Here is a 109,192-nt window from a genome sequence, read left to right as displayed (position 1 = left end):
CAGGGCCGCCGCGTGGATCGCCGACCCCGTCAGGGAGTTCGCGGTGCCCGCCGCGGGGCCGTACGCGGTCACCGCGGGACCCGACGACGCGCTGTGGTTCACGCTCGTCGGTCAGGGGGCGATCGGCCGCATGGCGGCCGACGGGGCGGTCACGACCTACCCGGTCGGGGCGGGACCGACCGTGATCACGCAGGGGCCCGACGGGGCGCTGTGGTTCACCGAGTACCAGGGGCACGCGATCGGCAGGATCACCGTCGAAGGCGAGGCCAGGTCCTTCGCGCTGCCGACCGCCGGAGCAGGGCCGTTCGGCATCGCGCAGGGGCCCGACGGCGCGCTCTGGTTCACCGGGACCAACGCGGGCCTGGTCGGACGGATCACCACCGACGGCCAGGTCACCGAATATCCGCTGCCGGTGCAGGGCGCCTTCCCCTCGGCGATCGTCGCCGGCCCCGACGGCGCGATGTGGTTCGCCATGAACCAGGCCCACGCCGTCGGCCGCATCACGATGGACGGCCGGATCGAGGTCCACCCGCTGCCCACCGAGGGCGCCGCGCCGGTGGGGATCACCGCGGGCGGCGACGGCGCGCTGTGGTTCGTCGAGATCGGCGCGGGCCAGATCGGCCGGATCACCGTCGACGGCGACATCACCGAGTTCCCGCTGCCGGACAGGACGGCCCGCCCGCACGCGATCACCCTGGGCCCCGACGGCGCCTGCTGGTTCACCGAGTGGGGCGGCAACCGCGTCGGCCGGGTCACGCCCGATGGGCGCATCACCACCTACGACCTGCCCACCCCCGCGTCGGAGCCGCACGGCATCGCCGTGGGAGCCGACGGCTTCCTGTGGGCCGCCCTGGAGACCGGCCACCTGGCAAGGATCGAGGTGCCCGAGGAGGCGTGACGGCGTTGACCCGGCCGCGTCCTGGGGGTACTCGGGCGGAGTGCGTTCACCTGGCCGCGTCCAGGGGGTGTTCGAGCGGAGCGACGGCGTTCACCCGGCCGCCTCCTCGGGCAGCAGGTGCGCGAGCAGGAGCTTGATCAGCAGGAGGGGGGCGACCCAGGCGAGCACGCCGGGCACCGCCACCATCGCCGTGGTCCAGACGAGCGCGAGCGCCGTGGCGGCGAAGGCGGCGGGCCTGCGCAGCGGAAGCGGGACCGCCGTCACCGCCAGCGCCGCCACCAGGACGGAGGCGTAGATCGCGGCCGCGGCCGTCCAGGTGAATCCCGGCACCGCCCACGCCAGGACGAACGGCTGCACGTGGATCGCCACGAAACCCACGTGGTGCACTCTCGTACGGCCCTGCCGGTGGAACCAGAGCTTGGCGGCCCGGGTGGCGTTGACGACGGCTCCGCCGTACAGGTCGAAGGCGACGACCGCGATCACCACGAGTGCGAGCGGCGGCAGGCCCGCGGTCGAGGCCAGCGCGACCGACAGGGCGCCGCCCGCGAAGGCGGTGCCGAACGACAGCACCGCCTCGCCCCTCGTGGCGCCGGGGGCGATCAGGCGTTCGGTGAGCGTCAAGCTCTGATTCCTTCCACGCAGACGTCGATGACGGGTCCGGCCAGCTCGGCGAGTGGCAGCGCGGGGTCGACGAGCCACTGCAGCAGGCAGCCCTCGATGGCGGCGACGACGACCACCGCGTGCTCGGGGCCGATGCCCGCGCGAAGGGCTCCTTCTCCGGCCGCCTGCCGCAGCAGGTCCTCGATCACCGCGCGGTGGTCGCGGTAGACGGCGGCCATGTCGAGCGGCGGCCCCGACGCCCACAGGTCCACCAGGACGCGGGCGTGGTCGGGGTGGGCGGCCAGCATCGCCACGACCCGCCGTACCAGCGTCGCGAGCCGGTCGAGCGCGGGACCGGGGCCCAGGCCTGCGAGCACGTCGGCGGACAGGGCGGCGTAGGACTCGAAGGCGGCCCGCAGCAGGGCGTCCCTGCTGTCGAAGTACAGGTAGACGCTGCCCTTGGCGATGCCAGCCTCGGCCGCGACGTCGTCGATGCGGGACGCGGCGAACCCCTTGCGCGCGAACACCCGCATCGCGGCCGCCAGGATCTCCTCGCGGCGCGCGGCGCGGTCCACTCTCTTGGGCATGCCCGTATTATGAATGACCGGTCAGTCATTTATCAATATGTGCGGTGATCTCCTTCCACGCCTCACGGGGCAGCTCGTGACCCGCGCCCTCCACGGTCAGCAGGCGGGCCGACGGGATCTCTCTGGCCAGCGCCTCGCCGTTGCCCAGCGGGAAGAACGGGTCCGCGCCGCCGTGAACGACCAGCGTGGGCACCCGGATCCCGCCCAGCCGCTCGCGCCAGCGCTCGCCGTGGTCGATGAAGGCGAGGTTGACGGTGGCGGCGTGCGGATCGCGATGGCGCTCGGCGCGTCGCCTGGCCGCCGCCTCGTCGAAGGCGCCCTCGCCCGCCATGATCCGCTCGAAGCCGACCAGGTGCTCGATCACCGCCGGGCGATCCGACCAGTCAGGGCCGTTCATGACGGCTTTCATGACCCGCTCGGCGTGCTCGGGCAGGTCGGGGTCGGCGGGCCCCGGAGCGGTCGGCCTGGTGGCGACCAGCGTGAGGGAGGCGACGAGCGCGGGGTGGTCCAGGGCGAGCAACTGGGCGATCCAGCCTCCCGTGGAGAGGCCGACCACGTGCGCCCTGCTCGCGCCGAACACCGCCGGCAGCGCCGCCGCGTCGGAGACGAGGTCCCGCAGCGTGTACGGCGGGGCCTGCGCCGGGTAGCCGGTCGACAGGCCGGAGTCGCGCGGGTCGTACCTGATGACGAACCGGCCGAGGGCGCGGCAGAACTCCTCCGGCCACGACAGCAGACTGGGGCCGACCAGCAGGACGGCAGGGTCGGCAGGCTCGCCGAAGGTCTCCACGGCCAGCCTGACGCCGTTGACTTCCACATTCATCGTGTTCATGCCCCACCGACGAACGGGGTGGCCGCGGACAGACAACCGTCAGCCGGAGATCTCCGCCAGCCGTCCACGCAGGTACCGACGGTCGGCCTCCTCGCCCGCCAGCTCGATCGCCTGCCGGTAGGCCTGCGCCGCCTCGGCCCGCCGGTCGAGGCGGCGCAGCAGATCGGCGCGGGTGGCGGGCAGCAGGTGATAGCCGTCCAGGCCGGTCAGCGTCTCGATCAGGTCGAGACCCGCCTGCGGGCCTTCGACCATGGCGAGCGCCACCGCCCTGTTGAGCTCCACGACGGGGGAGGGAAGCAGGCGCGCCAGCGTGCCGTACAGCAGGAGGATCTGCCGCCAGTCTGTCTCGCCGGCGCTCGCCGCGGTGGCGTGGCAGGCCGCGATGGCGGCCTGCAGCTGGTACGGCCCGGGGCGCCCGCGCGCCAGGCACGCGTCGAGGACGGTGACGCCCTCCTCGATCTGGGCACGGTCCCACAGGCCGCGGTCCTGGCGGTCGAGCGTGACGAGCACGCCCTCGCCGTCGAGCCTGGCCGCCCGTCTCGCGTCGTGCAGCAGCATCAGCGCCAGCAGCCCGCCCGCCTCGGGCTCCCCTGGCATGAGCCCGGCCAGCAGCCTGGCCAGCCTGATGGCCTCGTCGCACAGGCCGTGCGCGGTGTACCCCTGGTTGAACAGCAGGTACAGCACGCCCAGGACGGCGTCGAGCCGCTCGGGCAGCAGGTCGGGAGGCGGCACGGCGAACGGGATCGCCGCCTCGCGGATCCGGCGCCTGGCCCTGACGAGCCGTTGCGACATCGTGGACTCCGGCACCAGGAAGGCGCGGGCGATCTCCTCGGTGCCGAGCCCGGCGAGACTGCGCAGGGTGAGGGCGACCTGCGCCTCGAACGGCAGCGCCGGATGGCAGCAGGTGAACATCAGCCGCAGCCTGTCGTCGGGGAAGTCGTCCACCTCGGGCTGCGGCCCCTGCTCCGTCGCGGCGAGCTCGCGGAGCTTGGCGGCGCCCACGGCCCGCCTGCGCAGCCGGTCGGTGGCCCGGTTGCGGGCGGTCACGGTCAGCCACGCGCCGGGCCGGTCGGGGACTCCCTGCCTCGGCCAGCGCTCCATGGCCGTGGCGAAGGCGTCCTGGGCGCACTCCTCGGCCAGGTCCCAGTCGCCCGTCACGCGGATGAGGGTGGCGACGACCTGCCCCCATTCGGCGCGGAAGACCGCTTCGATCGTGGCCTGCCGTGCCGCGGCGTCCGTTCCGGTCATGGCGCTGTCATGGCTCCCAGACGGGCCTGATCTCGATCTGCCCGAAGCGGGCCGACGGGTGCTTGGCGGCGATCTCGATGGCCTCGTCCAGATCGGCGCACTCGATGATGACGAAGCCGCCGATCTGGTCCTTGGTCTCCGCGAACGGCCCGTCCGACCGCAGCACGCGGCCCTGCCTGACGCGCACGGTGGTGGCCTCGGAGCTGGGCCGCAGCCCCGCCCCGCCGCGTACCACGCCCCGCGCCTCCATCTCCTCGCTCCAGCCCTCGCAGCCCGCCTCCTGCTGGGCCTGCAGGACCTGGGGCGGCGCCGAGGCGTCGAAGCCGATCATCAGTACGTACTTCACGGTGCCGAGCCTACTGTCAGGGGCCGGCCTCGTCGGGTGCCGCTCAGCGCAGGTCGCGCCCGGCGACTCCGGCCGTCCCCGCAGGCCGAACGGCGCCATGGCGATTCCGGCCGTCACCCGCGCCTGCCAGGCGCGGCCGTTCACCGGCGGAAGGAGCGGCGGTAGGCGGCGGGCGTGGTGCGCAGGGCGTCGTGGAAGCGCCTGCGCAGATTGGTCGCCGATGACAGCCCGACCCGCGCCGCGATCGTCTCGACCGGCAGGTCGGTCTCCTCCAGAAGCGCCTGCGCCGCCGCGACGCGCCGCACGAGCAGCCACCTGCCGGGGCTGGCGCCGAGTTGCTCGGCGAACCTCCTGGCCAGTGTGCGCGGGGACATCCCCGCCCTGGCCGCGAGGTCGTCCACCGTGAGCGGCTCGTGCAACCGCTCCGCCGCCCAGTCGAGGACGGGGGCCAGCGAGTCGGAGACCCTGCCGGTGACGGGCGTCGCGGCGTACTGCAACTGGCCGCCCTCCCTGTGCGGCGGCATGATCATGTGCCTGGCCACCTGCGCGGCGTAGGCGGCCCCGTGGTCGGCGCGGACCAGTTGCAGGCACAGGTCGATGCCCGCGGCGGTGCCCGCGCTCGTGGCGACGTCTCCCAGGTCGGCGTACAGGATGTCGGCGTCGACCTCGACCAGGGGGAAGCGGGCCGCGAGCTCGGCGGCCATGCGCCAGTGGGTGGTGGCCCTGCGGTGGTCGAGCAGTCCCGTCTGGGCCAGCAGGAAGGCGCCCGAGCAGATGGAGACGAGGCGCGCCCCTCGACCGTGGGCCCGCAGGAGTGCGTCGACGACGGCCGTGGAGGCGGGCTCGCCGGGCCGCTGCCAACCGGGGACGACGACGGTGTCCGCGCCGTCCAGCGCCTCCAGACCCGCGGCCACGTGCATGTCGTAGCCGGCCAGGGTCGGCACGGGCCCGGGATGCTCGGCGCAGACGCCGAAGTCGTAGCGGACGTCCAGCCCCGGCCGGCGCACGCCGAAGACCTCGGCGGCGCAGGCCAGCTCGAAGGTGGACTGCGGTGGCAGGACGAGCGCGACGACCTGGTGAACGCTCATGGCAGGAAAGTACCGCAAGATGTCAATCCAGACACTGGGCCGGGGGAGTGGGGCCGCCGAGGATGGTCGCCATGGATCACAAGGACAACGACATGCGCGTGCTGCACGTGGACGAGGTGGAGGCCGTGGAGGTCGTCCCGGGGATCGTGAGGCGGCGGTTGCCGGCCACCGAACGGGCTCGCGGCTGGATGTACGACTTCGCGCCTGGGACCGAATGGCCTGAGGTGGACCTGCACGAGGGGGAGGAGCGCTACTACGTGGTCTCGGGCGAGTTCATCGACAACGGGCACCGGCTCGGCCCCGGCAGCTACGTGGTGTTCGGGCCGGGCAGCACGCACCGCCCGCGCACGGAGACCGGCGCCCGCATGCTCGGCATCAGCATCCCGCCAGGCTGACCCGCCGCCCGCCACCAGGCCGAAAATAATCTACTTTGTAAAGGCGCTAGCCTGGGTCGGTGGCCCTTCCCTACCTCACCCTGGCAACCGGCACCGAGCACGAGACCGAGGTCAAGAGGTCACGGTTCATCTGCGCGATGGCGCCGGCGCCGAGCGTGGAAGCCGCCGCCGAGTTCATCGCCGAACGGCGCAAGCTGCACCCCGGTGCCACCCACAACTGCACCGCCTACGTCATCGGCCAGCGGCTGCAGAAGGGTGACGACGACGGCGAGCCCGGCGGCACCGCGGGCACGCCGATGGTCCAGGCGCTGGTGGGGCGGGGCTTCAACGACGTGGTCGCCGTGGTGACGCGCTACTTCGGCGGCGTGCTGCTCGGCGCCGGCGGCCTGGTCAGGGCGTACGGCTCGGCGGTCACCGAGACCCTCGACAGGGTGGATCCCGTGCGGATGGTGCCGGCCAGGCTCGTGCGGGTGTCGGTGGGGCACGAGCAGGCCGGGCGGCTGGAGAACGACCTTCGCGCGTCGGCGTACCCGGTGCGCGAGGTCGGCTACGGTGCCGAGGTGTCGTTCTCGGTGGCCGTCGGGGAGGATCAGGTGGCCGCTTTCACCGACTGGGTGGCCACGCTGACCGCGGGCAGGGCCGTGGTCGCGGTGGAAGCGGCGATCCACGTCCCCGAGACGTGAGGGCTCAGCCCTCCAGCGCGTACTGCATGACGCGGAACTTCGTCTGCGCCTCGGCGAGCTCGCTGGCGGGATCGGAGGTGCCCATGATGCCGCAGCCGGCGAACAGGCGGGCGCGGTGGCCTTCGACGATGCCCGAGCGCAGGGCGATGCCCCATTCGCCGTCGCCGTGGGCGTCGATCCACCCGACGGGTCCCGCGTAGCCGGCCCTGTCCATGCCTTCGAGTTCGCGGATGAGCCTGATGGCGGTGGGGGTGGGGGTGCCGCCGACGGCCGCGGTGGGGTGCAGGGCGGCGACGACGTCGAGGACGGAGGCGCCGTCGGCGAGGGTCCCGGTGACGTGGCTGGCCAGGTGCTGGAGGTTGGGCAGGACGAGCAGTTCGGGCTCGTCGGGCACGTTGAGCCTGGCGGCCAGCGGGGTGAGCGCCTCGCGGACGGAGGCGATGGCGCATTCGTGTTCGTGGCGGTCCTTGGTGGAGGCGAACAGGGCCGCGCCGCGGGCGATGTCGTCGGCGGGGTTGGTGCCGCGAGTGGTGGTGCCGGCCAGGACGAGGGATTCGATCTGCTGGCCGGTGCGGCGGATGAGCAGTTCGGGTGTGGCGCCGACCAGCCCGGCGACGGAGAAGGTGTAACAGTCGGGGTAGCGGTCGGCCAGGCGGGTGAGCAGCAGGCGGACGTCGATGGGGTGCTGCGCGGTGGCGGTCAGGTCGCGAGCCAGTACGACCTTCTCGAGTTCGCCTTCGCGGATGCGCCGGGAGGCGCGGGCGACGATCGTCTCCCACGCCGGGGCGGTGAGGCTGCCGTCGCCGTAGCTGATGCGTCCGGGGTCGGTGATGGGGGTGGGCGGCTCGGCGGGCGCCGGGTCGCCGATGGTGGTGATCCAGGCCTGCCCGCCGCGGCGGGCCAGCACCGTGCGGGGGATGACGAGGGTGGAGCCTGGTGAGGTCTCGTCGAAGGTGAACGTGCCGAAGGCGACGGGCCCGATGCCGCCGTGGGTGTGGGCGTCGCCGAAGACGGAGGCGAGCCACTTGCGTGCCCATGCGAAGCGGTCGGGGCCTGGAGGCACCGTGACCTTGGCGGCTTCGCCCCATCCGGCGAGGCCCTCGCCGTGCCTGATCCACGCGTAGGGTGCGGTGGAGGGCAGGCTGGAGAGCAGATTGCCGGGGTCCCCGATCGGGATGGTGCGAACCGGCAGAGGGCGGGTTATTCCGAGCGCGACACTCACTCAAGACATGCTATGCCGGAACTGAACGTGTTCGATTCAGGCCCCCCGTCATGCCCTACCTTAGGGGAAAATTCGGACACCCAGTGGTATAGGGCTCAACCTGCTTGTGTCAAGGCTCGATAGGAAGTGGGTCCGGGTCGTGGCCTGGCCTGGCGGCGGTCCCTACCTTGGTGGCCATGATCCTTCGCGTCCTCGCCGCTGTGATTCTGGTCTCCGGATCCGGACCCGCCGCGGTGGAGCCGGTGCCCGGGGTGATGGTGGCGTTGGGCGATTCGGTGAGCGCGGGGTTCAACGCCTGCGGCTGGTACGTCTCGTGTACGTCGCGCTCGTGGTCGGCGGGCGACAACGCGCAGGTGCGCAGCCACTACCTGCGGCTGGCCGAGCGGGGTCCCGGGTTGCAGGGCCACAACCGCAACTTCGCCTCGCCGGGATCGACGAGCGCCGACCTGATGGGCCAGGTGGACAAGGCCGTCGCGGCCAAGGCGGAGTACGTGACGATCCTGCTGGGCGCGCAGGACGCCTGCGTGCGCACGGAGGAGACGATGACGCCCGTTCCCGTGTTCAGGCAGCGGGTACGGGCGGCGATGGGCAGGCTGCGCGCGGAACTGCCGCAGGCGCGGGTGTTCGTGGCGAGCATCCCTGACCTGCGCCGGTTGTGGAGGGTGGGCAAGGACAGCGCGATCGCGCGGACCTTCTGGGGGCTGGGCAGGATCTGCCAGACGATGCTGGTCAACCCGACGTCGACCAAGCGCGCCGACGTGCAGCGGCGGGCGCGGGTGCGGGCCAGGGTGATGGAGTTCAACGAGGAGTGGGCGCGGGCGTGCGCGGCGTACGGCCCGCAGTGCCGTACGGACGGGGGAGCGGTGTTCTCCTATCCCTTCACGCTGGATCTGGTGAGCAGGTGGGACTACTTCCACCCGAACGCCGACGGGCAGCGGGTGCTGGCCGACATCACGTTCAAGAACGGGTTCGACTGGTCGGACGACACTCTCTGAGCATGGTCGCCTTGTCGGCTCTGGTGACGGCGAGGCCGTATCTCAGCACGACCTGGGCGAAGCGGACGGCGTAGGCGCAGCGGACGCGGCGCTGGGGCGGCAGCCACGCGGCGGGCCCCGAGCCGCCCTTGGCCTCGTTGGTGTCGCCGTCGACGGGCAGCAGGTTGAGGGGGTCGTTGGCGAAGCGCAGGCGTTTGGCGGGTGGCCAGCGCGTGGCGCCCATGCGCCAGGCGTAGGACAGCGGGACGACGTGGTCGACCTGGATGTCGTCGGCGCGCTTCTTGCGCCAGACGATGGTGCGCCCGGTGTAGGGGTCGTCGAGGTTGAGCGCGACGACGTCGCAGGAGGAGCCCTTGCGGTAGGACAGGTCGTGGCCGTCGCGGGCGAGCAGGTCGTCGCGGGTGCGGCAGCCGTTGCCGGCGTAGGGCAGGTCGGTGGCGGTGTCGGCCCAGTTGGCGCCGTAGCGCTCGCGGGTGTAGCCGGTCTTGGGGCCCATGCCCCTGACGCGTAACCGGCTGATGAGGTTTCGGGCGTCTGTCCTGTCGTCCGCGCTGGTGATGGGGGCCAGCCCTGGGCGGGTTCCGTCGGGGTTGTCGAGCGGGGTGGCGGCGGCGGTGGCGGGCTGACCGGGTTGGCCGGGGTGCCTGCCCAAAAGCGCCGCGAGGAGTACGGCGGCGGCCAGCACGCCGACCGCGTCCCGAGTGCTCAAGTGGCTCCTCCCGGCCATCCATGGGCACAGACTCAATGAATTCCCGCTTAGCCGGGATTTGACACGGTGACGGCCGTCTCGGGGGCTGATGGGTGATGGAGGAGTGGCCAGGGCGCCTGGCGTATCTGGTGGCCACGGTCCTCGCGGCGCCGTCGGCGGTCCTGGCGGGGATGTGACCTCATGCGGTGGCCGACGTGGCCGTCAGCGTGCCGGCGGGGCTGGGGGCCGCCGGGGTCGGTGGCGCGATGGCGATCGCCATCGGGTGAAGCGCGAGTTACTGTGTAATCGTGTAATTGACTCGGGAGGTCTCGTATGTCCGATCCCCTCGACGCCTACTCCCGCACCGTCTCCTCCGTCGCCGCCGAGCTGATGCCCAAGGTGGCCAGCGTGCGCGCGGGCAGGGGCAGCGGCTCGGCCGTGGTGTTCACCGCCGACGGGTTCCTGCTGACGAACGCGCACGTGGTGGGTTCGTCCCGGTCGGGGACCGTGGCCTTCGGCGACGGTTCCGCCGGTGATTTCGTCCTCGTGGGCCGCGACCCGCTGTCGGATCTGGCGGTGATCAGAGCGCAGGGGACGACGCCGCCGCCCGCCGTCCTCGGCGACAGCGACGGCCTGGTGGTGGGCCAGCTCGTGGTGGCGGTGGGCAACCCGCTGGGCCTGGCGGGTTCGGTGACCGCGGGAGTGGTCTCGGGGCTCGGCCGGTCGCTGCCGGTGGGTGGGCGGCTCATCGAGGACGTCATCCAGACCGACGCCGCGCTCAATCCCGGCAACTCCGGCGGAGCGCTGGCCGACTCGCAGGCCAGGGTGGTGGGTATCAACACGGCTGTGGCGGGGGTCGGCGTGGGCCTGGCCGTACCCATGAACTCCACCACACGGTCGATCATCGCCGCGCTGATCAGCGACGGCAGGGTGCGGCGGGCCTTCCTCGGGCTGGTGACCTCGCCCGCGCCGCTGCCCGAGGCGCTGCGGGCGCGGACGGGGCAGCGGCAGGCGCTGCGGGTGATGGAGGTCGTGTCGGGCTCGCCCGCGGCGCGGGCGGGGCTGCGGCCTGGCGATCTGGTGTTGAGCGCGGGACGCAGCCCCGTGGGCGACGCGCAGAGCCTTCAGCGGCTGATGTTCGCCGAGGCGATCGGGCGGCCGTTGCCGATCACGGTGTTCCGCAACGGCGCGCTGGTCGACGTCATCGCTGAGCCGGTCGAACTGGAGACGGTGTGACGGCGGAGGCCGGCTCGCCGGAGGGCGAGGCCGCAGGTTGCGGTGCGGGAGCAGGGGCGGCCGCGGCGGGAGCAGGCTTGACGTAGGTGCCGTTACGGCGGGCCAGCAGCTCCTCCAGCAGGGCGTCCCACTGGCCGCCGACGGATTCCACGTCGTAGGTGGCGGCGGTGGCCAGCGCCCCCTGGGCCAGCCGATGCCGCAGTTCCTCGTCCTCGATGACGCGGATGAGGGAGGCGGCGAGGTTGGCGTTGGTACGCGGCTTGACCAGCAGCCCGTCGACCTCGTGGGTGATCATCTCCTTGGGGCCGTGAGGGCTGTTGAAGCTGACGATCGCCAGCCCCTTGGCCATCGCCTCCAGGATCGTCATGGGGAAGCCCTCGTGGCGGGAGCTGAGCGCGAAGATCGAGGCTCTCTCCAGCTCCGCGCCCACGTCCGTGGTGGGTCCCGGCAGCTCGATCTTGTCCTGCAGTCCGGCCTCGGCGACCTGGGCGCGCAGATTGTCCTCCTGAGGCCCCGCGCCGAAGATCCGCAGGGTCCAGTCGGGGTGGGCGGCGGCCACCGTCTCCCACGCGGTGATCAGGCGGTGGAAGCCCTTGAGCTTGGTCATCCTGCCGACCGCGACCACGACCTTGTTCTCCAGCTTGGAGATCTCGCCGGTCATCGGCGGCACCGCGTTGGGGATGCGGGCCAGCTTCCTGGGCTTGCGCCGCAGCGTCTCGCGATAGTCGCGCATGTCGGCCTTGGTGAGGGTGACCAGCGCGTCGAAGGTGCGGTACCGGCGCTTGATCAGCTCCTGCACCTCCTCCGGCTGGCCCTGCAGGGCCACGTGCTCCTGACCGATGGTGATGACGCTCGGCAGGGCCAGCTGGGCCAGCGCCAGGTTGAGACCCGGCCTGGTGGCCATGATGACGCCGGTGTCGACCGAGCGGATCCATCTGGCCAGCTGCAGGTCGGTCCACAGGTTGAAGCGGTGGTAGGCCGCCTCCTGCGGCGGGATGAGCTTGCTCGGCATCTTCGACAGCCTGCCGCGCAGGCCGGTCCGCGGCGCGAGCCGGTCGTCGAGGAAGCGGAACCTCACCCTCGGGTCGACGGGGAAGAACGGCTCCTCCGCCTCCTTGAGGATCGAGACGATCTCCACGTCGCGCCCGGTGGAGGCCAGGTAACTGGCCAGGTTGAAGACCGTTCTGATAGTGCCGCCCATGCCGTACGCGTGCAGGAGCAGGATCCTGATCTGATGCGTGGACGGTGGTGGCGCGGCGCGTTCGCGCCTGCGGTTGTTGGCCTCGAACAGCCGGTAGACGGCCGCCTTGCCCTTGCCTGCCAGTGCACGCACCTGTGGGAGTCCCCTTCTCGTCAGCTTCCGGGCTCACGCGCTTGACTGTCCCCGTGGCGCGTTCCCCCGCTTTCGCCCTTTAGACGCTCCAATGGTGGAGAAGGTTGCAAAGTCTGAACGTCAGCTGTGAAAGATCCGTTCCATTGAGAGATCGATGGCTTTCTCCAGTTGTGTGTCGATGCCCCGGGCATAGTCCTGCGGTGTGATATCGACCTCTAGGTCCGGATCTGTTCCGTAATTCTCCACCCTCCTGTCTCCTTCGATAAAGGTGAAGGAATACTCCGGCTGGGTGGTGAGCGTGCCGTCGGCCAGGCGGTGCCGGGGCCAGATGCCGATGACCCCGCCCCAGGTGCGCTTGCCGATGAGCGGGCCGAGGCCGAGCAGCTTGAACGTGTGGCTGAAGATGTCGCCGTCCGAGCCGGCCCACTCGTTGGTGATGGCCACCAGCGGGCCGCGCGGGGACTCCGGCGGGTAGGGCTCGGCGTCGCCGCGGCGCGGATGCTCGTATCCGACGCGGCGGCGGGCGAGCTTGTCGAGCAGAAGCGCGGAGATGTTGCCTCCGGTGTTGAACCTGACGTCCACGATGAGGGCGTCGCGGTCGTACTCGGCCAGGTAGCCGCGATGGAACTCGCCGAAGCCCGTGGTGCCCATGTCGGGGATGTGGACGTATCCCACGCGGCCCGCACTGCGGTGATGGCAGCGGGCGCGGTTGAGGTTGACCCAGTCGCGGTAGCGGGCGGGCTGCTCGTCGGCGATGGCGCGAACGGTCGCGGCGAAGGTCCTGCCCTGCCTGGACAGCGTGAGCTCCACCTCCTGGCCCGCCTGGTTGACCAGCGCCTGGTTGGGGGTCGTGTTCTCGCCGACGGGGATGCCGTTGACGGCCAGGAGCGCGTCGCCCTGCCGTACGTCGACACCGAGCCTGTTGAGCGGCGAGGTGGCCGCCGGATCCCACGGGTCGCCCTGGACGATGCGGCCGATGACGTAGGCGCCGTCACGATACTCCCAGTCCACGCCGAGCTTGCCCTGGGCGTAGTCGGGGCCTGGCCGGTACTCACCGCCGCTCTCGTAGGCGTGGCTGGTGCCGAGCTCGCCCTGCAGCTCCCACAGCAGGTCGGAGAACTCGCCTCGGGTGGTGACGCGGTCGAGCAGCGGCAGGTAGCGGTCGTAGACGGCCTGCCAGTCGAGGCCCGCCATGTCGGCCGACCAGAAGTTCTCCCACTGCAGCCGCCACGCCTCGCGGAACATCTGCCGCCACTCGGCCTCGGGGCTGAGGGAGACCTTGACCCGGGACAGGTCGATCCACCCGCTCTGCCTGGTATGTCCCTCGTCGTCGTCGGGGACCTCGGTGGCCTTCAGCAGCCGCAGCCTGTCGCCCGCGCGGTACAGCAGGCTCTTGTGGTCGGCGGCCAGCACGAAGTCGCTGACGTCGTCGGCGAAGGACTCGTTCTTCTGCTTGTCGAAGTCGAACAGGTGCAGCGCGCCGTCGTCCGCCTCGATCGGGCTGGACAGGATCAGCACCTTGCCCTTGAGCCCCGCCAGCCGCTCGTACCGGCCCTCGGGCAACGGGAACGCGGTGATCCGGTACGGCAGGCGCTCCACGTCGACGACCAGCTCGCCGGACTCCTCGCCCTCGCCCTCCTCACCTTCATCGTCGTCCTCGTCGTCCTCGTCGTCCTTGGCGGTGAGCGGCCGCGGCCGGGGCACGAACGGTGAGGGCACGTCGTCGCGCAGGGCGATGGCGTAGGGCTTGGTGCCGAGCGGGAAGCCGAGGTCGAACTGCAGCGCGTCGTAGACGGGACTGAAGACGCGCTGGCCGATGAAGTAGAGGTAGTCCCCCGAGGGGTCGAAGGCGGGCCCGAAGTCCTTGAGCACCGGGTGCGTCGCGGTCACCGTGCGGCCCGTGGACACGTGGTGCATCCTGATCGCGGTGTGCTGGGCGCTGGTGGGCGAGGCGTAGGCGAGCCAGCGGCCGTCGGGCGACCAGGCGGGGTCCTCGACGGCGGCGTGCGGGTTGGCCTCGACGAGGGTGGCGGTGCGCTGGGCGAGGTCGACCACGTGAAGCTCGTGGCGGTGATTGGTCAGCGCGATCAGCTCACCGGCGGGCGCGGCCACCAGGTCGGTGACGCGTCCGGTGTCCAGGTGGTCGAGGCGGGTCTGGTTCCTGCCGTCCAGCAGGACGAGCACCTCGCGGTCGCCGTCGTCGCTGACGGCGGCGACCAGGCCGCCCCCGCTGGTCCAGGTGAGGAAGCGGTATCGGGCGCCGTCGACCTCCCCGTGCTGGTGGACGGGCCCCTCCCAGCCGGCGAAGGTGTAGGCCTTGCCGCGGGTGGTGATCGCCAGCGCGCTGCCGTCCGGGCTCGGATGGGCGCTGTCGAGGTACTCGGCGGCATCGACGAAGCGCCGGTTGCGCTGGGTGCGCGAGCTGGCCAGCAGCACCTCCACTCGCCTGGTCTCCCCCTCCGGCTCCAGCACGTAGAGGTCGCCCGCCGCGTGGTAGACGAGCGTGTGGCCGTCGCTGGACAGGTTGCGCGCGTAGTAGTCGCGGTGGTCGGTGTGCTTGCGCAGGTCGGAGCCGTCGGGCGCGCAGGAGTAGACGTTGCCGGTGCCCTCGTGGTCGGACAGGAAGCAGACCCGTTCGCCGCTCCAGCACGGCGAGGCCAGGTTGCCCGGCAGGCTGATCAGCCGCCGCCAGTCGCCCTGACCCGTCGGGTCGATCCACAGGTCGCCGACCGTGCCGCCCCTGTAGCGCTTCCACCGGGCGGGGTCGGCGGTGTTGCGCCCCAGCACGATCATGTCCCGCGGTCCGTGGCTGATGCTGGTGGCGGGCCCGTACGGCAGGCGCTCCGGCGTCCCGCCAGGCCGTACCCTGTGCAGCCAATTCTGGCCCTCGAACGGCTGCTGGCCGTCGCTGGCGTACAGCACCCTGTCGTGCGAGTCCCAGCCCGTGACTGTGCAGCGGGCGCCGTGGAAGGTGACGCGCCTGGCCGCGCCGCCGCCCGCGGGCATGACGTAGACCTCCTCGGGCCCCTCCTCCCTGCCGACGAAGGCGAGCTGGTCGCCGCGCGGCGAGAAACGGGGGTATCCGGCCTCGGCCAGCCCAGCCGTCAGCCGGAAGGCCCGGCCGCCCTGGGCGGGGACCATCCAGAGGTCGTCCTCGGCGGCGAAGACGACGACGTCTTTGAAGATCGCTGGGAATCGCAGGTAGGCCGTCATGGTCGCTCCGTGATCAGGCAGCCGGACGGGCGTCCGGCTGCCTGATCATGATCGCACCGTCGCGGTGTGCGCTGGCTACTCGCCTTCCGACTTCTTGTTGGCCTCGCGTTTGGCGTTCTTCGACGCTCTGGTGGCCTTGATGCTGGCCTTCTTGGCCTTGCCGGTCTTGGTGGCGGGTTTCTTCCGTGGTTCTGCCATAGCTCTTAACCCCCGACGTGTGGGCCCGTCATTCGGGCATCAACGGCGTTAATACCCAAACGGCTACTTAAACTCACAAAAGGGACAACTGCTCGGGCTGTGGCGCTTTGTCGGGCTTTATCCGCCATGAAGGTGAGCGTCCGATCCCGAAATGCTTGGCCAGTCGCCTCACGTGCTCCGTCACCCGGTCCTGGTAGGCCTTCGGCGCGTAGGCGCCCCGGCCGTACAGCTCCAGATAGCGCGGCACCAGCCGCGGGTGCTCACGGGAGAGCCAGCCGAGGAACCACTCGCGCGCACCCGGGCGCAGGTGCAGCACGATCGGCGCGACGTGGGTGGCGCCCGCCGCCGCGATCTGCCCGACCGTCTCCTCCAACTGCTCCGGCGCGTCGGACAGGTAGGGCAGGATCGGCGCCATCAGCACGCCGCAGGCGATGCCGCTGTCGTTCAGCCGCCTGCACACCTCCAGCCGTCGCCTCGGGTTCGGCGTTCCCGGCTCCACCGCCCGCCAGAGACCTTCGTCGAGGAAACCCACCGACACCGCCGCGCTCACCTCGGTCACCCGCGCCGCCTCCACCAGCAGCGGGAGGTCGCGCAGGATCAGCGTGCCCTTGGTGAGGACGGAGAAGGGGTTGGCCGCCTCGCCCAGTGCTCGCAGAATGCCGGGCATCAGCTGGTAGCGGCCCTCGGCCCGCTGGTAGCAGTCGACGTTGGTGCCCATCGCCACGTGCTCGCCGCCCCAGCGCGGCGCGGCCAGCTCCTTGCGGGCCAGCTCCGCGGCGTTGACCTTCACCACGATCTTGGAGTCGAAGTCGTGGCCCGCGTCGAGGTCGAGGTACTCGTGGGTCTTGCGGGCGAAGCAGTTGTGCGAGACGACCCCGTCGGCGACGAAGTCGCCGGTGCCTGTCGTGATGTCGAACATCGGCAGATCGACGCCCAACGGCTCGATCGACACCACCCGCAGGCCGGCCGTGCTCGTCACCTCGGCGCCCTCGACATCCGGCTCCCACGCGGTCGCGGGGCCGACGGTGTGGAGGAAGCGCAACCGCTCGCCGGGGCCGCCGGCGAGGGCGGGCGGGACGAGGCCGAGCTCGTCCAGACACCACCCGACCAGGTCTTCGTCGCCGCCGCTGAACCCGAGCCCAGGCCCGTGCCTGTCGAACGCGCCCGCGAGAAACCCCTTCGCCCATTCAGGCGAAGGGATCCGCGCGCTCTCGGCGGTCGCCGCACCCTTGGGGGTCCGCATGCTCTTGGCGGTCCGCGTGCTCCCCACCATCCCGGAGGCGTCCGGGCCCTCATCGCCTTTCGCCGCAGCCTTTTCGTAGCTCGTCGCGGCGTCGCCGATGCACGGCGTCGCCCTCGCATCACGTGCCGTCGCCGCCAGGTGGCCGCGCATGTAGTCGTCGTCCCGCTTGGGCGCCTCGACGAAGCGCCCAAGCCCGACGAGGGTGTCGTCAACGGTCAGGACCGGCCGCCCGCCGTCCGCGGCCACCTGTCCCGGGCCGTTCGCCTCCGCCGGGCCGTTCCCCTCCTCCCGGACGTCGGCGGACACCCAGGTCGAGGGGTGCGCGGCCACCCGTCCCGGGCCGTTCCCCTTCTCCCGGACGTCGGCGGACACCCAGGTCGAGGGGTGCGCGGTCGCCTGTCCCGGGCCGTTCCCCTCCTCCGGGACGTCGGCGGACACCCAGGTCGAGGGGTGCGCGGTCGCCTGCGCCGGGCCGTTCGCCTCCGCCTGTGCCGGGCAGGCGGCGGCCACGTGGCGCCAGCCCCGGCCTCCGGTGGCGAGGAACCGGTGGTCGCCGCTGGTCACCAGGGTCGTGCCGTCAGCGAGGGTGACCCGGTAGGCGGGCTTGACCGTCCGCCAGTGGTCGAGGACCTCGGTGACGACGTAGCGCCGGCCCTCGCCGGTCACCTCCGTTCCGATGATCGGGTCGCCGGGGCGCAGGTCGGCGATGGGCTTGAGGCTTCCGTCGGCCATGAGCACCGGCGTGTCGCCCACCAGGCAGTACGTGCACGAGTGGCTGCATCCCCTGTAGGGGTTGATGGTGTACGAGAAGGGGACCCGGCTGGCCGCGGGGACCTTGTTGATGATGGATCTCGCCTGGATCTCGTAGAAGGTCATCCCCTTGAACTCGGGGGTGTCGAAAGTGCGGGCCACCGCGCCGCGAGCGAACAGCGGCACGGCGGACTCGTCGCCGTCGGCGTCCGTCAGACGCAGGTTGTCCCAGCGCATGACATGATTAGAACGCAGGTTCGAGAATGATCGCAACTGGAAAGAGCCTGTAATTCACTGCCCTGGAAACGGATAATGATCTTCACGGTTGGGCAGAAACGGTGCACGGAGCTTGCGTTCGGAGGTGCACTATGGCCTGGTCGCAGGACGAGGAGCGGATGCTCGCGCAGATCGAGCGCCACCTCGTCGACGAGGATCCGCGACTCGTCGCGCGGCTGGAGTCGTTCAACGAGCGCGTACGGCGCAGCGAGGAGTCCGAGCGCCGTCGCGTGGCCAAGGCTGACGGCGAGCAGCCGCCCAACCGCCGTCCGCGCCGCTCGACCGTCATCATCGTGATCAGCTGGCTGCTGATCGCCACCCTGGTGGCGACGCTGCTCGTGCTGGTCCTGCGCCACGAGGCCGCTGCACTGGCCTTCTAGCGTGCGCCCGCCGCCCCGGCCGGTGGGGCATCCGACCAGCCGGGCCGGCGGCATACCGCCGTGGCAGCCACCTCTCGCGCGCCACCACGCCAGGCCGGGGGCGTGCCGCCGACGCGACCACCCCCGTCACGCAAGATCACCCCGCGCCGCCGGAGCAGTCATCCGCTGCGCGCCGTCATCCCGAGCCCGGGGTGTACCACTGGAGCGGCCGTCCGCTGCGCGCCGTCATCCCGAGCCCGGGGTGTGCCACTGGAGCGGCCGTCCGTCCGTGCGTCATCATCCCGAGCGTGGGAACCTACCGCTGGTGCAGTCGTCCGTCGCGGAGCGTCACTCTGGTGCCCTCGAAGTTCTCGCGGAAGCTGCGATCGTGCGACACCACGACGAGCGCGCCCTCGTACCTCCCGAGTGCCTCCTCCAGTTCCTCGATCAACGTCAGTGACAGGTGGTTGGTCGGTTCGTCCAGGATCAGCAGGTCGGCGGGCCTGCTCACCAGACGGGCCAGTTCCAGCCTGCGCCGCTGGCCGACCGACAGCGTGGCGGCAGGGCGCAGCACGTCCGCCTTGGCGAACAGTCCCAGCGACAGCAGCGTGTCGGCGTGCTCGTCGACGGGGCCCGGCAGCCCCTCGGCGAAGGCGGCGAGCACTGACCGCCGGGGCGGCACCGGAGGGACCTCCTGCGGCAGGTAGCCGATCCTGCGCGGACGGCTGACCCTGCCCGAGTCGGGGGTCAGGTCACCGGCCAGCACGCGCAGCAGCGTCGTCTTGCCGGCCCCGTTCGGGCCGGTCACCAGCACGCGTTCGCCCGGGGCGACGCCGAGGCGGTCCACCCGTAGCCGGTCGCCGACGGTGACCTCCTCCATCGTCGCGGAAGTCCTCTCGCCATGGCCGCCTTCGAGGCGCGCGGCGAATCGTAGGGGGTCGGGCGGCTTCGGCACCGGGTTGTCCTCCAGCCGCCGCAGCCGCTCCCTCGCGTTGCGGACCACGCCGGACAGCCCCGCCTCGTGCGACCGGCGATGGCCTGCCGTACGGGGCCTGTCGGAGGAGCGCTCGCCCGCGCCGAGCCGTTCGATGCCGGACGCGGCCAGCCTGGACTGCCGGTCGATCTCTGCCAGCCACTCGTCGTACTCCTGCCGCCGTCGGCGCCTGTCGGCCGCCTTGGCGGTCAGGTAGCCGTCCCAGCCGTCGCCGTAGCGGGTGACGGCGCGCAGGTCGCGGTCGACCTCGAGGATGGCGGTCGAGAACCGGCCGAGGAAGGACCTGTCGTGGGTGACGGCCACGACCGTGCCCCTGTGCGCCCGCAGGTGGTTTTCCAGCCAGGTCACGGCCTGCTGGTCGAGGTGGTTGGTCGGCTCGTCGAGCAGGAGCAGCTCGGGGGCGGCGGCCAGCACGCAGGCCAGTGCGAGGCGGGACCGCTCGCCGCCCGACAGGCTGCCGAGCGTCCTGCCCATGGTGACGCCGGCGAGGCCGAGGCCGTGCATGGCGGCCTCGACCCGTGCGTCGGCCTCGTACCCGCCGCGGGCCTCGAAGAGGCCGTACAGCTCGCCGTACGCCTGCATGTCCTCGGCCTCGGCGGCGGCCAGCATGCGCCGCTCCAGGTCGCGCAGGTCGGTCAGGGCGGCGTCGACGGCGTCCTGCACGGTGTGGTCGGAGGGCAGGTCGAGCGTCTGGCCCAGGTGCCCGACGCCCTGCGCGACGACGGTGACCTCGCCGCCGTCCGGCCGGTCGACACCGGCGATCAGGCGGAGCAGGGTGGACTTGCCCGACCCGTTCTCGCCGATCACGCCGACCTTCTCGCCGGTGCGGACGGTGAAGGAGACCTGGTCGAGTACGGCGTGCTCGCCGTAGGCCTTGAAGACGTCACGGAGTGTGAGTTGGCTCATGGGAGAGCCTCCGGATTCATGGAAGATGGTTCAGGGGACGCGAAAGGGGCGACTCGATCGGCCGTGGCCGAGAGTCGTCACCGCGTGGAGGTCAGACGAACTCCAGCCTGTTCGGCATCCCTGAACATGAACCCATGGCCGCAACCGTAGCGACGTCGGGGCATCGGGTCGACCGAATTATCCGCCCCGTCCGGTGCCGGCGCTCGGGTGGCGCGTCCTGCGAATGGCCGTGGTCGGCGGCTCGATACCCCTGGCCCGCCAAGCCCCGCTACCGCGAGGGGAGTGGATCCGGCGACGCCGTACGGCCCAGGGCGTAGCGGGTAGTGCCTTCGCGGGTACGACGACTGGAGCCCCGTGGAATGGCGATCATCGAGGTCCCCGCCCTCCACGAAAGGTCGCCCCATGGTGGTCCGTCATGTCAGACCCGTTTCCCCGCAGCGGGCCAGAGGCCTGGTCGCCGAGGTCTACCGCCAGGTCGAGGCCGACTTCTCCAGCATCGGCCCCGCAGTGACGATGGCCTCTCCCGCCCCCGAGATCCTGGCCTCCGGCTGGGCGCTGGCCCGCGAGTCGCAGCTGGCCGGCCAGGCCCCGACTCTGCACAAGAGCCTGGTCGCCCTGGGCGTGTCCCAGGTCAACCGCTGCGGCTACGACAGCGCCGCCTGGCTGGCCGTCCTGCGGCTGACCGGATCCGCCCATCTGGCGGCCGCGGCCGAGGACGGCGGCCTGCCCGCCGATCCCGAGCTCGCCGCGGTGCTGGCGTGGGCGAGGGCGACTGGCGCAGGCCGGCTCCAGCCCGCAGCGTTCGCCGCGGCGACGGCTCCCGAGTTCCTCGGCACCGCCCTGTTCACCCACTTCACCAACCGGCTGGTCGCCGCCATGCTGCCTGCGGGGCTGAGGCCCGGCAGCATGGACCCCGGCGACGAGCCGCCGTTCGACGGCGCGCCCGTCCTGCGGGGCCTGAAGGGCGGATTCGAACCCGGCGCGACCGCTTCCCTGCTGGAACGCTGCCCCACGGGGCCGGCGCCCGCGTGGGCGGGGCGGACCGCGATCGGCCCCGCCTACGCCGCTCTGGAGGCGACCGCGGCGCAGGGGGCGGGGCTGCTGACCGAGGCCGCGCAGGCGGTGGTACGGCAGGTCATCGGCGCGCACCGCGGCAGGATCCAGCCCCACGGCGCCGGCCTGTTCGACGGAGGCGGCCTGACGGACGACGAACGGCTCGGCGCCAAGGTGGCGATCATGGCGGGCCTGGCCCCCTCCGACCTCACCGACGAGGACGTGGCCGCCTGGAAGGCCACCAACGCCCACCACAGCGACCACTGCGCCGTGATGCTGCTGTCCTACGGCTCCATGACCGCCGTCTCGCACATCGCGTCGGACCTCGCGGATCAGGGCAGCGAGGAGGCCAGCCCACGCAGGAAGGACGCGGCGACGGGCGCGGCGACCTTGCCGCCGCCGCCACCGCCCTCCACCACCACCGCGAAGGCCACCTCACCCCTGTAGCCCATGAACCACGCGTGGGAGGGAAGCTCGGGGCCGGTGCCGTACTCGGCGGTGCCGGTCTTGCCGCGGGTGCCCTCCGGCAGGCCCGCCGCCTTGGCGGTGCCCTTGATCACCACGGCCTCCATCATCGCGCGCAGGTCGTCGGCCACGCCGTCAGGCAGCTTCACCTCCGCAGCCTTCTGCTTCAGGCCGGGCACCAGCGTCGGCGGCCTCCAGGTGCCGTCGGCCAGCGCGGCCGCGACCGAGGCCATGACCAGCGGGCTGGCGGTGATCCTCGCCTGGCCGAAGGACTCGGCGGCGAGCTCGGCGTCGGACTGGGCCTTGGGGAAGCTGGCCTTGGCGGCGGGGACGCCGATGGAGAGGGGCTGGTTGAAGCCCACCATCTCCGCTGCCTTCAGCAGCTTGTCGGGTCCGAGCCGGTCGGCGGCCATCGGGGCGATGGTGGTGTTGCAGGAGTAGGCGAAGGAGTCGGAGAAGGTGAGCGAGCCGTACTCGGCGTGCTCGGAGTTGCGCACCTTCAGGCCGCCGATGGTGGCGAACTTGGGGCAGGTCACCTGCTCGCCTGGGGAGACGCCCTCGGACAGCAGGCCGATCGCGGTGACGGCCTTGAACGTCGAGCCGGGCGGGTAACGCCCGTCGAGCGCCCTGTTGAAGCCGCCGCGGTTGTTGACGACGGCGAGGATCTCGCCCGTGCCGTGCCGTACCGCGACCAGGGAGGTGGGTTTGGGCAGGTCCCGGACGGCGGCGACGGCCGCGGCCTGTACCTGGGGGTCGAGCGTCGTCTCCAGCGGCTTGCCTTCGGCGCCCTTGATCGTGGCCAGGACCTTGTCACCGAGCATGATCTCGGTGGCGGGCGTGCCGGCCAGCCGCTTCTGGAAGTTCTCCTGCAGGCCGCCGCGGCCGATCGCGTCGCCCTCCTTGTAGGAGGGGCCGAGCTTGGCGACGTCCTTGGCGGTGGCCTTGTCGAGGAATCCGACCAGCTGCTGCACCGAGCCGCCAACCGAGCCCGTGTCGATGCGCTCGCCGGAGGAGTCGGTGATGGCGCCCCGCTGGGGCCAGTCGGTCTTCAGCTTGAAGGCGGCGGTGCCGGTCATGGACGGGTGCACCGCCTTGGGCGACCAGTCGACCTTCCACGCGCGATCGGCGACCTTGAGGTCGATCTGCCCGGTGTAGGACCAGTCGCCGATGTTCTTCAGCGCGAGCGTGGCGGTGTAGTCGGCCGTGGCGGTGTCGTCGCCGTGGTCGACGACCTTCCCGAGGGTGATCGTCGCGCGCTCCACATTGAGGCCCTTGCGCTGCTGGTCGTAGGCCGCCAGTGACTGCGGCGCGGCCAGCTCGGCCAGCATCTTCAACGAGTCGTCGGACTGCCAGGCCGCCGCGAAGCGCCGGGCGGTCTCCTCAGGGGAGCCGCGGGTGTGCAGCAGCCAGTAGGCGCCGCCCGCGGCGGCCCCCACCGCCAGCACGGTGACTCCCGACACGATCGCGATCGTACGGCCACGCGCCACGAGTCATCCCCCATGTCCTCGATTGGCTCACGAGCTTAGCGGCGGGAATTCAGGACATGCCAGCCTTGACGCTCGCGGCGTAGGCCGCGACGTACTCCTGCCCCGACAGCTTCTGGATCTCCACCATGATCTCGTCGGTGACCCTGCGCCGGTCGCGGGCGTTCTTGTAGTCGCCCTTGAAGGTCATCGGAGCGCCGATCTTGATGCCGATCTTGGCGAAGCGCGGCACCTTGGCTCCGGCCGGCAGGACCTTCTCCGTGCCGGACAGCGCCACGGGCAGCACCGGCGCGCCCGTCTTCAGCGCCAGCCACGCGACACCGATCTTGCCGCGGTAGAGGCGCCCGTCGGGGGAGCGGGTGCCCTCGGGGTGGATGCCGAACAGCTCGCCCCGCTCCAGCAGCTCGGCCGCGCCGTCGAGCATGGCCTGCGCGGCGGTGGCCGTCTCCCTGTCGGTCGGCAGGCTGCCGCCCAGGCGCATGAACCACTGCGAGACGGGGTTGCCGGAGAAGTACTCGCTCTTGGCCGCGAAGGTCACGTGGCGCGGCAGGAGAGCGGGCAGCAGGAAGGAGTCGATCACTGCCAGGTGGTTGGCCGCCAGGATGGCGGGGCCCTTGGCGGGAACGTGGTAGGCACCGGAGATGTGCGGGCGCCACATCACGTGCGCCATCGGCGCGGCGACGAACTTCACCATCTCGTACAGCAACGGCTCTCCTGGATCGTGGGGACGGCGAAGCCAACCCTAATGCGCCGCGTGCCGCGCCACGTCCCTACACGACGACGACGCCCCACCCGGTGGGTGGAGCGCCGTCGCGACGATCAAGGCCGCTGTGGCGGTCGCCTCCTCGGCGAGATGCACAACACGGCTCCAGCCGAACGGTATTCCGTGAAGGCGGTAATTTGCGGCCCGGGGGACACAGACCACAGCGGCCTTGTCGACTCTAACGGACATCCGGTGGTCGCTATTCCATCCAGCCCCAAGAGCGAGTCATCATCCACCGCCGGACGGTACCGCGGGGCGGTGAACGCGCAGGTCACGGCGGCACAGACGGCTTTGGCATAACCAGAGGGGAAATCAGTGCTGACCGCAGGTGGCCCGCCTGCCGCCGGGCACGGTGACGACCACGTCATCGATCTTCACCGACCTTCGCGCGGCCTCGGCGTGCCCGCGTCCGCGATGCGGGGGCGCCCCGCCCGGGGACGGTCAGGACAGCAGGCGTTCGGTCTCGGTGCGCCTGGTCAGCAGGAACTCCCGCTCCTGCGCGGTCCCGACCAGCGCCAGCGCCCTGCCGTACTCGCCTACCGCCTCCTCCAGCCGCCCCAGCCTGCGCAGCAGCTCGGCGCGGGTGGCGGGCAGCAGGTGGTGGTGGGGCAGTGCCGTCTCCAGCCCTTCGAGCAGGGCCAGCCCCTCGGCGGGGCCCGTCGCCTCGGCGACGGCGACGGCGCGGTTCAGCCGTACGACGGCCGAGCCCGTGAGCTCCTCCAGCAGGCCGTACAGGGTGGCGATGGCCGCCCAGTCGGTGTCCTCGGCCCTGGCCGCCGAGGTGTGCTCGGCCGCGATCGCGGCCTGCAGCAGGTAGGGGCCCGGCGGGCCGGGGACCAGCAGGCCGAGCGCCTCCTCGATCTCGGCCCGCTCCCACAGCGAGCGGTCCTGCTCGGCCAGGGTGACCAGCTGGCCCGCCGCGTCGACGCGGGCGTGCCTGCGGGCGTGGTGCAGCATCATGAGCGCCTGCAGCGCCCGCGCCTCGCCGCTGTCGGGCAGCAGCGAGACCAGCATCCTGGCCAGCGCGATCGCCTCCACCGCCAGCTCGTCCCTGATCAGCGTGGACCCCTCGGTCGCCGCGTAGCCCTCGGTGAAGATCAGGTAGAGCACCGCCAGCACCCCGTCCAGCCGCTCGGCCAGCTCGGTGCGGGCGGGCACCCGGTACGGGATGCCCGCCTGGCTGATCTTCTTCTTGGCCCTGGTGATCCTGGCGGCCATGGTCGGCTCGCTGACCAGGAACATCCTGGCGATCTGCCGCGTGGTCAGCCCGCCCACGCACCGCAGCGTCAGCGCCACCCGCGCCTCCATCGACAGCGCGGGATGGCAGCAGGTGAAGATCAGCCGCAGCCGGTCGTCCTGGACGGGTTCCTCCTCGACCATGAGCAGCGGCAGCTTGCGGGCCGCCACCGCCGTACGGCGGAGCCGGTCGACGGCCCTGCGGCGAGCCGCGGTCAGCAGCCACGCCGCAGGGTTGCCTGGGATCGGCGGCCACGCCGAGACGGCCCTGGCGAAGGCGTCCTGCAGCGACTCCTCGGCCAGGTCCAGGTCGCGCAGCTCGGCGGTGAGGAGGGCGAGCAGGCGCGCCCAGTGCTCCCTGTAGGCCTGCTCGACCGCGTCATTCCTGGTATTCGACAACGGGCCGCACTTCGACGATCCGCTCGGGGCACGCCTTGGCGTACTCGATGGCCTCGTCGAGGTCCCTGGCCTCGACCACGTAGTAGCCGCCCAGGTGCTCGACGGTCTCCACGAACGGTCCGTCGGTGCGCAGCACCTGGCCGTCCTTCTTGCGCAGGCTCACCGCTGCCCCCGTGCCGAGCTCCTCGCCGTCGAGGAAGGCGCCGCGTTCGTTGAGTAGCTCGATGAAGCGGCCGTGCGCGGCGATGGTCTCCTGTCTCTGCTCGGGCGTGGCGTTACTCCAGGTCTCCTGGTTCCCGTAGAGGAGCAGCGCGTACTTCACGGCCGCACCTCCTGCGCCACGACCGGGTGGATCTCGACGCCGTCGGACGGCAGCGCGAGTGCGAGCTCGACCGCCTCGTCGACGTCCCGTGCCTCGACCAGCACGTAGCCGGAGATCTGCTCCACCGTCTCGGCGTAGGGCCCGTCGGTGACCAGTACCTTGTCGCCCTCCTTCCTGATCGTGGTGGCGGTGGAGGAGTGGGCGAGCTCCTGTCCTCCCCTGTTGGCGCCACGCTCCTCGAGCATCGTGGTGAAGGCGCCCCACTGCTCGTAGACGGCCTTGCGCTCCTCGGGGCCCGCCTCGGCCCATGACCGTTCGTCGCCGGTCACCAGCAACAGATATTTCATGACTGTCCCTCCGCGGTGATGCTTTCACTCCCATGACGCGCGACCGGTCCGCGTTTCGACAAACGGGTTCGACCAAACGGAGGGAGAAATCTCGCGCGGGTATGGCAGGGCCGATCAGCGGCGGGCGAAGAGCGGCTCCCACGAGCCGGGCTGCTGGCTGTTCTCCCTGAACCCGGTGAGCGGGACCGCCCCGCCTCCGTCGGCGTCGACCAGCAGCAGGCGGTTGCGGAACTCGCTGATCCGGCAGCCGTCCGTGCCCTCCAGCTCGCAGGCCCAGGTGACCAGCCTGTCCTCGCCCGACCAGGCGAGGGCCTGCTCGATCCAGTGGCCGGCGACGGGCTTGAGCGCCGTGACCCTTCCCGTGGCCACGTCGGCCAGCCCGACGACCGCGCCCTTGTCGGGACTGTCGGTGGCCAGCGTCCTGCCCCCCGGCGACAGCCCCGCCTTCTGGTGGGTCGTCACCGCCTTCGGCGGGGCCTCGTGCGGCCTGCCCTCCAGGTCGTAGAAGCGCCTCGAGGGCGGCTGAGCGCCGCCCTGCTCCCAGATCAGCGTCCCGTCGTCGCTCCATCGCAGGTCCTGCTCGTACATGTCCTCGTCCGAGGCCAGGGGGCGGAAGGCGGCCTGACCGGTCGCCACGTCCACGACGGAGAATCCGGTCCGGGCGACCCGGACGATCTCCGCCGATCCGTTCTCGTCCTCACGGCCCTGCTCGTCGGGATTGGCGGCGTAGCTGGTCAGCAGCAGCCTGCCGCCGTCGGGAGACCACTGGACAGTGGAGGCCGGCCGCTCCAGGTCGACCCACCGCGCCTGTCCGTCAGGACTCAGCACGCCGACCCTGCGAGCCTGCTGCTCCTCCAGCACCGCGACGTACCCGCCGGGGGCGACGTCGACCATGGCCCACGGGGTCTTCTCGTAGGCCGCCGTGGCCGGGTTGTAGAGGTACCAGGTCCGCTTGAGGATCTGCCGCTTGTCGGAGATCTTCTCGTGGTCCCAGACGTAGTAGGCGTACAGGGCGACCTCGGGGGTCGACACCAGCCTGGTGGGCGGGGAGGCGTCAGGATCGGCCGACACCTCCGTGAGCTCGGGCAGCGTGATGGCGGGGCCGTCGGCGAGCAGGCCCGTCCTCGCGAGGACGATCTGGGTGCCGGTGGTGTCCTGGATCGTGGCGGGAACAGTCACCGCGGCCGCGACGACGGCCGCGGTGGCCCCTGCGATCACCGCGAACGTCCTGATCCGGCCCCGCCTGCGTCCGCCGAGCGCCCGGTCGGCGAGCCCCTGAGGGACCTGCGCCTCGTCCGCCCAGCGGCCGAGGGTCTCCTTCACGACATCGTCGATCGTCATGCCAGCGCCTCCCCGATCATGTTGTACGGCTCGGCCAGCTCGGGCGCGAGAGTCCTGAGCCTGGCCAGCGACCTGTGAGTGGTGCTGCGCACGGTCCCCACCGAGCAGCCGAGGACCGCCGCCACCTCCGCCTCCGGGAGATCCTCGAAGTAGCGCAGGACCAGCACGGCGCGCTGCCGCCTGGTGAGCCTGGCAAGCGCCCGCCGTACGACGATCTGCACGTCGACGGCGGGTGTGGCGTCCTGGACGGCCCTGTCCGGCGGTCGCGCGACCGCGGTCTCCCTCCTGCCGCCGGCCCGCCGCCACAAGGAGACCTGCTGGCGGTACATCACCCGGCGCACGTAAGCCTCAGGTTCCTCCACCGCGTGCCACCTGGCGACCGTCTTGGCCAGCGCGCTCTGGAGCAGGTCCTCGGCCGCGTGCTGGTCCCCTCCCGCCAGTAGGAAGGCCAGGCGCATCAGCGCGGGGGAGCGCGCCGCCACGAAGTCGCGGAAACGTCGCTCTGCTGCGGCGTCCACGATCACCTCCACAGTTCGGTTGTCGTCCTGGAGACGCTCACCGGGTGTCGGTGCTATGCCTGCCTTCTGGATCGGGTTTCCCGATCCTCCGCGCTCGTGCTCACGGCCGGCGCGGTGGAGGGGTTCGGGAGCAGCCGAGACCGCTAGCCGCGCCGGGCCTCGAAGATCAGGTCCCAGGCCCTGTGGCGCGCGCGGGCCACGGCGCCGAGCAGGACACCGCTGTCGCCCAGCGTGCTCGCCACGACCTGGGGACGCAGCGGTCCCAGCTCCCCGATCCGCCGCTCGATGGCCTTCCCGAGCAGTTCGAGGTTGCGCCCCACGCCGCCGGTCAGCACGATGATCTCGGGGTCGAGGATCGCGGCCACGGTGACGATCAGCCCGCCGATGCGCCGCCCTTCGGCTTCCACCACCCCGTGCGCCACCACGTCGCCGCGCGCCGCCGCCGCGAAGATGTCCTTGGCCGTGTCCATGCGGAGTCCCGCGAGCCGGGCGGCCCGCACCACGCCCGGCGCGGACGCCACCGACTCGGTCGAGCCGTGTTCGAACGCCTCCCTGTCGGATCCGACGTCCTCGGCGACGGGCAGGTAGGACACCTCTCCGGCCGCGCCGCGCGCCCCGACGTACAGCTCGCCGTTGACCACGATGCCCATGCCCACGCCGGTGCCGATCGAGACGAGCGCGAAGTTCGCCTTGCCCTTGCCCATGCCGTAGTCGTGCTCGCCGACCGTGGCCAGGTTGATGTCGTTCTCGATGACCGGGTCGAGCTCCAGCGCCGCTCTGAGCCGGGCCACCAGGTCGGCGCCCGGCAGGTTCGGCGCGAAGTCCAGCCGCCCGCCGGCCGGGTCGTAGACGCCGGGGCTGCCGACGACCACGCAGGTGACCTGCGGCCAGTACACTTCCGCGTCGGCGGCGGCGGCCAGCGCGAGCTCGCGGACCTGCAGCGCCAGATCGGCGGTGCTCCTGGCCAGGTTGCGGCCGTCGCGCCGGCCGACGAAGGAGCCGCGCAGGTCGGCGACGGCCACCCTGATCCAGTCGCGGCCGATGTCGACGCCCGCGACGTACGCCGATCTCGCGTTCATGTCGTAGAGGGAGGTCACGGGGCCGGGCCTGCCCGACACCTCGCCGACCAGGTGGACCAGCCCGTCCTCCTCCAGGCCCGCGAGCGCGGCCGACACGGTGGGCTTGGACAGTCCGGTCACCTTGGCCAGCTCGGCTCGCGAGGCGGGCCCGTGATCGTGCAGCCGGCCGAGCAGCGTGCGCTCGTTCATCACCCGCAGCAGCCGCGGGTTGCCCAGATCGCGCCGCAAATTCCGGCCCTCCTCTTCAGTGATCTCCGACAAAGGCTAGCCAACTCCCATGGTAGTAAATAACCTTTCTTACTAGGGACACACCTCGGGGAACACCGAGAGGACGATGACCAATGCACCGATCATGGCGAGCGATCCCTGTCGCGGCGGCCCTGCTGGCCGCCGCCTGCGGCGGGAATACGGGGAGCGGTGCCGCAGCGGCCGCCCCGAAGGCCGAGGAAGCGGCGACGATAGCGCTCTTCCTGCCCGAATCGAAGACCACCAGATACGAAGCCTTCGACCGGCCCCTGTTCGAGGCCAAGGTCAAGGAGCTCTGCGCCACCTGCAAGGTCCTGTACAGCAACGCCGACCAGGACGCGGCCAAACAGCAGCAGCAGGTCGAGGCCGCGCTCACCCAGGGCGCCGACGTGCTGGTGCTCGATGCGGTCGACGCGGGCGCGGTGGCCCCGCTGGTGAACCAGGCCAAGCAGAAGAAGGTGCCGGTCATCGCCTACGACCGGCTGATCTCCGGCATCGGCTACGACTACTACGTCTCCTTCAACAACGTGCGGGTCGGCGAGATGCAGGGCCAGGCGCTGCTCGACGCGCTCACCGCCAAGGGTACGGCCGGCAAGGGCGAGATCGTGATGATCCACGGCGCGACCACCGACCCGAGCTCCGCCGACTACAAGAAGGGCGCGCACAACGTCCTCGACGGCAAGGTGACGGTGGGCCGCGAGTTCGACACCCCCGACTGGAGCCCCGACAAGGCCCAGCAGGAGATGGAGCAGGCGATCACCGCCCTCGGCAGGGACAAGATCGTGGGAGTGCTGTCGGCCAACGACGGCATGGCCGGCGGCGCGATCGCGGCGATGAAGCGCGCGGGCTACACCGAACTGCCGCCGATCACCGGCCAGGACGCCGAGCTGGCCGCCGTCCAGCGCATCCTCACCGGTGAGCAGTACATGACCATCTACCTGGACATCAGGGCGGAGGCGGAGAAGTCCGCCGAGCTGGCCGTCGCGCTCACCAAGGGTCAGAGACCGGCCGCACCGGCCAAGGTGAACAACGGCACCGCCGACATCCCGGCCTTCCTGCTCGACCCGATCCCCGTCACCAAGGACAAGATCAAGGACACGATCGTGAAGGACGGGTTCTACAAGGCCGAGGAGATCTGCACCGGCGAGGTCAAGGACGCCTGCGCGAAGGCGGGAATCCAGTAGATGCTCACCGCCACCGGTATCTCCAAGGCCTACGGCGCGGTCCAGGCGCTCGACGGCGTGCACCTCGACCTGCGTCCCGGTGAGGTCGTCGCGCTCATGGGCGACAACGGGGCGGGCAAGTCCACGCTGGTCAAGGCCATCGCCGGGGTCGTCACCCCGGATGCGGGCACGATCACCGTGGACGGCCGCCCCGTCCGCGTCGCCACCCCGCGTGACGCCCAGGCGCTCGGCGTGTCGACCGTCTACCAGGACCTCGCGCTCTGCGAGAACCTCGACGTGGTCGCCAACCTGTTCCTCGGCGCCGAGCGGCGCCGCTGGTCGGTACTCAGCCACCTGAAGATGGAACGTGCCGCGCGCGACCTGCTGACCTCGCTCGACGTGCGGATCAAGGACATCAGGGTGCAGGTCGCCGCCCTGTCGGGCGGCCAGCGGCAGTCGGTGGCGATCGCCAGGGCGCTCGTCGGCGAGCCACGCCTGGTCATCCTGGACGAGCCGACCGCCGCGCTCGGCGTGGAGCAGACCGCGCAGGTGCTGTCCCTGATCAGGCGGCTTCGGGACCGCGGGCTCGCGGTCCTGGTCATCTCGCACAACCTGGCCGACGTGTGCGCGGTGAGCGACCGGGTGGTGGTGCTGCGGCTCGGCCGTAACGCCGGCGAGTTCGTCACGGCCGAGGCGACACAGGAGGACATCGTCGCCGCGATCACGGGAGCGTCCGCATGAGCACCGACACGCTGGCCCGCAAGCCGTACACGGCCGGTGGGCTGCTGCGCAGGGGCGATCTGGGGGCGTGGCCCGTCGTGGGCGGGCTGCTCGCGATCGCCATCGTCTTCGGGACGCTCAACGAGCACTTCCTGTCGGCGGAGAACCTCACCAACCTGGCGCTGCAGCTCGCGGCCACGGGCACGATCTCCCTCGGCATCATCATGGTGCTGCTGCTGGGCGAGATTGATCTGTCGGCCGGCTCGGTCAGCGGCCTGTGCGCGGTCGTGATGACGATCCTGTACGTCAAGCAGGGCTGGCATCCGATGGCGGCCATCGCGGTGGCGCTGGCGGCCGCGCTCGCGATCGGGCTCCTGCACGGGCTCATGCACACCAAGCTCAGGATGCCCTCGTTCGTGGTGACGCTGGCAGGGCTGATCGGCTGGCAGGGCCTGCTGCTGTACCTGCTCGGCAGGGGCGGGACCATCAACCTGCCGTTCGACGGGTTCGTCTCCCGGCTGAGCGACACGTGGCTGCCTCCGGCGATGGCCTGGGCGCTGGTGGCGGTGCTCGTAGGCGCCTACGCGGCCGCGGGCCTGATCGCCAGGCGTGCCCGCACGGCGGCCGCGCTGCCGGCCGCGCCGCTCCCCTGGACGCTGGTGAAGATCGCCGGACTGGGCGTGGCGCTCGCGGCGGCCGTCGCGGTGCTGTCCGCCGATCGCGGCGTGCCGCTTCTGCTGGTCATCTTCGGCGCCCTGGTCGTCGCGCTCGACCTCGTGCTCAGGCACACGGTGTTCGGCCGGTGGATCTACGCTGTGGGCGGCAACGCCGAAGCGGCCAGGCGGGCGGGCATCAGCGTGACGCGCATCAGGGTGCTGGCGTTCGTGCTCGCCTCGGTGCTGGCCGGGTTCGGCGGCATCCTCGCGGCCAGCAGGCTGTCGGCGGTCAACCAGGCCTCCGGCGGGAGCGACATCCTGCTGATGGCGATCGCGGCGGCGGTGATCGGCGGCACGTCGCTGTTCGGCGGGCGCGGGCGGCCGTACGCGGCCCTGCTCGGCATCCTGGTCATCCAGTCGATCACCAACGGGATGCTGCTGCTGAACGTGGACTCCTCGGTGCGGTTCATGGTGACGGCCGGCGTGCTGGCGCTGGCCGTGGCGATCGACTCCATGGCACGCAGGGGCAACGCCCGGTGACCCGCGTCCTCGGCATCGACGTGGGCGGCACCAAGGTCGCCATCGGCCTGTCCGAGTCCGACGGCCCGGAGATCACCGAGCGGGTCCGCCTGGAGATCGACACGCTCAACGGCTCGCCGCCCGGCGCCCACCTGCTTGAGCGGGTGCTCGCGACCGCGCGGGACCTGATCGGCTCGCCCATCGCGGTGGGCTTCTCGACCTGCGGCGTGATCAGGGAGGGCCGGGTACGGCTGGCACCGAACGTGCCGGGCTGGGACGGTCTGGAGCTGCCCAGGCTGCTGGGCCGCGCCTACGGCGGAACGCCGGTGGCGATCGACAACGACGTCAACGCCGCCGCAGCGGCGGAGCTGCGATGGGGTGCGCTGCGCGGCGTCTCCACCGGCGTCTACCTGAACCTCGGCACCGGGCTGGCGGCCGCGCTGGTGGTCGGCGGGCGGGTCGTCGCGGGCGCGCACGGCGCGGCGGGCGAGATCGGCTACCAGCTGGTGGCCCCCGGCGAGCCCGCCTTCGCAGAAGGCCGCGCGCCGCTGGAGGAACGCGTCTCCGGCGGTGGACTGGCCGGCAGGGGCTCGGCCGAGCTGGGCCGGCCCGTCACCGCGGCGACTCTTTTCGGGCTGGCCGGCCACCCGGCGCCCGTCCGTGACGCCGAGCCGGCCGAACGGCTCGGCGCGGCCGAGCTGGTGGAGGAGATGCTCGCCACCCTCGCCATGAGCGTCGCCAACCTCTGCGTCGCCCTCGACCCCGAACGCCTGGTGGTCGGCGGCGGCATGATGGGCGCGGCCGACCGCATCATGCCCCGCCTGGTGGCCGAGCTGCGCAGGGTGGTGCCCTTCCCGCCAGAGGTGAGGCCGGCCAGGTTCGCCGACGACGCCCCGCTGCTCGGCGCCTTCGCGCTGGCCCGCGCCGCGGCGGAGCCGCATCCCGTACGGCACGCGTGATCGTCGGGTGGCCGGATTTGGGCATTGACGAAACTTACTTACATGGTACTCATAGATCGAGTCGGAAAGTTTCAGACACCAGCTGCACCTTCATCGGGGGACCGTCAGAAGCCACCCAAGGAGGACGCGCATGGCGCGCAGCAAGCCCACCGACCCGCCCATCGACTTACTCGGCCCCGTTCTAGGGGAAGTCTCGTGGTTCTGCTGCGGGACGGCCTGGGGCCCGTGCAGCACGACCGGCAAGGGAGCCTGCGGCACCTGCAACTCGGGCAGCATGCAGCACGCGTGGCCCAACACCTCCGACGCCTGCTGGGCGATCACCCGCCCGGACAGATGCGGCGACTCCCTCTCCCGGCGGACCTGCGGATTCCGCCACAAGACCACGGCGCTGTGCAGCGGCGCCAGCGTCATCACCGCCATCGCCGACTGCGGCCCGCAGACGGACCTGTTCTGCGGTGAGCGCAGCTGCTGCGGCGCGACCTGCGCCAGCAACCGCCTGATCGACCTCACCCCGGCGGCGTACAGCAAGATCGCCAGCCTGTCCACCGGGCTGCGTCCATGCGAGATCTCGACCGCCTAGGGGGCTGAGGATGACCAGCAGAAGGCAGATGCTCAAGTCCGCCGTGCTCGGGGGCGGCGCCAGCGTCGTCGCCGCGACCGCGCTCGGCTCGCTCGGCGCCGAGGCCGCCTTCGGCGCCACGGCGCCGCAGGCCGAGCCTGGCGCCCCCGACCCCGACTTCGCCGAGGGCCGGATCCGCTCCATCAAGGACAACGTCCTTCTCGTCATGGGCTCGAACCTGGTGTTCCACAACATCAGGGTCGTCGACGGCACGAGCCTCTGGAAGCTCGGCCCGGTCGGCTTCGACCAGGCCAAGCCCGGTGACGGGCTCTACGCAAGAGGCGTGCGCATGCCGGACGGGGTGCTCGCGGCCGAGTCGGTGTGGCTCAACATCGTCAACATCAAGGGCCATGTGCAGAACATCACCAGCGAGAAGATCCACCTCGACCACAACGGCAAGGAGGTCCTCTGCCACGTCGTGCCCGGTAGGTCGGTCGCCATCCACTCCGACTCGCCGCCCTCCACGGACCTGTCGCTGCTGCGCGTAGGCCAGCACGTGCAGATCCTCGGCGCCTGGCGGCCGGACACCAACGAGGTCGACATCGCCACCGTCTTCTCCCCTCACTAGGAGCGCCACATGCAAGGGATCGCCGCGCTGCAGCCGTATCTGATCGCCGCCTTCCTCGTCTGGGCGGCCCTGCTCAAACTCCTCGACCGGCGGATGCGATCGCAAGCCGGGCAGACCGCCCTGGCCCTGCTGGTCGGCTCGGCGCGCGCGATCCCCACGTTCCGGCTCATCGGGCTGGTGGAGCTGGCAGTGGCGGCCGCACTGCTGGCGCCGCCCGCCTTACCCGCGGAGGGCGCGGCCGCGACCGCGCTCTCCATCGGATTCCTCGGCTACCTCACCTACTCCTCCCTGGCCACGCCCACGTCGTCCTGCGGCTGCTTGGGCGCGCACGCCCAGCCCGTGAACTGGCGCGCCTTCACCCGCGCCGGCCTCCTGCTGGCCATGAGCGTCACCGCCGTGTGGGCGACGCCGTTCCGGCCGGACACCCTGCTCGTCCTCCTGGGAGCGGCCGAGGCCGTCGCCCTGCTGGGCCTGTCGCCCGAACTGGACCGCCACTGGCTGCGGCCGCTGCGCCAGTTCCTCGTACGGCTGCGCCGGCCGCTCGCCGTACCGCCGCCGCAGGACGTTCCGCTGGAGACGTCGCTGCGCCTGCTCTATCTCAGCCCCGCCTACTGCACGGCCTCCGCGCACCTCACCTCGGACGTCCAGGACGTGTGGGACGAGGACGTCCACCGTTTCGCCAGCTACGCCGCCGCGGGCGGCAGAACGGCGATCTTCGCGATCCCCCTGTCCGGCGACGACCCCGCGGCCGTCCGCGTCGCCCTCGTCGACGAGCCCGCGGCCGCCTGAGTCCCCACGGCCGGGACTTTCGTCCTGGGTCATCGTGGATCGATGGACCTTCTGGCCTGGTGGCCGATCCAGCAACGTTGAGGCATGCGAATCCTCCTTGCGACACTCGCCGCGTCCGGGCTGCTCACAGGCCAGGCCACGGAGCATCGGCCACCGGATCCCGCGGTCGTCAGAACCGACACAGGAGCCGTGCGCGGTGTGGTGACCGGCCAGCACCGGCTCTTTCAAGGCATCCCCTACGCGACCGCGGGCCGGTGGCAGAGTCCCCGGCCCGCCAGGAGCTGGAGCGGCGTGAAGGACGCCACGAAGCCCGGCCCGATGTGCCCGCAGGTCGGCTCCGTCTACGCCCCGATCTCCAGCACGAACGAGGACTGCCTGGTCCTCAACGTCACCACCCCGAGCAAGCCGGGGCACAAGCGCCCGGTCATGGTGTGGATCCACGGCGACGGGGCCGTCGGCGCCGGCCACTTCTCCGACGCGCGCAAGCTCGCCTCCCGCGGCGTGGTCGTCGTGACGATCAACTACCGGCTCGGCGTGTTCAGCGGCTTCGGCTACCCGGGCCTGAAGGACGGCGGGACCTACGGCCTGCAGGACCAGCAGGAGGCGCTGCGCTGGGTGCGGCGCAACGCGGCGACCTTCGGCGGCGACCCGTCGAACGTCACCGCGTTCGGCGTCTCCTTCGGCGCGCTGGCCATCGGCGGCCATCTCACCTCGCCCGGCGCGAGGGGGCTGGTACAGCGGGTGGCCATGCAGAGCGGCGAGACGATGATGGACATGCCGGCGGGCAGCATGATCCCCGGCATGCCCGCCGCGCCGACCTTCGCCTGGCGCAGCGCCGAGGACGCTGAGGCGGTGGGGAAGGTGTACGCCGACAAGCTGGGCTGCCGCGACCTGGCGTGCCTGCGCGCGCTGCCGGTGAAGAAGATCCTCGAGGTGCCGCAGATCATGAACGCCTTCCAGGTGTACGCCTACGGCAACCGGGTGCTGCCCGAGCTGCCCTCCACGGCGATCCGCGCGGGCCGTTTCCACCGGGTGCCGGTGCTGGCGGGCGCCACCCGCGACGAGCACCGGATCTTCGTCGGGATGAACTATGACGTGGCGGGCAAGCCGGTCACCGCTGAGCAGTACGGCACGCTGGTCGCGACGGCGTTCGGCAAGGACGCGGGACGGGTGATGCGTAGATATCCGCTCTCGTCCTACGCCTCGCCCAGCCAGGCGTGGGCGGCCGTGATGACCGACCGGCTGTGGGCGCGGGGCACCCACGAGCAGAACACGCTGCTGGCCAGGCGCGTCCCCGTCTACGGCTTCGAGTTCGCCGATCGTGAGGCGCCGATGTTCCTGCCGCTGGAGGCGGACTTCGACTGGGGCGCCTTTCACGCCGCCGACCTGCAGTACCTCTTCCCGGAGAACAAGGGCGCGCTGAGCCAGGCCCAGGAGAGGCTGTCGGAGCAGATGCTCGGCTACTGGACCAACTTCGCCCGCACCGGCTCACCCAACGGCCGCGGGCTGCCGGTCTGGCGCACGCTGGGGCACGGCACCCAGTCGCTCGCGCCTGGGGCGATCCGGCCGATCGACTACGCGGCGGAGCACCGGCTCGGCTTCTGGAAGTAGCGTGAGCCGGTCGGCGGAGTGCCGGGACCTTCTCCGGCGCTCCGCCGGCCACGGCGTCATCCCGTGGCGCGGGAAAGGGCTCGACGTGGCCCGTGCCCCCATGCCGGCGGCCTGTCCACCCGGTGCCACGGACCCCTGCCCGAGATGGACCGATGCAAAGTGGGAGCGCTCCCACTTTTCTCTGTCCATCCGGGATCCGCTCGATTAGGGTGAGTGCCGCACGTCCAATTGATCTTCGTTGTGAGGTGAGGAACTCAGTGTTAAGGACATACGCGGCGGGTGCGGTGGCACTCGCGCTCGTGACCGCGGGCCTCTGGGCGGGCTCCGCGTCCGCGACCGCCGCTCCCGTGTACTACCTCGACAGCGTCAGCGGGAACGACGCGGCCGCGGGCACCTCCCAGACCACCGCGTGGAAGACCCTGGCCAAGGCCTCCTCCGCCGTCCTGCCCCCCGGAGCCAAGCTGCTGCTGCGCCGGGGCGGCTCCTGGTCCGGCAGGCTGTCGCTGACGGAGTCGGGCAACGCGGCGAGCCCCATCGTCGTCGACGCCTACGGCGCCGGGGCCAGGCCGATCGTCAAGGGCGACACCGAGGCGTGCGTCCACCTCCAAGGCAGCTACCTCGAGGTCTACAACCTGCAGATCGGCGTGGACCAGGACGCGGGACGGTGCTCCTGGGCCGGGATCAAGGTCACCGGCACCGACAACGTGATCGAGAAGAACTACGTCACCGGCGCGGCCGCGGGCGTCTACATCGAGACCTCCGCCCAGTACACCGCGGTGACCGCCAACGAGTTCGTGAACAACAACCACATGAGCACGCTCACCCCCAAGGAAGAGCATCCGAACGACGACTCGGGCGCCTTCGCGATCCTGGTGCAGGGCGACGACTCCAACATCGGCTGGAACACCATCAAGGGCTCCATCGCCTTCAGCTACGACTACGAGCTGGACGGCGCGGCGGTCGAGATCTTCCTCGGCTCCCGCAACCGCGTCCACCACAACATCGCGGTGGACAACGACACCTTCACCGAGCTCGGGACCTCCACCAACGACGACGGCAGCACCAACGACCCCGACGGGACCTCGGGCAACGTCTTCGAGTACAACGCGATCTACGGCTCCAAGGGCAGGGCGGGCCTGATCACCCGAGGCCCGCGGCACGACGACGGCCGCATCGAGTCCAACGGGCCGGTGTTCGGCACGGTCTTCCGCAACAACTCGATCAATCTGCCGAACGCGCAGGCCGAAGGCGTCGTCTGCGACGCGGGCTGCACCAACGAGCACCTGTCGCTGGCGCAGAACGTCGTCGTCGCGGCGAAGAAGAGCGGCTACGCCGAGGCCGGCTTCACCGACAACCACCACAACGTCTTCTTCGGCGGCCAGTACCAGATGCCGGCAGGGACGAACAACGTCCACAAGGACCCGCTGTTCGACCCCGCCAACCCCCTGCGCCTGCGCGCGGGGAGCCCGGCCATCGGGCTCGGCGTCACCGTCTACAACGACCTCGACCTGGCCGGGGTCACCGTGGGCAAGGACGGCGCCATCGAGGCAGGGGCCTACGAGTACTGACCCGTCGATCCGGGGGTGATCCGCTCGCCGCGCGGGGCCGGGGAGTCGATGCCGGTCCTGTCGAGGTGGCTCAGGACGGTCGAGCGGGGCACGAAGAACCATGTCATCGATCCGCTGCACGGTGCGTTCACCGGCATCGTGGAGGCGCCGGGCGAGACGGGCCCGGCGCCCGGACGGGCCGCCCCTTCGACCGGGGCGCGGGCGGCAAGACCGCCGCCCGCGCGTACCGGCCGCACCGCCGCCCGCGCGTACCGGCAAGACCGCCGCCCGTGCGTACGGCCGGCGGCCGGGACGTTTCGGCCCCGGAGGCCGTGCCGACGTGGACATGCCCGGCGGCTGCTCCGGCTCGGGCGCGCCCGGCGGCACCCCCGGTGTGGAGGTGCCCGGCGGCCGTCCCAGCCTGGCGTTGGGCGTCGACTTGACGGGGGTTCTGGTCCGGGGGCGAACCCGAGCGCGGTGGGGCGCCCCATGGTTGATGGTGACGAGGCGCGAACACGGTGGTCACCGTGGCGGGCGCAAGAGGTGTTCACCCGCGAGGTGGACGACGTCGCGGGTGGTGTACCCAGGGTGGTCGGCGACGATGAAGTGGCGGCCGATCGCGAGCGCGAACGCCAGGGTGCTGCGTGCCTCGATCTCGTCGGGGTCGGTGATGAACGTGCCGAACATCTTCCGCAGGAAGTCCATGCGCTCGTTGTCGATACGCCGCAGGCGTGCCGCGACGGACTGGTCATGGCGAGCCCAGGCCCTGACCGCGAGATCGATCCGGTGAAGGTCTTCTGAGAAGGTCAGCTGGCCGACGCGCCTGATCCTCTCGGCGGCGTCGCCGCCTTCGGCCGCGACCTGGGCGAGGACCTCTCTGGTGCAGCGGCGTTCCCACTCGTCCAGCATCTCCGCGAGCAGCGCGGGACGGCCGTCGAAGTACCCGTAGAAGCCGCCCTTCGTCACGCCGAGCCTGGAGGCGAGCGTCTCGACGCGGACCGCGTCGGGTCCTCCCTCGGCGAGGGCTTCGAGGCCCGCCTCTATCCAGCGGGCTCGTGTGGTGCGGGTCGCAGCGGGAATCCGGACACCTCCATTGATCGCCTTGAAATTGTACGTTACCGTACATATCAAATGTACGGCACCGTATACATGAGAGGTCGAACCCTTGCCGCGACTCGCAGAGGCCACCTACACCGAGCAGCCGTGGCGCATCCACGAACTCACCAGCGACTTCGCGGTCGAGGATGTGTGGTCGTTCCGCACTCCGGGGGCCGGACCCGGCGACTTCCCCGCGATGCTCGCAGCGATGCGAGCGGCCGGCGGACTCGCCAAGCAGCCCTGGCCCGCGAGGTTCCTGTTCGCCGTCAGGTGGAGGCTCGGCGCGCTTCTCGGCTGGGACAAGCCATCGGCGGGCGTCGGTGCGCGGGTCGCCTCGATCCGCGACCGCCTGCCCGCCGACCTCCGCGACGCTCCCCGCGGCCCGGACAGCGAGAGCATGCCTCTCAAGGCGGTCTACGAGCTCGACATGGAGTGCGCGCGCGAGCTGGCGAACAAGACCGTGCACACCGTGATGCATCTCGGCTGGGTTCAGGGGGCGAACGGCGACCATGAGCTGCGGATGGCCGTCCTCGTCAAGCCCAACGGATGGTTCGGGCGGCTCTACATGGCCGCCATCGCGCCTTTCCGCTACCTCATCGTCTACCCGGCGCTGACCCGGCGGTGGGAACGGGCCTGGAGCGACCGCGACCGGGCGCAGGCCCGGTGCGAAGAAGGAAGGTCACGATGAAATCCAGAAAGCGGCTGCTCCGCTGGGCGAGCGGGATCATGCTCGTGCTGGGAGCAGGGCACCTGTCCTTGCTGGCGCTCGTCGCCAGGGAGGACGTCGCCGGCTGGGTGGATCGGGGGATGTGGGCGGCCGTCCCGCTCGCGCTCGCGGACGGGGGCGCCGTTCGGACGGCGGGGGCCCTTCAGAACGAGGTCACCTTCTGGGCAGGCCCGGGAAGCTTCGCGGTGCCGCTGATCCTCCTGGGTTGCCTGACATGGCATCTCGCCGGACGCGGGGTGGCGGTGCCCGCGGGGATCGGCTGGGGCCTCGCGGCGTGGTGTGCGTTGGGCGGCGTCCTTCTGGTGCCGAGCCCGTTCTTCGCAGGGGTCGTCGCCGGGGCGTTCATCGTCGTCGCGGCGCGGAAGGAGGATCGGTCGGGAGCGGTCAGGGACCGGGAGGTGGACCTGGCGTGATGCGCGCCCTCGGCGGAGCCGGTCGTCACCGGCCGCCGAGGGCGCGCCAGACCAGGGCCGCGGTCCGTTCCGGCCAGCGCGGCGGCGGGGTGGACCCGGCCAGCGCGCGGCCGTACCAGCTTCCCGTGCACATGGTGACGGCGACCTCCAGGTCGGCGTCCGCGTCGATGAGGCCGCCGTCCCTGGCGGTCTCGAGGATGGCCAGGATGCGGCGTCGTCGCGGGGCCACCACGCGGGCTCTGTAGCGGGCCAGGACCTCGGGCTGCGTCGTGTCCTGGAGCATGCTGCCGACGAGTGAGAGCCTGCCGGGCCTGGAGACCCCGCGCTCGAAGTCGGCGAGTTCGGCCACCAGGGCGGTGTAGGGATCCCGTGGCGGCCTCACTTCCTCCTCCTCGGCCATGCTCGCGACCGCCGCGGCGGCGAGCTCGGCCTTGCCCGGCCAGCGGCGGTACAGGGCGGGACGGGTGGTGCCCGCCTCCTGCGCGACGGCGGCCAGCGACATGCGCTCGTATCCGTACACCGACAGATGCCGTCGGGCGACGGCCAGGATCCGGTCGTCGATGGAGGAGTCCCGCGCTCGCCCGGTCCTACGTGTCATGATCCAGCCCCTAGTTTCATTACAATGCTGTAATGTAATGAAAGTTCGTCTCGCACCACAGTACTGAAGAGGTTCTATCGTGGTCATCGAGTACATCCGATACACCGTTCCATCCGACCGGGCCGAGGAGTTCGAGCAGGCGTACAAGACGGCGTCGAGCGTCCTCGACGACGACCCGCACTGCCTGGCCTACGAGATCGCCCGCGGCGTCGAGGAGCCCGAGCACTACACCGTCCGCATCGAATGGGACTCGGTCGAGGGGCACGAGCAGGGCTTTCGCCGCAGCGCCCGGTTCGGCGAGTTCTTCACCGCGGTCAAGCCCTTCTTCTCGCAGATCGAGGAGATGAAGCACTACACCGCGCTGTTCGGGGCGCGATGAGCACGGCTGCCCTGCTGGCGCGGGCGCGCCTGCTCGACCGCGACCTGGCGCCCGGCGAGCCGCTGGCCGAGACGGTGATCCGGCCCCTCGCCGCCGCCGTCGCGGAAGCCGCGACGAGGCCGGACCCGGAGGCCGGGGCAGAGCCCGAGGTCGCCGAGACCGGCTCGCCCGCCGAGCGGCTGTGGGAACTGGCCAAGGACGCGACGCGCCTGCGCGCCCTGCCGGGAGCTCCCGACGGCCTGATCGAGGCGACGGCCGCGTTACAGCACCTGGCGTGCCTGTTCGCCGAGGACGCCGAGTCGATGGCGGCCAGGATCGAGGAGCTGGCCGGCCTCCAAGGCGGTCTGGAGACGCGGATCGACGTCGCGGCCGACGGGCCGTACCTGGTCACCAACGCCACGAAGATCACCAACTGGCTGGGCGAGCCCATCCAGACGTTCCCGCAGATGGCCCTGTGCCGATGCGGCGCGTCCACCGTCAAGCCGCTGTGCGACGGCAGCCACGCCCGCATCGGGTTCAAGGGCGACAAGGATCCCGCCCGGGTGCCCGACCGGCAGGAGTCCTACGAGGGCGTGCAGGTCACCGTGCTCGACAACCGGGGCATCTGCGCCCACTCGGGCTTCTGCACCGACCGGCTGCCCACCGTGTTCCGGGTGGGGGAGGAGCCGTTCGTGGCGCCCAGCGGCGGCAGGGCCGACGAGATCGTCCGCGCCGTACGGGCCTGCCCGTCCGGCGCACTGGGGCAGGCGATCGACGGCAGGACGGCCCCCGCCCCGCGACGCGAGCCCGCGATCGAGGTGTCCAAGGACGGCCCGTACCGGATCACCGGCGGCATCCCGCTCGACGGCGACGCCTCCAGGGAGCACTACAGCCTCTGCCGGTGCGGCCAGTCGCGGAACAAGCCGATCTGCAGCGGCATGCACTACCACGTCGGTTTCGCCGACCCGCCGCTCTCGGAGGATCCCACGCTGTTCGAGTGGGCCGGAGGGCTGCCCGCCCTGACACGCATGACCCGCATCTTCTACGAGAAGTACGTTCCGCACGACGACCTGCTCGGGCCGCTGTTCGCCCGGATGTCGCCGGACCATCCCCAGCGTGTCGCCGCCTGGCTCGCCGAGACCTTCGGCGGCCCCAAGCTCTACACGGAGCAGTACGGCGGCTACGACCACATGGTCGCCGAGCACGCGGGCAAGGCGCTGACCGAACAGTGGCGATCCCGCTGGGCGCAGCTCATCAGCCGGGCCGCCGACGACGCGGGTCTGCCCACCGATCCCGAGTTCCGCGCCGCTTTCGCCGCCTACGTCGAATGGGGCTCCAGGATCGCGGTGGAGAACTCCCAGCCCGGCGCGACACCGCCGCCGCACATGCCGGTGCCGCAATGGTGGTGGGTGTGCGAGGCCAGACCGGGTTCGCGCGTCTCCGCGCTGGCCCCACCCGTCGAAAGGACAGAGGTGCGCCTTCCCGCATCGGACGAGCCGGTCGGCTTCGCCGACCACATCAAGCCGCTGTTCCGCGCGATGGACCGCAGGTCGATGAGCTTCGTCTTCGACCTGTGGTCCCACGACGACGTCGTACGGCACGCCGACGCCATCCTGGCGCGGCTCCGCAAGGGCAGCATGCCCTGCGACGGCGCCTGGCCCGCCGAGCACGTCGACCTCTTCGCCCGCTGGGTCGCCGAGGGCCACGCGCCCTGATCAGCGCCCTCCCGGGGCTCACGGAGGATCGCAGGGCGGCGTCGGCTGCCCGGCCGGTCGAAGGGGAGGCGCCGTCGGTCGGCCTGTCCGGGGCCATCGCGATGCGGCCGGGCTCCGCTACGGCAGCCTGAACAGCCGGGACATGACGTCCGGCAGGTCGCCCGGCGCCGTCCCCCGCCAGGCCACGAAGCCGTCGGGGCGCACCAGCAGCATCCTGCGTTACCGCTTCTCGCAGGAGCGACGACCGGAAGGTGCCGGGTGACGGGCGCGGGTCCGCATGGCGGCCCGCGCCTCACCTCAGCGCCCGGTCAGACGTCGACGAGCCTTTCGAAGAAGAACTCGTGCTTGAGGAAGGACGTGTCGTACTCGTACCCCGGATAGGGCGGAATGAGCTGGGAGGCCTGGATGAGCCGCCAGCCGTCCAGCAGGGCGTCGAGCCCGCGCTCGTAGGGCGGGGTGACACTGTCACCGGTCGCCGACGTCGTACGGCCGGTGCCGTCGTAGCGCGCCCAGCCGATCACGGTGGAGTCCAGCGCGGAGTCGGCCAGGTAGAGGACCAGAACCTTCTGTCGTACGGGGCTCACGCCGCACCTCCCGTGGCGACGCGGGGCCGGTTGCCGATCCGGGTCACCCAGTGGTCCATGTCGAAGCCGTCGTCGCCGGTGAGCACCCGCCAGAGCTTGATCCGGTTGTGGATCTCCAGCCGGGCCGTCGCGGGCTCGTACCAGGGGAAGCGGGTGTCGAGCTCGGCGAGCACAGCGGGATCGTGCAGGTCGTCGGTGTCCCACAGGCGGACCTGGGGGACCGTCGGATTGAAGCGGATCTTGAACATGTAGCGGGGGACGTCGGCGTCGTTGCGCCGCCCGCCGTGCCAGATGCCGTGGTGCAGCAGCACCACGGTGCCCGCGGGACACGTGAGCATGGACTGCCCGCGCAGGTTCTGGTAGCGGCCCGTGTCGCTCTCATTGGTCCTGCGCAGGTGGCTGCCGGGCACGCTGAGCGTGCCGCCCATGTCCTCGGTGACGTCCTGCGGGTAGTACATGAGCTGGACGTCGAAGGCGTCAGGCCGGGTGTCGATGATCGCGTCGGCGTGCAGGGGCTGGGCCTTGCCCTCGTGCGGCTCGCGGATGTGGACGAAGTGGTGGTCGACGGTCGGGTCAGGCCCGAGGAGGCTTCGCAGCGCGCCCGCCACGGGCGGCAGCTCGATAAGCCGCCGAGGGAACGAGCCTTCGGGAAAGGCCTCCTTCACCGGCGTCCCGTACGGCGTGCGCGGAATGCCCGCGGTGAAGACGTCGATCGCCTGGGCGTTCAGATCGGGAGGCACGACCGCGTCCAGGCGGAACGACCCCGCCGCGACGAATCGCGCCATCTGCACAGAGGTCAGGAGGTGACCATCACTGGTTGGCATGCGTCGACCATAAGGGCGTCATGCCTGGAAAATCGTGGGTCATCTTCCCCAAAACTGGTATTTTCTCACCATGCGCGTCGTGGAGATCTCGCTCGACGAGCCACCCGAGGTGGTCGACATCGGCGTCGGCCTGCACGGCGTGAGCAGGCGGCACGACACCTATCTGCTGCCGGAGCTCTGGCAGTTCCACCTGTACGGCTACAGCGCGGAACTCACTGTGGCGGGCACCCCGCACGCCATCGAGCCAGGGTTCGTGAGCCTGATCCCGCCGGGGACGCAGGCGCGCTACCGCTACCGGGGGCCGTCGGAGCACCTCTACGTGCATTTCCGCGCACCGGGCGGAGCAGGGGCGCACGCCGTACCGGTCATGCAGAACGCGGGCGTGCAGGCGCCCGCGCTGTCGGACATGCTGCGTGCCGCGATCGCTGCCGCCCCGCAGGCCCCCGCCAGGACCGCCGCCGAGATCTGGACGGCGCTCTGGAGGGTGGCGACCCTGAGCGGAGGCGACCACCCCCATCCCGCGGTCGCCGCCGCGATCTCCCACATCGAGGCCCACCTGGCCTCCCCCCTGTCGGTGTCCGGCGTCGCTCGGGTCGCTGGGGTCTCCCACAACCACCTGACCAGGCTCTTCCACGCGGAGATGGGGGTCACCGTCGTCGCCTACATCCACCGGCGCCGGATGATCCGCGCTCGCCACCTACTGGCCGAATCCACGATGCCGATCAGCGCGGTCGCGGCCGCCGTCGGCATGCGCGACCTCCAGGCGTTCAACAAGGCCTGCCGCAGAACGCTGGGCGCGGCCCCGCGCGTCATCCGCGCGTCGGGCTCGTCCGCGGACGCCCGCCCGGCCGCGGGCCGGCACGGCGGCTGAGGCCGGGCTCAGGCTCGCCCCGCCCACTGCTCGTAGGCCTGGACGGCGGTCGGCAGGGTGGGGAAGAGCAGGTCCTCGCCGATCGCCGCCGTCAGGCCGAACGCGTCGAGCGAGGCGCGCAGGTCCTGCTTGACCCTGGCCATCGCGAACACGATGCCGCGGCGGGTCAGCTCCGCGCGCAGCGACTCGACCGCGTCCAGAGCGGTGGCGTCGACCTCCACGTTGGCCTCGGCGTTGAGCACGAACCACGACACCGCCCCCTCGTGCCGGTCCACGGCGGCCAGCGCGCGACGCCGGAAGTCCTCGGCGTTGGCGAAGAACAGCGGTGAGTCGTAGCGGTATACGACCAGGCCGGGGACGGTGCGCGCCTGCGGGTAGTCGTCGACGTCGTGCATCCCCGCCAGGCCTGGGACGATGCCCTGGATGGCGTCGTGGGGACGGGCGACGCGGTACAGCATCTCGGCGACCGACAGGCCGACCGCGAGGAGCACGCCGTACAGGATGTCGAAGACGAGCACGCCGGTGAACGCGCCCAGGGCGAGCAGGAACTCGTTGCGACGGAAGGACGCCAGCCGGCGGAAGGCGGCGACGTCGATCAGCCGGACGGCGGCGTAGATGACGATGGCGCCGAGCGCGGCGACGGGGAAGTCGGCCAGGAGGGGCCCGGCGAACAGCAGCACGCCGACGACGGCGGCCAGCGCGACGAGCGAGTACACCTGCGTGCGGCCACCGGCCGCTTCGGCCAGAGCGGCTCGGCTTGCGCTGCTGCTGACGGGGAACCCGTGCAGGACTCCCGCGCCCACGTTGGCCACGCCGAGGGCCAGCAGTTCCCTGTTCGCGTCGATCTGCTCGTTGTGCCGGGCCGCGAAGGACCGCGCGGTGAGCACGTTGTCGCTGTAGCCCACCAGGAGCACGCCGAACGCGGGCAGCAGCAGGCCGCGCAGATCGGCGGGCGCGGGAACGGCCGGCGCGGGCAGGCCTGCGGGGATCTCGCCGACCACCTTGATCCCGTACCGCTCCAGCCCGAAGAGCGTGACGCAGGCGGTGGCCAGGAGGACGGCGAGCAGCGGCGCGGGGAGGCGCGGCAGCCGCCACTGGGCCAGGAACAGCAGGATCAGCACCGCGATCGAGAGCAGCAACGTCGCCGGATGGGTCTGCGTCATCCCGCGCGCGAACGAGACGACCTCGGCGATGGGGTGGGTCCCTGACACCGGAACTCCGGTGATCTTGCCGAGCTGTCCGGCGATCATGATGACGGCCACGCCCGCCATGTAGCCGACCAGGATCGGCCGTGACAGCAGGTCGGCGACGAAGCCCAGCCTGAGCAGCCGGCACACCAGGCACAGCAGGCCGACGGCGACGGCGAGCGCGGCGGCGAGCGTCGCGTACCTGCCGGGGTCGCCGGTCGCGAGCGGTCCGACCACGACCGCGGTCATGAGCGCGGTCGTGGACTCGGGGCCCACGGACAGCCGGCGTGAGGAGCCGAGTAGCGCGTACAGCGCCAGCGGCGCCAGGGCGGCCCAGAGTCCCGCGACCGGCGGCAGTCCGGCCACCGTGGCGTACGCCATCACCTGGGGCACGAGGTAGGCCGCCACCGTGAGCCCGGCCAGCGCGTCACCGCGCAGCCACTCTCGCCGGTATGGCAGGAACGGGACCATGACCGCAGTGTCGCACCATGGCGGCGGGACACCTGACCCGCTCCTGACCCTGGGCCTGTCTCCTCGAAGGAAGGAGGGGCCATGGCCGACAAGCCTCCTCGGCTTTGACAAACCGAATTGTCGGTGCGACCGTAGAGGGGTGTTCGACGTCGCAGTGATCGAGGATCCGGCCGCGGCCGAGATCTCGCTGGACCCGATCAGGGCCCGGTTGCTGGCCGAGCTGTCCGAGCCCGGCTCGGCCACCATGCTGGCCGCCAAGGTCGGCCTGCCTCGCCAGAAGGTCAACTACCATCTGCGCACCCTGGAACATCATGGTCTGGTCGAGCTGGTGGAGGAGCGGCGCAAGGGCAACGCCATCGAGCGGGTCATGCGCGCCACCGCCGCCTCCTACGTCATCTCGCCCGCCGCGCTCGGGGCCGTGCAACCCGATCCGTCGCGCGCGCCCGACGGCCTGTCGGCCCGTTGGCTGCTGGCCGTCGCCTCCCGGCTGGTGCGCGACGTCGGCACGCTCATCACCGGCGCGACCAAAGCGCAGCAGCGCCTGGCGACGTTCGCCGTCGACGGGACGGTCCGCTTCTCCTCGGCGGCCGACCGGGCCGCGTTCGCCGAGGAACTGGCCGACGCGGTCACCAGGCTGGTGTCCAAGTACCACGACGAGAACGCGGAGGGAGGACGCGATCATCGCATCGTGGTCGCCGTCCATCCCAGCGTCCCCGAGGGGTGACGACAGGCCGGACCGGCGGCGAAGGAAGGGTCAGCCGGGCGTGAGGGGACGGGCTCTGGGCAGCCTGAGCCGGTCGACGGCCTCCCTGCGGGTGTTCTCAGGACGCCGGTCGTAGCGCGCGGTCGTGGCCGGGGAGGAGTGCCCCACCAGCGCCTGCGCGGTCGCCAGGTCCACCCCGGCGTCGAGCAGCTCGCCGATGAACGTCCTGCGGAAGTCGTGCGCCGTCCGCCTGCCCGCGCCGGCCTCGCCGAGCCTGCGCGCCAGGATGTCGGCGATGCCCTGCCCGGTCAACGGGACCGGCCGTTCGTCACGCGTCCGCAGCCGCCCCGACCTGCTGATCGGGCAGAACAGCGCCCCCGTGGCTCCACCGCGGACGGCCAGCCACCGCTCCAGCAGGCCGATCGCGTCGCCCGTCAGGTAGACCAGCCGTTCCTTGTCCCGTTTGCCCAGCACCCGCAGGGAGCGGGCGCCGGGCTCGTAGTCGACCAGCGCGAGCCCGGCGACCTCGGCCCGCCTGCAGCCGGTGGAGTACAGGACGGCGATGAGCGCCGCGTCGCGCAGTCCGGCGGGGGAGTCGTCGCAGGCCGCCAGCGCCGCCCCGACCACCTCCGGCGGCACGTGCCGGCCCGCGGGCAGCCTCGTGTGCGTGACGGGGGCCAGGTCGGCGGCCCTGGCGTAGTCCTCGGCGCTGGTCTGCCCCAGCCGCCAGGCCTCCTTCAGCACCCGCCGCAGCGCCACCAGGTGCTTGTTGACGTAGGCGGGCGACCAGCCCTGCTCGGTCAGCACGGTCCTGATCCGCACGGTGTGCTCGTAGCGCAGCAGATGCCAGGGCATCCCCGCGCCGGTGACCGCGTCGTCGCCCGTCAGCACGCGCGCGATGCGGTCGAGGCAGCCCCGCATCGTCCTCCTCGACTCCGCGCCGGCCAGGGAGTCGAGGTAGACGTGGTACGGGTCGCCCGCAGGCCGTACGGCAGGCGCGGGCGGCTGCGGGTCGTCGGCGACTACGGCAGGCGCGTCCATCAAGCCGATCTTAGGCCCGCGAGCGACTCGGTCAGCGCGAGGTTGGCCGAGTAGTCCACGGGAACGGCGATCACGGAGACGCCCTCGCCGTCCAGCGCCTCGCGCAGCGTCGGCAGCAGCGCGTCGGCCGAGTCCACCCGGTAGCCCCTGGCCCCGAAGCTCTCGGCGTACTTCACGAAGTCGGGGTTGCCGAACGCGATGTTGGAGCTGCGCCCCAGCTCGAGCCCCATCTTCCAGTCGATGAGCCCGTAGGCGTCGTCCTCCCAGATCAGCACCGTGATCGGCACGCGCTCGCGCACCGCGGTCTCCAGTTCCTGGGAGTTCATCAGGAACGCGCCGTCGCCTGTGGCGGCCAGCACCCTGCGTGAGGGGAAGGCGAGCTTGGCGGCGATCGCGCCGGGCACCGCGAACCCCATCGACGACAGCCCGTTGGAGACCAGCATCGTGTTCGGCTCGTAGGTCGGATACATGCGCGACATCCACATCTTCACCGCGCCCGTGTCGGCGAGCACGATGTCGTCGCGGCCCATCGCCTGCCTGATGTCGGCGACGACCCTGCGCGGTGTCAGCGGGAAGCCCTCCTCGGTCCGCCCCTGCTCGAACTCCTCCCTGATCAGCCGTCGCACCTTCTCCACGGTCGGGCTGAGTGTGAAACGCCGGTGCACGGCCTCCCCGAGGGCGTGCAGCGACCTGGAGATGTCGCCCTGGACGCCGACCGCCACCGGATAGTGGTCGTCGACCTCGGCGGGGAACTGGTGAATGTGGATGATCTTCTTCGACCGGTCCGGGTTGATCTTCACGGGGTCGAACTCCTGGAGCTCGTACCCCACGCTGATCAGCACGTCGGCCTCGTCGAAGGCGAAGTTCACGTGGTCGTGGCGCATGAACCCGAACGCGCCCAGCGCGTGCCGGTGGTCGTCGGGGAAGACGCCCTTGCCGTTGAAGGTGGTGGCGACGGGAAGTCCGAGCCGCTCGGAGAAGTGGACCAGCGCGTCGCGGGCGCCCACCCTGGTGGCGCCGTGGCCGGCCAGGATGATCGGACGGCGGGCCGTGGCCAGCAGGTCGGCCGCGCGGGCGATCTGCGAGGAGGACGGGTCGACCGGGCGCACCACGTTCAGCGGCAGCGGCCTGACGTCGTCGGGGACCTCGGCCTTCTCCACGTCCTCGGGGATCGCCAGGTACACCGCTCCCGGCCGCTCGGTCTGAGCGGTCTTGAAGGCCTTGCGCAGCATCTCGGGGATCGCGGCCGCGGTGGGAACCAGTTCCGACCACTTCGTGATCGGCCTGAACAACGACACCAGGTCCACGATCTGGTGCGACTCCTTGTAGATGCGGTCCAGGCCCACCTGCGCGGAGATGGCGACCACGGGAGTGCTGTTGGTGGTGGCGTCGGCGACGCCGAGCTGCAGGTTGATCGCGCCAGGGCCGAGAGTCGCGGAGGCGACGCCCGCCTTGCCCGTCAGCCTGCCGTAGATCTCTGCCATGAAGGCCGCGCCCTGCTCGTGGCGGACGAGGACATAGCGGATCGAGGAATCGTTCAACGCGTCGATGAAATGGATGTTCTCCTCGCCGGGGATGCCGAAGACGTGCGTGACGCCCTCCGCCTCCAGCGCTCGGACCAGCAACGCGGCAGCCGTGCTACTCATGGTCTCTGCAGCAATCCGGAAGCACAGTAAATTTCCTGGTATGGCGCAGCTCACTGCACTCGACGCGCAGTTCCTCAACTTCGAGACCGCGACGAACGTCGCCAACATCGCGGGGTTGGCCATCCTCGACGGCGACCTCAACAGGAGCGACCTGCAGGAGCTGCTGACGCAGCGGCTCCCGCACGTGGCGGCGATGCGGCGCAAGCTGGCGCCGGTGCCCCTCGGCCTCGATCATCCGTACTGGGTGCGTGAGGACGACCTCGACCTCGACTACCACGTCAGGGAGATCGGGCTGCCCCCGCCGGGCGACGACAGGCAACTGGCCGAGCAGGTCTCCCGCCTACACGCCCGCAGGCTCGACCGCAACCGGCCGCTGTGGGAGATCTACCTGATCCACGGCCTGTCGGGAGGCCGCATGGGCCTCTACACCAAGATCCATCACGCGGCGGTCGACGGCGTCGGCGGCGCGGACGTGCTGGCCGCGCTGCTCGACCTGACCCCGACGCCCGCGCCGCCCCCCGAGGGCGAGCCAGAGCCTGACGAGCCGGCGCCCGGCTGGGCCGCGATGGTGGGCCGGGCGCTGACCAGGCTCGCCGCCAACCCCGCGCAGGCGGTGAGGTTCGCGGCCAGGGCGGTGCCGCATCTCGACGAGATCCCCGTGGTGTCGAAGGTGCCGGGCGTGGAACTGGTCTCGGGGCTGGCCCGCAGGGTCGCGGGCGCGGGAGACGCGCCGGGGCTGCCCGCCCTGCCCGCGCCGCGCACCCCGTTCAGCGGCCCGATCTCCGCGCACCGGCGTTTCGCCTTCGTGTCGCTGCCGCTTGAGGAGATCAAGCAGGTGCGCAAAGCCTTCGACGTGACGGTCAACGACGTGGTAATGGCGGTGTGCGCGGGCGGGCTGCGCGGATGGCTGGCCGCGCACGGCGGGGTCCCCGACGGGCCCCTGGTGGCGGGCGTGCCGTTCTCGCTGCGCGAGCGCGGCCCGGGCAACCAGGTCGCGATCATGACGGCGCCGCTGGCTGTCCACGTGGAGGATCCCGTGGCCAGGCTGGAGCAGGTCCAGAAGTCGATGAACCGGATCAAGGAGCGCTTCTCCCTGGCTCCCGCCCGCTGGCTGAGGGAGTTCAGCGAGTCGATGCCCGCCGCTCTCATGGGTCTGGCCTCGCGTTCGGCGTTCGGCCTGGTCGGGCAGACCGCGCCGCCCATCAACGTGGGGATCTCCAACGTGCCGGGGCCGCAGTTCCCGCTGTACGTGTGCGGCGCGCGGCTGCTGACGCACTACCCCGTCTCGGTGATCACCGATGTCAGCGGCGGCGTCAACATCACCTGCTTCTCCTACGACGGCTCGCTCGACGTCGGCGTGGTCACCGACCGCGACATGATCCCCGACGCCTGGGAGATCACCGACAGGATCCGCGACGCACTCGATGAATTGAGGAACGAAGCCTTCCGCGATAAGCCGTAGCGTTGCCGCCATGAAGCTGACGCGCAGGACACTGAACCGCACCGCCCTCGACCGCCAGCTGTTGCTGCGCCGCGCGGAGATGTCGCCGGTCGAGGCGATCCGCAGGCTGGTGGCGGTGCAGGGCCAGGAGATCAACGCCCCCTACTTCGGTCTGTGGTCGCGTCTGGCGAGCTTCACCCAGGACGACCTGTCCGACCTCCTGTACGGCAGGCACGTCGTGCGCGGCTCGCTGCTGCGCGGCACCCAGCACCTGGCCGCCGCGGACGACTATCTGTGGCTGCGCCCAATCATGCAGGCCTGCCTCAGCCGCTCCCGCCAGGCCGCCTTCGGCAAGGCGACCGGCGGAGTGGACCTCGGCGAGCTGACCGCGCTCGCCCGCGAGCACCTGAAGGGCCGCACCCTGACCCGCCCCCAGCTGCGCGACCTGCTGGCGGCCCGCTGGCCCGAGGTGGAACCACTCGCGCTGGGCTGGTCGGCCCAGGCGCTGCTGCCCCTGGTGCACACCCCGCCCAACGGCATCTGGGGGACGGGCGGCGCCACGCCGTTCACGCTCGCGGAGGAGTGGATCGGCGCCCCGCTGTCGGCGGAGCTCGACGTGGAGACGATGATCGTGCGGTATCTGGCCGCCTTCGGCCCGGCCAGTGCCAAGGACATCCAGATGTGGTCGGGCCTGACGAGGCTGCGCGAGGTCGTCGAGCGCATGCCGCTGCGCCGCTACACCGACGAGGAGGGCCGCGACCTCTACGACCTGCCCGACGCCGAACTGGCCCCCGAGGACGCCTCCGCCCCCGTGCGCTTCCTGCCGTACTTCGACAACCTCGTCCTGGCCTATGACGACCGCACCCGCATGATGGCTGACGAGCACCGCAGGCTGGTGTGCGTGGGGGCGGTCACCAACCCGGTCATCCTGGTCGACGGGTTCGTGGCAGGCATGTGGTGGCTGACCAAGGCGGGCCTGGAGATCAAGCCCTTCCGTGAGCTCCCCTCCGAGGTCATGGCGGAGGCGAGCCGGATGCTCGCCTTCGCGGGACAGCCGGAGGCGGAGATCCGGATCACCGCGTAGATCCGATCGCGCACCCTATTTCAGCCATGTAAGACAGCGGCTGGGCAGGGATCGAACGCGTCACCCGCGGGGTCGTCAACGAGATGTGCGACGTCTCGCCGTGGTCGGCGACGAAGCTCGTCCGCCGGTCAGCCCGCCTTCGGTACCGCGATTCCATGCGGGCGGAGGTCCGCGCCGAGGAGCTCACCGCGCTGATCAACTCCCGGCCCGGCAAGCTGCTCAAGCTGTTCACCGCCATCGGGTTCGCGGTCACCGCCGTGTGCGTTCGCTTGCGGTCTCGCAGTCGCTCCGCGCTCGGCGCGTACCAGGCCGGCCAAACAGACTGGCGGCCGCGAGTGGGGTAACCGACGCCGCCGCCCCCTGCGTTCGTGGCCGCCTCCTGAGCCCTCGCCGGCGACTACGCCTCGCGTACCGCGTAGCCGCCGAGCGACGGCTCCAGCAGGCCGAACGCCGTCGTCGCCGCCTTCTCCAGCGCGGCGGCGACGGCGTCGGCGTCCTCGTGCTCCAGCGTGCGCCGCATCAGCTCGGCGAACAGCACCCGGTGGACGCCCGCGAGCGCGGCCGCGGCGGCCCTCGCCTCGACGTCGCCGCCGAGCTCGGCCGCCAGCGCCTCCTCGCGCTGTTCGTGCAGGTCGCGCAGGCGGGCGACCAGAGTGGGACTGTCGGCGATCATGCGGGCGAACGGCTCGCCCGTGAACCCGATCACCGGGTCGCGCCGCTCCACCGCGGCCAGGAACGCGGCGCGCAGCGCCGCGAGCGCCGACTCTCCCCGTGCCCGCCCTCTGACGGTCTGCGCCAGCGAGGCGACGAACTCCTCGTGGTGGTCGAGCGCCATGTCCTCCTTGCGGGGGAAGTAGTTCGTCACCGTCATCTTCGCGACCCTGGAAGCCGCGGCGATGTCGGAAATCGTGGTCCGCTCGAACCCATGCTCCACGAACAGGCGGGTAGCGTGGTCAGAGATGGCCTGCCTGGTCTCTCGCTTCTTCTGTTCCCTCAAACCCAACGCGTCAGTGCTCATGGGCACACCCTCTCACAAATTTTTAGGTTCGACATTATTTTAGGTTGACACTAGGAAGAGTCAAGTCTAATCTTATGTCCGTACTAAGTTTGGAAAGGAACGCATGACCGCGACCCTGATGGACGAGGCCGTAGCAACCCGCGACACCGTCAAGGACTACCTCAAGCAGATCGGAAAGGTACCGCTGCTCAGCGCCGAGCAGGAGATCGACCTGGCCAAGCGGATCGAGGCAGGGCTGTTCGCCCGCGAACGCCTCGACACCGAGCTCGACCTGCCCGCCGATCTGCGGGCCGACCTTGAGTGGATCGCCGAGGACGGGGCGCTGGCCAAGGAGCGCATGCTGGAGGCCAACCTTCGCCTCGTCGTCTCGATCGCCAAGCGGTACACCGGGCGCGGCATGCTCTTCCTCGACCTGATCCAGGAAGGCAACCTCGGCCTGATCCGCACCATCGAGAAGTTCGACTACACGCTCGGATTCAAGTTCTCCACCTACGCGACCTGGTGGATCAAGCAGGCCATCACCAGGGCGATGGCCGACCAGTCACGGACCATCCGCATCCCGGTGCACATGGTCGAGGTGATCAACAAGGTGTCGTCCACGCAGCGGCGGCTACTGGCCGACCTCGGCCGCGAGCCGACGCCCGAGGAGATCGCCGCCGAGGTCGAGATGGCCCCCGACAAGGTCGCGGAGGTGCAGCGCTACGCCCGTGAGCCGATCTCCCTGCACACGCCGCTGGGAGAGGAGGGCGACAGCGAGCTCGGCGACCTCATCGAGGACTCCGAGTCGCCCTCGCCGGCCGAGCAGGTGTCGTTCACGCTCATGCGCAGCCAGCTGCTCCAGATCCTCGACAGCCTCTCCGAGCGGGAGGCGGGGGTGATCTCGATGCGGTACGGCCTGACCGACGGCAGGCCGATGACGCTGGACGAGATCGGCAAGGTGTACGGCGTGACGCGGGAGCGCATCAGGCAGATCGAGGCCAAGACGATGTCGAAGCTGCGCCACCCCTCCCGCGCCGAGGCGCTGCGCGACTACCTCAACTGAGCCGGGCCCGCCGCCGGAGGGAAAAGGAGATGTGAGGAGGGACGTGTCCTCCGTAGGATCACACCAGTGAGAGACATCGCGCGGCTGCCCAAGGCCCACCTGCACGTTCATCTGGAGAGCACGGTCCGCCCTGCCACCCTGCGAGAGCTCGGGGTCCAGACGCCGCGCCCCGATGTCTTCACCGGATTCCGGCAGTTCGCCGACCACAACGCGCGCGTCCGCGGCGCCCTGCGCACGCCCGAGCACTTCCGCAGGATCGCCCGCGAGTTCTGCGCCGACGAGGCCGCCCAGGGCACCCGCTACGCCGAGGTCACCTTCACCGCCGCCTCCCACGGCGAACGGCTCGGCGATCTGGAGATGCCGCTGCTGGCCGTCCTCGAAGGGCTGGCCGAGGGCGAGGCCGAGCACGGCATCAGGTGCGCGCTCATCCTCGACCACTCCCGCCGCCGCCCGGCCGAGCGCCTGTGGCAGACGCTGAAGCTGGCCACCGCGCACGACGAGGTCATCGCCATCGGGCTCGCGGGAGACGAGACGTACCCGCTGACGCCCTTCGCCGACGTGCTGGAGGTCGCCAGGGAGGCGGGCCTGCACCTGGTGCACCACGCCGGTGAGACCGCGGGTCCTGACAGTATCCGCGAGGCGCTCGAGGTGGGCCATGCCGAGCGTCTCGGCCACGGCATCCGCGTGCTCGAGGACCCCGCCCTGGTGGCCGAGCTGCGCGAGCGCCGCGTGCCGCTGGAGGTGTGCCCGTTCTCCAACGTGCTGCTCGGCATCGTGCCGTCGAGGGCCGAGCATCCGCTGCCCCGCCTGCGGAGGGAGGGGCTGGTCGTCACCCTCAACACCGACGGCGAGACCTCGCTGCTGAAGGAGTACGCCGACGCGCGCGACAGCGACGAGACCCTCGCCGAGCTGGCCGCCGCCTCGGTCACCGCGTCGTTCGCCCCGGCGCCACTGAAGACCGAGCTGCTGGAGGGGATCAGCGCGTGGCTTTCCGCACCAGCGGGATGACCTCGCTCGCCAGCCGCCCGGCCTGATCGCCCGGACCTGAGGGGGCGAGGCTGAGCGTGGTGAACCCCATCGCGACGAAGCTCGCCAGCCGCTCGGCGACCGCCTCGGGATGTCCCGAGACCATGCCGGGGCGCCCCTGGTCCTCACCGACGTGCACCACGATGTGGTAGGCGCACGTGGGTGCGGGCCGCCCTGCCCGCTCCGCCGCGGCCAGCACCTTCTGGCGCATGACGGCGGCCCGCTCCGGCGGGGCGAAGCCCAGCGAGGGGATCCAGCCGTCGGCCAGCCGTCCCGTGAGCTCCAGCGCCCTCGGCCCGAACGTGCCCAGCCAGATGGGGATGCGACGCGACGGCTTGGGCTCCAGGTCGGCCGCGACGGTGTGGAAGAGCTCACCCTCGAAGGTGAAGCCGGGCCGCTCCCACAGCCCTCGGGTGACGTGGATCGCCTCCTCGAGGCCGTCGATCTTCTCCCTGGTCGTGGGCACGCGCAGCCCGAACGCCCTGAACTCCTCGTCGGAGTGGCCGCCTCCGAGCCCGAGAATCAACCGGCCGCCCGACAGCCGGTCGAACGTCTCCGCCATCTTGGCGACCATCGCCGGCGGCCGGTAGGGCACGCCGAGCACCCTCGTGGCGATCCTGATCCGCGAGGTCGAGGCGGCGATCCACGACAGCAGCGTCCACGTCTCGAAGCTCGGATCGCTCCCGCACGGGTGGTCGCTGGTGGAGACGAAGTCGAAGCCGAGTTCTTCCGCGCGGACGGCTGCCCTGACGGGGTCGTCGCCAGGACGGGCGTCGGCGGGGATGCTGAGTCCGAATTCCATGTTTGTTGATGTATCAACATTACTGGCGAGTGTCAACATCGGCAGGGATGGGCACGGCAACCTCATGACTACGCCCCCCGCACAGGTGTCGCTGAAACGCGCCATCGGACCAAAGCTGCTGATCTTGTTCATCGTCGGTGACATCCTCGGCACCGGCGTCTACGCCCTCACCGGATCCGTCGCGGGCAGAGTCGGCGGAGCGCTGTGGATCCCGTTCCTCATCGGCTTCGTGATCGCGCTGTTCACGGCCATGTCCTACGTCGAGCTCGTCACCAAGTACCCCAGGGCGGCAGGCGCCGCCCTCTACACCCAGCTGGCCTTCAGGAAGCCGTTCCTCACGTTCATGGTGGCCTTCGCGGTCATGTGCTCGGGCCTCACCTCGGCCAGCGCCGCGGCCCGCGCCATCGGCGGCAGGTACCTGCAGGAGTTCGTCAGCCTGCCCTCGGTGGTGGTCGGCATCATCTTCATCGTCGCCGTCGCGGCGCTGAACTACCGAGGCGTGTCGGAGTCGGTCAAGACCAATATCGTCTTCACCCTGATCGAGCTGACCGGTCTGCTGATCATCATCCTGATCGGCGTCTACGCGGTCGCGACGGGCGCCGGAGAACCGTCGCGGCTGACGCAGATCAGCACCGAGGAGTCGGGCGGGCTGCTGCTGGCCCTGCTGGGCAGCACCGCGCTGGCGTTCTTCGCCTTCGTCGGGTTCGAGGACTCGGTGAACATGGCGGAGGAGACCCAGGACCCGGCGCGCAACTTCCCCCGCGCGATCTTCCTGGGCGTGGCCATCACCAGCACCGTCTACATCCTGGTCGCGCTCACCTCCTCACTGCTCGTCGACTACCGCGTCCTGAAGGAGTCGGACGGGCCGCTGCTCGAGGTGGTCAAGGCGGGCGGCCTGGGCTTCCCGCCGCAGCTGTTCGCCGCGATCGCGATCTTCGCGGTGGCCAACTCCGCGCTGATCAACATGATGATGGCCTCCCGCCTGGTGTACGGCCTGGCCAACGAGCGGGTCGTGCCGCGCTCGCTCGGCCTGGTGGACCCGCGCCGCCGCACTCCCATCGTCGGGATCCTGTTCACCACCGCACTGGCCATCGGCCTCATCTCCACAGGCGAGATCTCCGGGCTCGGCGAGACCACGGCGTTCCTGCTGCTGTGTGTCTTCGCCGTGGTCAACATCGCCGTGCTCGTGCTGCGCAAGGAGGAGGTGGACCACGAGCACTACCGGGCGCCGACGGCGCTGCCCGCGATCGGCGCCGTCATGGCGGTCGTGCTGGCCAGCCCGTTGACCGGACGGCCGGGCACCGTGTACATCACGGCGGGCGTCCTGCTCGGCATCGGCATCCTGCTGTGGCTGGTCAACTGGGCCTTCACCCGCCGCCAGCGGCAGGACGAGGGCGAGACCGTCTGACGCGCGCGGCCGTGCCGTACATCCCCTGTACGGCACGGCCGGCCGGTCAGCGGCTCAGCCGCCGGTAGGCGCGCGCCGACAGCGGCAGAAAGACCAGCGTGATCACCACGGGCCACGCCACGGCCAGCGGCAGCGCGTGCTCCGACGCCCACGACCCGCCCGCGAACCCCTGGTTGCCGAACAGTTGGCGGCAGGCGGCGACCGTGGCCGACAGCGGGTTCCACTCGGCGAGCAGGCCCATCCATCCCGGCATCTGGGCGGGGGAGACGAACGTGTTCGCGACCATCGTGAGCGGCAGCATGATCATCCATGAGGCGCCGGCGGCCTCAGGGGTGAGCTTCAGCCCGGCGAAGATCCCGACCCAGATGAGCGAGAAGCGCAGGAGCAGCAGCAGGCCCACCGCGGCCAGCGCCTTGAGCGGCCCGTTGTGCCAGCTCCAGCCGACCGCCAGGCCGCACGCGATGAGGATGGTCAGCTCCATCGCCGAGCTGATCATGTCGGAGACGGCCCTGCCGAGCACCACGCCGGTCTGCGACACGGGCATCGAGCGATACCTGTCGGTCACCCCCTTGGCCGCGTGGGTGGTGACGACGATCAACGTGGTCGTGATGCCGACGGCCATCGTCTGGCCGAACATGCCGGGCATCAGGTACTCCCGGTAGTTGTCTCCCGCGCCCGCGACGGCCATCGCGCTGCCGAAGACGTAGCCGAACAGCAGCACCATCACGATCGGGTACAGCAGGCCCGAGAGGATCGCGGCAGGGTTGCGCACCCAGTGCAGCAGGTTCGTCCTGGCGATCACCCAGCTGTCGGAGAGCACGTGGGTCATGCCGTCACCTTCAGGAACACCTCGTCGAGCGTGGGCCGGCGCAGGGACACGTCCTCGACCTCGATCCCCTTGGCCTCCAGCGCGCGCATGACCTGGCCGAGGGCGTGCATGCGGTCGGCGACGGGCGCGGACAGCCGGCGCGTGTCGGGGTCGGCCACGGGCGGGCCGAAGGCGGCCAGGATGTCGCCGGCCTCCTGCAGATCCGCCGGGTCGCGCAGCACCAGGTCGAGCCGGTCGCCGCCGATCGACGACTTCAGCCGGTCCGGCGCGTCGTCGGCGATCACCCTGCCCTGGCGCAGCACCGCGATCTGGTCGGCGAGCTGGTCGGCCTCGTCCAGGTACTGGGTGGTGAGCAGTACCGTGCTGCCGTTCACGACCAGCGTGCGGATGGCCTGCCACACCTCGTTGCGGTTGCGAGGGTCGAGGCCCGTCGTCGGCTCGTCGAGGAAGAGCACGCGCGGCGCCTGGATGAAGGTGGCGGCCAGGTCGAGGCGGCGGCGCATCCCGCCGGAGTAGTGCTTGATCCGCTTGCCCGCCGCCTCGGTGAGTCCGAACTGCTCCAGCAGCTCGTCGGCCCTGCGCCTGGCCCGCCTGGCGTCCAGGTGGTAGAGCCTGCCCCACATCACCAGGTTCTCCCTGCCGGTGAGGATCTCGTCCACGGCCGGCTCCTGCGAGGCCAGGCCGATGACCTGGCGGACCTTCTCCGGTTGGGTGGCCACGTCGAGACCTGCGACCGTGGCCCTGCCGCCGTCGGCCCGGAGCAGCGTGGTCAGGATGCGCACGGCGGTGGTCTTGCCCGCCCCGTTGGGGCCGAGCAGCCCGCAGACCGTCCCTTCCCGCACGGCGAGATCCAAGCCGTCGAGCGCGAGGGTGCCGCCGAAGCGTTTGGACAGCCCCTCGGCGACGAGTGAATAGGAGTTCATTGCTTTAGAATGAGACATCGATGTCCCAAAGTCAAACCTTCATGTTAGAGTTTGGGAGTGAGCAGTTCCACTCCCGAGTCCGGGACCCGCAGTCGTACGCGCCGCGCGATCCTGGCGGCCGCCGCCGCCACTCTCGCCCGCGACCGCAAGGCGACGCTCGCCGACATCGCCGAGGCGGCCCAGGTCGGGCGCAGCACCCTGCACCGCTACTTCGCCGACAGGAACGAGCTGATGGCGGCCGCGATCGTCGACTCCTTCCGTGCGGTGGAGGACTCGGTCCGCGAGGCCGCGATCGACCAGGGGCCCGCGCTGGAGGCCATGCGGCGCCTGCTCGCGGCCATGGTCGACGTCGGCGACCGGCTGGCCTTCCTGTTCGGCGACCCGCGCGTGCTGGAGGACTTCACCGACTGCTTCGAACCCGACATGTCGGTGCCGACGACGATCGACCTCATCAAGCGCGGACAGGAGGAGGGCGTCTTCGACCTCGATTCCACCCCCGAGTGGATCCAGACCGTGATCTGGTCGCTGACCTACTCCGGGTGGGAGGCGGCCGAGAAGGGCGAGCTGCCTCGTCACGGCGTCACCGCCACGGTGATCCGCACCTTCGAGAACGGAGTGGTGAGGTAGGGGACGGGCGGATGGGCTGCCGGCCGGGGTACGAGCCGCCGGTCGCCGCACTCAGAGGTGGCGCAGGTTCGTGCGCGCCAGCCGCCACGCCTCGCCGATCCCGCCGTCCAGGACGATCTTGCCCATGGACAGCGCGAACCCGCGCGCCTCGGCCGCCGTGACATGCGACGGCACCTCGAGAGCGTCGGCGGTCGTGACGACGTCGAGCAGCGCGGGCCCGTCGTGCGCGAGCACCTCCTTGACCGCCTCCCGCAGCCGGCCAGGCTCGGTGACCCTCCTGGTGAAGAACCCCGCGGCCGAGGCGATGGCGCCGTAGTCGACCATGTCGTGGTCGGTCTCGAACGGCGGGTCGCCGGCCACCATCATCTCCAGCCTGACCATCGCGAGGCTGGAGTTGTTGAAGACCACGACCTTGACCGGCAGCCGGTGCGTCTTCACCGTGAGCAGCTCGCCCATGAGCATCGCCAGCCCGCCGTCGCCGGACAGCGACACCACCTGCCTGCCCGGGTACGCGAACTGCGCGCCGATCGCCATGGGCAGCGCGTTGGCCATCGACCCGTGCACGAACGAGCCGATCAGCCGTCGCCTGCCGTTGGGGGTGAGGTACCTGGCCGCCCACGTGCAGCACATGCCGGTGTCGGCGGTGAAGATCGCGTCGTCGGCGGCGAGCTCGTCGACGAGCGCCGCGAGGTATTCGGGATGGATCGGCACCAGGTGGTCGACGTCGTGGGTGTAGGCGTCGACGCTCCGCCTGACGGCGCGTTCGTGCTCGCGCAGCATGCCGTCCAGGAAGGACCGGTCGGTCTTCTCGCGCAGCAGCGGCATCAGCGCCCTGATCGTGTGGCCCACGTCGGCGGCGATACCCTGGCTGATCGGCGCCCTGCGGCCGAGTCTGGACGGGTCGAGGTCGACCTGTACGTTGTCGCGGGCGGGCAGGAAGTCGGTGTAGGGGAAGTCGGTGCCCAGCAGCAGCACCAGATCGGCCTCGTGCAGCGCCTTGTGACAGGCGCCGTAGCCGAGCAACCCCGTCATGCCCACGTCGTAGGGGTTGTCGTACTGCATGACGTCCTTGCCGCGCAGCGTGTGGCCGATGGGCGCCTCCAGCCATGCCGCGAGCCGCAGTACCTCCTCGCGTGCCTCCGCGCACCCGATGCCCGCGAAGATCGCGATCTTGCTCGCGCCGTTGATCCGCTCGGCCAGCTCGGCCACCGCCGCGTCGTCGGGCACCGGCTTCGGGCGGCCGGCGACCAGCGCGCTGTCCGGAGGCTCGTGGGCCGACTCGTCGGAGAGAACGTCGCCCGGGAGCACGAGGACGGCCGCGCCGCCCTTGCCGACCGCGTTCTGGATCGCGATCCTCGCCGTGCGGTCCAACTGGGCCGGCTTGGAGACGAGCTCGCAGTAGTGGCTGGCCTGGCCGAACAGGAGCTCGGGTTTGGTCTCCTGGAAGAAGCCCATGCCGATCTGCGTGGAGGCGATGTGCGAGGCCAGGGCCAGGACGGGCGCGCCGGAGCGGTGCGCGTCCATGACGCCCTGAATCAGGTGCACGTTGCCAGGGCCGCAGCTTCCCGCGCACACCGCCAGCCGCCCGGTCAGCTGAGCCTCGGCGGAGGCCGCGAAGGCGGCGCTCTCCTCGTGGTGCACGTGCACCCACTGCAGGGTGCCGCTGCGTCTGACGGCGTCGCTGAAGGCGTTGAGGCTGTCGCCCACCAGCCCGTAGACGCGGGTGACTCCCGCCCGGACCAGCACGTCCACCAGATCGTCGGCTACGGTGCGGCTCATCGGCATCCCCTTTTCCTGTTCCGCACCACCTCCTACCCCGGACGGCGGGTCCAGTCGTGCCGTACCGGTCTGCCGGTCGGCCCTCCCCGGCGCGGGGCCGGGGAGGGGAGCTCAGCCGACCGCGGGCAGGGTGAGAGAGGTTCTCGCCAGATCCACCGTGAGCGTGGGGCGCCGGCCGGGATCGAGGAACTCCCAGTAGTCGGTCCCGCCGATCACCAGCCCGATACGGTGGCCCGCAGGGACGACGTGGTCGAGCGGCGACAGGTCGAAGCTCATCGTGTAGAACCGGCCGGGGTCCAGCGGGAGGCCGTGCCGCAGCGTGGCGTGGTGGCCGAGGTCGGCCCAGCCGGTGGCCACGATCTCGCGGTCCACGGTCGTGGTCGCCGTCTCGGTGTCGAGGTAGCAGGCGCTGTCGGCGCCGCTGCTCTCCCCCCAGCACGAGCGGGTGGTCAGCGTGCGGATGCCGCCCTGCCCGGTGATCTCGACGTAGTCCCTGATCGTCGCCGGGCCGTAGTCGACCACGGCGACGCCCACCCTGGCGACGGGCGTGGACGACTTCATCGTCACCGTGACCCGGCCCGTGCCCGACAGGCGGGTCTCGGTCGCGAGCGGCTCGGTCTTGTACAGCAGCCTGTTGTCGGAGGGCTCGTCCTTCACCCACTCGAACCGGCCGATGTCCGGGTTGTCGTGGAAAGTGGCCTGCGCGGGAGCCTCCGGACGGGTTGTGGACAGGCCCTCCGGCCGAGGCCACCACGTCCGCGGGCGCGCGGCGGGCGCGGGCCACGCCCGCGCGTCACTCCACCGGCCGGGCGCGTGCTCGATCGTCACGGCGGGTTCGCGGTCCACGCCGTTGTCGGCACCGCGCAGCCACCTGTCGAACCACCTCTCGACCGTGCTCACGTAGTCGGCCCTGCGCAGGTCGAACGGGTCCACGTGGCCGCCCTGGAACAGCCACGCCTTGCGCGGCACCCGCAACGCCCGCCACCAGAGGGAGAAGTTCGAGGCCGACACCGCGTAGTCGCCGAATCCCTGGGTCACGAAGACGCTCGCCCGTACCCTGTCGGCCTTGCCGGGGTAGTAGCGCTCCTGCCAGTACCTGTTCCAGTCGCCGTCGGTGCCCTCCTGCCTGTTCAGCTCCTCCGTGAACGGCGCGCACAGCCGCATCGCACGCTCGTTGTAGAGCTGCGGAGGGCCCGCGTCCGTCTGCTCGTAACCGCGCCAGGCGCCGTTGGCGTTGAAGGTGCGGTAGATGTCGGTGTTGCCGGCGATCGACACGACCGTCTTCAGCCCGCGCACCCCGGTCGTGGCGATGCCGTTGGCCAGCCACCCGTCGTGCGACTTGCCCCAGATGCCGACCGCGCCCGTCGACCAGCCCGCCCCGACCGGCTCGCCGCCGAATGGCCTGGTGTAGGCGCGGGCCCTGCCGTTCAGCCAGTTCACCACCTGCGCGCCGGCGGCCACGTCGTGCGGGCCGCCCCGGTCCATGCAGCCCGTCGACCTGTTGGTGCCCGACATGTCGACCAGCACCACCGCGTAGCCCTTCGGCACGAAGTAGTTGTCGTAGTAGAGCGGAAACCCGGCCGGCCTGCCGTCGGCGTCGTAGGTCTTCTTCTGGGCCTCGTTGCCCCTGCCGCAGCAGGCGTAGTAGGGGCTGATGTCCATCAGGACAGGGACCTTCTCACCGCTCGCCGCCGGCTCGGAGGGGCGGATGACGTCAGCGGCCAGGCGGTCCCTGTGGCCGTCGCGATCCAGGTCGACGTCGAGCTCCACCCACGCGGTCTCGCGGATGGCGTTCTCGTAGGAGTAGGTGGAGGCCTGCGCCTGGTGGACTGGGGTGGTCACGGCGATCGCCGTACAGACGGCGACCCATAATGATCTCATCCGCCAAGTCTCACACCGTTCTGTGGCGGCGGTAGTGGCGCGCGACCCTCGCCCGGTTGCCGCACAGCGCGGCCGCGCACCAGCGCCGCCTGGGATGCGCGGGCAGGAACAGCATCACGCAGTCGTGGGCCTCGCACTGGCGGATCCTCCCGCTCGCCTGGTCGCCCAGCAGGTCGGCCGCGGCCTCGGCGAGGGCGGCGGCCAGCCGTACACCAGGCGGGCCGGTGCGGACCTCTGTCGCGGTGAGCGCGGCACCGTCCCAGCTCAGCTCCCTGACGGCGGGTGCGGCCCGTTGCGCGTCGTTGAGGCCGCGCAGTGCGGCCTCGCCGGGCCGCTCCCCGCTCAGGAGGGCGTGGACGGCGGCACTCGCATGATCGCGTACGCCGCGCACGGCCGTCACGTCGTCCTCCGACAGCACCCCGTCGAAGCCCGGCAGCCTGTCGGCTTCGAGGTCGAGCCATCGCCTGAGGAGGTCGGGGGTGGCGATCAGGTCGGTGTCGAGGGGGCGGGTGTTGATCAGATCCAGCGCCAGAGGCTCTCCGATGAGCATGGCTCTAATGCTACATCGTCCTCTTACAGCATTAGGTGCACGCCGGCTCGTCACTTGAGACGGGATGCCCTCGCGTTGAGGTAGCGCTGCTCGGGCAGGCTGTCGGTACGCCGGGCCGCCGCCACGTATGACTCCCTCGCCGCCGCGCCGTCACCGGCCATCTCCAGCAGATGCGCCCGCACCGCCAGCACCCGGTGATGCCCGGTGATGCGCGGATCGGCCTCCACCTTCGACAGCAGCGACAGCCCCGCCGGGACATCCCCCGCCATCGCCACCGCCACCACGTGGTTCAGCGCCACCATCGGGTTGTCGGAGATCCGCATCAGCAGCTCGTACAGCGCCACGATCTGCGGCCAGTCCGTGTCCTCCGCCGTCGCCGCCTCGTCGTGGATCGCCGCGATCGCCGCCTGCAACTGGTACGGCCCGGCCGGCCCCCGCGGCAGCGCCTCGGAGATCAACGCCACGCCCTCCTCGACGTACTCCGCCTTCCAGAGCGCCCGATCCTGCTCGGCCAGCGGGATCAGCGCCCCGTCGCGGCCCGTCCTCGCAGGGCGGCGCGCGTCGGTGAGCAACATGAGCGCGAGCAGCCCCGCCACCTCGCCGTCGCGCGGCAGCAGCCCGTGGACGATCCTGGTCAGCCTGATCGCCTCGGCCGCCAGTTCGCTCCGGTACAGGTCGCTGCCCGACGTGCTCGCGTACCCCTCGGTGAAGATCAGATAGAGGACGTGCAGCACGGCCGTGAGCCGGTCGGCGCGCTCGGACTCGGCAGGGACGCGGAACGGCACGCCGCTCGCCCTGATGCGCTGCTTGGCCCTGCTGATGCGCGCCGTCATGGTCGTCTCGGGCACGAGGAAGGCGCGGGCGATCTCCGCCGTGGTCAGCCCGCCGACGGTGCGCAGCGTGAGTGCGATCTGCAGCGCGGGCGACAGCGCGGGATGGCAGCACATGAACAGCAGGATGAGCGTGTCGTCGGAGTCGGCGGCAGGCCGGTCGGCCGGGGGCGCCACCCGGTCCTCGCGCGTCGCCCACAGGGCGACGGTGTCCTCGCGACGCTGGCGCGCCTGCTCGCTGCGCAGCAGGTCCGTCAGCCTCCGGGAGGCGACCGTGATCAGCCAGGCGCGCGGGTTGACCGGCATCCCCTCGACCGGCCACTGCCGGGAGGCCGCGATCATGGCCTCCTGGACGGCGTCCTCCGCGGTGTCGAAATGCCCGTAGCGGCGCACGAGCGCCCCGAGCACCTGCGGCGCCAACCGGCGCAGCAGATCCTCGACACGTTGCTCGGCGTGCTCCCCGGTCATGGGAAGGTCATGCTTCCAGGTCGCCGCGCTCCTCGACGATCAGCCGCACGTCCGCCATCGCCCTGGCCCGCACGTGCGCGGGCGCGGGACACTCGGTCAGGCGGGCGGCGATCTCGGTGGCCCTGTCGAAGCTGTCGCACTCGACGATCGTGTAACCGGCGAGGACCTCGGCGGTCTCGGGGTAGGGCCCGTCGGTCACGACCGGGGCGCCGTCGCGCAGGCGGACCCGCCTGGTGTGCACGGGCGCCGCCAGGCCGCGGGCGTCGACGAACTCGCCGGACTCGACCAGTTCCTTGTTCCACTGCTCCATGAACGCGCCCATCGCCGCGAAGTCCTCGCCGGTCGAGGGCGACGGGTTCGCCGCGCTCTCCGCCATGGCGTCGTAGTCCTGCTGCGAGGCGTACAGCATGATCATGTACTTCATCGTGCCCTCTTCTCTCCTCGGTGCCCGTCGGCGCCTTCACCGGAGACGTCGTAGCCGCCGCACCCCACGTTGACACCTTGCCACGAACAATCACCGATTGTGACGCACGTCACAGACCGGCGCGCACCGGCATACGCGGTCGCATGGCGTGAGCCCGTCGATCCCACGTGGCCGGATTCGAGGGAGGGATGTCCAGAAGTGCGGCCATCGATCGGGGTGCTCCGGGCCTTGATGACTGCTGTCGGCCGCTGACGAAAGGAGAGATCATGAAGAGGTACGCGCGTGGAGGAATCCGGTCATGACCGCACTCTCCACTGAAAGGCAGACGAGCCTCGCCTCGCAGGCGTTGATCGCGCTCGGCCTGGCCGCGGGGCCGGTGGTGGCGCTGGGCTTCACCCGCTTCGCGTACGCGCTGCTGCTGCCGCCCATGCACCAGGAACTGCACTGGAGCTACGCCCAGGCGGGCGGCATGAACACCGCGAACGCGCTCGGGTACATCCTGGGCGCCGCCGGCGCCGCCTTCTGGGCCAGGAAGAGGGGAAGCCGCGCGGCGTTCCTGTGGAGCCTCGCCCTGAGCGGCGTCGCGCTGCTGGCGACGGCGGCGACGGCGAGCCTGCCGGTCCTGCTGGGACTGCGATTCGCCGGTGGGTTCACCACCGCGGTCGCCTTCGTGGTGGGATCGGCGCTGGCCTCCCGCATCGCCGTGGGCGCCGTGCAACGCCGTTCCGCGCTGCTCGTCGCCGTCTACATGACAGGCGTGGGCATCGGGGTCGTCATCTCCGGCCTCGTCGTTCCCGCCGCGCTCTCGTCGGGCGACGCGGGATGGCGGACGGGCTGGCTGCTCATGGGCGTGCTGGCCATGATCGCGCTGGTCCCGGCCTGGCTAGGCGCCAGGGCGGTGGCCGAGGCGACGGGCACGCACGCGGCCACGCTGTCCGGCGAGCAGATCCGCCGCCTCGGGCCGACGTTCGCCTGGTACATCCTGTTCGGCGCGGGCTACGTCAGCTACATGACGTTCGTCATCGCGCTGCTGAAGTCGCAGGGGCTCGGCGCGTCGATGACCGCGCTGTTCTTCGTCGTCCTCGGCGTCGCGTCGGTCGTCGCCACGCTCAGCGTCTGGGGGCACCTGGTCGGACGCCTTCGCGCGGGACGCGCGCCCGCTCTCGTCGCCGCCCTGGTGTTCCTCGGCGTCCTGCCCGTGCTGCTCATGCCCGCGGGCCCCGTGGCCGCCCTGCTGTCGGCCGTCGTCTTCGGCGGCGGCTTCATGGCGGGACCCACGGCCGCGACCGTGATCGCGCGCCGCATGCTGCCCGCGTCGGGCTGGACGGCGGGCATCGCCCTGCTGACCGTCGCCTTCTCCGTCGGGCAGGCCGTGGGCCCGCTCCTGTCAGGGCTGATGTCGGACGGCGAAGGCGGCATCGCCCGCGGCCTGTGGCTGTCGGCGGGGCTGCTCGTCCTGGCCGCTCTGACCGCGCTCGTCCAGCGCGAACACACCGCTTCCTGATCGGAGAACCCCGTGTACCAGCACATCCTCACCGCCATCGACGGTTCCACCAGGGCCGCCAGGGTCATGGACGCCGTCGAGTATCTCGCGAAGGCGACCGGCGCCGCCGTCCATGTCCTGCACGCGGACGAGGCGGAGGCCGTCTACGACAGGGTCGTCGACCTGGAGGACGACGACGTGGCCCAGGCCGTGATCGATCGCGAGGTCGTCAGGCTGCGCGCGGCGGGCGTCAACGCCGAGGGGGAGGTCGCCGACGTCCTGCACGAGAACGTCGCCGACCTCATCGTGACCAGGGCACGCGAGCTCGGCAGCGACCTGATCGTGCTCGGCCCCGGCCACCACGGCAGGATCGGCGCGCTGCTCGGGTCAAGCGTGAGTCATGAGGTCAGCCTCCGCGCTCCCGCATCGTTGCTGCTCGTGGTATGAATCGCAGCATGGGGCGGGCTGGTCGAGCCGTGGTCGTCGTCGTGTACGACGGCGTCCGCCTGCTCGATGTGACCGGCCCGCTCGAGGTGTTCACCGTGGCGAACGAGCACGGCGCCGACTACCGGCCGGTGCTCGCCTCGCCCGGTGGCCGCGACATCGTGACGAGCGGCGGCTTCAGGATGGGCGCCGACGTCGCGATGGAGGATCTCGACGAGAGCGTGCACGTCCTGCTCGTGCCCGGCAGTCCCGACGTGGCGGCGACCGCCGCCGACCAGCCGCTGCTCGAGCAGGTCAGGCGGCTGTCGCACAAGGCCGAGCAGGTGGCGTCCGTGTGCGCAGGAGCCTTCGTGCTCGCCGCCGCGGGACTGCTCGACGGTCACCGGGCCGCCACGCATTGGGACCTGGCCGAACGGCTCGCCCACGACTACCCGAAGATCAACGTGGACGGCGACGCCATCTTCGTCAGGGACGGCAAGGTGGTCACCTCGGCGGGGATCAGCTCGGGCATCGACCTGACGCTCGGCCTCGTCGAGGCCGACCACGGAGCCGACCTGGCCAGGACCGTCGCCAAGCACCTGGTCGTCTTCATGCAGAGGCCGGGCGGCCAGTCACAGTTCAGCGTCCGCCTCAACCCGCCGGCCCAGCGGTGCGAGCCGCTCAGGACGGCGCTCGACGCCGTCATCCTCGACCCGGCAGGTGACCACAGCCTGGAGGCGATGGCCGAACGGGCGGGCGTCAGCGTACGCCAGCTGACCAGGCTCTTCCGCCAGGAGCTCGACACGACGCCCGCCCGGTACGTCGAGCAGGCCCGCATGGAGCGGGCCAAGAACCTGCTGGAGACGGGAGACCAGCCACTCGACGTGGTCGCCCGCCGATCGGGGTTCGGCTCGCCCGAGACGATGCGCCGAGCCTTCGTCCGCGAACTCGGAGTGCCCCCTGTGGCCTACCGGGCCCGGTTCAGGACCACCGGCGACGGCTGCCCGACGTCCTGAGCGCCTCGTCGTCGCAGGGCGGGGCCGGGGCGGACGAACGCGCTTCAGCCCTCGCCTCATCGTGGGCGGAACACGGCCAGGTCACCGCCGCCTTGGAGGATTTGTTTGGCCCAATCACTTCGTTCGGAATTGGTACTTACAACCAGCCAAATCGGCTTGTAGCTTGGCCGTCGACGAGTGAACGAACGATGCTGAGCGCGCTGGTGGGCACGGCCCGTAGAGACAGCACGTCTTCACATGATGACGGCGCACGGCCGGTCCTCGTCCGATGAGTCGGGCCCCAGGGGTGGGTTTTCCGGCAGGACAACGCCGCTCTGATCGGCAAGAACCATGTGCGAGAGGAACACGATGAAGGCGATCAGGACACGCGACCGGGATGCCGGACTGGACGGGCTGGTGTGGGAGGACGCGCCCTATCCGCACGCGTCCGAGAACGACGTCATCGTCAAGGTGCACGCGGCCGGATTCACGCCCGGAGAGCTCGACTGGTCGGGCACCTGGATCGATCGCGCCGGCCGTGACCGCACGCCCACGATCCCCGGGCACGAGGTGTCCGGTGTGGTGGCCGAGCTGGGACTGGGCACCTCCGGCCTGACCGTGGGGCAGCGCGTGTTCGGGCTGACGGACTGGACGCGCGACGGCACGCTCGCCCAGTACGTGGCGGTGGAGGCCCGTAACCTGGCGCCGCTGCCGGCGACGATCGAGCACGTGCACGGCGCCGCGCTGCCCGTCTCCGGGCTCACCGCATGGCAGGGCCTCTTCGACCACGGACGACTGGAGGCTGGGCAGAGCGTGCTGATCCACGGCGCGGCGGGCGGGGTCGGATCGCTCGCGGTCCAGCTCGCCCACGACGCCGGGGCCCGCGTGATCGCCACAGGCCGCGCCGCCGCCCGGGACACGGCTCTGGAGCTGGGCGCTGACGCGTTCGTCGACCTTCAGAGCGACCGGCTGGAGGATGCAGGACCGGTGGACGTGGTGCTGGACGTGATCGGGGGCGAGGTGCTCGACCGCTCAGCCGCCCTGGTACGGCCCGGCGGAACTCTCGTCACCATCGCCGCACCTCCCAAGGTCCGGCCCGAGGACGGCCGCGCGATCTTCTTCATCGTCGAACCCGACCGGTATCGGCTCGCCGACCTGGCCCGGCGGGTCCAGGAGGGACGGCTGCGCCCGCTCGTGGGCGCCGTTCACTCGCTGGCCGAGGCTCGAACCGCGCTCACGGCGAAGCGGCGCGCCCCCGGCAGGACGATCATCCAGGTAGCCGACGAGCCGCCCGGCATCTGATGCCCCTGCTCCCGGCCAACCCGGACCGGCGTTGCTCGGCGCCCTTGGGATCAACTGCCCGGTCCGGCACCGGCGGGCGAGCGGACCGGCGGCCCCGCTCCGGGACGGCGAATCGGCGGCCCTGCTCCTGGGCGCCAGGATCGGCGGCCCTGCCGGTTGACCGCGCGGGGTTAGCGGACCCAGCCCGTGTAGCGGCGGCCCGATGCGGTGGCGGTGCGGCGACCGGGGCGGCGGTTCTCGTCGGGATCGAGGGTGGCCGCGACGGCCCGGACGAGCCAGGCGTTGACCGACAGGCTCTCCTTGCCCGCCGCGTCCTCGACCCTGGCCTTGAGATGCTCAGGCAGCCGGAAGTTGATGCGCGAGGTACCGCCCTCGTCGCCCTCCGGCGGCAGCGGCGGAGCGGGCGGCCTCAACGGGGAGGCGGCTGCGGGTGTGGAGTCGAGGCCCTCGTCCGCCGACTCCTCGAGCGGCATCCTGACGACGAAGTCGGGGTCGCGACCGCGCAGGCGGACGTCGACCGACCCGGGCGCCAGGTCGCGGGTGATCTCGTCGGCCGCCTTCGACAGCGCTTCCAGCAGGGCTAGCCTGGTGGCGGACTCCAGCGGCCCGGTGAGCCGCTCGGCGAGCGCGCGGGCTTCCTCACCCCCGACTTCGGCAGCGGCCGCCAGCTCCTGGCGCAGATAGTCGACGTAAGGCGCGAGATCCATGACGCCACTATGGCGTCAACCTGGCGTCATGGCAAGCCGGTGGTAGGCCCGCACGGCTCCGCCATCAGCGCTCTCACCTGCGGCGGCACACCTCGTCGCGGCCGCTCTCAGTGATCGTGAGGGCCCGGAGGCCGTCGAGGAGCACGCCGCTGCCGCAGGTGAGCGGGGCGGCGTTCCCCAGGGCCGGATGATCGTCGGCGGCCGCCGACGACATTCCGGTGAACGCGAGTCCTCCGGCCGCCGTGACCGCAGCCGCGAGCTTCGACAGTTTCCGCCGGGTGCGCATGTTGGTTCCTCTCTGTCTGGAGTCGGGGTCGACTGCCAACCGTCGCGCAGTCCGCAATGCCGTTCGAGGACAGCCAGAGGACTTTGACCGGCCAGAGCACCGGTCAGCTCCAGCAGGCAGTGGGCGGCCTGGGTGATGCGGGCGGAGGTCTGTTCGCCGAGCCGGACGGAGCGGCCGAGGGAGGCCGGATGCAGCTCGGCGAGTGCTGCGGCGACCGGGCTGGCGTCGGGCAGCGCCTGCGGGGCGGCCCGGAAACGTGCGTGAGCGCCCGGAAACGTGCGTGAGCGCCCGGAACGTGCGTGAGCGCCTGGAAACAGCTGCCGGGCCCTCCGGGCGCACCCGCTCGGCGCCCCTCCATGAGCCGCTCATGCCGGGCGAGGTCGTCGGGGCGGTCGGGGTGCGAATCACAGTGATCAGAATGGGACGTGCGTCATCGTGTACCACGTCGGAGCGAATACCAGCAGGACCAGTGCGCCGAGGACCACGAACGACTTGAGCACGCGTGAGGTGGTGGTGATCACGGGCGCGACGGGCCTCAGCTTCCATCGTCCGATCGCGATGAACGCCGCGGCGCCTCCCAGCAGGAGATTCGCAGGCACCAATGCGTATTCGCCGCGCGTGACGTGAAAGCCGGCCGCGAGGATCATCGTCAGCGTCAGGCCGACGGCGGCGAGCGGCGTCAGCTTCGGCTTGACGCCCGTCATCGCCGGCAGGATCAGGCCGATGCCGCCTAGGACCTCACAGACCCCGATGAAGACGATCAGGGGTTGCGGCACCGCGGCGTACCAAGCCACGGCCCGGGGCGCCGCCGCGTACAGAGCTTCGTCATACAGCAGCACCTTGCCGAAGCCGCTGCCGGCGAAGAAGAAGCCGAACAGCACTTGAAGTGGCCAGAGTGCGCCGTTGAGCGTGAACCTCGTTCCGCGCCGCTTGGGCTGCTGCTCGATGTCCTTGGCGTCGAGAAGGTTCTCGCTGACGTGCCGGTTCATGTCCTGTCACGACCTTTCTTGTCGGGTTGATTGTTCCTTCGTCAGCACGTGGTGGTCGGTACGTGGTGACAGGACTGATTCGACCACCGCGGCGAGGTCGCGCGCGCTGTCCGTGGGACACGGTGGGACACGCGGGATGCCGTCCACCTGCGGAAACACGAATGTGTACCGTGACTGCGGGTTGGGACGGTTCCCGTGGTACGGGTATCGAGCAGAGATCTTCCGGTGCCGGAACTTGATCGCGACCGCCTGATCCCGCGGCAGATCAGCGGCCCGCCACACCTCTCCGAAGCAGCCGTCACCCAACGGACGCTCCAGCCGATCCCTGGACGATCGCCTCGGCACGGTCGACGTTCAAGGCGTCTGCATCACCTGTGGACACCGTGGTCTCGCAGCCGCCCACCGATGCGATCAGGGTGTCGTCAGGCGGGCCAGAGCGTATTGATCGGGCCGAGGACGACGTGGATGATCGATCAGTACTTGTGTGATCAGACGTGACGGCCGCCCTGCATGGCCGTGCACGACTGGAGCGTGGCGAGCGGGCGGAGTACTCCGGTCGCTCCCCGCGCCGGGCACGGCGGCGTGACCGGTGATGACGTAGGGGGACAGAGCGATGCTTTCGAAGCCGTGGCAGGGACGTCTGCTCGCACTCGTGGCATGCCTCATATGCGATCTGGTGGCGCCGTCGATCCTCGGCAGGAACGACGGCGGGATCCTCTCCTTCGTGATGCTCATCGCCAACATGGGCGGCCTGCTGGCCGCGCCGCTTCTGCTGCTGCTCTTCCTGGGCGGCCGACTGCGGTGGGTCGCCGCCGCGGCACTGACGCAACTGATCCTCGGCCTGGTCACTTTTCTCGGTGGAGCGCAACCCCTGCACGCTTTGTACTTGACCGTCCTGGGCCGACCGGTCGAGGCCACAGTCGCGGACACGATCCGCGAGTGTGGCGAGCAGGCCCACGGCCAGGATGCCGCCACCTCATATGTCTGCACGAACTTTCTGAAGCTTGAAGGGCCGAGCGGCGACGAGGTGGGCGGTGGCGCGATGATGGGGAGTGAGTTCGTGGGGGCACGGCTGGAGGCGGTCCGCACGGACGGTGATCCGGCGGAGTCGATCGTCGTCCTTGAGGATCCGCTCGGACTGCTACGTCCGCTCCCGGCCGATCCCCGAACCGGATGGCCCATGGTGAGCACCGCCAAGCACGTCCACGCCGTGGTCTTGGTGATCTGCTGGATCATGTTCCTCGGCACGCTCGCCGTGGCCGTCGTGACCAGCCGGGGGCAACGGCCCCGGGTCGAATCCACCAGCGAAGACGGCGCCGCCTTGGACCCGTGAGCACGGCCCATGCCCCAAGCGAGCCTGCGCCGCCTCCCGCCACGTGGCCGGGGCCGGGTCACTGACGCAGCCCTTCCTCCAGCGTCTTCCGGTGGGCCCTCACCCACTGTTCTGCGGCGTGGATCTCATCCACCACTCTGCGCCCTTGCAGCCGCAGCATGGCCGGGTCCCCGGCGCGGGCGGCCCGCTCGATGCCGGTGCGGCAGCGCTCCTGCCACCACAGCACGGCTGCGATCAGCTCGGATCGGTCGGTCAGGTCGTACCCCTCGCAGACGGCTCGCATCCCCGCCAGGGTCGGCTCGACCTCACGCAGACGGGTGAATTGCCAGCACGGGTGCGCCACGTCGTGGATGCGCCGGCCGGGTGCGGCCAGGTCCCAATCGACGAACGCGATCGCTCTGCCGCCTGAGTAGATGGTGTTGCCGGGGGACAGGTCGTTGTGGCAGCGCGGCCTCGACCAGCCGCGCGCGGCCGCAAGGGCACGCCGCCGCCCGCCCGGAAGGACGGGCGGGACCTGCAGTCACCGCTGGCCAGCCCTCGCGCGCGGGAATCGTGGACCTAGCCTGAAAGCGGGTCCGCCGAATTGCGGTACGAACCGCAGTCTGGCCGTGTGACCTGGGGAAGGAGAGGGGAGCGGGTGCGGCTATTTGAGCAAGCCTTGGGAGACCGGCGTTCGGTGTCCGACCTAATCTGGGAAGGTTCCGGCAGGTCAGCCGGTTGAGGAGGAAGCCATGGCGAAGTTCATGGACGTCCATCACGGCATGGTGGGCATCACCGACCAGCAGCTTCAGGAAGCACACGCCGCCGACCTCGCGATACAGGCCGAGGAGGGGGTGACTTTCGAGCACGCGTGGGCCGACCCGACCGAGGGCCTGATCTACTGCCTGTCGGAAGCCCCGGACGCGGAAGCCGTCCAGCGCATACACCAGCGGGCCGGTCACCCCGCCGATGAGATCCACGCGGTGCCGTTGATGGCCTGACCGCTCAGAGCAGGGCGCTGACCAGGTCGGCGAACTCGTCAGGGGTGGCGATCCTGACGCCCAGGCTCTCCGCCTTGGCGCGTTTGGAGCCCGCCTTCTCGCCCGCGACCAGCAACGACGTCTTCGCCGACACGCTGGAGGACGCCTTCCCTCCCGCGCGCTCGATGAGCTCGTTCATCTCGTTGCGCGACAGCGCCTCCAGCGGTCCGCTCATCGCGCCCGTCACCACGACCGACATCCCCGCCAGCGGAAGCGCGGCCACCGCCGCGTCGCCTTCGGCACCGCCGGAGGCGTCGCCGGACGAACCGGAAGCGGAGCCGGGGCCGGACACGCCGGGTTCGGTCATGTTCACGCCCGCCTTGACCAGCTTGTCGATGATCGGGCCCACCTCGACCAGTTCGGCCACCACGACGGCGGCCTTCGCCGAGCCGATGCCCTCCACCTCTTGGATCGCCGCCGCGTCGGCCACGCGGACGGCTTCCATCGTGCCGAAGTGGCGGGCGATGCGGCGGCTCATCGCACGGCCCGTGCCGCGCACGCCGAGCGCGGCGAACACCCTGCTCAACGGCTGGCCCTTGGCCCGTTCGAGCGCGGCCAGCAGGTTTTCGGTGCTGACCTCGCCCATCCGCTCCAGGCCGAGCACCTGCTCGCGGGTCAGGAAGAACAGGTCGGCGAAGTCGGCGATGAGCCCGGCGTCGAGCAGCTGCTGGATCCGGTTGTCGGCGAGCCCTTCGATGTCGAGCTGGTCGCGGCCCGCGGCGTATCCGATCGAGGCGATCGCCCTGCAGTCGCGGCCGCGCACGCACCGCCAGCGCTCCTGGCTGGTGTCGATCGCGTCGCCGCAGTTTGGGCAGACCTGCGGGATCTCGATCGGCCGCTCGTCACCGGTGCGCAGGTGCACCACGGGGGACTCCACGCGCGGGATCACGTCACCCGCCTTGTAGACGACCACGCTGTCGCCGAGCATGAGCCCGCGGCGGGTGATGTCGGCGACATTGTGCAGGGTGGCGTACTCGACGACGCTCCCGTCGAGGAGGACGGGCTCCAGAACGGCACGCGGAGCGATGACGCCCGTGCGCCCCGTGTTCCACTCCACGGCGAGCAGCTTGGTGATCTTCTCGGTGGCGGGCAGCTTGTAGGCGATCGCCCAACGCGGCGCGCGCGTGCCGAACCCGGCCTGCGCCTGGTCGGCGGCCAGGTCGCACTTGATGACGATGCCGTCGATGCCGAAGGGCAGCTCGGCGCGCGCGGCGGCGATCTGCTCGACGCGCTCCAGCACCTGCTCGATCGTGGTCGCGACGATCCCGGCCACGGGCGTGGCCGCGGTCGTCTGCACACCATGCGCGGCCACCCACCGCATGATCTCGCCGTGCGGCAGCTCACGCAGCCGCGTCGCGAGCGCGGAGTCGTCGTCGGGCGGCAGGGGCAGCGCGCCGTACCCGAAGAACGTCAGCTCGCAGGTGTACGGCCGGTCCTGCGCGCGAAGCGTGCCGGCGGCCGCGCTGCGCGCGTTGGCGAACGTGGTGCCGTCGTGGGCCTGGCGCTTGGCACAGGCGGCGTCGAACTGCTCGGCCGTCATCATCACCTCGCCGCGCAGCTCCACCGTGATCTCCTCGGCCAGCCGGTCGGGCAGCCCGACGACGGTGCCGATGGCGTGGGACACGTCCTCGCCGGCGGTGCCGTCACCGCGGGTGACCAGCTGGACCAGGCGGCCACGCCGATAGCGCGCGGAGATCGCGAGGCCGTCGAGCTTGGGCTCGACGCTCCACGCGGTGACGGGCCGGCCGAGCCTGCGCTCCACCGATGCGGCCCAGTCGGCCAGCTGCTCGGCTCGGAAGACGTTGTCGAGGGAGAGCATCGGCACCGTGTGAGGGACGTCGCCCACCACCGCGCCGCCTGCCACCTTGCCCGTCGGCGAGTCGGGCAGCACCTCGCCGGGGTGGGCCTCCTCGTAGGCGGCGATCCCGCGCACCAGCCGGTCGTAGGCGTCGTCGTCGAGCGTGGAGGTGCCGTCGGCGTAGTAGGCGGCGGAGGCGTCGACCGCCAGCCGGACTGCCTCGGCGTAGGCGGACTGGTCGGCCAGGGCGGTGATCGGGGGCGCGTCGCTCATGAACTCATCATGCCTGTCAGCACTGACAATTCCGGCCGCTGGAAGAGGCATCGGAAGAGGTCGAGGCCGGCCCCGCCGCCGTGTCAGAGCACGGCGTCGAGGAGGAGCGCGCCCGCGCCCAGCAGCGCCACGTCCTTGCCCGCCCGTGCCGGAGCGATCTCCAGGTCGCGGGTGGCCAGCGGCAGGCAGCGCTCGTACACCGCCGCCCTGATCGCCGCGATCAGCGGCTCGGCCGCCGACAGGCTGCCCCCGACGGCGATCACATCGGGGTTGAAGAAGTTGACGAGCACCGTGAGGACCTCGCCGATCAGCCGTCCCGCGCCGCGCACCAGGCTGGTCGCCTCCGGTACGGCGTCGCTGACCAGCCCGATGATGTCGGCCGGCCGGTCCACCACGATCCCCGCCTCGGCCAGCGCCGACATGAGCGCGGCTCCGCTGGCGTACGCCTCCAGGCAGTCGGGGTGGCCGCACGAGCACATGACCGACGAGTCGGTGCGCACCCTGACGTGGCTGATGTCGCCCGCCGCGCCCCTACCCCTGTGCAGCCGGCCGTTGACGATCACGCCGCACCCTATGCCGGTGCCGGTCTTGAGCACCATGAGGTTGTCCGAACCAGGCCACGAGCGGGCCTCGCCGACGGCCATGAGGTTGGCGTCGTTCTCCACCAGCACGGGCAGGTCGTAGCGGGCGCCCAGATGGTCGGCGACCGGGTAGTTGTTCCATCCGGGCATGCGCGAGGGGCCGACCACGCGCCCGGAGGCGGGGTCCACGGGCCCGGGGATGCCGGTGCCGACGCCGCGGAGCGGCATCCCGGGGGGCGCGTGCGTGCGCAGCAGGTCGTCGAAGGCGTCGGCCATCCAGTCGAGCACCGCCTCGGGGCCCGCCGAGATGTCACACGTTCTCTCCTGTACGGCGAGCGGCGCCCCGCTCAGGTCGAGCAGGCCGAGCCGCACGTGATGGGAGCCGAGGTCGGCGACCGCCAGCAGTCCCGCGCTCGGCGCCAGCCGCAGCCTGCGCGGTCTGCGCCCGCCGCGGGAGGTGCCCGAGCCCTCCTCGACCAGCAGCCTGGCCTCGAGGAGCTCCTCCACCCGCAGCGAAACGCTGGAGGCGGCCAGGCCGGACAGCCGCGCCAGATCGGCTCGTGACTCGGCCTGGCCGGTGGCGACGAGCCGCAGCAGACCCCCCTGCGCCCCCGTCACGGGTAGCCGCTCTTTGCCAGACATGAGCAGATGAATACCATGCTTTACCTTCGTACGACAATGTGTTGACTTATCGCGAAATCATCCATTACGGTCCGCTTTATCTTCGATATCGAAGGAAGTGTCACGGGATCTCCACCAGGCTGCCGTGGCGGTGGGAGGGTTGGATGATTCGGGTTCGAGGGCTGAACAAATGGTTCGGCCGGCATCACGTGCTGCGCGACATCGATCTCGACGTCGCTCGTGGCGAGGTCGTCGTGGTGATCGGCCCGTCGGGGTCGGGCAAGTCCACGTTGTGCCGCTGCCTCAACAGGCTGGAGACGGCGCAGCAGGGCGAGATCCTCATCGACGGCGCGCCCGCCCCGCTGGAGGGCCGCGAGCTGGCGAGGCTGCGCGCCGACGTCGGCATGGTCTTCCAGTCCTTCAACCTCTTCCAGCACAAGACCGTGCTGGAGAACGTCACGCTCGCCCCGATGAAGGTGCGCGGCACCGGCCGTGCCGACGCCGAGAAGACCGCCCGCGAGCTGCTCGACCGCGTCGGCATCGGCGAGCAGGCGGGCAAGCTGCCGGGACGGCTGTCCGGCGGCCAGCAGCAGCGCGCGGCGATCGCCCGCGCGCTGGCCATGCGGCCCAAGGTGATGCTGTTCGACGAGCCGACCTCCGCCCTCGATCCCGAGATGGTGGGCGAGGTGCTGGACGTCATGACCGGCCTCGCCGCCGACGGGATGACCATGGTCGTCGTCACCCACGAGATGGGCTTCGCCCGCAGGGCGGCCGACCGCGTGGTGTTCATGGCCGACGGCCAGATCGTCGAGCAGGGCGCTCCCGCGGCCTTCTTCGACGACCCCCAGACGGACCGGGCCAGGGACTTCCTGGCCAAGGTACTCACTCACTGAAACGCAAGGGATGGTGCCCATGAAGAAGATGGTCGCTGTCGTCGCCGTGTCGCTGCTCGGCCTCGCCGCCTGTTCCAGCACGGAGTCCACAGGAAGCCCCGCCGTACCAGGGGAGGCGAAGCCCGCCGCCGCCGGCGAGCTGCTCGCCAAGGCCCCCGTCGCCGACGCGGCCGCGATCCTGCCCGGCTCGACGATGGAGAAGATCAAGAAGCGCGGCGAGCTCATCGTCGGCGGCTCGCTCGACGCCCCGCTGCTGTCCCAGCAGAACCCGGTCAGCGGCGAGGTCGAGGGCTTCGACGCCGACATGGGCAAGGCCCTGGCGAAGTACATCATCGGCGAGCCGAAGGTGAAGATCGTCAACTCGGCGTCGGAGACGCGTGAGGCGCTGCTCAGCAACGGGACCGTGGACGTCGTCTTCCAGACGTACACGATCACGCCGGAGCGGGCGAAGCAGGTGGCGTTCGCGGGGCCGTACTACACCTCAGGCCTCACGATCGCCGTCAAGAAGGGGACCACGGGCATCGCCAAGCCCGAGGACCTCAACGGCAAGAAGGTCATCGCGGGCGCCAACACCCCGGCCATCCCCGCGATCAAGAAGCTGGCCCCGCAGGCAGAGATCGTCACGTTCGGCAGCGACCCCGAGTGCATGCAGGCGCTCAAGCAGGACCGCGGCGTCGCCTACGTGCAGGACGAGACGCTGCTGGTCGCCAACGCGCAGAAGGACCCGTCCATCCAGGTGATCGGCAACCCCTTCACCCAGGACCCGTACGGCATCGGCCTCAAGCACGGTGACGACCAGTTCAAGACGTTCGTCAACGACTGGCTGAAGAAGACGCAGAGCGCCGGCGTCTGGCAGCAGGCGTGGAAGAACTCCATCGGCACGGTCGTCCAGGGCGAGGCCCCCGCCCCGCCGCAGATCGGCTCGGTGCCGGGTTCCTGATGTCCGTCCTGCTGGACCACCTGCCCGAGCTGTGGCAGGGCCTGGTCGTGACGCTCCAGCTCACCGTCGCGTCGTTCATCGGCGCGGCGGTGCTCGGGGTGCTGATCACCGCGATGCGGGTGAGCCCGGTCGGCGTGCTGCGCGCCATGGGCACCGCCTACGTGGAGACGTTCCAGAACCTTCCCCTGCTGGTCCTGCTCGTGCTGGCCTTCTTCGGCCTGCCCGAGATCGGGATCAAGGCGGAGCCGCTGCTGACCGCGATCGTGGTGATCTCGGTCTACGAGGCGGCCTACATCGCCGAGGCGCTGCGCTCGGGCGTCAACGCGGTCGGCAAGGGCCAGGGTGAGGCGGCCAGGGCGCTCGGGCTGACGTTCAGGCAGTCGCTGTGGCACGTCATCCTGCCGCAGGCGCTGCGCACGGTCGTCCAGCCGCTCGGCAACATCCTCATCGCGCTCACCATGAACACGGCGCTGGCAGGCGCGATCAGCGTGGTCGACCTGACGGCCGAGGCCAACAGGGTGAACCTGCTGGAGGCCCAGCCCATCCCCATCTTCGTCGGCGCCGGCCTGATGTACGCGCTCATCGCCTCCTGCGTCGGCTTCGTGACAGGACGTCTTGAGCGGAGGCTGGTGATGGTCCGATGAGCGTCCTGTTCGACGAGCCTGGACCGCGCGCCAGGCGCAGGATCCGCGTCGCCACCGTCCTGGGCGTCCTGGCCGCCGTCGCGCTCGCCGCGCTGGCGATCCGCCAGTTCGCCGCCAACGGCCAGCTCGCCTACGAGCGCTGGCAGCCGTACGCCACCTGGCCCATGTGGCGCTACCTGCTGGACGGGCTGGGGTCGACCGCGCTGGCCGCCGTCGTCGCCGCGGCGCTGTCCATGGCGCTCGGCCTGCTGCTCGCCCTCGGCCGGCTGTCCGAGCGGCGCTGGGTGCGGCTGCCCTCCGCCGCCTACATCGAGGTGGTGCGGGTCGTCCCCGCGCTGCTGCTGGTGTACGTCGTGCTGTTCGCGCTGCCCAAATACGGCCTCGACCTGCCGCTGTTCTGGAAGCTCGTGGTGCCGCTGACCGTCTCGAACGCGGCCGCCTTCGCCGAGATCTTCCGCGCGGGCATCCTGTCCGTCGAGCGCGGGCAGACCGAGGCGGGCCTGGCCGTCGGGCTCACCCGCCTCCAGACCATGCGGATGGTCGTGCTGCCGCAGGCGGCCCGCAGGGTGCTGCCCTCGATCGTCAGCCAGTCCGTCGGCCTGCTCAAGGACACCTCGCTCGGCTTCGTGGTCAGCTACGGCGAGCTGCTCTACTCGGGCAAGGTCCTGGCCGCCTACAACGGCCTGCTCATCCAGACCTACGTGGTGGTGGCACTGATCTACCTCGTGGTCAACGCCTCGCTGTCCAAGCTCGCCAGGGTGCTGGAGCAAAGGAGCAAAGCCCGTGCCTGACTTCGCCCCCCTCGCCGAGGTCGTCCGCTCCGGCTTCGTCGAGAGCGTCCACTACGGCAGCGCCGTCGGCCTGGGCCCCGGCGGGGCCGCCGAGGTCGCGCTCGGCCCCGTGGACGCACCCGTCCTGCCCCGCTCGTCGGCCAAGCCGTTCCAGGCGCTGGCCTGCCTGGTGGCGGGCGCGGCCCTGCCGGGCCCCCGCCTGGCCATCGCCGCGGGCAGCCACACCGGCGAGGACTTCCACGTCCGCCTGGTCGCCGAGCTGCTCGAGGACTACGGGCTCGGTCCCGCCGACCTGCGCTGCCCCGAGGACTGGCCGGAGGACGAGGCCACCCGCCACCGGCTGATCCGCGAAGGGCTCGCCAGGACCTCGGAGCGGATGAACTGCTCGGGCAAGCACGCCGCGATGCTCGCCGCCGCCGTCGCCAACGGCTGGGACGTCGCCTCCTACCTCGCCCACGACCATCCGCTGCAGCTGCGGGTGAGGGCCGTGGTGGAGGAGCTGTCGGGGGAGAAGGCCGCCGCCGTGGCCGTCGACGGTTGTGGCGCGCCTCTGTTCGGGCTGTCGCTGACGGGGCTGGCCAGGGCGGTGCGGGCGCTCGTGCTCGCCGCGCCCGGCAGCGCCCCCCGACAGGTGGCCGACGCGATGCGCGAGCACCCCGAGTACGTCGGCGGCACCGGGCACCAGAACACCGAGCTCATGCGGGCGATCCCCGGAGCGGTCGTGAAGGGTGGCGCCGAAGGCGTGCTGGTCGCGGCCCTCGACTCGGGGCACACGGCGGCCGTCAAGGTCATCGACGGCAACCCCAGGGCGACGTCGGCGATCGCGCTGTCGGTGCTGCGCCGCATGGGATGCGACGTGTCCGGTGCCGAAGCCTTCTTGACGATCCCGGTGCTGGGCGGCGGAGTGTCCGTGGGGGAGATCCACGCGGTGTAGATTGGCGACGTCATAGTTCCCAGCGCCGGTCGGTCGGTGGAGTGCGCTGGTCTGTTCGGCATGTCCGAGCGGACCGCATCCTCCGAAAGGACCGACCTTGCACATCGACTACGACCACGAGAGCCGCGCGATCGTCGAGGCTTTCTTCGACCGGATCGAGGCCGACCTCGAGACGCGCGCAGCGGGCGCTCCCGCCGGGCTGGCCGCGCGGATGCGCGCCCTCCAGGCCGAGCTGGAGGCCGCCGAGACCGACCTGCCGGACGAGCCGGCGCGCTACAACCTCCGCTACACCTCCGCCGTGCTGGCCGCCTACCGCGTGCTCGGCGCGGCGGGCGTCGCCTCGGGACAGCCGCTGATCGAGTGGCTGTCCTCGGCCTTCGTCGAGCCGTTCGCCGAGGACGTCAAGGCGGGGACCAGGGCCGCGCTCGACGCGGCCCCCGACCCGTTCGCCATGATGGTGGCGATCGCGCGAGGCAGGGAGAGCGACGCGTTCGGCGCGCTGTTCACCTTCGAGCATCCGGTCGACGACGACGAGCGCTTCCACGCCGACGTGCGCCGCTGCGGGTACCACGACTACCTCGCGCGGCAGGGAGCTCCCGAGCTGACGGCCGCGCTGTGCGCGTTCGACAACAGCTGGATCGGCGCCATCGACCCGGCCCGCGACGGGTTCGCCTTCACCCGCGAGACCACGATCGGGTTCGGCGGCGACCACTGCCCGTTCCACTTCCACCGCACCCGATAGCGCCCGTCGTGGGTGAGGTCGGGCAGGGCCCGGCCTCACCCTCAGGGCGGCCGCGGCGGGTCATGAGGCGACGATGCGGCGGCCGGTGATCTGGGTGGGGACGATCCTGACGTAGAGCGTCCTGTCGCCACCCGCCCATGGGCGCACGTCGGGGCCTGTGGTGTCGTGGTGGGCGGGGCCCTGGACGAGCACGCTCCACCCTTCCCTCGTCGCCTCGTCGATCCTGTCCACCTCGAACCCGACCTTCCGTTCGACCCCTTCGATCCCGGTCCGCAGGTCCTCGTCCATCGGCCCGCCGTACGCGGTGCGGAAGACGATCGTCCCCTCGTCCATCCGGTAGTTGACGGGCACCACCGTCGGCCCGCGCAGGCCGTCGAACGCGACGCGCCCCACCCCGCCCGGCGCGATCAGCCTGATGCACTCCTCGCGCGAGAGCGTCTCCAGCCGCGGAGCGGCAGACGGGGGAGCGCCTCCCTGCGGCTGGTCGAAGCGCTCGCCGAGCAGGTCCCTTGCCGTGGTGCCCAGGGCGTCGGCCAGCCGCAGCAGCGTCTCCATGCCGGGCGCGGCCACCTGCTCCTCCAGGAGCCGCAGGTAGCCGGGAGCGAGCTTGGCCCGCTCGGCGACCTCGTCGGTGGTCAGTCCGAGGCGTTCACGGTGGTAGCGGACCCTGCGGCCCAGATCGCTGGTCATCGGCTCCTCCTCGTCATCCGGTACGGCTGACGCTACGAGCCTCCCCGCGGGCGCGCCACGGCCGTCGGACCTGCGTCGAAGGGACCTGTGGACGTCGCGGACGGGACCTTCGGCCCTGGCCCGCGGCCCGGATCGCGTGACGCGCCTGCCGCGACACCGTGGGAGGTGACGGCCGTGCAGGCTGAAGTGATCCGCGCGGCGCCTTCGAGGCCTTCCCCGGCGTCCGCCGCCCGCTGGAGGAGGTTCTCGGCTGAAGGACCAAAGTCCCTGGACGCTCGGGCCGTCCGGCACTGCCGGGCCGGTCGTCGATGCGGTGTGCTGGACGGAGAGCGCAAGGAAGGACACCATGGTCACGACCGACAGCACCGCCCAGACGGACGAGGGCGCCGAACAGGAGCGGCCGTCCAGAACCGTCGACTATGTCTGGGCGATCGCCCGCATCGCCATGGGATGGCTGTTCCTTTTCACCTATGTGGACAGGACCTTCGGGCTGGGCTTCGCCACCCCCGCCACCAAAGCGTGGATCTTCGGGGGCAGCCCGACCGCCGAACTCCTGAGAGGCGGCATCTTCGCTTCCCTGGCAGGGCAGCCCTGGGTGGACGCGCTGTTCTTGCTGGGACTGCTCGGCCTCGGCCTCTGCCTCATGCTCGGCATCGCCACCAGGGCGGCGGCCGTGGCCGCCGGGATCACGCTGATGATCGTGTGGGTCGCCAAGCTGCCCGTCGTCGCCACACCGATCGTGAACGAGCACGTCATCTCCACGATGGTGCTCGCGGCCCTGGCCATGGTCAACGCGGGGAACACCCTCGGCATGGGCAGGCTGGTCGGCAGGTCGTACCTGAAATAGACCAAGAAACGCCCACCGCCTTGAGGTGGGCGTTTTGCCGTACCAGTGAAAAAATCTCAGATGTGTCCAACCCGCTGATGCCGAACATGCGTCTGGACGAGCTGTTGGCGGAGCTCCAGGTACGGCTCGACGCCGTGCTCGCGACCCGCGACAGGGTGCACGCGCTGCTGGACGCGGTGGTGTCGGTGGGCAGCGATCTGGATCTCGAGACGATGCTGCGCAGGATCGTCGAGACGGCGACCGACCTCGTGGACGCCAGCTACGGGGCGCTCGGCGTGGTGGGGGCGGAGCGCACGCTGCTCCAGTTCATCCCGGTGGGGCTGAGCGAGGAGGAGATCGCCAGGATCGAGCACTGGCCGCATGGTCTCGGCCTGCTCGGGCTGCTGATCAAGGACGCGCGGCCGCTGCGCCTGCGCCTCATCTCCGACCATCCCGAGTCGTACGGCTTCCCGCCGGGCCATCCGCCGATGGGCACCTTCCTCGGCGTTCCGATCAGGGTCCGCGACGCGGTGTTCGGCAACCTGTACCTCACCGAGAAGCGCGGCGGCGGCGAGTTCGACGAGGAGGACGAGGCGATCGTCATCGCGCTGGCCACCGCGGCGGGGGTCGCGGTCGAGAACGCCAGGCTGTACGAGGAGTCACGGCGCAGGGAGACCTGGCTGCAGGCCTCCTCGGAGATCACCACCAGCCTCCTGTCCGGGGCCGAGCCGCACGACGTGCTGCGCATGCTCGCCTCGAGCGCCCGCAGGATGACCGACGCCGACGTCGCCACTGTCCTGCTTCCCGACGCGTCGGGCGACACGCTGACGGTGGCGGTCGCGGAGGGCGAGCACAGCGACGACCTGCACGGCGCCGTCTTCCCTGTGGGCGAGGGCGCCGTCGGCGCCGTGTTCGCCAGCGGCGAGTCGTGGGTGGAGACGAGCCTGCGCAACTCCTCCTGCCTGGATGAGCCTGGGCTGCTGGTGGCGCTGGGCGCCGCGCCGCGGGTGCGCGGCGTGCTGGCGCTGTTCAAGCATCCCGGCAGGATGCCGTTCACCGGCGCGGACGTGGAGATGCTCGACGCCTTCTCCGGGCAGGCCGCGGTCGCGATCGAACTGGCCGAGACGCGCAAGGACGCCGAGCGGCTCGGCCTGCTGGAGGACCGCGACCGTATCGCCAAGGACCTGCACGACGTGGTCATCCAGCGGCTCTTCGCCGTCGCCATGACGCTGATGGGCGCCGTGCGGCTAGTCGAGCGTCCCGAGGCGGCCGACCGCGTCCAGCACGCCATCGACGAGCTGGACGAGACGATCAGGCAGATCCGCTCGACGATCTTCGCTCTCCAGGGGCCTCGCGAGTCCACGTCGCCGACCCTGCGCGCCCGCATCGTCGATCTCGTCGAGGACGCCCGCGGCCACCTCGGGTTCATGCCGGCCCTGCGCATGGAGGGCGCGCTCGACCACCAGGTACCCGAGGCGGTCGCCGACCATCTGATGGCGGTGCTGCGCGAGGCCCTGTCGAACGTGGTCCGGCACGCCAAGGCGACGAGAGCGGAGGTCTCCGTGGAGGTGGCCGACGGCATGCTCACGCTCGTGGTGGAGGACGACGGGGTGGGGACGGGCGCGAGTGGACGTCGCAGCGGCCTGCGCAACATCGAGGAGCGGGCCGCTCAGCTCGGCGGCACGATGGAGCTCGAGACGCCGGTCACGTCAGGGACGCGGCTGTGCTGGAGGGTGCCGGTGTGATCCTGCGCCCCGACACCTGCTCGATCCGCACCACGATGTAGTGGTCCCCGTCGCCCGGCGCCCACGGGCGCAGCGGCAGCTCGGCCAGCCGGGCCAGCTCCGCCTCCTCGTGCACGGCACGCGACTGCCCCACGGCGGTGACCGACCAGCCGGTGCGGCTGGCGAGGTCGAAGTCGTCGGCCTCGAAGGCCACCACGGTACGCCTGGTCGCCGCGGCGAGCTTCGACCCGGCGCCCGTCCTGATCACGATGTGACCTTCGTCGAGGCAGAAGGCGACCGGCTGCACCGCGGGCAGCGCGCGGTCGGTGAACACGATCCGCCCGATCTCCGCGGACGACAGCAGCGCGAGGCATTCCCCATGGGAGAGCACCTCGAGCCCGGAACCGTCGACGGCCCGGGGGGAGGGACCCGTCATCGCCCGCGGTCCGCCTTCATCCTGGCGGCCATGGCCGCGACCTGGGTACGGCGTTGCAGGTTCAGCTTGCCCAGGAGGTTGGAGACGTAGTTCTTGACGGTCTTCTCCGCCAGGTGGAGCCGCTCGCCGATCTGCCGATTGGTGAGCCCCTCGCCGATCAGCTCAAGGATGTGGCGTTCCTGCTCCGACAGCGCGCGTAGTGGGTCCTTCCTGTCGGCCTGCTCGCGCAGCCGCTGCAGCATCGCCGCGGTCGTCTGCGGGTCGAGCAGCGACTGCCCGCCCGCCACCGTGCGCACCGCGCCGACCAGGTCGGAGCCGTGGATCTGCTTGAGGACGTAACCGGCCGCCCCCGCCATGACCGCCTCGAAGAGCGCGTCGTCGTCGGCGTAGGAGGTGAGCATCAGGCACTGCAGCTCCGGCAGGGCGGAACGGACCTCGCGGCAGACGTCCACGCCGTTGCCGTCGGGCAGTCGCACGTCCAGCACCGCCACGTCCGGCCTGAGCGCGGGGATACGGGCGATGGCGGAGGCGGCGGTCCCCGCCTCGCCGATCACCTCGATGTCGTCCTCCGACTCCAGCAGAGCGGCGACGCCCCGCCGCACCACCTCGTGGTCGTCGAGGAGGAACACACGAATCATGCTCCGACGCTATCCTTCCTCCGCCCGCCCTGGTAGGGACCAAAGTCCCAGAGCTCCACCCGGCGGGGGCGCGGCGGCGGATACGATCCGACGATGGAGCGGGACCGCTGGCTGGAGTACCTCCATGGGCGCCACTCGCCCGCCGTGTTGCGCGCCTGGGCCACGTCGCTGGCCTACTTCCGCTTCTGCCGCGCCGGCGGAGGCCATGCCGGCGACGGCGACCGGCTGTTGCTCAGCCTGCGCACCGGGACCGAGTCCGACCTGCTGGCGGTGATGTCCGCCCTCGGACTCTCCGCCGTGCGGCTGCCCGACGACAACCCTCAGCCGGTGGCGGGCAGGGCGTACTCCGCCGCCGACTTCGCCGCGTTCGTGCCGTCGATGCCGCGCTTTCCTCACCTCGCGCAACCGGGACACGTACTGATCGCGGATCAGCCCGCCCATGTCTGGTCGGCCGCGCAGGTGCTGATCGTGAGCCTCAGTGACCAGCGGAATCCCTACGAGGTCACCGACGCCACCGTCGAGAGCGCCAAGAGGATCGAGCGCCTGCTCGGCCCCGTCGCCTCGCGCGTCGTCGACCCGCCACAGGACAGCCACCACTGCGTCTGCCCCCGCTACTACCCGGAGTTCTGGGTTTCCTGACCCGCGTCCTCGCGTTCTGTCCATGTGTGGTGCCATGCTGCCCACAATCGAGGTTGCCATGACGCCATGATGGCGTCATAGTGGTGCCATGGACCTCGCGCCATACATCGACCGGCTCCGCAACGAGCTCGCCATCGCCGCCGAGGCGGGCGGCGAGGACGCCCGCGTCCTCGCCGAGCGCCTCCTCGCGCCCCTGGACTCCGCCGCCAGGCTCGTCCTCCTCGAGGCGCTGTCGAAAGCCTCCGACGAGATCACCCGCGACCTCGCGCCGGGCTCGGTCGAGATGCGGTTGCGCGGCCGCGACCCCGGCTTCGTCGTGACGCCACCCCCGGACCCCCAGTCCGGACCCACCGTCCCGCCGGCTCACTCCGGCACGCCCGACACCGACGAAGGCGGCACCTCGCGGATCTCGCTCCGCGTTCCCGACCCGCTGAAGCACCGCATCGAAGCGGCCGCGAGCGGCGAAGGGCTGTCGGTCAACGCCTGGCTCGTCCGTGTGGCCGCCACCGCGCTCGACACCCACGGCATCGCCCGCCGCCACGTCGGCTGGGCACGCTGACCCCCACCCCTCACCCGAAAAGGATCCGCATTGTCCGCACACGCTGGTCGAGACCCCCGCCGCTGGTGGGTCCTCGTCGTCCTCTGCCTGAGCCTGCTGGTGCTGGTCATCGACACCACCGTGCTCAACGTCGCCATCCCCTCCCTCATGACCGACCTGGGGGCCACTCCCTCCGACATCCAGTGGATCCTCAACGCCTACGTGCTCGTCTACGCGGGCCTCCTGCTCACCACGGGCAACCTGTCCGACCGGTACGGCAGGCGACGCTTCCTGGTGATCGGCCTGGCGCTGTTCGGCGGCGCGTCGTTGCTGGCCACCCTGGCGGCCGAACCGTGGCAGCTGATCGCCGCACGCGCCTTCATGGGCGTCGGTGGCGCCATGTTGATGCCATCGACGCTGTCGATCCTCATCACCACCTTCGAGGAGGACGAGCGGCGCAAGGCCATGGCCGCATGGAGCGTCGTGGCGACCGTCGGCGTGATCGGCGGGCCGACGCTCGGCGGGCTGCTCATCGAGCGCTTCTCATGGGCGTCGGTGTTCCTGCTCAACGTCCCCGTCGCGGTGATCGCGATCGTGGCCGCCTACGCGCTCATGCCCGAGCGGCGCGGCCCCGAGCGCAAGCTCGACCCGCTCGGCGTGTTGCTGTCGACCGTCGGCCTGACCGCGCTGGTCTACGTCGTGATCGAGGCTCCCCACCAGGGCGTGAACGTGCTCATGGCGGTGGTCGCCGCCGTCACCCTCGCGATCTTCGTGCTCTGGGAGCGCAGGACGCCGCACCCGATGCTGCCGCTCGAGCTGTTCAGGAGCCGCGACTTCAACGGGGCGTCGTTCTCCATCCTGCTGATGTCGTTCGGCGTCGGCGCGGTGATGCTGATGCTCACCCAGTACCTGCAGTTCGTGCTCGGTTACGGGGCCACGCAGGCGGGTCTCGGGCTGCTGCCGTACGCGGTCGCCGCCACGGTCTTCAACTACGTCGGCGTGGCCCTCGGCCAGAAGGTCGGCAACAGGTCGCTGATCGTGGCGGGCATGGTCGTGATGGCGGCCTCCTTCGTGGTGCTCGCCATGACCGGCGGCTACTGGTCGATGTTCGCCTCCATGCTGATCATGGGGGCGGGCGGCGGGCTGGCGGGACCGGCCGCCTACACCACGCTGATGGGCGCGGTGCCGGTCGAGCGGGCGGGCGCCGGTTCCGCGCTGAACGACACCATGCAGCAGGTCGGCATGGCGCTCAGCATCGCCGTCCTCGGCAGCGTCCTCGCCGGGGTCTACACCGCTCAGATGCCGGAGTCCGCGCCCACCGCGGCCCGGGAGTCGATCGGCCAGGCGGTGGTGCTGGGCGACCCCGGGCTCCTCGCCGCCGCCCGCGCCGCCTTCGGCTCCGCGATGTCACTCGGCTCGTGGGTCGGGGTCGTCTGCTGCCTGCTCGCCGGGGCGCTCGCGATGAGCGTGCTGCGCCGCACGGCTCCCGCGGCCGGACCGCTCGCCACCACTGAGGAGGAGAGCAAGGCCACCGCCTGACGACCGCCTCCCGCTGCCCCCTCGTGCCCGGACGCCGCCGCGCCCGGGCACGAGGGCGTGCCGCCGCCGGTCAGGAAGCGCCCTGCTGCTCGGGCACGTGCGGCCGGATGGGACGGCGTGGCGGGCGGTCAGCGCCGGGGAGCCAGGCGGAGGGCGACCTTGCCGCCGGACAGGGACAGGACGCGGATGCCGATGCCGTTGACCGAACCCGTGGTCCCGGCCCCGGGCTGCGCCTGCGAGGTCACGCCGGGGCCGGTGCCCTTGACGCGGACGTAGTCGCCGGTGAAGGTCGCGGCCCCTCCGTTAGAGCGGTGCGGCAGGGTTTGCGGCAGTTCCCAACCTTCTGTCAGAAGCGGGGTTCCCGTCGATCCCGGCTCGGCCCGGCCAAAGGGTGGGGCGGCCAGGGTGGGCGGAACAAGCCGCTTTGGGAGGCGGTGCGGCATCGTGCGATGATGGCCGCGCCATGTCAGCCACGATGCCGCTACGAGCTCTGCGGGCCGCCGCCTTCGCCGCGGTCTCGGTCCTGCTCGGCATCGTCGCCCACACCTTCGCCGGCGGGTCGGTCTCCACGCCGGCCGTCCTGCTCGCGCTGCTGCTGGCGTTCCTGCCCGCGCAGGCGCTGGCCGGGCGCGAGCGGTCGCTCGTCACGATCCTCCTGATGCTGACCGCCTCCCAGGCGGTGCTGCACGTGCTGTTCTCCACGGCCCACTCCGTCGAGCCGGTCGCCGTCGCGCACGGGCACGGCCAGTCGGGGTTGGTGCCGGGGCTCGGCATGCTGGTCATGCACGGGTGGGCGGTCGGGCTGACGGCACTGTGGCTGTCTCACGGCGAGGCGGCACTGTGGGCGCTGCTCAGGCGGCTGGCCGTGCGCCTGCTCTTCGCGCTGCTGGTGTTCGTCGACCCGGCGAGCCGTACGGTCATCCTCGCCCCGGCCGAACGGCCGGTGATCCTGCGCTGGATCCTGCTCGGCCATGACATGGGCAGGCGCGGCCCTCCTGGCGTCACTCGCACCGTTACCGCCTGACCTCGCCGTTCGAGCGTCAGCGCTGGTCACCCCTCAGGGGTGCTCCTCGGCGTTCCCCGCGTATGGGGCGCCGAGTCGAGTCAGTGCCGTGTCACCAGTAACCGGCTCAGCCGGGAGAAGGGCTTTTCATGTACTCGCGCGTCATTCTCGCCGCCGTCAGCGTGCTCGTCCTGGCAGGCACGGCCGCCTGCGGTTCCCAGGAGCCGGCCGTGCCCGTCGCCGGCAAGGCGGCGGCCACGGCGTCGGCCGAGCCGTCGGCAACGACGTCGGTCACTGCGGCCGCGCTCACGATCAACGACCCATGGGTCAAGACCACCAAAAAGGGGATGACGGCCGCTTTCGGCACCCTGGTCAACAACTCCGGCAAGGCCATCACCGTGGTCTCGGCCAGCAGCTCGCTGTCGCCCAAGGTGGAGCTGCACGAGGTGGTGGAGTCCAAGGGAAAGATGGTGATGCAGCCGAAGAAGGGCGGGTTCGTGATCCCCGCCAACGGCTCCCACGTGCTGAAGCCCGGCGGCGACCACATCATGCTCATGGGCGTCAGCCAGGAGGTGAAGCCGGGCGCGGAGGTGTCGTTCACGCTGGCCCTCGACGGCGGCGGCACTTTCGACTTCACCGCGATGGGCAAGGATTTCGCGGGGGCCAAGGAGGACTACCAGCCGGGCATGGACATGGGCGGCAGCCATGGCTGAGCCGGTCACGGCGCTGAATCGCCGCAGGCTGTTGGCCGGTGGGGCCGCGGCGGCGGTGACCGCGGTCGTCGGGCCCGCCGGCCCCGCGGGGTCGAGCACGTCCGCCGCCGTCCGTGGCGCGCCGACCTCGGGCACGGTCCCCGCCGGACAGGGCGCATCGATCCCGGGTACGGCACCGGCAGGACCGGGCGCGTCACCCGCGGGGGCGGCGACGGCGCCTGCCGACGGCAGCGCGGTCGAGCCGTTCCACGGGCCGCACCAGGCGGGTGTCGCGACCGCGCCGCAGGCGCACGCCGTGTTCGTCGGCCTGGACCTGCGCAAGGGCGTCGGCCGGGAGGAGGTGTCCAGGATGATGCGCCTGCTGACCGACGACGCCCGCCGGCTGACCCAGGGGCGAGCGGCGCTCGCCGACACCGAGCCCGAGCTGGCGGCGCTGCCCGCGAGGCTGACGGTCACCTTCGGCTTCGGGCCCGGCCTGTTCGGCGCGGTCGGACGGGACGGGCGGCGGCCGGCGTCGGTGGCCCCGCTGCCCACCTTCAAGATCGACAAGCTGGAGAAGCGCTGGAGCGGCGGCGACCTGCTCATTCAGCTCTGCGCCGACGATCCGCTCACCCTCGCCCACGCGCTGCGGATGATCGTCAAGGACGCCAGGTCCTTCACGCGCGTCCGCTGGACGCAGCGAGGCTTTCGCCGGGCCGCGCACGCGCAGCAGCGGGGCACGACCCAGCGCAACGTCATGGGCCAGCTCGACGGGACCGTCAACCCCGTGCCGGGCACGCCGGAGTTCGACCGGGCGGTCTGGGTCCAGGAACAGGGCGGCTGGCTCAGCGGCGGCACGACATTGGTGCTGCGGCGGATCAGGGCCGAGATGGAGACGTGGGACGCCGCCGACGTCGTGGCCAAGGAGTTCACGGTGGGCCGCAGGCTGGCCGACGGCGCTCCGCTGACCGGCGGTCGTGAGCACGACGAGCCTGACTTCGACAAGCTCACGGCCGCCGGATTTCCCGTCATCTCCGAGTACGCTCACATCCGCCGGGCCCGCGTCGCCGATCCGAACCTGCGGATCATGCGCAGGGTCTACAACTACGACGAGGGCGTCACGGCCGACGGCAAGGCCGACTCCGGGTTGCTGTTCGCCTCCTACCAGGCCGACATCACCCGCCAGTTCGTGCCCGTCCAGGAGCGGCTGGCCGAGGCGGACCTGCTGAACGAATGGACGACGCCGATCGGCTCGGCGGTCTTCGCCGTACCGCCGGGCTGCGGACCCGACGGCTGGATAGGGGAGAGCCTGCTGTCATGATCAAGAAATCCGTGTCCAGGGGCCTGCTGCTGCTGGCCGCCTGCTGGATGTTCGTCCTGTACGGCGCCCCCCAGGCACTGGCCCACGACCAGCTCAAGAGCAGCTCGCCGGCCAAGAACGCCGTGGTGTCGGCGGTGGAGGAGATCGAGCTGGAGTTCACCGCGCGCGTGCGGTTGCCCGCGGTCGTGCTGCACGACGCCGGCGGCGCGGCCGTCGCGGTCGGCAAGCCGGAGGCCGACGGAGCCGTGGTCACGGCGGCGGTGCCGCAGCCGCTCCCACCGGGCCGGTACGTCGTCGGGTGGCGGGTGGTCTCCTCCGACGGCCACCCGATCGAGGGAGAGATCCCGTTCACCGTGAAGGGGACCGCCTCGACCACCCCCACGCCCTCAAAGGCGCCCTCGAGTTCCCCCGCGACCGATCCCTCGACAGCGCCCGCCGCTGCGGCGAGCAGCGCGGCGCCGCAGCCTTCGGCGCCTGTGGCGGCCACCGAGGCCGGGGATCGGTCGGCGCGGAGCGTGCCCGCGTGGTTGTGGGCGACGGCCGCCGTCCTGATCGTGGCGGGCGCCGGCCTGCTGCTGCTCAGGCGAGGTAGGAGGGAACCGGAGCAGGAGGAGTAGGCCGGCCTGGCCGGCGGCGTCGCGACCTCACGTGTGGGCGGCGATCCGCGTCGACGGGACGTGGCCGGCCGCCCACGTCGGCCTGGCCCCGGGTCAGGCCGCGCGGCCGACGCGTGCGCCGTTCCGCCAGATGGCCGCCACGTCGCGCATGGCGGTGATGTCGCGGGTCGGGTCGCCGTGGACGAGCAGGAGGTCGGCGCGGTGGCCCCGCTCGATCCTGCCGCGCCCCGGCAGGCGGTAGAAGTCGGCGGGCGCGGAGGTCGCGGCCGTGAGCGCGGCCGAAGGGGACAGACCCGCGCCGACCAGCAGTTCGAGTTCGACGATCATGCTGACCCCGTGCGCGACGCCAGGGACCCCGCTGTCGGTGCCCACGACGATCGGCACGCCGGCCCCGTGCAGGAGGGCCACGTTGCGCGCCGCGGACTTGAGCCTTCCCCTGTCCTCGAAGCCCCACGGGCTGCCGAGCAGGTCACGCTGTCCTGACGACAGGTACGGGGCCACGCGCGGGTCGGCGGTGACGGCGGCGCGCGCGGGGTCGTCCGCGGCCGAGAGCGCGCTCATGAGCGTCAGGGTCGGAGTGACGAACGCGCCGCTGTTCCGGACCAGGTCCAGGAAGTCCGGATCAAGCTCGACGTCGACAGGGACATGGGCCAGGCCGGTGACGCCGGCCTCGATGGCGGTCCTGGCCAGTGACACCTTCGACACGTGCGCGACGCTGGGCACGCCGGCGCGGGTGGCGGCCGCGACCAGGCCGTTGATCTGGGCGGCCGACAGGACGGGGATGGGTTCGCCGTCCAGTCCGATGTCCTCCAGGGCGAGCTTGATGATGTCGGATCCCTCGGCCAGCCGGTCGGCCACGAACGCGGCCGGATCGTCGCCGTCGCGCAGGACCGGCACGTTCGGCGCGCCGTCGCTGCCCCAGCCTCCCGGTACGGTAGCCCGCCAGCCCGCCGACCACAGGGACGGCAGCGGGCTCGGCGCGAAGGAACGGCGCAGCCGCTCCTTGTCCTGCTGGGTGGCGGGATCGTCGACCAGGCTGATCTCGGTGGTGACGCCGAACCTGGGACCGTCCGTGCGAGGCGGTCCCAGGTAGTGCATGTGCGCGTCGATGAGGCCCGGCATGAGGGTGGCGCCGCCGCCGTCGTGCACGGGCATGCCGGAGGGGGCGTGCCCGCTCGTGGACACCTCGACGATCCGCCCGCCGGCTATCACCACGTGGCCGGTGCCGAGCATCGACGTCCCGTCGAAGATCCGTGCTCCGGCGATGGCGTACGTCCCCGCCTCATCCGAAGCGCCGCTCTCGCCCGAGGCCTCCACCACGGCGGTTCCGGCACCGGCGGCCGAGCCTCCGGCGGTGTCGGTCGCCGCCCGCCGCATCCGCCGATCGGCCGGCCGCCGCCAGGTGCTCGGGGTCAGACCGGTGGGTTGTGCTTGGAGTAGCCGCCGAACTCCCAGCGCAGCGGCGAGGCCCCCGTGACCTCCACCACGCCGTCCACCTCGAAGCGCACCGTCCGCTCCGGCTCCCACTCCACGCGTGCCGTTCCCGTCACGTGCAGCGCGTCGCCGCTGTCCCAGTCGAGGAACAGCAGCCCGCAGGCCGGATCGAGCTCCAGGTTGCCCAGTGTCATGTACATGGAGTTGCCCACGTAGTCGGGCCAGGCCAGGTGCCGTTCGTCCGCCACGGCGACGAAGCCGGGGTTGCCGCCGCGATGGGAGACGTCCGCGCCGAGCCCCTGGGCCCGGGTGGCGACGAAGAAGGTGTCCGCGCGGGAGATCCACTCCCTGTGCCGCTCGCCGAGGGTGTCGGCGGCGCGGGCGACGGGGGCGGCGCGCCCAGGTCCGGGAAGGATCGTTCGGGCCTGGATGTACTTGGGGCAGTTGGCGTAGACCTGGTCGGTGTGCACGAGCAGCCCCGCGCCCGCCACGTGGGCGGTGCCGTTGACGCGCATCCTGCGCCTGGTGGCGGGCTCCACGGCGATCAGGCCGATCTCGCGCTCGGTCTCGAACAGCCCTTCCAGGGGGTCGCCGGAGGCGGGGAGCGCGCCGATCATGATGTACCGCTCGTCCAGCGGTTCGGCGAATCCCTCGGGGCCGGTCAGGAGGCCCGCCCACATCCGGCCACGGTCGTCGGCGGCCGCGGCGACCAGCAGGCGCCGGCGGCGCAGGAAGTCGGCGGCCACGTCGGGGATCTCCGGCCTGACCCTGACCGATCCCCACGTTCCCGGGCGCGCCACCCCGGTCCTGCGCTGGACGGCGGTCTCTCCGCGGTGTTCCACGGCCTAGAAGAATCCGCAGGTGGGGGCCGAGCCGGTGGGGGCGGTCCGGTCGCCGGCGCCGTCGGGGGCGTAGATCTCCAGGCGGATGCCGTCGGGGTCCTCGAAGAACACGCCGCCGGAGGAGGCGCCCTCGCGGTGGGGGACGATGCCGCCGTGGTGGATGGTCGCGCCGATCTCGCGCAGCGTCGCCTCGGCCTGCTGTACCGCCTGCAGGTTCTCGACCTGGAACGACAGGTGGTGCAGACCCGGCTGAGCCGTGGGGAAGCGGCCCTCGCTCTGCCGCCACAGGGTGAGGGTGAGCGTGCCGTCCTGGGCGAGGAAGGCGAACTCCTTGCCGTCCTGCTCGGATCGGCCGCTGACCTCGAAGCCGAAGACGCTCTGGTAGAAGGCGGCCGACCTGTCGAGGTCGGTGACGTTGAGGCCGACGTGGCCGGTCTGGAAGGCGGGCATGCTCACTCCTCCGTGGGTCCGATACAACGAATATAACGGAGTTTGATGAGTTGTGCCGTTAGAATTTGGTGGCGTGCGTCACTCGCCCCTGTGGGCGCGGTAGTGGCGGGCGGCTCTGGCCCTGTTGCCGCAGCCGGTCGAGCACCATTCCTGGCGCGGGTGCTCCTTCACGAAATACAGCACACATCGGGGGGCGGGACAGGCACGCAGCTCGGCGACCTCGGGTCCGGCCAGGAACTCCAGTGCCGCCTGTGCCAGGCGCGCCGACAGCGTCGCCGTGGAAGGTCCCACGGGCACGCGGACGAGCGTGGCCGCGTCGTCGTCCCAGACGAGCTGGGGTGCGGTGGGTACGGCCAGCGCCGCCGCGTTCACCGTGTCGAGCGCCTGGCCGAAGGGTGGCAGCCGGGCCGCGTCGGCGGAGCTGGGCGGCCCGGGCGCGACGGCCCTGGCGAACAGTGCCCTGACGGCCAGCCGCAGGTCCACGACCTGACGCCACTGCTCGGACGTGGCCGTGAAGCCGGGGTCCAGGTCGAGCTCGGCGCGTGAGCGGGCCCAGGCGGTGAGCGCGTCGGGGTCGGCGAGTGAGTCGGTGAGGCCGCCGCGTCCCGCGCGGAGCGTGCTGACGAAGTCGAGGGCTAGCATCCCTCCAGCCTAATGGCAGTGGTGAAGGAGGTCCGTTAGAACCGGGACGGACCGATGGGCTACCGGTTGTCGTTCACGGAAGGCCGACGCTCGGCCCGGCCGGCGCCCCGGGCCGGCTGCTCCGGCGGGCGGGCGTCAGCGCGGGGAGAACAGCCAGGGCTCACGCAGGTCGTAGAAGGCCAGGTCGCCCTCGTACAGCGCCATCTCCTCGTCGAAGAGCTCCTTCAGCTCGGCGGGAGGCTGCTTGCGCTCGCCGTCGCGCGCCGCCGCCTCGGAGGTGAAGTAGATCGCCTGCGTGAACGCGCCATCGTCGTACAGCGCAGCGATGCCGCCGAGGACGTCGGGACGGAAGTCCGTGAACCGCGCCTCGTACAGGTCGTTGAGCTCGCGCATCCGGGCCACGTCGCGCGTCCTGCCCTCGATGATCTGGACGAATCCCGCCTCGTCCGACCCACCGCCCAGGAACGAGACGACCTCGCTGGAGTCGTGGAAGACGATGTCGCCGCTGATCAGCTTCGAGGTCTCCATCCACCACTGATGCTGCTCGGGCCGCCCGCTGTTGGCGCGGGCCGCCTCTTCGGACCCGAAGCGGGCGAGGTTGACGAACGTGCCGTCCTCGGTGACACCGGCGGTCGTGCCGAGCCAGCCCTGCGCGCCAGGAGCCAGCTCGTCGACCCACCGGTCGAGCGCGGCGCGCAACTGGCCGGCATCAGCGGTACGCCCCTTGATGACCTGGATGAACATGATGACGTCCTCCCTTCCGCGCCCTCCGATGTCCGAGGCTACGGTGGCCGCACCCACCCGGTCGAGCCGTGCCGATGCAGGGTTGGGACAAGCGATGGCAGAGAAAACGCCAATGATGGCAGGCACGCCGCCGGTCGGTCGCCGCCTCCGCGACCGCTCTGTCCCAGATGACGAACACGACGGACGACATGCCGCCGGCCAGGGGACCTCGCGCCGCTCATGTCCGGTCGCGGGCCGCTACCCCTGCGACTTGGCGTATTCGGCGGCGCCGCCGGCGAAGTCGTAGACCGTGCACGGCTCGTCGCCGACCACCCAGGCGTCGTGGCCAGGCCGGCAGACGAAGACATCATGCGGCCCGACCTCGGCCTCGGTGCCGTCGTCCATCCGCAGGCGAAGCCTGCCGGAGACGACGAACCCGTTGTGGTGGACCTCGCACGAGTCGGTGCCCGCGATGGGTTTGACCGACTCGGACCAGCGCCATCCCGGTTGGAACGTCGCCACGCCGAAGGTCAGGCCGCTGAGATTGCAGACCTCCAGGTGGCCGTTCGGGAAGTCGCGGCGCTCGTCGGGCTTGTCGATGCTCTTGACCTCGATCATGACGTCCCCCTTCCGTCGGCTTCAGTCTCGCACCGGGATCTACCCCCAACAAGGGCTCCGAGCTGGGCGGACGAGGCCGCGCTACCGGCCTGCCGACCGGGGTAGCACGGTGGTCAGCGCCACCAGGACCACGGCCGCGGGCACGCCCCACGCCAGCACCCCCGGGATGGCCGCGGCGGTCACCTCCGCGCCCTTGCCCATGCCGTCCACCTGCCCGGCGAGCAGGATGCCGAAGACCGCGACACCCAGCGACATGCCGAGCCCGCGCACCGACACCGCTGCGGAGGTGGCGGCGGCCAGGTCGGCGGCGGAGGCGGCGTTCTGCGCGACCACGACCAGGTTCTGCATCAGCAGCCCGAACCCGGCGCCCAGCACCCCGAGCGCCACGGCGAACAGCGCGTACGGTGTGCCGGGACCGAGCCTGCTCAGCAGCGCGAACCCCGCCACCACGATCGCCGAGCCGGCGATCAGGAAGGGCTTGTAGCGGCCGGCGACGCGGCTGCCCGCCAGAGAGGAGACCACCATGAACGTGATGACGTACGGATTGAGGGCCAGGCCCGCCTGGGTGGCGCTCATGCCGTAGGCCGACTGCAGGTAGGTCGGCAGGTACACGATCGAGCCGCCGAGCAGCGCCCCGAGCAGTGCCGTGGCGGGCAGCGCGACACGCAGCGCCGGGCCGGCGAACAGCCGGGGCGGCAGCACGGGGTCGGCCGCCCTCCGTTCCCACCACACGAACGCGGCCGACAGCAGCGCGAAGGCCCCGGCGGGCCACAGGACCGCGCCGGAGGTCCACGCATGGGCACGGCCGCCCCCTTCGGCCGCCAGCAGGAGGCTCACCATCGAGCCCGCCAGCAGCGCCGAGCCTGCGACGTCGAGCCTGCCGTGCCCGCCGGACCTGGGCAGCCGCAGGGCGAACCAGACGAGCGCGATGCTGAGCAGGCCGAGGGGCAGGTTGACGTAGAAGATCCAGCGCCAGCCGGCCGTGTCGGTGATCGCGCCGCCGGCCAGCGGGCCGCCCACGCTGGCCAGGGCGAACACGCCGCCGGTCAGGCCCTGGACCCTGCCGCGCAGGTGCCGTGGATACAGCTCGGACAGCGCGATCGTCGGCAGCGCGAACAGCGCGCCCGCGCCGACGCCCTGAAGGGTTCTGGCGGCCACGAGCTGGGGCATCGTCCACGCCATGCCGCACAGGATCGAGCCGGCGATGAAGACGGCGACCGCGGTGACGAAGACCTCGCGGCGGCCGAACCTGTCGCTCATGCGGCCGTAGAGCGCCCCCGTCGTGGTCGAGGCGAGCACGTAGGAGGTGACGACCCAGCCGATCGCGTCCAGGCCGCCGAGGTCGGCGGCGATGTCGGGCAGCGCGATGGCCACCACCGTCTGGTCCAGCACCGACAACAGCATGCCGATGAGCAGGCCCGCGGTGGCCGGTACCACCCGTGAGGGCGTCGCCGTGGCGACTTCTGTGGTCACGGCGCTCAGCCCTTCGCCCGCGCGAACGGGTCGGGGAGGTCGAAGTCCTCGCCGAGCAGGTCCTGGTCGATGACCGCCGCGGCGACGGTGCCGCTGGCCGCGGCGGCGATCACGGCGGCCATCGGCACGGGTACGGTGGCCCTGCGCGCCATGTCGCCCGCCGCGTACACGCCCGGCACGCTGGTCCGGCCGAACTCGTCGACCTCGACGCAGCCGTCGGCGAAGGCCGCGCAGCCCAGCCGGGCGGGCAGGCCGGAGCGCTGGCGCGGCGCGTTGGCCACGAACACCGCCTGCCGCGCGAGCGGCGGCCCGCTCTCGAACACGATCTGATCGAGCCGGTCGCCCGTCGCCTCCAGCCTTGCGACGGCCTCGCAGCGCACGGTGACGCCGTTGGCCTCGAGCCTGCCGCGCAGCGCGGGGTCGAGCGGCCTACCGTCGGTGCAGAGCGCGACGTCGGCGGCGTAGCGGCTCAGCTGCAGCGCGAGCCGTACCCGTGGAAGGTCGGCGCCGAGCACGGCGACCTGCTTGCCGGTGCACTCGTAGCCGTGGCAGTAGGGGCAGTGGAAGGCGGTGCGGCCCCACAGCGCGCCGACCCCGCGCGGGCCCGGCAGGTCGTCGGCCAGCCCGGTGGCCAGCAGCAGCCGCCGCGCCCGCACGGTGCCGCCGCCCGACAGCCGGAGCCGCAGATCCGCCTCGACGTCGGTCACGCCCTCCTCCCGCACCTGGACGCTCGCGTAGGCCGACAGTTCCTGGCGGCCGAGCTCGCGCAGCCGGGCAGGAGGGGTGCCGTCCCTGGTCAGAAAGTTGTGCACGGCCTCGGCCTGGGCGTTGCGACCCTGGCCGGCGTCCAGCAGCAGCACCGAGCGGTGGGCCCTGCCCAGAGTCAGGGCGGCGGCCATGCCGGCGGGCCCGCCGCCGACGATGACGACATCGAAGGTGTTTGACATGCGCCAAAGTCTGCAAGTTAATGTCAACATGAAGTCAAGTGGTTCGATGCGCATCGGCGAGCTGGCCGAGCGGTTCGATCTGGCGCCGCACGTGCTGCGCCACTGGGAGGCCATGGGCCTGCTGACACCCGCCACCAGGGTGAACGGCAGGCGCCTCTACACCCACGACCACATCGTCAGGGTCATGACGATCATCCGGGCGAAGGCCGCGGGCATGAGCCTGGAGCAGGTGGGGGAGATCCTCAACGTCACGGGCCACGTCGAGCGCAGGGCGATCCTCGAGCGGCACCACGCGGAGCTGGAGCGACGGCTACGGGAGATCGCCGCGTCCAAGGCGCTGATCGAGCACATCATGCGGTGCACGGCCGAGGATTTCACCCGCTGCCCCGGCTACCTGCGCGTCGCCGAGAGCACGGCGGTCCTGCCGGACCTGACGGACCTCGTCGAGGACTCGTGCGTGGTCAGGCCGGATCCCCCCAGGTGACCAGCCCGTGCGGGCGGCCGCGGCCGCCCGCACGCCCGCGGGTGCGCGGGCTCACGACTCCGGTGCGGCGGGCCGCCGCCGCGTCCGCAGGACGGCTGTCACTGCCCGTCGAGATACTTCTTCAGCCCGTCGGCCAGTGAGGCGGCGATGCGCTGGCGGACGGCCGGATCCGACAGCTTGGCGGCGTCGCCGCTGTTGCGCATGTTGCCGCACTCGACGAAGACGGCAGGGCGGGTCGACAGGTTGAGCCCGCCCAGGTCGGTACGGGTGTCGAGGCCTTCCTTGCCGACGTAGGTGGCGAACGGCAGTCCCGTGCCCTTCGTGTAGGCGTCGCGGACGTCGAGTCCCAGCCGCTTGGACGGGTCGATGATCGCGTCGTTGTGCCCAGGCACCAGGCCGGGAAGGATCACGTGGAAGCCGTGCCCTCCCGAAGCGGCTCCGTCGGCGTGGATCGACACCACCGCGTCCGCCTCGGCCTTGTTCCCGATGGCCGCCCGCCTGTTGATGCACGGCCCGACGCCCGAGTCGTTCGGCCTGGTCAGCACCACCTCGACGCCCATCTTCCGCAGGATCGGGGCGAGCCTGCGCGCCACGTCCCATGTGAAGGCGTGCTCGGTGTAGCCGTCGGCGGTCTGGGTCCCCGTCGTGTTGCACGGCTTGGTCCCGGTGATGATGTCGACCGGCCGGTTGATCACCTCGGGGTGGGCGGCGTTGCCCCCGTTGTGTCCTGGGTCGATCACCACGATCTTGCTTGACAGCATCGGACGCGGCGAGGGCGACAGCGGTGGCGTCGCCGTGGCCGGCCGCTGCTGGGCCGAGGAGGACGCCCCGCCGCACGCGGTGGACAGCGCCACCAGCGCGGCGAGCATCACCGGGGCCGCTCTTCGGGCGCGCATGACTCGTACCGTATCGGCTTGACCTGCGGGTTCAGGTCTGAGGCGCTTCCCGATTGCGTAGATCCCGTGCCGTCACCCCGGCAGCGTCTCGCCGCCGATCGGGGCCAGGATCTCGCCGGTGTAGTACGAGGAGAGCCGCTCGGCGGCGAAGAACACATAGGAGGGCGCGATCTCGTCGGGGTGAGCCGCCCGCTGCATCGGCGCCTGCTTGCCGAACCCCTCCACGCGCTCCTCGGGCATCGTGGCGGGGATCAGCGGCGTCCAGACCGGACCGGGCGCGACCGCGTTGACCCTGATGCGGCGCTCGATGAGGTTCTGCGCCATCGACTGGGTGAAGGCGTTGATCGCCCCCTTGGTCGCGGCGTAGTCGATGAGCGTCTTGTTTCCCCGCAGGCCGTTGACGGAGGAGGTGTTGACGATCGCGCTGCCCTCGCGCAGGTGCGGCAGCGCCGCCTTGGTGACGCGGAAGTAGCTGTGGACGTTGGCCGCGAACGTGTGCTCCCACTGCTCGTCGGTCAGCTCCTCCAGCGACTGGACCGGCGACTGGTAGGCCACGTTGTTCACCACGACGTCCAGTCCGCCGAGCTCGGCCACCGCCTGCTCGACCACGGACACGCAGTGGTCGGCGTCGCTGAGGTCGCCGGGCAGCAGGACGCACCTCCGGCCCGCGGCCTCCACCAGCTTCCTGGTGTGGTTGGCGTCCTCGTGCTCGCTGAGGTAGGCGATCGCGACGTCGGCCCCCTCCTTGGCGAACGCGACGGCCACGGCCCTGCCGATTCCCGAGTCCCCTCCGGTGATCAGGGCCCGCTTGTCCCGCAGCAGATCGCGCCCCTCGTAGTCGCGCATCTCGTCGCGCGGCTCGGGCGACATCCGCTCGCTGCTCCCCGGGTACGGCTGGCTCTGCGCGGGCGGTGTGGCGTTGGATTCTTCTGGCATAACCTGCGCTTGCCCAGCGCGGTCACCCTCTAACGGCGGGCGGTACGGTGCCCGTGCAGGGGGCACCGTACCGCCGAGGGTCAGTAACCCCTGGTGAGCCTCGCGCCGGGCCCGACCTTGCGCGGGATCCCGATGTCGTCGATGAGGTTGCCGGAGGAGGCGACGGACATCGACTCGCCCCCGCCCTCACCCTTGGTGAACAGCATGCCCGTCTCGCGCCGGGTGCCGTGGCCGAGGATGGTGTTGCCGGTGACGGCGGCGTGCCCCTTGCCGTAGTTGACGCCGTCGAGCGCCAGGTAGACGAAGTCGACGTCGGGCGGGAGGGGACCCGAGACGGCGTGCTTGCGCTCCGGCGGCGCCATGCCCTGCTTCCACGCCTTCGTCAGCTCCGCCAGTCCGCTCGCCAGCCCGTTCGGCGGGGGCAGGAACTTGTGGATCCTGTTGGAGCTGATGGTGGTGTTGGACTCGCCCTGCAGGTCGCAGCGGATGCCGTAGTAGGTCTCGTTCGCCTTGTGCTCGGCGCCGAAGTCCTCGATGTAGTTGTTGTGGATCGAGGTGCCGAAGCAGCGGTGGGCGTCGATCGCGTGCTTGGGCGTCGCGTACAGGTGCAGGTCGCTGAAGGTCCAGCCGGCCGCGTTGTCGGTCTGGATGGCGTTCGCGCCGCTGAAACCGATCCACGAGCGGGTGAGCGTCCAGTCGGTGACCGAGTTGCCCGGGTCGACGACCCTGAGGCCCGACTCCGCGGCGCCGGCGATGTAGACGTCGCTGATGATGCTGTTGACCATCGTGTTGCGGAGCATCACGCCGTCCTTGGACGGGTTGCTGATGCGGATGCCGTCGGACGGCGCGCCGTACACGTCGATGTCGATGATCCGGGCGTTCCACGAGCGCAGCATCAGGCCCACGGTGCCGGTGTTGGTGTCGCGGTTGCCGTCGATGGTGAGCTTCTCCACGCGCAGCGTCTCGTCGCTGAGCTCGAAGTTCTTGACCCACCCTTCGGAGGCGAGCAGCGCCGGCAGGTTGGCGCCGTCGGCCTGCTTGATCACTGTGGCGGCCTTCGCGTCGCCGCGGTAGGTGCGCTTGCCCGGCAGGCTGATCGTCGCATTGATCAGGCACTGCCCCTTGATGACGACCTCGTCGCCCTCCTTGGAGGAGTCGATCGCCGCCTGCAGCGTCTTGGCGTCGTCAAGGGTGTTGGCGCAGGTGGCGTCGACTCTGGCGGCGGACGCGGCGCCCACCGGCATGAGGATCGTGACGCCTGCGGCGGTCAGGCCCAGCGCGGCGGCGCCCACGGCCAGCCGGCTTCTTAAGTGCAGCACGGAATTGCCCCCTTTGAGGTCAAGCGACATGACCGGGGGCACGACAAAGCCGTGCGGAACGTCTTTGTCTCCCGCGTACCCCCGTAGCGGTCATCCTGGCATGATCCGCCCCGGACGGTGATCGTTTCGGTGAACCCGCGGCCGGTCCCTAGGTCGGGTTTCGGTCAGGCCGGAGAGGCAAGGGTGAGCATCACACGGGAGGCACGAGGGTGAAGTAGCGGTCGAGGACCTCGCGCTCACCCTTCACCTCGAGCCGCTCGGGCGGGATCCGCTGCCAGAGGAACAGCATCAGGTCCGACGCGGTGCCGGTCAGCTCGACGTCGCCAGGCTCGCCGCCTTCGACGAGCAGGACGTCGTCGCCGTTGAAGGCGACCGTCCAGTCTCCCGCGCCGTCGATCTGCCGGAACCTGAACCGCTCGCCCGATCCGGGAGGGGCCTGCTTCACCGTGCGCCGGTAGGGCGCCATGACGGTGAGGCTCTGGACGACGGCGTCGGCCGCGAGGTCTGCCTCGACCGGCTGGGCCGTGCCGACCGCGCCCTCGGCGTCCCAGCGGTGGACGGCCGCCTCGATGGTCTGCATCCGTAGCCAGAACCCGGTGGTCCGGTCGCGCGACCACGTCCAGACGCGCTCGTCCTGGCCGGTTTTCCTGAACGCCGACTCCAGTGCGAAGGCGCCGCTGCCGAACCACTCGATCAGGCTCCGCGGCACCGGCCCTGGTGTCGGCTCCTGTCCTGGGCCCTGCCAGCCGCGCAGGTCAGGCGGAAGGTCGAGGAGCTCGGGATCCAGGGCCTGCGGCGGCTCCTGGAGCCGCTCGGTGATGATGTGGGCCACGAATCGGTGCACCCAGCCCAGGTGGCCGACCAGATCGGACACCGACCACTCGGGGCACGAGGGCACGATGGGCGCCGTCCCGGCCTCGGCCGCCTTGCGGGCCGCGGTTTCGAAGGCGAGGATCTCGCGACGGAAGTGCGGAAGATGGTCCATGACCTCACTGTGCCATCCGCCGGCGGGACCGCGGCGCGGCGGCGCGGCTCGCGCGCGGCGGCGCGGCGAGCCGCGGGTGTCGGATCCGGCTAGACGAGACGGGTGACCTGGCCGGTGTCGAGGGAGTAGTAGGAGCCAACGATCTTGAGCTGCTTCCGGGCGATGCGAGGGGCCAGGAGCTTGTCGGCCTTCAGCTTCGCCACCGTGTCGACGGTGTTGATCCTGATCATCTTGTCCACGTCCCCGTGGGCGCGGTCGTAGGCGGGGCGCAGCGCCTCGACGATGCGCTGCAGGTCGCCGGGCAGCGTGGTGCCCTCGCGTAAGGCGTGCGCTGCGGCCGTCACCGCGCCGCAGCGTTGGTGTCCCATGACGACGATCAGGGGAGTGGCCAGTTCGACGGGCCCGTATTCGATGGCGCCGCTGACCAGCGGGTCGATCGTCTGGGCGGCGCTGCGGACGGTGAACACGTCGCCGATCCCGGCGTCGAAGACGATCTCCGGGGGGACGCGGGAGTCGATGCAGGAGACGACCACGGCGTAGGGGTTCTGCTTCTCGGCGACCTCGTCGCGCCTGGCGCGATCCTGGTGCGGGTGGATCGCCGCGTCGGCGACCCAGCGCCTGTTGCCCTCCCTCAGGGTGGCCCATGCCTCGTCAGGGGTGGCGGGGCGGGCGGGCGGCGCGGAGAGCCTGGTGGCGCCGTGCGCGGAGCCCGCGCCCACCAGGAGGCCGCCGGCCAGCAGGCCGGCGCTGTGGAGGAGCGTGCGGCGATTAACGATCTTGGTCTTCATGACTGCGATTATGCCGATTTATTGACCTATCTCATGGTGACTTCCGACACAGGTAGTAAGTGATCAAGTACCGCGCAGGCGGGAGCGGTACTGGCGGGGCGAGAACCCGTACTCCTTGCGGAAGGTCCTGCTGAAGTGGAAGGGGCTGGCGAAGCCCGAGGCCGTGGCGACCTGCCCGACGTCCATGTCGGTCACCTCCAGGAGCCGGGCCGCGTGCCGTACCCGGGCCTCTCTCACGGCCTGCATGGGCGTCCTGTCGGCCTGCTCCGCGAACAGGTGGGCGAAGCGTGACGGCGACAGCGCGACTGATCCGGCCAGCGACGCGACGGTGTGCGGGGCGTCGGGCTCGGCCGCGATGAGCTCCTCGGCCCGGCGGATGCGCGGGTCGCGACCCTCGACCGGCCCTGCCGCCGCGGCGGTCGCCAGCAGGAGCACCTCCTCGACGGCGTTGAGGACCAGTTCGCGGGCCTGCGGCGCCACGGCCACGGCGGGCCTGAGCGGTCGACGGGCGACCTCCGGCGGCGCGCCGTGCCCCGGCCAGCGGGCGTCCGCGTTCGCCCGGCGGAAGGTATGGTCGAGACGCTCGTTCACCGCCTCGTGGACCGCGCGCACCAGGTGGCAGCGCGAGCCTCGCGCGTACGGGCTCAGCCACGTCAGCCATGAGGGCCGCGGCTGGAAGTGCACCCACCAGAACGCCCAATGGCTCGCCCCGGAGGCGACCCGGTAGTGGTGGCCGGTCATGGAGCCCAGCACGATCAGGTCGCCGGCGCCGACCGTGAAGGCCGCCTCGCCCTGCTCGACGTGTCCCGCCCCGGCCTGGGTCCACATCATCAGCCAGCTCGGCGCGCCCGCCTTCCGGCGTACGGCGTAGCCGGGCGTCTGGTCGAAGTGCCCGACGATCACCAGGTCGGCGGCAGGAACGGACATGTCCTCAGCCGTCGCAGGCATACCTTCCACCTGTTCGCTCTCCTAGCGTGGGGAACAGCCGAATGAGGGAGAGAACGTATCGTGAAGACCTTCGAGGAGCCGCAGGTCAAGGCCTTCCATGACGAGGGATTCGCCGTGGTGCGCGGCCTGTTCACCGCCGAGGAGGCCGCTGAGCTGCGTGAGGAGTTCATGGCTCTGCACGCGGCAGGGCCGATCCCCGGCCACTTCACCCCCCGGCCACAGGATCCTGGAGGTCCCTACGACATCCTGCGTGACTACCCCCGCGTCATGCACCCCCACCAGGTCAACGACCTGGCCCTGCGCTACCTGCTCGACTCCAGGATCGCCGCCATCGTCGGCCGCCTCCTCGGCGAGGAGCCGGTGGCAGCCCAGAGCATGTTCTACTTCAAGCCGCCAGGGGCGCGCGGCCAGGCGTTGCACCAGGACAACTTCTATCTGCGGGTCGAGCCGGGCACGTGCGTGGCCGCGTGGGTCGCGCTCGACACCATCGACAGGGCCAACGGCGGCCTCGAGGTGGTGCCCGGCACCCACCTCATGGACCTGTTCTGCCCGGAGGAGGCCGATCCTGGACTGTCCTTCACCAGGGAGTACGTCCCGCCGCCGCCCGGGCTGGCGCGGGTGCCGGTCGACATGGAGCCGGGCGACGTGCTGTTCTTCAACGGCAACCTCGTCCACGGCTCCGAGCCCAACACGACCGCGGACCGCTTCCGCCGCAGCTTCATCTGCCACTACGTCGGCGCCTCCACCGAACGGATCTCCTCCTACTACCCGACGCTCACCATCGCGGGGGAGCGCGTCTTCTTCGCGGAGGCGGCGGGCGGCGGGCCGTGCGGCACCGACGGCCCCGCGGGGCCGCACTAGCGGCAGTGCGGCAGCGGACCCCGGCGATCACATGATCGCCAGCTGGCCGCCGTCGATGACCAGTTCGGTGCCGTGGATGAAAGCCGCGTCGTCGGAGGCCAGGAAGGCGTATCCCGCCGCGACCTCCTCCGCGAGCCCGGCGCGGCCGAGCGGGATGTGGTCACGCTCGTACGAGGAGACGAAGTCGCCGGCGAGCTCGGCGGAGATCGCGGCGTTGAGCGGCGTCGCGATGTAGCCGGGGCACAGCGCGTTCACCCGGATGCGGTGCTTGCCGAGCTCGACGGCCATGGTCCTGGTGAGCAGCAGCACGCCGCCCTTGGAGGCGTTGTAGTGGGCGTAGTCGGCCTCGCCGCCGAGGCCGTTGGTGGAGGACATGTTGAGGATGACGCCGCCCTCGCCGCGCTCCACCAGATGACGGGCCACGGCCTGGGCGACGAGGAACATGCCGCGCAGGTTCACCGCGATGATCCGGTCCCAGTGCTCGGGCGTGATCTCGAGGAACGGCTCACGCCATGCCGTGCCGGCGTTGTTGATCAGGACGTCGACGCCGCCCATCGCCGCGATCGCGCC

114 protein-coding genes and 1 pseudogene (1 of these 115 running past the window's edge) are annotated in these 109,192 nt (G+C 71.2%); 52 read left to right on the top strand and 63 right to left on the bottom strand.

All coding sequences use genetic code 11. The features are described from left to right. Positions 1–898, top strand: the 3' portion of a protein-coding gene (locus ACFSKW_RS01625) for a virginiamycin B lyase family protein (protein WP_379568323.1). It extends 464 nt beyond the left edge of the window; only the last 898 of its 1,362 coding nucleotides appear in the window; the start codon falls outside the window, past its left edge; the stop codon is at positions 896–898. Between the two features lie 90 nt (positions 899–988). On the opposite strand, the gene ACFSKW_RS01620 is transcribed toward ACFSKW_RS01625, so the two are convergent. From ACFSKW_RS01620 to ACFSKW_RS01595, 6 genes are all read right to left on the bottom strand, one after another. Further along, positions 989–1,519, bottom strand: a complete 531-nt coding sequence (locus ACFSKW_RS01620) for a hypothetical protein (RefSeq protein ID WP_379568321.1) — start codon at positions 1,517–1,519, stop codon at positions 989–991. Continuing rightward, positions 1,516–2,085 carry a TetR/AcrR family transcriptional regulator gene (locus tag ACFSKW_RS01615; protein ID WP_379568319.1) on the bottom strand — a complete coding sequence of 190 codons (570 nt, stop codon included), beginning with the start codon at positions 2,083–2,085 and terminating at the stop codon, positions 1,516–1,518. The genes ACFSKW_RS01620 and ACFSKW_RS01615 overlap by 4 nt, the downstream gene beginning before the upstream one ends. Before the next feature lie 25 nt (positions 2,086–2,110). Next, positions 2,111–2,914, bottom strand: coding sequence for an alpha/beta fold hydrolase (locus ACFSKW_RS01610; protein WP_379568317.1), 804 nt, complete (start codon positions 2,912–2,914; stop codon positions 2,111–2,113). 39 nt (positions 2,915–2,953) lie between these two features. Beyond that, the gene (locus ACFSKW_RS01605; protein WP_379568315.1) at positions 2,954–4,162 is read right to left on the bottom strand and encodes an RNA polymerase sigma factor; all 1,209 of its coding nucleotides are present in this window, start codon (positions 4,160–4,162) and stop codon (positions 2,954–2,956) included. A gap of 7 nt (positions 4,163–4,169) precedes the next feature. Continuing rightward, a complete protein-coding gene (locus ACFSKW_RS01600; protein ID WP_379568313.1) occupies positions 4,170–4,508 on the bottom strand; it encodes a YciI family protein in 339 nt (112 codons plus the stop codon). 140 nt (positions 4,509–4,648) lie between these two features. Further along, positions 4,649–5,596, bottom strand: a complete 948-nt coding sequence (locus ACFSKW_RS01595) for a helix-turn-helix domain-containing protein (RefSeq protein ID WP_379568311.1) — start codon at positions 5,594–5,596, stop codon at positions 4,649–4,651. Between the two features lie 71 nt (positions 5,597–5,667). Here ACFSKW_RS01595 and ACFSKW_RS01590 point away from each other — a divergent pair, with 71 nt between their 5' ends. Both ACFSKW_RS01590 and ACFSKW_RS01585 read left to right on the top strand, forming a co-directional pair. Beyond that, the gene (locus tag ACFSKW_RS01590) at positions 5,668–5,991 is read left to right on the top strand and encodes a cupin domain-containing protein (RefSeq protein WP_379568309.1); all 324 of its coding nucleotides are present in this window, start codon (positions 5,668–5,670) and stop codon (positions 5,989–5,991) included. 59 nt (positions 5,992–6,050) lie between these two features. Then, positions 6,051–6,674, top strand: a complete 624-nt coding sequence (locus tag ACFSKW_RS01585; RefSeq protein ID WP_379568307.1) for a YigZ family protein — start codon at positions 6,051–6,053, stop codon at positions 6,672–6,674. A gap of 4 nt (positions 6,675–6,678) precedes the next feature. Here the strand turns inward: ACFSKW_RS01585 and ACFSKW_RS01580 are convergent, their stop codons facing one another. Continuing rightward, positions 6,679–7,896 (bottom strand): isochorismate synthase, encoded by a 1,218-nt coding sequence (locus tag ACFSKW_RS01580; protein WP_379568305.1) that lies wholly within the window; start codon positions 7,894–7,896, stop codon positions 6,679–6,681. A gap of 176 nt (positions 7,897–8,072) precedes the next feature. Between ACFSKW_RS01580 and ACFSKW_RS01575 the strand changes: the two genes are divergently transcribed. Then, complete coding sequence (locus ACFSKW_RS01575) at positions 8,073–8,891, top strand: SGNH/GDSL hydrolase family protein (RefSeq protein WP_379568303.1); 819 nt, start codon at positions 8,073–8,075, stop codon at positions 8,889–8,891. Here the strand turns inward: ACFSKW_RS01575 and ACFSKW_RS01570 are convergent. Beyond that, the gene (locus ACFSKW_RS01570) at positions 8,854–9,600 is read right to left on the bottom strand and encodes an HNH endonuclease family protein (protein ID WP_379568301.1); all 747 of its coding nucleotides are present in this window, start codon (positions 9,598–9,600) and stop codon (positions 8,854–8,856) included. The genes ACFSKW_RS01575 and ACFSKW_RS01570 overlap by 38 nt on opposite strands. A gap of 312 nt (positions 9,601–9,912) precedes the next feature. Here ACFSKW_RS01570 and ACFSKW_RS01565 point away from each other — a divergent pair, with 312 nt between their 5' ends. Then, positions 9,913–10,815 carry a S1C family serine protease gene (locus ACFSKW_RS01565; protein WP_379568299.1) on the top strand — a complete coding sequence of 301 codons (903 nt, stop codon included), beginning with the start codon at positions 9,913–9,915 and terminating at the stop codon, positions 10,813–10,815. Here ACFSKW_RS01565 and ACFSKW_RS01560 read toward each other — a convergent pair. From ACFSKW_RS01560 to ACFSKW_RS01545, 4 genes are all read right to left on the bottom strand, one after another. Beyond that, the gene (locus tag ACFSKW_RS01560; RefSeq protein ID WP_379568297.1) at positions 10,781–12,148 is read right to left on the bottom strand and encodes a glycosyltransferase family 4 protein; all 1,368 of its coding nucleotides are present in this window, start codon (positions 12,146–12,148) and stop codon (positions 10,781–10,783) included. The two genes, ACFSKW_RS01565 and ACFSKW_RS01560, sit on opposite strands and share 35 nt — an antisense overlap. Before the next feature lie 120 nt (positions 12,149–12,268). Next, the gene (locus ACFSKW_RS01555) at positions 12,269–15,361 is read right to left on the bottom strand and encodes a S41 family peptidase (protein WP_379568295.1); all 3,093 of its coding nucleotides are present in this window, start codon (positions 15,359–15,361) and stop codon (positions 12,269–12,271) included. A gap of 75 nt (positions 15,362–15,436) precedes the next feature. After that, positions 15,437–15,559 carry a hypothetical protein gene (locus ACFSKW_RS01550; protein WP_379568293.1) on the bottom strand — a complete coding sequence of 41 codons (123 nt, stop codon included), beginning with the start codon at positions 15,557–15,559 and terminating at the stop codon, positions 15,437–15,439. 73 nt (positions 15,560–15,632) lie between these two features. Continuing rightward, positions 15,633–17,789 carry an Rv2578c family radical SAM protein gene (locus tag ACFSKW_RS01545; protein ID WP_379568291.1) on the bottom strand — a complete coding sequence of 719 codons (2,157 nt, stop codon included), beginning with the start codon at positions 17,787–17,789 and terminating at the stop codon, positions 15,633–15,635. A gap of 131 nt (positions 17,790–17,920) precedes the next feature. Between ACFSKW_RS01545 and ACFSKW_RS01540 the strand changes: the two genes are divergently transcribed. Then, complete coding sequence (locus ACFSKW_RS01540; RefSeq protein ID WP_379568289.1) at positions 17,921–18,208, top strand: DUF3040 domain-containing protein; 288 nt, start codon at positions 17,921–17,923, stop codon at positions 18,206–18,208. A gap of 295 nt (positions 18,209–18,503) precedes the next feature. On the opposite strand, the gene abc-f is transcribed toward ACFSKW_RS01540, so the two are convergent. Next, on the bottom strand, positions 18,504–20,087 hold the full coding sequence (gene abc-f, locus ACFSKW_RS01535; protein ID WP_379568287.1) for a ribosomal protection-like ABC-F family protein: 1,584 nt from the start codon (positions 20,085–20,087) through the stop codon (positions 18,504–18,506). A gap of 402 nt (positions 20,088–20,489) precedes the next feature. On the opposite strand from abc-f, the gene ACFSKW_RS01530 reads away from it, so the two are divergent. Beyond that, positions 20,490–21,587, top strand: a complete 1,098-nt coding sequence (locus ACFSKW_RS01530; RefSeq protein ID WP_379568285.1) for a carboxymuconolactone decarboxylase family protein — start codon at positions 20,490–20,492, stop codon at positions 21,585–21,587. On the opposite strand, the gene ACFSKW_RS01525 is transcribed toward ACFSKW_RS01530, so the two are convergent. The 8 genes from ACFSKW_RS01525 to ACFSKW_RS01490 form a co-directional block, all read right to left on the bottom strand. Beyond that, positions 21,473–23,065, bottom strand: a complete 1,593-nt coding sequence (locus ACFSKW_RS01525; RefSeq protein ID WP_379568284.1) for a penicillin-binding transpeptidase domain-containing protein — start codon at positions 23,063–23,065, stop codon at positions 21,473–21,475. The two genes, ACFSKW_RS01530 and ACFSKW_RS01525, sit on opposite strands and share 115 nt — an antisense overlap. Positions 23,066–23,141: 76 nt before the next feature. Beyond that, a complete protein-coding gene (locus ACFSKW_RS01520) occupies positions 23,142–23,795 on the bottom strand; it encodes a lysophospholipid acyltransferase family protein (RefSeq protein ID WP_379568282.1) in 654 nt (217 codons plus the stop codon). Between the two features lie 498 nt (positions 23,796–24,293). After that, on the bottom strand, positions 24,294–25,487 hold the full coding sequence (locus tag ACFSKW_RS01515) for an RNA polymerase sigma factor (RefSeq protein ID WP_379568280.1): 1,194 nt from the start codon (positions 25,485–25,487) through the stop codon (positions 24,294–24,296). Beyond that, positions 25,468–25,809: a YciI family protein gene (locus ACFSKW_RS01510; RefSeq protein WP_379568278.1), complete on the bottom strand. Its 342-nt coding sequence runs from the start codon at positions 25,807–25,809 to the stop codon at positions 25,468–25,470. The genes ACFSKW_RS01515 and ACFSKW_RS01510 overlap by 20 nt, the downstream gene beginning before the upstream one ends. Beyond that, positions 25,806–26,156, bottom strand: coding sequence for a YciI family protein (locus ACFSKW_RS01505; RefSeq protein ID WP_379568276.1), 351 nt, complete (start codon positions 26,154–26,156; stop codon positions 25,806–25,808). Before ACFSKW_RS01505 ends, ACFSKW_RS01510 begins: the two co-directional genes overlap by 4 nt. A 114-nt stretch (positions 26,157–26,270) precedes the next feature. Beyond that, positions 26,271–27,497, bottom strand: a complete 1,227-nt coding sequence (locus ACFSKW_RS01500) for a hypothetical protein (RefSeq protein ID WP_379568274.1) — start codon at positions 27,495–27,497, stop codon at positions 26,271–26,273. After that, entirely contained in the window at positions 27,494–28,015 is a 522-nt protein-coding gene (locus ACFSKW_RS01495) for a SigE family RNA polymerase sigma factor (protein ID WP_379568272.1), read from the bottom strand. Before ACFSKW_RS01495 ends, ACFSKW_RS01500 begins: the two co-directional genes overlap by 4 nt. 143 nt (positions 28,016–28,158) lie before the next feature. Beyond that, entirely contained in the window at positions 28,159–29,322 is a 1,164-nt protein-coding gene (locus tag ACFSKW_RS01490) for an ROK family transcriptional regulator (protein ID WP_379568270.1), read from the bottom strand. A gap of 113 nt (positions 29,323–29,435) precedes the next feature. On the opposite strand from ACFSKW_RS01490, the gene ACFSKW_RS01485 reads away from it, so the two are divergent. The 9 genes from ACFSKW_RS01485 to ACFSKW_RS01445 all read left to right on the top strand — a co-directional run bounded on the left by ACFSKW_RS01485 (position 29,436) and on the right by ACFSKW_RS01445 (position 38,512). After that, complete coding sequence (locus tag ACFSKW_RS01485) at positions 29,436–30,524, top strand: sugar ABC transporter substrate-binding protein (RefSeq protein ID WP_379568268.1); 1,089 nt, start codon at positions 29,436–29,438, stop codon at positions 30,522–30,524. Then, positions 30,525–31,244: an ATP-binding cassette domain-containing protein gene (locus ACFSKW_RS01480; RefSeq protein ID WP_379568266.1), complete on the top strand. Its 720-nt coding sequence runs from the start codon at positions 30,525–30,527 to the stop codon at positions 31,242–31,244. After that, positions 31,241–32,419: a sugar ABC transporter permease gene (locus tag ACFSKW_RS01475; protein WP_379568264.1), complete on the top strand. Its 1,179-nt coding sequence runs from the start codon at positions 31,241–31,243 to the stop codon at positions 32,417–32,419. The genes ACFSKW_RS01480 and ACFSKW_RS01475 overlap by 4 nt, the downstream gene beginning before the upstream one ends. Next, the gene (locus tag ACFSKW_RS01470) at positions 32,416–33,357 is read left to right on the top strand and encodes an ROK family protein (RefSeq protein ID WP_379568262.1); all 942 of its coding nucleotides are present in this window, start codon (positions 32,416–32,418) and stop codon (positions 33,355–33,357) included. Before ACFSKW_RS01475 ends, ACFSKW_RS01470 begins: the two co-directional genes overlap by 4 nt. Before the next feature lie 130 nt (positions 33,358–33,487). Further along, on the top strand, positions 33,488–33,937 hold the full coding sequence (locus ACFSKW_RS01465) for an RlpA-like double-psi beta-barrel domain-containing protein (RefSeq protein ID WP_379568260.1): 450 nt from the start codon (positions 33,488–33,490) through the stop codon (positions 33,935–33,937). 10 nt (positions 33,938–33,947) lie between these two features. Further along, complete coding sequence (locus ACFSKW_RS01460; RefSeq protein ID WP_379568258.1) at positions 33,948–34,544, top strand: cell wall protein; 597 nt, start codon at positions 33,948–33,950, stop codon at positions 34,542–34,544. A gap of 9 nt (positions 34,545–34,553) precedes the next feature. Then, a complete protein-coding gene (locus tag ACFSKW_RS01455; RefSeq protein WP_379568257.1) occupies positions 34,554–35,333 on the top strand; it encodes a MauE/DoxX family redox-associated membrane protein in 780 nt (259 codons plus the stop codon). An 84-nt stretch (positions 35,334–35,417) separates the two neighbouring features. After that, positions 35,418–36,944 carry a carboxylesterase/lipase family protein gene (locus ACFSKW_RS01450; RefSeq protein ID WP_379568255.1) on the top strand — a complete coding sequence of 509 codons (1,527 nt, stop codon included), beginning with the start codon at positions 35,418–35,420 and terminating at the stop codon, positions 36,942–36,944. Between the two features lie 257 nt (positions 36,945–37,201). After that, positions 37,202–38,512, top strand: a complete 1,311-nt coding sequence (locus ACFSKW_RS01445; protein WP_379568254.1) for a hypothetical protein — start codon at positions 37,202–37,204, stop codon at positions 38,510–38,512. 501 nt (positions 38,513–39,013) lie between these two features. Here the strand turns inward: ACFSKW_RS01445 and ACFSKW_RS01440 are convergent. Continuing rightward, the gene (locus ACFSKW_RS01440) at positions 39,014–39,622 is read right to left on the bottom strand and encodes a TetR/AcrR family transcriptional regulator (RefSeq protein WP_379568252.1); all 609 of its coding nucleotides are present in this window, start codon (positions 39,620–39,622) and stop codon (positions 39,014–39,016) included. 34 nt (positions 39,623–39,656) lie between these two features. Between ACFSKW_RS01440 and ACFSKW_RS01435 the strand changes: the two genes are divergently transcribed. Both ACFSKW_RS01435 and ACFSKW_RS01430 read left to right on the top strand, forming a co-directional pair. Continuing rightward, the gene (locus tag ACFSKW_RS01435) at positions 39,657–40,277 is read left to right on the top strand and encodes a DUF2867 domain-containing protein (protein WP_379568250.1); all 621 of its coding nucleotides are present in this window, start codon (positions 39,657–39,659) and stop codon (positions 40,275–40,277) included. After that, complete coding sequence (locus ACFSKW_RS01430) at positions 40,274–40,729, top strand: DUF6463 family protein (protein ID WP_379568248.1); 456 nt, start codon at positions 40,274–40,276, stop codon at positions 40,727–40,729. The genes ACFSKW_RS01435 and ACFSKW_RS01430 overlap by 4 nt, the downstream gene beginning before the upstream one ends. 25 nt (positions 40,730–40,754) lie before the next feature. On the opposite strand, the gene ACFSKW_RS01425 is transcribed toward ACFSKW_RS01430, so the two are convergent. Further along, positions 40,755–41,327, bottom strand: a complete 573-nt coding sequence (locus tag ACFSKW_RS01425; RefSeq protein WP_379568246.1) for a TetR/AcrR family transcriptional regulator — start codon at positions 41,325–41,327, stop codon at positions 40,755–40,757. Between the two features lie 79 nt (positions 41,328–41,406). On the opposite strand from ACFSKW_RS01425, the gene ACFSKW_RS01420 reads away from it, so the two are divergent. Continuing rightward, positions 41,407–41,706: an antibiotic biosynthesis monooxygenase family protein gene (locus ACFSKW_RS01420; protein ID WP_379568244.1), complete on the top strand. Its 300-nt coding sequence runs from the start codon at positions 41,407–41,409 to the stop codon at positions 41,704–41,706. Further along, positions 41,703–43,400, top strand: coding sequence for a CDGSH iron-sulfur domain-containing protein (locus ACFSKW_RS01415; protein WP_379568242.1), 1,698 nt, complete (start codon positions 41,703–41,705; stop codon positions 43,398–43,400). The genes ACFSKW_RS01420 and ACFSKW_RS01415 overlap by 4 nt, the downstream gene beginning before the upstream one ends. Positions 43,401–43,517: 117 nt before the next feature. Here the strand turns inward: ACFSKW_RS01415 and ACFSKW_RS01410 are convergent, their stop codons facing one another. The 3 genes from ACFSKW_RS01410 to ACFSKW_RS01400 all read right to left on the bottom strand — a co-directional run bounded on the left by ACFSKW_RS01410 (position 43,518) and on the right by ACFSKW_RS01400 (position 44,808). Then, positions 43,518–43,613 (bottom strand): aromatic-ring hydroxylase C-terminal domain-containing protein, encoded by a 96-nt coding sequence (locus tag ACFSKW_RS01410; protein WP_379568240.1) that lies wholly within the window; start codon positions 43,611–43,613, stop codon positions 43,518–43,520. Between the two features lie 95 nt (positions 43,614–43,708). Further along, positions 43,709–43,984, bottom strand: coding sequence for a hypothetical protein (locus ACFSKW_RS01405; RefSeq protein WP_379568238.1), 276 nt, complete (start codon positions 43,982–43,984; stop codon positions 43,709–43,711). After that, positions 43,981–44,808, bottom strand: coding sequence for a phytanoyl-CoA dioxygenase family protein (locus ACFSKW_RS01400; protein WP_379568237.1), 828 nt, complete (start codon positions 44,806–44,808; stop codon positions 43,981–43,983). Before ACFSKW_RS01400 ends, ACFSKW_RS01405 begins: the two co-directional genes overlap by 4 nt. Positions 44,809–44,878: 70 nt before the next feature. Here ACFSKW_RS01400 and ACFSKW_RS01395 point away from each other — a divergent pair, with 70 nt between their 5' ends. Beyond that, entirely contained in the window at positions 44,879–45,679 is an 801-nt protein-coding gene (locus tag ACFSKW_RS01395) for an AraC family transcriptional regulator (protein ID WP_379568235.1), read from the top strand. Between the two features lie 8 nt (positions 45,680–45,687). Here ACFSKW_RS01395 and sulP read toward each other — a convergent pair whose 3' ends face one another. After that, positions 45,688–47,337: a sulfate permease gene (gene sulP / locus ACFSKW_RS01390; RefSeq protein WP_379568233.1), complete on the bottom strand. Its 1,650-nt coding sequence runs from the start codon at positions 47,335–47,337 to the stop codon at positions 45,688–45,690. Positions 47,338–47,476: 139 nt separating this feature from the next. Here sulP and ACFSKW_RS01385 point away from each other — a divergent pair, with 139 nt between their 5' ends. Then, complete coding sequence (locus ACFSKW_RS01385; protein ID WP_379568231.1) at positions 47,477–48,061, top strand: ArsR/SmtB family transcription factor; 585 nt, start codon at positions 47,477–47,479, stop codon at positions 48,059–48,061. A 30-nt stretch (positions 48,062–48,091) separates the two neighbouring features. On the opposite strand, the gene ACFSKW_RS01380 is transcribed toward ACFSKW_RS01385, so the two are convergent. Both ACFSKW_RS01380 and ACFSKW_RS01375 read right to left on the bottom strand, forming a co-directional pair. Then, complete coding sequence (locus ACFSKW_RS01380) at positions 48,092–49,081, bottom strand: tyrosine-type recombinase/integrase (protein WP_379568229.1); 990 nt, start codon at positions 49,079–49,081, stop codon at positions 48,092–48,094. Beyond that, positions 49,081–50,727: an acetolactate synthase large subunit gene (locus tag ACFSKW_RS01375; protein ID WP_379568227.1), complete on the bottom strand. Its 1,647-nt coding sequence runs from the start codon at positions 50,725–50,727 to the stop codon at positions 49,081–49,083. The genes ACFSKW_RS01380 and ACFSKW_RS01375 overlap by 1 nt, the downstream gene beginning before the upstream one ends. 40 nt (positions 50,728–50,767) lie before the next feature. Here ACFSKW_RS01375 and ACFSKW_RS01370 point away from each other — a divergent pair, with 40 nt between their 5' ends. The 3 genes from ACFSKW_RS01370 (at position 50,768) to ACFSKW_RS01360 (ending at position 53,596) form a co-directional block, all read left to right on the top strand. Further along, entirely contained in the window at positions 50,768–52,189 is a 1,422-nt protein-coding gene (locus ACFSKW_RS01370; RefSeq protein ID WP_379568225.1) for a WS/DGAT/MGAT family O-acyltransferase, read from the top strand. Between the two features lie 10 nt (positions 52,190–52,199). Further along, on the top strand, positions 52,200–53,252 hold the full coding sequence (locus ACFSKW_RS01365; protein ID WP_379568223.1) for a winged helix DNA-binding domain-containing protein: 1,053 nt from the start codon (positions 52,200–52,202) through the stop codon (positions 53,250–53,252). A 155-nt stretch (positions 53,253–53,407) separates the two neighbouring features. Then, complete coding sequence (locus ACFSKW_RS01360) at positions 53,408–53,596, top strand: hypothetical protein (RefSeq protein WP_379568221.1); 189 nt, start codon at positions 53,408–53,410, stop codon at positions 53,594–53,596. Positions 53,597–53,649: 53 nt separating this feature from the next. Here ACFSKW_RS01360 and ACFSKW_RS01355 read toward each other — a convergent pair whose 3' ends face one another. Then, the gene (locus ACFSKW_RS01355; protein ID WP_379568219.1) at positions 53,650–54,270 is read right to left on the bottom strand and encodes a TetR/AcrR family transcriptional regulator; all 621 of its coding nucleotides are present in this window, start codon (positions 54,268–54,270) and stop codon (positions 53,650–53,652) included. 127 nt (positions 54,271–54,397) lie between these two features. Between ACFSKW_RS01355 and ACFSKW_RS01350 the strand changes: the two are divergent. Then, positions 54,398–55,312, top strand: a pseudogene (locus tag ACFSKW_RS01350) (RNA polymerase sigma factor); the annotation flags it as partial. A 66-nt stretch (positions 55,313–55,378) separates the two neighbouring features. Next, positions 55,379–56,320 carry an adenosine deaminase gene (gene add / locus ACFSKW_RS01345; protein ID WP_379568217.1) on the top strand — a complete coding sequence of 314 codons (942 nt, stop codon included), beginning with the start codon at positions 55,379–55,381 and terminating at the stop codon, positions 56,318–56,320. Here the strand turns inward: add and ACFSKW_RS01340 are convergent. Beyond that, positions 56,289–57,140 carry an LLM class flavin-dependent oxidoreductase gene (locus tag ACFSKW_RS01340; protein ID WP_379568215.1) on the bottom strand — a complete coding sequence of 284 codons (852 nt, stop codon included), beginning with the start codon at positions 57,138–57,140 and terminating at the stop codon, positions 56,289–56,291. The two genes, add and ACFSKW_RS01340, sit on opposite strands and share 32 nt — an antisense overlap. Before the next feature lie 64 nt (positions 57,141–57,204). On the opposite strand from ACFSKW_RS01340, the gene ACFSKW_RS01335 reads away from it, so the two are divergent. Then, the gene (locus tag ACFSKW_RS01335) at positions 57,205–58,548 is read left to right on the top strand and encodes an APC family permease (protein WP_379568213.1); all 1,344 of its coding nucleotides are present in this window, start codon (positions 57,205–57,207) and stop codon (positions 58,546–58,548) included. A 46-nt stretch (positions 58,549–58,594) separates the two neighbouring features. Here the strand turns inward: ACFSKW_RS01335 and ACFSKW_RS01330 are convergent, their stop codons facing one another. Further along, a complete protein-coding gene (locus ACFSKW_RS01330; protein WP_379568211.1) occupies positions 58,595–59,377 on the bottom strand; it encodes an ABC transporter permease in 783 nt (260 codons plus the stop codon). Beyond that, a complete protein-coding gene (locus ACFSKW_RS01325; protein ID WP_379568209.1) occupies positions 59,374–60,318 on the bottom strand; it encodes an ATP-binding cassette domain-containing protein in 945 nt (314 codons plus the stop codon). The genes ACFSKW_RS01330 and ACFSKW_RS01325 overlap by 4 nt, the downstream gene beginning before the upstream one ends. Positions 60,319–60,357: 39 nt before the next feature. On the opposite strand from ACFSKW_RS01325, the gene ACFSKW_RS01320 reads away from it, so the two are divergent. Then, the gene (locus ACFSKW_RS01320; RefSeq protein WP_379568207.1) at positions 60,358–60,927 is read left to right on the top strand and encodes a TetR/AcrR family transcriptional regulator; all 570 of its coding nucleotides are present in this window, start codon (positions 60,358–60,360) and stop codon (positions 60,925–60,927) included. Positions 60,928–60,978: 51 nt separating this feature from the next. Here ACFSKW_RS01320 and ACFSKW_RS01315 read toward each other — a convergent pair whose 3' ends face one another. The 5 genes from ACFSKW_RS01315 to ACFSKW_RS01295 form a co-directional block, all read right to left on the bottom strand. Continuing rightward, complete coding sequence (locus tag ACFSKW_RS01315; RefSeq protein WP_379568206.1) at positions 60,979–62,706, bottom strand: thiamine pyrophosphate-dependent enzyme; 1,728 nt, start codon at positions 62,704–62,706, stop codon at positions 60,979–60,981. Between the two features lie 111 nt (positions 62,707–62,817). Beyond that, positions 62,818–64,587 (bottom strand): CocE/NonD family hydrolase, encoded by a 1,770-nt coding sequence (locus ACFSKW_RS01310; RefSeq protein WP_379568204.1) that lies wholly within the window; start codon positions 64,585–64,587, stop codon positions 62,818–62,820. Between the two features lie 10 nt (positions 64,588–64,597). Further along, a complete protein-coding gene (locus ACFSKW_RS01305; RefSeq protein WP_379568202.1) occupies positions 64,598–65,137 on the bottom strand; it encodes a CGNR zinc finger domain-containing protein in 540 nt (179 codons plus the stop codon). Positions 65,138–65,187: 50 nt separating this feature from the next. Next, positions 65,188–66,435 (bottom strand): RNA polymerase sigma factor, encoded by a 1,248-nt coding sequence (locus ACFSKW_RS01300; RefSeq protein ID WP_379568200.1) that lies wholly within the window; start codon positions 66,433–66,435, stop codon positions 65,188–65,190. A 7-nt stretch (positions 66,436–66,442) separates the two neighbouring features. Next, positions 66,443–66,859 (bottom strand): YciI family protein, encoded by a 417-nt coding sequence (locus ACFSKW_RS01295; RefSeq protein WP_379568198.1) that lies wholly within the window; start codon positions 66,857–66,859, stop codon positions 66,443–66,445. 298 nt (positions 66,860–67,157) lie between these two features. Between ACFSKW_RS01295 and ACFSKW_RS01290 the strand changes: the two genes are divergently transcribed. The 4 genes from ACFSKW_RS01290 (at position 67,158) to ACFSKW_RS01275 (ending at position 71,062) form a co-directional block, all read left to right on the top strand. Beyond that, complete coding sequence (locus tag ACFSKW_RS01290) at positions 67,158–68,363, top strand: YbfB/YjiJ family MFS transporter (RefSeq protein WP_379568196.1); 1,206 nt, start codon at positions 67,158–67,160, stop codon at positions 68,361–68,363. Positions 68,364–68,375: 12 nt separating this feature from the next. Further along, on the top strand, positions 68,376–68,789 hold the full coding sequence (locus tag ACFSKW_RS01285; protein ID WP_379568194.1) for a universal stress protein: 414 nt from the start codon (positions 68,376–68,378) through the stop codon (positions 68,787–68,789). 8 nt (positions 68,790–68,797) lie between these two features. Continuing rightward, positions 68,798–69,781 carry a GlxA family transcriptional regulator gene (locus ACFSKW_RS01280; protein WP_379568192.1) on the top strand — a complete coding sequence of 328 codons (984 nt, stop codon included), beginning with the start codon at positions 68,798–68,800 and terminating at the stop codon, positions 69,779–69,781. Between the two features lie 348 nt (positions 69,782–70,129). Continuing rightward, entirely contained in the window at positions 70,130–71,062 is a 933-nt protein-coding gene (locus ACFSKW_RS01275) for an NADP-dependent oxidoreductase (RefSeq protein ID WP_379568190.1), read from the top strand. Positions 71,063–71,232: 170 nt separating this feature from the next. Here ACFSKW_RS01275 and ACFSKW_RS01270 read toward each other — a convergent pair whose 3' ends face one another. The 3 genes from ACFSKW_RS01270 to ACFSKW_RS01260 all read right to left on the bottom strand — a co-directional run bounded on the left by ACFSKW_RS01270 (position 71,233) and on the right by ACFSKW_RS01260 (position 73,044). After that, positions 71,233–71,769 (bottom strand): hypothetical protein, encoded by a 537-nt coding sequence (locus ACFSKW_RS01270; RefSeq protein WP_379568188.1) that lies wholly within the window; start codon positions 71,767–71,769, stop codon positions 71,233–71,235. 73 nt (positions 71,770–71,842) lie between these two features. After that, on the bottom strand, positions 71,843–72,055 hold the full coding sequence (locus tag ACFSKW_RS01265; RefSeq protein ID WP_379568186.1) for a hypothetical protein: 213 nt from the start codon (positions 72,053–72,055) through the stop codon (positions 71,843–71,845). 413 nt (positions 72,056–72,468) lie between these two features. Next, positions 72,469–73,044: a DoxX family protein gene (locus tag ACFSKW_RS01260; RefSeq protein ID WP_379568184.1), complete on the bottom strand. Its 576-nt coding sequence runs from the start codon at positions 73,042–73,044 to the stop codon at positions 72,469–72,471. 676 nt (positions 73,045–73,720) lie between these two features. On the opposite strand from ACFSKW_RS01260, the gene ACFSKW_RS01255 reads away from it, so the two are divergent. Beyond that, complete coding sequence (locus tag ACFSKW_RS01255; protein ID WP_379568182.1) at positions 73,721–74,377, top strand: hypothetical protein; 657 nt, start codon at positions 73,721–73,723, stop codon at positions 74,375–74,377. 58 nt (positions 74,378–74,435) lie between these two features. Here ACFSKW_RS01255 and ACFSKW_RS01250 read toward each other — a convergent pair whose 3' ends face one another. Continuing rightward, a complete protein-coding gene (locus ACFSKW_RS01250) occupies positions 74,436–74,897 on the bottom strand; it encodes a phosphotransferase family protein (protein WP_379569168.1) in 462 nt (153 codons plus the stop codon). Positions 74,898–75,108: 211 nt separating this feature from the next. On the opposite strand from ACFSKW_RS01250, the gene ACFSKW_RS01245 reads away from it, so the two are divergent. Continuing rightward, positions 75,109–75,357, top strand: a complete 249-nt coding sequence (locus ACFSKW_RS01245; RefSeq protein ID WP_379568180.1) for an SCO4226 family nickel-binding protein — start codon at positions 75,109–75,111, stop codon at positions 75,355–75,357. Between the two features lie 4 nt (positions 75,358–75,361). Here ACFSKW_RS01245 and ligA read toward each other — a convergent pair whose 3' ends face one another. Then, positions 75,362–77,467: an NAD-dependent DNA ligase LigA gene (gene ligA, locus ACFSKW_RS01240; RefSeq protein ID WP_379568178.1), complete on the bottom strand. Its 2,106-nt coding sequence runs from the start codon at positions 77,465–77,467 to the stop codon at positions 75,362–75,364. An 83-nt stretch (positions 77,468–77,550) separates the two neighbouring features. Next, on the bottom strand, positions 77,551–78,690 hold the full coding sequence (locus tag ACFSKW_RS01235) for an ROK family transcriptional regulator (protein WP_379568176.1): 1,140 nt from the start codon (positions 78,688–78,690) through the stop codon (positions 77,551–77,553). Positions 78,691–78,833: 143 nt separating this feature from the next. On the opposite strand from ACFSKW_RS01235, the gene ACFSKW_RS01230 reads away from it, so the two are divergent. The 6 genes from ACFSKW_RS01230 (at position 78,834) to ACFSKW_RS01205 (ending at position 83,613) form a co-directional block, all read left to right on the top strand. After that, positions 78,834–79,562 (top strand): amino acid ABC transporter ATP-binding protein, encoded by a 729-nt coding sequence (locus ACFSKW_RS01230; protein WP_379568174.1) that lies wholly within the window; start codon positions 78,834–78,836, stop codon positions 79,560–79,562. Between the two features lie 19 nt (positions 79,563–79,581). Beyond that, positions 79,582–80,502: a glutamate ABC transporter substrate-binding protein gene (locus ACFSKW_RS01225; protein ID WP_379568172.1), complete on the top strand. Its 921-nt coding sequence runs from the start codon at positions 79,582–79,584 to the stop codon at positions 80,500–80,502. Beyond that, positions 80,502–81,146 (top strand): amino acid ABC transporter permease, encoded by a 645-nt coding sequence (locus ACFSKW_RS01220; protein WP_379568170.1) that lies wholly within the window; start codon positions 80,502–80,504, stop codon positions 81,144–81,146. The genes ACFSKW_RS01225 and ACFSKW_RS01220 overlap by 1 nt, the downstream gene beginning before the upstream one ends. Beyond that, positions 81,143–81,937, top strand: a complete 795-nt coding sequence (locus ACFSKW_RS01215) for an amino acid ABC transporter permease (RefSeq protein ID WP_379568168.1) — start codon at positions 81,143–81,145, stop codon at positions 81,935–81,937. Before ACFSKW_RS01220 ends, ACFSKW_RS01215 begins: the two co-directional genes overlap by 4 nt. Then, on the top strand, positions 81,930–82,871 hold the full coding sequence (locus ACFSKW_RS01210) for an asparaginase (protein ID WP_379568166.1): 942 nt from the start codon (positions 81,930–81,932) through the stop codon (positions 82,869–82,871). The genes ACFSKW_RS01215 and ACFSKW_RS01210 overlap by 8 nt, the downstream gene beginning before the upstream one ends. 97 nt (positions 82,872–82,968) lie before the next feature. After that, the gene (locus ACFSKW_RS01205; RefSeq protein ID WP_379568164.1) at positions 82,969–83,613 is read left to right on the top strand and encodes an L-2-amino-thiazoline-4-carboxylic acid hydrolase; all 645 of its coding nucleotides are present in this window, start codon (positions 82,969–82,971) and stop codon (positions 83,611–83,613) included. Between the two features lie 60 nt (positions 83,614–83,673). Here the strand turns inward: ACFSKW_RS01205 and ACFSKW_RS01200 are convergent, their stop codons facing one another. Then, positions 83,674–84,303 carry a helix-turn-helix domain-containing protein gene (locus tag ACFSKW_RS01200; protein WP_379568162.1) on the bottom strand — a complete coding sequence of 210 codons (630 nt, stop codon included), beginning with the start codon at positions 84,301–84,303 and terminating at the stop codon, positions 83,674–83,676. Between the two features lie 346 nt (positions 84,304–84,649). Between ACFSKW_RS01200 and ACFSKW_RS01195 the strand changes: the two genes are divergently transcribed. Further along, complete coding sequence (locus ACFSKW_RS01195; protein WP_379568160.1) at positions 84,650–85,150, top strand: hypothetical protein; 501 nt, start codon at positions 84,650–84,652, stop codon at positions 85,148–85,150. A 77-nt stretch (positions 85,151–85,227) separates the two neighbouring features. Continuing rightward, positions 85,228–86,874, top strand: coding sequence for a sensor histidine kinase (locus tag ACFSKW_RS01190; RefSeq protein ID WP_379569167.1), 1,647 nt, complete (start codon positions 85,228–85,230; stop codon positions 86,872–86,874). Here the strand turns inward: ACFSKW_RS01190 and ACFSKW_RS01185 are convergent. Both ACFSKW_RS01185 and ACFSKW_RS01180 read right to left on the bottom strand, forming a co-directional pair. After that, the gene (locus tag ACFSKW_RS01185) at positions 86,834–87,289 is read right to left on the bottom strand and encodes a pyridoxamine 5'-phosphate oxidase family protein (RefSeq protein WP_379568158.1); all 456 of its coding nucleotides are present in this window, start codon (positions 87,287–87,289) and stop codon (positions 86,834–86,836) included. The genes ACFSKW_RS01190 and ACFSKW_RS01185 overlap by 41 nt on opposite strands. After that, positions 87,286–87,927, bottom strand: a complete 642-nt coding sequence (locus ACFSKW_RS01180) for a response regulator (RefSeq protein ID WP_379568156.1) — start codon at positions 87,925–87,927, stop codon at positions 87,286–87,288. The genes ACFSKW_RS01185 and ACFSKW_RS01180 overlap by 4 nt, the downstream gene beginning before the upstream one ends. 93 nt (positions 87,928–88,020) lie before the next feature. On the opposite strand from ACFSKW_RS01180, the gene ACFSKW_RS01175 reads away from it, so the two are divergent. The 3 genes from ACFSKW_RS01175 (at position 88,021) to ACFSKW_RS01165 (ending at position 90,643) form a co-directional block, all read left to right on the top strand. After that, positions 88,021–88,566 carry a hypothetical protein gene (locus ACFSKW_RS01175; protein ID WP_379568154.1) on the top strand — a complete coding sequence of 182 codons (546 nt, stop codon included), beginning with the start codon at positions 88,021–88,023 and terminating at the stop codon, positions 88,564–88,566. Positions 88,567–88,654: 88 nt separating this feature from the next. Beyond that, on the top strand, positions 88,655–89,125 hold the full coding sequence (locus tag ACFSKW_RS01170) for a hypothetical protein (RefSeq protein WP_379568152.1): 471 nt from the start codon (positions 88,655–88,657) through the stop codon (positions 89,123–89,125). Positions 89,126–89,155: 30 nt separating this feature from the next. Continuing rightward, the gene (locus ACFSKW_RS01165; RefSeq protein WP_379568150.1) at positions 89,156–90,643 is read left to right on the top strand and encodes an MFS transporter; all 1,488 of its coding nucleotides are present in this window, start codon (positions 89,156–89,158) and stop codon (positions 90,641–90,643) included. A 128-nt stretch (positions 90,644–90,771) separates the two neighbouring features. On the opposite strand, the gene ACFSKW_RS01160 is transcribed toward ACFSKW_RS01165, so the two are convergent. Next, positions 90,772–91,086, bottom strand: a complete 315-nt coding sequence (locus tag ACFSKW_RS01160) for a hypothetical protein (RefSeq protein WP_379568148.1) — start codon at positions 91,084–91,086, stop codon at positions 90,772–90,774. Between the two features lie 20 nt (positions 91,087–91,106). Here ACFSKW_RS01160 and ACFSKW_RS01155 point away from each other — a divergent pair, with 20 nt between their 5' ends. The 4 genes from ACFSKW_RS01155 (at position 91,107) to ACFSKW_RS01140 (ending at position 94,276) form a co-directional block, all read left to right on the top strand. Then, positions 91,107–91,667 carry an MFS transporter gene (locus ACFSKW_RS01155; RefSeq protein WP_379568147.1) on the top strand — a complete coding sequence of 187 codons (561 nt, stop codon included), beginning with the start codon at positions 91,107–91,109 and terminating at the stop codon, positions 91,665–91,667. A 128-nt stretch (positions 91,668–91,795) separates the two neighbouring features. Then, a complete protein-coding gene (locus tag ACFSKW_RS01150) occupies positions 91,796–92,359 on the top strand; it encodes a copper chaperone PCu(A)C (protein WP_379568145.1) in 564 nt (187 codons plus the stop codon). After that, complete coding sequence (locus tag ACFSKW_RS01145) at positions 92,352–93,659, top strand: Dyp-type peroxidase (RefSeq protein ID WP_379568143.1); 1,308 nt, start codon at positions 92,352–92,354, stop codon at positions 93,657–93,659. Before ACFSKW_RS01150 ends, ACFSKW_RS01145 begins: the two co-directional genes overlap by 8 nt. Next, positions 93,656–94,276: a copper resistance CopC family protein gene (locus tag ACFSKW_RS01140; RefSeq protein WP_379568141.1), complete on the top strand. Its 621-nt coding sequence runs from the start codon at positions 93,656–93,658 to the stop codon at positions 94,274–94,276. Before ACFSKW_RS01145 ends, ACFSKW_RS01140 begins: the two co-directional genes overlap by 4 nt. A gap of 93 nt (positions 94,277–94,369) precedes the next feature. On the opposite strand, the gene ACFSKW_RS01135 is transcribed toward ACFSKW_RS01140, so the two are convergent. From ACFSKW_RS01135 to ACFSKW_RS01100, 8 genes are all read right to left on the bottom strand, one after another. Further along, on the bottom strand, positions 94,370–95,653 hold the full coding sequence (locus tag ACFSKW_RS01135) for an amidohydrolase family protein (protein ID WP_379568139.1): 1,284 nt from the start codon (positions 95,651–95,653) through the stop codon (positions 94,370–94,372). Between the two features lie 35 nt (positions 95,654–95,688). Next, positions 95,689–96,552, bottom strand: a complete 864-nt coding sequence (locus ACFSKW_RS01130) for a pyridoxamine 5'-phosphate oxidase family protein (RefSeq protein WP_379568137.1) — start codon at positions 96,550–96,552, stop codon at positions 95,689–95,691. Between the two features lie 3 nt (positions 96,553–96,555). Beyond that, a complete protein-coding gene (locus ACFSKW_RS01125) occupies positions 96,556–97,008 on the bottom strand; it encodes a VOC family protein (RefSeq protein WP_379568135.1) in 453 nt (150 codons plus the stop codon). Between the two features lie 72 nt (positions 97,009–97,080). After that, a complete protein-coding gene (locus tag ACFSKW_RS01120) occupies positions 97,081–97,644 on the bottom strand; it encodes a CGNR zinc finger domain-containing protein (protein WP_379568133.1) in 564 nt (187 codons plus the stop codon). 135 nt (positions 97,645–97,779) lie between these two features. Then, positions 97,780–98,388 carry a hypothetical protein gene (locus tag ACFSKW_RS01115; RefSeq protein ID WP_379568132.1) on the bottom strand — a complete coding sequence of 203 codons (609 nt, stop codon included), beginning with the start codon at positions 98,386–98,388 and terminating at the stop codon, positions 97,780–97,782. A gap of 237 nt (positions 98,389–98,625) precedes the next feature. Next, positions 98,626–98,985, bottom strand: a complete 360-nt coding sequence (locus ACFSKW_RS01110) for a cupin domain-containing protein (RefSeq protein ID WP_379568130.1) — start codon at positions 98,983–98,985, stop codon at positions 98,626–98,628. Positions 98,986–99,066: 81 nt separating this feature from the next. Continuing rightward, positions 99,067–100,458, bottom strand: coding sequence for a DHA2 family efflux MFS transporter permease subunit (locus ACFSKW_RS01105; RefSeq protein WP_379568128.1), 1,392 nt, complete (start codon positions 100,456–100,458; stop codon positions 99,067–99,069). Between the two features lie 5 nt (positions 100,459–100,463). Further along, entirely contained in the window at positions 100,464–101,405 is a 942-nt protein-coding gene (locus tag ACFSKW_RS01100; protein WP_379568126.1) for an NAD(P)/FAD-dependent oxidoreductase, read from the bottom strand. 28 nt (positions 101,406–101,433) lie between these two features. Here ACFSKW_RS01100 and ACFSKW_RS01095 point away from each other — a divergent pair, with 28 nt between their 5' ends. Beyond that, positions 101,434–101,889, top strand: coding sequence for a helix-turn-helix domain-containing protein (locus tag ACFSKW_RS01095; protein WP_379568124.1), 456 nt, complete (start codon positions 101,434–101,436; stop codon positions 101,887–101,889). Positions 101,890–101,987: 98 nt separating this feature from the next. Here the strand turns inward: ACFSKW_RS01095 and ACFSKW_RS01090 are convergent, their stop codons facing one another. The 6 genes from ACFSKW_RS01090 to ACFSKW_RS01065 all read right to left on the bottom strand — a co-directional run bounded on the left by ACFSKW_RS01090 (position 101,988) and on the right by ACFSKW_RS01065 (position 107,761). Further along, positions 101,988–102,785: an N-acetylmuramoyl-L-alanine amidase gene (locus ACFSKW_RS01090; RefSeq protein WP_379568122.1), complete on the bottom strand. Its 798-nt coding sequence runs from the start codon at positions 102,783–102,785 to the stop codon at positions 101,988–101,990. Positions 102,786–102,857: 72 nt separating this feature from the next. Beyond that, the gene (locus tag ACFSKW_RS01085) at positions 102,858–103,721 is read right to left on the bottom strand and encodes an SDR family oxidoreductase (protein ID WP_379568120.1); all 864 of its coding nucleotides are present in this window, start codon (positions 103,719–103,721) and stop codon (positions 102,858–102,860) included. An 80-nt stretch (positions 103,722–103,801) separates the two neighbouring features. Beyond that, positions 103,802–105,040: a right-handed parallel beta-helix repeat-containing protein gene (locus ACFSKW_RS01080; RefSeq protein WP_379568118.1), complete on the bottom strand. Its 1,239-nt coding sequence runs from the start codon at positions 105,038–105,040 to the stop codon at positions 103,802–103,804. A 190-nt stretch (positions 105,041–105,230) separates the two neighbouring features. Beyond that, positions 105,231–106,025 carry a maleylpyruvate isomerase family mycothiol-dependent enzyme gene (locus ACFSKW_RS01075; RefSeq protein WP_379568116.1) on the bottom strand — a complete coding sequence of 265 codons (795 nt, stop codon included), beginning with the start codon at positions 106,023–106,025 and terminating at the stop codon, positions 105,231–105,233. Between the two features lie 89 nt (positions 106,026–106,114). Continuing rightward, entirely contained in the window at positions 106,115–106,813 is a 699-nt protein-coding gene (locus tag ACFSKW_RS01070) for a carbonic anhydrase (protein WP_379568114.1), read from the bottom strand. A 63-nt stretch (positions 106,814–106,876) separates the two neighbouring features. Then, a complete protein-coding gene (locus tag ACFSKW_RS01065) occupies positions 106,877–107,761 on the bottom strand; it encodes a helix-turn-helix domain-containing protein (RefSeq protein WP_379568112.1) in 885 nt (294 codons plus the stop codon). Positions 107,762–107,821: 60 nt separating this feature from the next. Between ACFSKW_RS01065 and ACFSKW_RS01060 the strand changes: the two genes are divergently transcribed. Continuing rightward, entirely contained in the window at positions 107,822–108,622 is an 801-nt protein-coding gene (locus tag ACFSKW_RS01060; protein WP_379568110.1) for a phytanoyl-CoA dioxygenase family protein, read from the top strand. Between the two features lie 27 nt (positions 108,623–108,649). Here the strand turns inward: ACFSKW_RS01060 and ACFSKW_RS01055 are convergent. After that, positions 108,650–109,192 (bottom strand): SDR family NAD(P)-dependent oxidoreductase (locus ACFSKW_RS01055; protein WP_379568108.1); only part of this gene is annotated, 543 nt, incomplete at its 5' end.

The sequence above is a fragment of the Nonomuraea mangrovi genome (genome assembly GCF_042681425.1).
GTDB lineage: Bacteria > Actinomycetota > Actinomycetes > Streptosporangiales > Streptosporangiaceae > Nonomuraea > Nonomuraea mangrovi.
Note: the sequence above shows the minus strand (reverse complement) of the source record. Positions and strands in the feature narration are given on the sequence as shown.

Coding starts and splice junctions, on each gene's coding strand:
- ACFSKW_RS01615 (WP_379568319.1), bottom strand. CDS start 2,085: ATGCCCAAGAGAGTGGACCGCGCCGCGCGCCGCGAGGAGATCCTGGCG.
- ACFSKW_RS01610 (WP_379568317.1), bottom strand. CDS start 2,914: ATGAACACGATGAATGTGGAAGTCAACGGCGTCAGGCTGGCCGTGGAG.
- ACFSKW_RS01605 (WP_379568315.1), bottom strand. CDS start 4,162: ATGACCGGAACGGACGCCGCGGCACGGCAGGCCACGATCGAAGCGGTC.
- ACFSKW_RS01595 (WP_379568311.1), bottom strand. CDS start 5,596: ATGAGCGTTCACCAGGTCGTCGCGCTCGTCCTGCCACCGCAGTCCACC.
- ACFSKW_RS01590 (WP_379568309.1), top strand. CDS start 5,668: ATGGATCACAAGGACAACGACATGCGCGTGCTGCACGTGGACGAGGTG.
- ACFSKW_RS01575 (WP_379568303.1), top strand. CDS start 8,073: ATGATCCTTCGCGTCCTCGCCGCTGTGATTCTGGTCTCCGGATCCGGA.
- ACFSKW_RS01565 (WP_379568299.1), top strand. CDS start 9,913: ATGTCCGATCCCCTCGACGCCTACTCCCGCACCGTCTCCTCCGTCGCC.
- ACFSKW_RS01555 (WP_379568295.1), bottom strand. CDS start 15,361: ATGACGGCCTACCTGCGATTCCCAGCGATCTTCAAAGACGTCGTCGTC.
- ACFSKW_RS01550 (WP_379568293.1), bottom strand. CDS start 15,559: ATGGCAGAACCACGGAAGAAACCCGCCACCAAGACCGGCAAGGCCAAG.
- ACFSKW_RS01545 (WP_379568291.1), bottom strand. CDS start 17,789: ATGCGCTGGGACAACCTGCGTCTGACGGACGCCGACGGCGACGAGTCC.
- ACFSKW_RS01540 (WP_379568289.1), top strand. CDS start 17,921: ATGGCCTGGTCGCAGGACGAGGAGCGGATGCTCGCGCAGATCGAGCGC.
- abc-f (WP_379568287.1), bottom strand. CDS start 20,087: ATGAGCCAACTCACACTCCGTGACGTCTTCAAGGCCTACGGCGAGCAC.
- ACFSKW_RS01530 (WP_379568285.1), top strand. CDS start 20,490: ATGGTGGTCCGTCATGTCAGACCCGTTTCCCCGCAGCGGGCCAGAGGC.
- ACFSKW_RS01505 (WP_379568276.1), bottom strand. CDS start 26,156: ATGAAATATCTGTTGCTGGTGACCGGCGACGAACGGTCATGGGCCGAG.
- ACFSKW_RS01500 (WP_379568274.1), bottom strand. CDS start 27,497: ATGACGATCGACGATGTCGTGAAGGAGACCCTCGGCCGCTGGGCGGAC.
- ACFSKW_RS01485 (WP_379568268.1), top strand. CDS start 29,436: ATGCACCGATCATGGCGAGCGATCCCTGTCGCGGCGGCCCTGCTGGCC.
- ACFSKW_RS01480 (WP_379568266.1), top strand. CDS start 30,525: ATGCTCACCGCCACCGGTATCTCCAAGGCCTACGGCGCGGTCCAGGCG.
- ACFSKW_RS01475 (WP_379568264.1), top strand. CDS start 31,241: ATGAGCACCGACACGCTGGCCCGCAAGCCGTACACGGCCGGTGGGCTG.
- ACFSKW_RS01465 (WP_379568260.1), top strand. CDS start 33,488: ATGGCGCGCAGCAAGCCCACCGACCCGCCCATCGACTTACTCGGCCCC.
- ACFSKW_RS01460 (WP_379568258.1), top strand. CDS start 33,948: ATGACCAGCAGAAGGCAGATGCTCAAGTCCGCCGTGCTCGGGGGCGGC.
- ACFSKW_RS01455 (WP_379568257.1), top strand. CDS start 34,554: ATGCAAGGGATCGCCGCGCTGCAGCCGTATCTGATCGCCGCCTTCCTC.
- ACFSKW_RS01450 (WP_379568255.1), top strand. CDS start 35,418: ATGCGAATCCTCCTTGCGACACTCGCCGCGTCCGGGCTGCTCACAGGC.
- ACFSKW_RS01430 (WP_379568248.1), top strand. CDS start 40,274: ATGAAATCCAGAAAGCGGCTGCTCCGCTGGGCGAGCGGGATCATGCTC.
- ACFSKW_RS01425 (WP_379568246.1), bottom strand. CDS start 41,327: ATGACACGTAGGACCGGGCGAGCGCGGGACTCCTCCATCGACGACCGG.
- ACFSKW_RS01415 (WP_379568242.1), top strand. CDS start 41,703: ATGAGCACGGCTGCCCTGCTGGCGCGGGCGCGCCTGCTCGACCGCGAC.
- ACFSKW_RS01410 (WP_379568240.1), bottom strand. CDS start 43,613: ATGCTGCTGGTGCGCCCCGACGGCTTCGTGGCCTGGCGGGGGACGGCG.
- ACFSKW_RS01400 (WP_379568237.1), bottom strand. CDS start 44,808: ATGCCAACCAGTGATGGTCACCTCCTGACCTCTGTGCAGATGGCGCGA.
- ACFSKW_RS01395 (WP_379568235.1), top strand. CDS start 44,879: ATGCGCGTCGTGGAGATCTCGCTCGACGAGCCACCCGAGGTGGTCGAC.
- sulP (WP_379568233.1), bottom strand. CDS start 47,337: ATGGTCCCGTTCCTGCCATACCGGCGAGAGTGGCTGCGCGGTGACGCG.
- ACFSKW_RS01380 (WP_379568229.1), bottom strand. CDS start 49,081: ATGGACGCGCCTGCCGTAGTCGCCGACGACCCGCAGCCGCCCGCGCCT.
- ACFSKW_RS01375 (WP_379568227.1), bottom strand. CDS start 50,727: ATGAGTAGCACGGCTGCCGCGTTGCTGGTCCGAGCGCTGGAGGCGGAG.
- ACFSKW_RS01370 (WP_379568225.1), top strand. CDS start 50,768: ATGGCGCAGCTCACTGCACTCGACGCGCAGTTCCTCAACTTCGAGACC.
- ACFSKW_RS01365 (WP_379568223.1), top strand. CDS start 52,200: ATGAAGCTGACGCGCAGGACACTGAACCGCACCGCCCTCGACCGCCAG.
- ACFSKW_RS01360 (WP_379568221.1), top strand. CDS start 53,408: ATGCGGGCGGAGGTCCGCGCCGAGGAGCTCACCGCGCTGATCAACTCC.
- ACFSKW_RS01355 (WP_379568219.1), bottom strand. CDS start 54,270: ATGAGCACTGACGCGTTGGGTTTGAGGGAACAGAAGAAGCGAGAGACC.
- ACFSKW_RS01340 (WP_379568215.1), bottom strand. CDS start 57,140: ATGGAATTCGGACTCAGCATCCCCGCCGACGCCCGTCCTGGCGACGAC.
- ACFSKW_RS01335 (WP_379568213.1), top strand. CDS start 57,205: ATGACTACGCCCCCCGCACAGGTGTCGCTGAAACGCGCCATCGGACCA.
- ACFSKW_RS01330 (WP_379568211.1), bottom strand. CDS start 59,377: ATGACCCACGTGCTCTCCGACAGCTGGGTGATCGCCAGGACGAACCTG.
- ACFSKW_RS01325 (WP_379568209.1), bottom strand. CDS start 60,318: ATGTCTCATTCTAAAGCAATGAACTCCTATTCACTCGTCGCCGAGGGG.
- ACFSKW_RS01315 (WP_379568206.1), bottom strand. CDS start 62,706: ATGAGCCGCACCGTAGCCGACGATCTGGTGGACGTGCTGGTCCGGGCG.
- ACFSKW_RS01310 (WP_379568204.1), bottom strand. CDS start 64,587: ATGAGATCATTATGGGTCGCCGTCTGTACGGCGATCGCCGTGACCACC.
- ACFSKW_RS01305 (WP_379568202.1), bottom strand. CDS start 65,137: ATGCTCATCGGAGAGCCTCTGGCGCTGGATCTGATCAACACCCGCCCC.
- ACFSKW_RS01300 (WP_379568200.1), bottom strand. CDS start 66,435: ATGACCGGGGAGCACGCCGAGCAACGTGTCGAGGATCTGCTGCGCCGG.
- ACFSKW_RS01295 (WP_379568198.1), bottom strand. CDS start 66,859: ATGAAGTACATGATCATGCTGTACGCCTCGCAGCAGGACTACGACGCC.
- ACFSKW_RS01290 (WP_379568196.1), top strand. CDS start 67,158: ATGACCGCACTCTCCACTGAAAGGCAGACGAGCCTCGCCTCGCAGGCG.
- ACFSKW_RS01280 (WP_379568192.1), top strand. CDS start 68,798: ATGGGGCGGGCTGGTCGAGCCGTGGTCGTCGTCGTGTACGACGGCGTC.
- ACFSKW_RS01275 (WP_379568190.1), top strand. CDS start 70,130: ATGAAGGCGATCAGGACACGCGACCGGGATGCCGGACTGGACGGGCTG.
- ACFSKW_RS01270 (WP_379568188.1), bottom strand. CDS start 71,769: ATGGATCTCGCGCCTTACGTCGACTATCTGCGCCAGGAGCTGGCGGCC.
- ACFSKW_RS01265 (WP_379568186.1), bottom strand. CDS start 72,055: ATGCGCACCCGGCGGAAACTGTCGAAGCTCGCGGCTGCGGTCACGGCG.
- ACFSKW_RS01260 (WP_379568184.1), bottom strand. CDS start 73,044: ATGAACCGGCACGTCAGCGAGAACCTTCTCGACGCCAAGGACATCGAG.
- ACFSKW_RS01245 (WP_379568180.1), top strand. CDS start 75,109: ATGGCGAAGTTCATGGACGTCCATCACGGCATGGTGGGCATCACCGAC.
- ligA (WP_379568178.1), bottom strand. CDS start 77,467: ATGAGCGACGCGCCCCCGATCACCGCCCTGGCCGACCAGTCCGCCTAC.
- ACFSKW_RS01235 (WP_379568176.1), bottom strand. CDS start 78,690: ATGTCTGGCAAAGAGCGGCTACCCGTGACGGGGGCGCAGGGGGGTCTG.
- ACFSKW_RS01230 (WP_379568174.1), top strand. CDS start 78,834: ATGATTCGGGTTCGAGGGCTGAACAAATGGTTCGGCCGGCATCACGTG.
- ACFSKW_RS01225 (WP_379568172.1), top strand. CDS start 79,582: ATGAAGAAGATGGTCGCTGTCGTCGCCGTGTCGCTGCTCGGCCTCGCC.
- ACFSKW_RS01220 (WP_379568170.1), top strand. CDS start 80,502: ATGTCCGTCCTGCTGGACCACCTGCCCGAGCTGTGGCAGGGCCTGGTC.
- ACFSKW_RS01215 (WP_379568168.1), top strand. CDS start 81,143: ATGAGCGTCCTGTTCGACGAGCCTGGACCGCGCGCCAGGCGCAGGATC.
- ACFSKW_RS01200 (WP_379568162.1), bottom strand. CDS start 84,303: ATGACCAGCGATCTGGGCCGCAGGGTCCGCTACCACCGTGAACGCCTC.
- ACFSKW_RS01195 (WP_379568160.1), top strand. CDS start 84,650: ATGGTCACGACCGACAGCACCGCCCAGACGGACGAGGGCGCCGAACAG.
- ACFSKW_RS01190 (WP_379569167.1), top strand. CDS start 85,228: ATGCCGAACATGCGTCTGGACGAGCTGTTGGCGGAGCTCCAGGTACGG.
- ACFSKW_RS01185 (WP_379568158.1), bottom strand. CDS start 87,289: ATGACGGGTCCCTCCCCCCGGGCCGTCGACGGTTCCGGGCTCGAGGTG.
- ACFSKW_RS01180 (WP_379568156.1), bottom strand. CDS start 87,927: ATGATTCGTGTGTTCCTCCTCGACGACCACGAGGTGGTGCGGCGGGGC.
- ACFSKW_RS01175 (WP_379568154.1), top strand. CDS start 88,021: ATGGAGCGGGACCGCTGGCTGGAGTACCTCCATGGGCGCCACTCGCCC.
- ACFSKW_RS01170 (WP_379568152.1), top strand. CDS start 88,655: ATGGACCTCGCGCCATACATCGACCGGCTCCGCAACGAGCTCGCCATC.
- ACFSKW_RS01160 (WP_379568148.1), bottom strand. CDS start 91,086: ATGCCGCACCGCCTCCCAAAGCGGCTTGTTCCGCCCACCCTGGCCGCC.
- ACFSKW_RS01155 (WP_379568147.1), top strand. CDS start 91,107: ATGTCAGCCACGATGCCGCTACGAGCTCTGCGGGCCGCCGCCTTCGCC.
- ACFSKW_RS01150 (WP_379568145.1), top strand. CDS start 91,796: ATGTACTCGCGCGTCATTCTCGCCGCCGTCAGCGTGCTCGTCCTGGCA.
- ACFSKW_RS01145 (WP_379568143.1), top strand. CDS start 92,352: ATGGCTGAGCCGGTCACGGCGCTGAATCGCCGCAGGCTGTTGGCCGGT.
- ACFSKW_RS01140 (WP_379568141.1), top strand. CDS start 93,656: ATGATCAAGAAATCCGTGTCCAGGGGCCTGCTGCTGCTGGCCGCCTGC.
- ACFSKW_RS01135 (WP_379568139.1), bottom strand. CDS start 95,653: ATGCGGCGGGCGGCGACCGACACCGCCGGAGGCTCGGCCGCCGGTGCC.
- ACFSKW_RS01120 (WP_379568133.1), bottom strand. CDS start 97,644: ATGCTAGCCCTCGACTTCGTCAGCACGCTCCGCGCGGGACGCGGCGGC.
- ACFSKW_RS01115 (WP_379568132.1), bottom strand. CDS start 98,388: ATGTTCATCCAGGTCATCAAGGGGCGTACCGCTGATGCCGGCCAGTTG.
- ACFSKW_RS01110 (WP_379568130.1), bottom strand. CDS start 98,985: ATGATCGAGGTCAAGAGCATCGACAAGCCCGACGAGCGCCGCGACTTC.
- ACFSKW_RS01100 (WP_379568126.1), bottom strand. CDS start 101,405: ATGTCAAACACCTTCGATGTCGTCATCGTCGGCGGCGGGCCCGCCGGC.
- ACFSKW_RS01095 (WP_379568124.1), top strand. CDS start 101,434: ATGAAGTCAAGTGGTTCGATGCGCATCGGCGAGCTGGCCGAGCGGTTC.
- ACFSKW_RS01090 (WP_379568122.1), bottom strand. CDS start 102,785: ATGCGCGCCCGAAGAGCGGCCCCGGTGATGCTCGCCGCGCTGGTGGCG.
- ACFSKW_RS01085 (WP_379568120.1), bottom strand. CDS start 103,721: ATGCCAGAAGAATCCAACGCCACACCGCCCGCGCAGAGCCAGCCGTAC.
- ACFSKW_RS01075 (WP_379568116.1), bottom strand. CDS start 106,025: ATGGACCATCTTCCGCACTTCCGTCGCGAGATCCTCGCCTTCGAAACC.
- ACFSKW_RS01070 (WP_379568114.1), bottom strand. CDS start 106,813: ATGAAGACCAAGATCGTTAATCGCCGCACGCTCCTCCACAGCGCCGGC.
- ACFSKW_RS01065 (WP_379568112.1), bottom strand. CDS start 107,761: ATGCCTGCGACGGCTGAGGACATGTCCGTTCCTGCCGCCGACCTGGTG.